Origin of the sequence: Gilliamella sp. Occ4-3 (assembly GCF_001690675.1) — a bacterium.
GTDB lineage: Bacteria > Pseudomonadota > Gammaproteobacteria > Enterobacterales > Orbaceae > Gilliamella > Gilliamella bombi.
Genome location: NZ_LZHR01000022.1, coordinates 1 through 115,343 on the forward strand (window position 1 = coordinate 1; position 115,343 = coordinate 115,343).

General features: G+C 35.1%; 108 protein-coding genes, 1 tRNA gene and 4 pseudogenes (1 of these 113 running past the window's edge). 63 read left to right on the forward strand and 50 right to left on the reverse strand.

Annotated elements, in window-relative coordinates; translation table 11 throughout:
- Positions 1 to 90 precede the first annotated feature (90 nt).
- The 12 genes and pseudogenes from A9G44_RS02095 to ribH form a co-directional block, all read right to left on the reverse strand.
- Complete coding sequence (locus A9G44_RS02095; RefSeq protein ID WP_065609057.1) at positions 91 to 855, reverse strand: IS5 family transposase; 765 nt, start codon at positions 853 to 855, stop codon at positions 91 to 93.
- 158 nt (positions 856 to 1,013) lie between these two features.
- Complete coding sequence (gene gorA, locus A9G44_RS02100; RefSeq protein ID WP_065609058.1) at positions 1,014 to 2,369, reverse strand: glutathione-disulfide reductase; 1,356 nt, start codon at positions 2,367 to 2,369, stop codon at positions 1,014 to 1,016.
- 228 nt (positions 2,370 to 2,597) lie between these two features.
- Entirely contained in the window at positions 2,598 to 4,028 is a 1,431-nt protein-coding gene (gene hldE, locus A9G44_RS02105) for a bifunctional D-glycero-beta-D-manno-heptose-7-phosphate kinase/D-glycero-beta-D-manno-heptose 1-phosphate adenylyltransferase HldE (RefSeq protein WP_065609059.1), read from the reverse strand.
- A gap of 46 nt (positions 4,029 to 4,074) precedes the next feature.
- Positions 4,075 to 4,845: a twin-arginine translocase subunit TatC gene (gene tatC / locus A9G44_RS02110; protein WP_065609060.1), complete on the reverse strand. Its 771-nt coding sequence runs from the start codon at positions 4,843 to 4,845 to the stop codon at positions 4,075 to 4,077.
- 59 nt (positions 4,846 to 4,904) lie between these two features.
- Positions 4,905 to 5,183: pseudogene (gene tatB, locus A9G44_RS02115) on the reverse strand (Sec-independent protein translocase protein TatB); the annotation flags it as partial.
- A 3-nt stretch (positions 5,184 to 5,186) separates the two neighbouring features.
- Entirely contained in the window at positions 5,187 to 5,423 is a 237-nt protein-coding gene (gene tatA / locus A9G44_RS02120; RefSeq protein WP_081298221.1) for a twin-arginine translocase TatA/TatE family subunit, read from the reverse strand.
- 83 nt (positions 5,424 to 5,506) lie between these two features.
- Entirely contained in the window at positions 5,507 to 7,048 is a 1,542-nt protein-coding gene (ubiB, locus tag A9G44_RS02125; RefSeq protein WP_065609062.1) for a ubiquinone biosynthesis regulatory protein kinase UbiB, read from the reverse strand.
- Positions 7,049 to 7,062: 14 nt separating this feature from the next.
- The gene (ubiE, locus tag A9G44_RS02130; RefSeq protein ID WP_034911549.1) at positions 7,063 to 7,839 is read right to left on the reverse strand and encodes a bifunctional demethylmenaquinone methyltransferase/2-methoxy-6-polyprenyl-1,4-benzoquinol methylase UbiE; all 777 of its coding nucleotides are present in this window, start codon (positions 7,837 to 7,839) and stop codon (positions 7,063 to 7,065) included.
- Between the two features lie 62 nt (positions 7,840 to 7,901).
- Positions 7,902 to 8,837, reverse strand: coding sequence for a multifunctional transcriptional regulator/nicotinamide-nucleotide adenylyltransferase/ribosylnicotinamide kinase NadR (nadR, locus tag A9G44_RS02135; protein ID WP_065609063.1), 936 nt, complete (start codon positions 8,835 to 8,837; stop codon positions 7,902 to 7,904).
- Positions 8,838 to 8,987: 150 nt separating this feature from the next.
- Positions 8,988 to 10,043, reverse strand: coding sequence for a TrmH family RNA methyltransferase (locus tag A9G44_RS02140; RefSeq protein ID WP_065609064.1), 1,056 nt, complete (start codon positions 10,041 to 10,043; stop codon positions 8,988 to 8,990).
- A gap of 21 nt (positions 10,044 to 10,064) precedes the next feature.
- On the reverse strand, positions 10,065 to 10,484 hold the full coding sequence (gene nusB / locus A9G44_RS02145; RefSeq protein WP_034911540.1) for a transcription antitermination factor NusB: 420 nt from the start codon (positions 10,482 to 10,484) through the stop codon (positions 10,065 to 10,067).
- Positions 10,485 to 10,488: 4 nt separating this feature from the next.
- A complete protein-coding gene (ribH, locus tag A9G44_RS02150) occupies positions 10,489 to 10,959 on the reverse strand; it encodes a 6,7-dimethyl-8-ribityllumazine synthase (RefSeq protein ID WP_034911536.1) in 471 nt (156 codons plus the stop codon).
- Between the two features lie 398 nt (positions 10,960 to 11,357).
- On the opposite strand from ribH, the gene lpcA reads away from it, so the two are divergent.
- Together lpcA and A9G44_RS02160 are read left to right on the forward strand one after the other, a co-directional pair.
- Positions 11,358 to 11,936 carry a D-sedoheptulose 7-phosphate isomerase gene (lpcA, locus tag A9G44_RS02155; protein WP_034911533.1) on the forward strand — a complete coding sequence of 193 codons (579 nt, stop codon included), beginning with the start codon at positions 11,358 to 11,360 and terminating at the stop codon, positions 11,934 to 11,936.
- Position 11,937: 1 nt separating this feature from the next.
- The gene (locus tag A9G44_RS02160) at positions 11,938 to 12,717 is read left to right on the forward strand and encodes a class II glutamine amidotransferase (protein WP_065609065.1); all 780 of its coding nucleotides are present in this window, start codon (positions 11,938 to 11,940) and stop codon (positions 12,715 to 12,717) included.
- Positions 12,718 to 12,857: 140 nt separating this feature from the next.
- Here A9G44_RS02160 and A9G44_RS13440 read toward each other — a convergent pair whose 3' ends face one another.
- From A9G44_RS13440 to pncB, 6 genes are all read right to left on the reverse strand, one after another.
- Positions 12,858 to 13,016: a hypothetical protein gene (locus A9G44_RS13440; RefSeq protein WP_179854790.1), complete on the reverse strand. Its 159-nt coding sequence runs from the start codon at positions 13,014 to 13,016 to the stop codon at positions 12,858 to 12,860.
- Positions 13,017 to 13,475 (reverse strand): methylglyoxal synthase, encoded by a 459-nt coding sequence (locus tag A9G44_RS02165; RefSeq protein WP_065609144.1) that lies wholly within the window; start codon positions 13,473 to 13,475, stop codon positions 13,017 to 13,019.
- Positions 13,476 to 13,609: 134 nt separating this feature from the next.
- The gene (locus tag A9G44_RS02170) at positions 13,610 to 14,752 is read right to left on the reverse strand and encodes a porin (protein WP_034911519.1); all 1,143 of its coding nucleotides are present in this window, start codon (positions 14,750 to 14,752) and stop codon (positions 13,610 to 13,612) included.
- 301 nt (positions 14,753 to 15,053) lie between these two features.
- The gene (locus tag A9G44_RS02175) at positions 15,054 to 16,256 is read right to left on the reverse strand and encodes a porin (protein WP_065609066.1); all 1,203 of its coding nucleotides are present in this window, start codon (positions 16,254 to 16,256) and stop codon (positions 15,054 to 15,056) included.
- Between the two features lie 285 nt (positions 16,257 to 16,541).
- Positions 16,542 to 17,945: an asparagine--tRNA ligase gene (gene asnS / locus A9G44_RS02180; RefSeq protein ID WP_065589445.1), complete on the reverse strand. Its 1,404-nt coding sequence runs from the start codon at positions 17,943 to 17,945 to the stop codon at positions 16,542 to 16,544.
- Between the two features lie 161 nt (positions 17,946 to 18,106).
- A complete protein-coding gene (gene pncB / locus A9G44_RS02185; RefSeq protein ID WP_034911503.1) occupies positions 18,107 to 19,300 on the reverse strand; it encodes a nicotinate phosphoribosyltransferase in 1,194 nt (397 codons plus the stop codon).
- Between the two features lie 158 nt (positions 19,301 to 19,458).
- On the opposite strand from pncB, the gene pepN reads away from it, so the two are divergent.
- Together pepN and A9G44_RS02195 are read left to right on the forward strand one after the other, a co-directional pair.
- Positions 19,459 to 22,092, forward strand: coding sequence for an aminopeptidase N (gene pepN, locus A9G44_RS02190; RefSeq protein WP_065609067.1), 2,634 nt, complete (start codon positions 19,459 to 19,461; stop codon positions 22,090 to 22,092).
- Positions 22,093 to 22,221: 129 nt separating this feature from the next.
- Positions 22,222 to 22,551: a rhodanese-like domain-containing protein gene (locus tag A9G44_RS02195; RefSeq protein ID WP_065609068.1), complete on the forward strand. Its 330-nt coding sequence runs from the start codon at positions 22,222 to 22,224 to the stop codon at positions 22,549 to 22,551.
- A 49-nt stretch (positions 22,552 to 22,600) separates the two neighbouring features.
- Here the strand turns inward: A9G44_RS02195 and A9G44_RS02200 are convergent, their stop codons facing one another.
- The gene (locus A9G44_RS02200) at positions 22,601 to 23,449 is read right to left on the reverse strand and encodes a MetQ/NlpA family ABC transporter substrate-binding protein (protein WP_141671398.1); all 849 of its coding nucleotides are present in this window, start codon (positions 23,447 to 23,449) and stop codon (positions 22,601 to 22,603) included.
- 269 nt (positions 23,450 to 23,718) lie between these two features.
- Between A9G44_RS02200 and A9G44_RS02205 the strand changes: the two genes are divergently transcribed.
- The 17 genes from A9G44_RS02205 (at position 23,719) to citG (ending at position 39,701) form a co-directional block, all read left to right on the forward strand.
- The gene (locus A9G44_RS02205) at positions 23,719 to 24,777 is read left to right on the forward strand and encodes a methionine ABC transporter ATP-binding protein (RefSeq protein ID WP_065609069.1); all 1,059 of its coding nucleotides are present in this window, start codon (positions 23,719 to 23,721) and stop codon (positions 24,775 to 24,777) included.
- An 85-nt stretch (positions 24,778 to 24,862) separates the two neighbouring features.
- Positions 24,863 to 25,462 carry a methionine ABC transporter permease gene (locus A9G44_RS02210; protein ID WP_370738298.1) on the forward strand — a complete coding sequence of 200 codons (600 nt, stop codon included), beginning with the start codon at positions 24,863 to 24,865 and terminating at the stop codon, positions 25,460 to 25,462.
- A 287-nt stretch (positions 25,463 to 25,749) separates the two neighbouring features.
- Positions 25,750 to 26,565: a phospholipid ABC transporter ATP-binding protein MlaF gene (gene mlaF, locus A9G44_RS02215; protein ID WP_218056394.1), complete on the forward strand. Its 816-nt coding sequence runs from the start codon at positions 25,750 to 25,752 to the stop codon at positions 26,563 to 26,565.
- A complete protein-coding gene (mlaE, locus tag A9G44_RS02220; RefSeq protein ID WP_141671003.1) occupies positions 26,565 to 27,344 on the forward strand; it encodes a lipid asymmetry maintenance ABC transporter permease subunit MlaE in 780 nt (259 codons plus the stop codon). The genes mlaF and mlaE overlap by 1 nt, the downstream gene beginning before the upstream one ends.
- An 11-nt stretch (positions 27,345 to 27,355) precedes the next feature.
- On the forward strand, positions 27,356 to 27,940 hold the full coding sequence (mlaD, locus tag A9G44_RS02225) for an outer membrane lipid asymmetry maintenance protein MlaD (protein ID WP_034911480.1): 585 nt from the start codon (positions 27,356 to 27,358) through the stop codon (positions 27,938 to 27,940).
- A 14-nt stretch (positions 27,941 to 27,954) separates the two neighbouring features.
- Positions 27,955 to 28,599 (forward strand): phospholipid-binding protein MlaC, encoded by a 645-nt coding sequence (gene mlaC / locus A9G44_RS02230; protein ID WP_065609070.1) that lies wholly within the window; start codon positions 27,955 to 27,957, stop codon positions 28,597 to 28,599.
- A 5-nt stretch (positions 28,600 to 28,604) separates the two neighbouring features.
- Positions 28,605 to 28,877, forward strand: a complete 273-nt coding sequence (locus tag A9G44_RS02235) for an STAS domain-containing protein (protein ID WP_065607173.1) — start codon at positions 28,605 to 28,607, stop codon at positions 28,875 to 28,877.
- 92 nt (positions 28,878 to 28,969) lie between these two features.
- Positions 28,970 to 29,227: a BolA family protein gene (locus tag A9G44_RS02240; protein ID WP_065609071.1), complete on the forward strand. Its 258-nt coding sequence runs from the start codon at positions 28,970 to 28,972 to the stop codon at positions 29,225 to 29,227.
- 96 nt (positions 29,228 to 29,323) lie between these two features.
- A complete protein-coding gene (prlC, locus tag A9G44_RS02245) occupies positions 29,324 to 31,351 on the forward strand; it encodes an oligopeptidase A (protein ID WP_065609072.1) in 2,028 nt (675 codons plus the stop codon).
- Complete coding sequence (locus A9G44_RS02250; RefSeq protein WP_065609073.1) at positions 31,338 to 32,069, forward strand: class I SAM-dependent methyltransferase; 732 nt, start codon at positions 31,338 to 31,340, stop codon at positions 32,067 to 32,069. Before prlC ends, A9G44_RS02250 begins: the two co-directional genes overlap by 14 nt.
- A 21-nt stretch (positions 32,070 to 32,090) precedes the next feature.
- Positions 32,091 to 32,780, forward strand: a complete 690-nt coding sequence (gene rsuA / locus A9G44_RS02255) for a 16S rRNA pseudouridine(516) synthase RsuA (RefSeq protein WP_065609074.1) — start codon at positions 32,091 to 32,093, stop codon at positions 32,778 to 32,780.
- Between the two features lie 128 nt (positions 32,781 to 32,908).
- Entirely contained in the window at positions 32,909 to 34,150 is a 1,242-nt protein-coding gene (locus A9G44_RS02260; protein ID WP_065609075.1) for a Bcr/CflA family multidrug efflux MFS transporter, read from the forward strand.
- 5 nt (positions 34,151 to 34,155) lie between these two features.
- Entirely contained in the window at positions 34,156 to 34,350 is a 195-nt protein-coding gene (locus tag A9G44_RS02265; protein WP_065609076.1) for a gamma carbonic anhydrase family protein, read from the forward strand.
- Positions 34,351 to 34,495: 145 nt separating this feature from the next.
- Positions 34,496 to 34,753 (forward strand): EexN family lipoprotein, encoded by a 258-nt coding sequence (locus A9G44_RS02270; protein WP_065609077.1) that lies wholly within the window; start codon positions 34,496 to 34,498, stop codon positions 34,751 to 34,753.
- Between the two features lie 409 nt (positions 34,754 to 35,162).
- Positions 35,163 to 35,579: a gamma carbonic anhydrase family protein gene (locus A9G44_RS02280; protein WP_065609079.1), complete on the forward strand. Its 417-nt coding sequence runs from the start codon at positions 35,163 to 35,165 to the stop codon at positions 35,577 to 35,579.
- Positions 35,580 to 35,684: 105 nt separating this feature from the next.
- On the forward strand, positions 35,685 to 38,708 hold the full coding sequence (locus A9G44_RS13940; RefSeq protein ID WP_065609080.1) for a DNA translocase FtsK 4TM domain-containing protein: 3,024 nt from the start codon (positions 35,685 to 35,687) through the stop codon (positions 38,706 to 38,708).
- A gap of 99 nt (positions 38,709 to 38,807) precedes the next feature.
- Positions 38,808 to 39,701, forward strand: coding sequence for a triphosphoribosyl-dephospho-CoA synthase CitG (gene citG, locus A9G44_RS02290; protein WP_081298224.1), 894 nt, complete (start codon positions 38,808 to 38,810; stop codon positions 39,699 to 39,701).
- Between the two features lie 139 nt (positions 39,702 to 39,840).
- Here citG and A9G44_RS02295 read toward each other — a convergent pair whose 3' ends face one another.
- The 6 genes from A9G44_RS02295 to A9G44_RS02325 form a co-directional block, all read right to left on the reverse strand.
- Entirely contained in the window at positions 39,841 to 40,983 is a 1,143-nt protein-coding gene (locus tag A9G44_RS02295; RefSeq protein WP_065609081.1) for an AAA family ATPase, read from the reverse strand.
- Positions 40,980 to 41,843: an RNA ligase family protein gene (locus tag A9G44_RS02300; protein ID WP_179854791.1), complete on the reverse strand. Its 864-nt coding sequence runs from the start codon at positions 41,841 to 41,843 to the stop codon at positions 40,980 to 40,982. The genes A9G44_RS02295 and A9G44_RS02300 overlap by 4 nt, the downstream gene beginning before the upstream one ends.
- A gap of 812 nt (positions 41,844 to 42,655) precedes the next feature.
- Positions 42,656 to 44,197: a hypothetical protein gene (locus A9G44_RS02305; protein ID WP_143426285.1), complete on the reverse strand. Its 1,542-nt coding sequence runs from the start codon at positions 44,195 to 44,197 to the stop codon at positions 42,656 to 42,658.
- A gap of 742 nt (positions 44,198 to 44,939) precedes the next feature.
- Positions 44,940 to 45,860, reverse strand: coding sequence for a hypothetical protein (locus A9G44_RS02310; protein WP_143426286.1), 921 nt, complete (start codon positions 45,858 to 45,860; stop codon positions 44,940 to 44,942).
- A gap of 887 nt (positions 45,861 to 46,747) precedes the next feature.
- On the reverse strand, positions 46,748 to 47,449 hold the full coding sequence (locus A9G44_RS02320; RefSeq protein WP_034914423.1) for a response regulator: 702 nt from the start codon (positions 47,447 to 47,449) through the stop codon (positions 46,748 to 46,750).
- Positions 47,450 to 47,464: 15 nt separating this feature from the next.
- A complete protein-coding gene (locus A9G44_RS02325; protein ID WP_218837509.1) occupies positions 47,465 to 49,054 on the reverse strand; it encodes an ATP-binding protein in 1,590 nt (529 codons plus the stop codon).
- Positions 49,055 to 49,331: 277 nt separating this feature from the next.
- Between A9G44_RS02325 and A9G44_RS02330 the strand changes: the two are divergent.
- From A9G44_RS02330 to citX, 7 genes and pseudogenes are all read left to right on the forward strand, one after another.
- Positions 49,332 to 50,618: pseudogene (locus tag A9G44_RS02330) on the forward strand (2-hydroxycarboxylate transporter family protein); the annotation flags it as partial.
- Between the two features lie 94 nt (positions 50,619 to 50,712).
- Entirely contained in the window at positions 50,713 to 51,552 is an 840-nt protein-coding gene (locus tag A9G44_RS02335; protein ID WP_065609085.1) for a fumarylacetoacetate hydrolase family protein, read from the forward strand.
- Positions 51,553 to 51,562: 10 nt separating this feature from the next.
- Positions 51,563 to 52,597: a [citrate (pro-3S)-lyase] ligase gene (gene citC / locus A9G44_RS02340; RefSeq protein WP_065561414.1), complete on the forward strand. Its 1,035-nt coding sequence runs from the start codon at positions 51,563 to 51,565 to the stop codon at positions 52,595 to 52,597.
- Positions 52,598 to 52,618: 21 nt separating this feature from the next.
- Positions 52,619 to 52,909 (forward strand): citrate lyase acyl carrier protein, encoded by a 291-nt coding sequence (gene citD, locus A9G44_RS02345; RefSeq protein WP_065561413.1) that lies wholly within the window; start codon positions 52,619 to 52,621, stop codon positions 52,907 to 52,909.
- Positions 52,906 to 53,793, forward strand: coding sequence for a citrate (pro-3S)-lyase subunit beta (gene citE, locus A9G44_RS02350; RefSeq protein WP_034914409.1), 888 nt, complete (start codon positions 52,906 to 52,908; stop codon positions 53,791 to 53,793). The genes citD and citE overlap by 4 nt, the downstream gene beginning before the upstream one ends.
- A gap of 12 nt (positions 53,794 to 53,805) precedes the next feature.
- Complete coding sequence (gene citF, locus A9G44_RS02355) at positions 53,806 to 55,335, forward strand: citrate lyase subunit alpha (RefSeq protein WP_065609086.1); 1,530 nt, start codon at positions 53,806 to 53,808, stop codon at positions 55,333 to 55,335.
- Between the two features lie 77 nt (positions 55,336 to 55,412).
- The gene (gene citX / locus A9G44_RS02360) at positions 55,413 to 55,964 is read left to right on the forward strand and encodes a citrate lyase holo-[acyl-carrier protein] synthase (RefSeq protein ID WP_218837510.1); all 552 of its coding nucleotides are present in this window, start codon (positions 55,413 to 55,415) and stop codon (positions 55,962 to 55,964) included.
- A 77-nt stretch (positions 55,965 to 56,041) separates the two neighbouring features.
- Here the strand turns inward: citX and metB are convergent, their stop codons facing one another.
- Positions 56,042 to 57,208, reverse strand: coding sequence for a cystathionine gamma-synthase (gene metB / locus A9G44_RS02365; protein WP_065609088.1), 1,167 nt, complete (start codon positions 57,206 to 57,208; stop codon positions 56,042 to 56,044).
- A 177-nt stretch (positions 57,209 to 57,385) separates the two neighbouring features.
- Between metB and metJ the strand changes: the two genes are divergently transcribed.
- On the forward strand, positions 57,386 to 57,697 hold the full coding sequence (gene metJ / locus A9G44_RS02370) for a met regulon transcriptional regulator MetJ (RefSeq protein ID WP_034914400.1): 312 nt from the start codon (positions 57,386 to 57,388) through the stop codon (positions 57,695 to 57,697).
- 91 nt (positions 57,698 to 57,788) lie between these two features.
- Here the strand turns inward: metJ and rpmE are convergent, their stop codons facing one another.
- The 5 genes from rpmE to A9G44_RS02395 all read right to left on the reverse strand — a co-directional run bounded on the left by rpmE (position 57,789) and on the right by A9G44_RS02395 (position 61,692).
- A complete protein-coding gene (rpmE, locus tag A9G44_RS02375; protein WP_034914396.1) occupies positions 57,789 to 58,004 on the reverse strand; it encodes a 50S ribosomal protein L31 in 216 nt (71 codons plus the stop codon).
- Positions 58,005 to 58,145: 141 nt separating this feature from the next.
- Complete coding sequence (gene degS / locus A9G44_RS02380) at positions 58,146 to 59,198, reverse strand: outer membrane-stress sensor serine endopeptidase DegS (protein WP_065609089.1); 1,053 nt, start codon at positions 59,196 to 59,198, stop codon at positions 58,146 to 58,148.
- Between the two features lie 112 nt (positions 59,199 to 59,310).
- A complete protein-coding gene (locus tag A9G44_RS02385) occupies positions 59,311 to 60,684 on the reverse strand; it encodes a Do family serine endopeptidase (protein ID WP_065609090.1) in 1,374 nt (457 codons plus the stop codon).
- A 79-nt stretch (positions 60,685 to 60,763) separates the two neighbouring features.
- Positions 60,764 to 61,168: a YhcB family protein gene (locus A9G44_RS02390; RefSeq protein ID WP_065561406.1), complete on the reverse strand. Its 405-nt coding sequence runs from the start codon at positions 61,166 to 61,168 to the stop codon at positions 60,764 to 60,766.
- 62 nt (positions 61,169 to 61,230) lie between these two features.
- Positions 61,231 to 61,692, reverse strand: a complete 462-nt coding sequence (locus A9G44_RS02395) for a DUF721 domain-containing protein (protein WP_065609091.1) — start codon at positions 61,690 to 61,692, stop codon at positions 61,231 to 61,233.
- Positions 61,693 to 62,283: 591 nt separating this feature from the next.
- On the opposite strand from A9G44_RS02395, the gene A9G44_RS02400 reads away from it, so the two are divergent.
- Positions 62,284 to 62,715 (forward strand): DUF3597 domain-containing protein, encoded by a 432-nt coding sequence (locus A9G44_RS02400; RefSeq protein ID WP_034915763.1) that lies wholly within the window; start codon positions 62,284 to 62,286, stop codon positions 62,713 to 62,715.
- A 105-nt stretch (positions 62,716 to 62,820) separates the two neighbouring features.
- Here the strand turns inward: A9G44_RS02400 and pth are convergent, their stop codons facing one another.
- Complete coding sequence (pth, locus tag A9G44_RS02405) at positions 62,821 to 63,405, reverse strand: aminoacyl-tRNA hydrolase (protein WP_065561443.1); 585 nt, start codon at positions 63,403 to 63,405, stop codon at positions 62,821 to 62,823.
- A 75-nt stretch (positions 63,406 to 63,480) separates the two neighbouring features.
- The gene (locus tag A9G44_RS02410) at positions 63,481 to 64,428 is read right to left on the reverse strand and encodes a ribose-phosphate pyrophosphokinase (RefSeq protein ID WP_034915766.1); all 948 of its coding nucleotides are present in this window, start codon (positions 64,426 to 64,428) and stop codon (positions 63,481 to 63,483) included.
- A gap of 253 nt (positions 64,429 to 64,681) precedes the next feature.
- Between A9G44_RS02410 and trmB the strand changes: the two genes are divergently transcribed.
- The 11 genes from trmB to relA all read left to right on the forward strand — a co-directional run bounded on the left by trmB (position 64,682) and on the right by relA (position 77,673).
- Positions 64,682 to 65,386 carry a tRNA (guanosine(46)-N7)-methyltransferase TrmB gene (gene trmB, locus A9G44_RS02415; protein ID WP_065609092.1) on the forward strand — a complete coding sequence of 235 codons (705 nt, stop codon included), beginning with the start codon at positions 64,682 to 64,684 and terminating at the stop codon, positions 65,384 to 65,386.
- Positions 65,387 to 65,404: 18 nt separating this feature from the next.
- Complete coding sequence (nfsA, locus tag A9G44_RS02420) at positions 65,405 to 66,130, forward strand: oxygen-insensitive NADPH nitroreductase (protein WP_065609093.1); 726 nt, start codon at positions 65,405 to 65,407, stop codon at positions 66,128 to 66,130.
- Complete coding sequence (locus A9G44_RS02425) at positions 66,127 to 67,290, forward strand: histidine-type phosphatase (protein ID WP_179854792.1); 1,164 nt, start codon at positions 66,127 to 66,129, stop codon at positions 67,288 to 67,290. Before nfsA ends, A9G44_RS02425 begins: the two co-directional genes overlap by 4 nt.
- 536 nt (positions 67,291 to 67,826) lie before the next feature.
- Complete coding sequence (locus A9G44_RS02430) at positions 67,827 to 69,101, forward strand: MFS transporter (RefSeq protein ID WP_034912651.1); 1,275 nt, start codon at positions 67,827 to 67,829, stop codon at positions 69,099 to 69,101.
- A 44-nt stretch (positions 69,102 to 69,145) separates the two neighbouring features.
- On the forward strand, positions 69,146 to 70,162 hold the full coding sequence (galE, locus tag A9G44_RS02435; protein WP_034912648.1) for a UDP-glucose 4-epimerase GalE: 1,017 nt from the start codon (positions 69,146 to 69,148) through the stop codon (positions 70,160 to 70,162).
- Positions 70,163 to 70,206: 44 nt separating this feature from the next.
- Entirely contained in the window at positions 70,207 to 71,256 is a 1,050-nt protein-coding gene (gene galT / locus A9G44_RS02440) for a galactose-1-phosphate uridylyltransferase (RefSeq protein ID WP_034912645.1), read from the forward strand.
- Positions 71,257 to 72,414: a galactokinase gene (galK, locus tag A9G44_RS02445; RefSeq protein ID WP_051634232.1), complete on the forward strand. Its 1,158-nt coding sequence runs from the start codon at positions 71,257 to 71,259 to the stop codon at positions 72,412 to 72,414.
- Positions 72,405 to 73,403: a galactose-1-epimerase gene (gene galM, locus A9G44_RS02450; RefSeq protein WP_065609095.1), complete on the forward strand. Its 999-nt coding sequence runs from the start codon at positions 72,405 to 72,407 to the stop codon at positions 73,401 to 73,403. The genes galK and galM overlap by 10 nt, the downstream gene beginning before the upstream one ends.
- Before the next feature lie 169 nt (positions 73,404 to 73,572).
- Positions 73,573 to 74,061 carry a pantetheine-phosphate adenylyltransferase gene (coaD, locus tag A9G44_RS02455; RefSeq protein ID WP_065575058.1) on the forward strand — a complete coding sequence of 163 codons (489 nt, stop codon included), beginning with the start codon at positions 73,573 to 73,575 and terminating at the stop codon, positions 74,059 to 74,061.
- Positions 74,062 to 74,073: 12 nt separating this feature from the next.
- Entirely contained in the window at positions 74,074 to 75,411 is a 1,338-nt protein-coding gene (gene rlmD / locus A9G44_RS02460; RefSeq protein WP_065609096.1) for a 23S rRNA (uracil(1939)-C(5))-methyltransferase RlmD, read from the forward strand.
- A gap of 3 nt (positions 75,412 to 75,414) precedes the next feature.
- Entirely contained in the window at positions 75,415 to 77,673 is a 2,259-nt protein-coding gene (gene relA, locus A9G44_RS02465) for a GTP diphosphokinase (RefSeq protein ID WP_065609097.1), read from the forward strand.
- A gap of 50 nt (positions 77,674 to 77,723) precedes the next feature.
- On the opposite strand, the gene folA is transcribed toward relA, so the two are convergent.
- On the reverse strand, positions 77,724 to 78,224 hold the full coding sequence (gene folA / locus A9G44_RS02470) for a type 3 dihydrofolate reductase (protein WP_065609098.1): 501 nt from the start codon (positions 78,222 to 78,224) through the stop codon (positions 77,724 to 77,726).
- A 10-nt stretch (positions 78,225 to 78,234) separates the two neighbouring features.
- Complete coding sequence (locus tag A9G44_RS02475; RefSeq protein WP_065609099.1) at positions 78,235 to 79,299, reverse strand: MJ1255/VC2487 family glycosyltransferase; 1,065 nt, start codon at positions 79,297 to 79,299, stop codon at positions 78,235 to 78,237.
- A gap of 219 nt (positions 79,300 to 79,518) precedes the next feature.
- Here A9G44_RS02475 and A9G44_RS02480 point away from each other — a divergent pair, with 219 nt between their 5' ends.
- The 5 genes from A9G44_RS02480 (at position 79,519) to mutT (ending at position 85,445) form a co-directional block, all read left to right on the forward strand.
- Positions 79,519 to 79,896 carry a hypothetical protein gene (locus A9G44_RS02480; protein ID WP_065609100.1) on the forward strand — a complete coding sequence of 126 codons (378 nt, stop codon included), beginning with the start codon at positions 79,519 to 79,521 and terminating at the stop codon, positions 79,894 to 79,896.
- A 120-nt stretch (positions 79,897 to 80,016) separates the two neighbouring features.
- Entirely contained in the window at positions 80,017 to 81,561 is a 1,545-nt protein-coding gene (locus A9G44_RS02485; protein ID WP_081298226.1) for a multicopper oxidase family protein, read from the forward strand.
- A gap of 204 nt (positions 81,562 to 81,765) precedes the next feature.
- Complete coding sequence (locus tag A9G44_RS02490; RefSeq protein ID WP_065609102.1) at positions 81,766 to 82,110, forward strand: hypothetical protein; 345 nt, start codon at positions 81,766 to 81,768, stop codon at positions 82,108 to 82,110.
- A 77-nt stretch (positions 82,111 to 82,187) separates the two neighbouring features.
- Positions 82,188 to 84,920 carry a preprotein translocase subunit SecA gene (gene secA / locus A9G44_RS02495; RefSeq protein WP_065609103.1) on the forward strand — a complete coding sequence of 911 codons (2,733 nt, stop codon included), beginning with the start codon at positions 82,188 to 82,190 and terminating at the stop codon, positions 84,918 to 84,920.
- A gap of 120 nt (positions 84,921 to 85,040) precedes the next feature.
- The gene (mutT, locus tag A9G44_RS02500) at positions 85,041 to 85,445 is read left to right on the forward strand and encodes an 8-oxo-dGTP diphosphatase MutT (protein WP_065608733.1); all 405 of its coding nucleotides are present in this window, start codon (positions 85,041 to 85,043) and stop codon (positions 85,443 to 85,445) included.
- A 327-nt stretch (positions 85,446 to 85,772) separates the two neighbouring features.
- On the opposite strand, the gene A9G44_RS02505 is transcribed toward mutT, so the two are convergent.
- A tRNA-Asn gene (locus A9G44_RS02505) sits at positions 85,773 to 85,848 on the reverse strand.
- A 148-nt stretch (positions 85,849 to 85,996) separates the two neighbouring features.
- Here A9G44_RS02505 and A9G44_RS02510 point away from each other — a divergent pair.
- Complete coding sequence (locus A9G44_RS02510; RefSeq protein WP_034912660.1) at positions 85,997 to 86,572, forward strand: TIGR00730 family Rossman fold protein; 576 nt, start codon at positions 85,997 to 85,999, stop codon at positions 86,570 to 86,572.
- Between the two features lie 63 nt (positions 86,573 to 86,635).
- Here A9G44_RS02510 and fruA read toward each other — a convergent pair whose 3' ends face one another.
- The 12 genes from fruA to A9G44_RS13445 all read right to left on the reverse strand — a co-directional run bounded on the left by fruA (position 86,636) and on the right by A9G44_RS13445 (position 99,878).
- Entirely contained in the window at positions 86,636 to 88,330 is a 1,695-nt protein-coding gene (fruA, locus tag A9G44_RS02515; protein ID WP_065609104.1) for a PTS fructose transporter subunit IIBC, read from the reverse strand.
- 8 nt (positions 88,331 to 88,338) lie between these two features.
- The gene (fruK, locus tag A9G44_RS02520; protein WP_065609105.1) at positions 88,339 to 89,274 is read right to left on the reverse strand and encodes a 1-phosphofructokinase; all 936 of its coding nucleotides are present in this window, start codon (positions 89,272 to 89,274) and stop codon (positions 88,339 to 88,341) included.
- A complete protein-coding gene (fruB, locus tag A9G44_RS02525) occupies positions 89,274 to 90,479 on the reverse strand; it encodes a fused PTS fructose transporter subunit IIA/HPr protein (RefSeq protein WP_065609106.1) in 1,206 nt (401 codons plus the stop codon). The genes fruK and fruB overlap by 1 nt, the downstream gene beginning before the upstream one ends.
- A gap of 214 nt (positions 90,480 to 90,693) precedes the next feature.
- Positions 90,694 to 91,698: a catabolite repressor/activator gene (gene cra / locus A9G44_RS02530; RefSeq protein WP_065609107.1), complete on the reverse strand. Its 1,005-nt coding sequence runs from the start codon at positions 91,696 to 91,698 to the stop codon at positions 90,694 to 90,696.
- A gap of 135 nt (positions 91,699 to 91,833) precedes the next feature.
- Positions 91,834 to 92,589 carry an iron ABC transporter ATP-binding protein gene (locus tag A9G44_RS02535; protein WP_034912582.1) on the reverse strand — a complete coding sequence of 252 codons (756 nt, stop codon included), beginning with the start codon at positions 92,587 to 92,589 and terminating at the stop codon, positions 91,834 to 91,836.
- Entirely contained in the window at positions 92,586 to 93,557 is a 972-nt protein-coding gene (locus A9G44_RS02540; RefSeq protein WP_065575685.1) for an iron chelate uptake ABC transporter family permease subunit, read from the reverse strand. The genes A9G44_RS02535 and A9G44_RS02540 overlap by 4 nt, the downstream gene beginning before the upstream one ends.
- Complete coding sequence (locus A9G44_RS02545; protein ID WP_065609147.1) at positions 93,547 to 94,503, reverse strand: ABC transporter permease; 957 nt, start codon at positions 94,501 to 94,503, stop codon at positions 93,547 to 93,549. The genes A9G44_RS02540 and A9G44_RS02545 overlap by 11 nt, the downstream gene beginning before the upstream one ends.
- An 11-nt stretch (positions 94,504 to 94,514) precedes the next feature.
- On the reverse strand, positions 94,515 to 95,468 hold the full coding sequence (locus A9G44_RS02550; RefSeq protein ID WP_143426288.1) for a siderophore ABC transporter substrate-binding protein: 954 nt from the start codon (positions 95,466 to 95,468) through the stop codon (positions 94,515 to 94,517).
- A 212-nt stretch (positions 95,469 to 95,680) separates the two neighbouring features.
- Complete coding sequence (gene glnG, locus A9G44_RS02555) at positions 95,681 to 97,141, reverse strand: nitrogen regulation protein NR(I) (protein ID WP_065609108.1); 1,461 nt, start codon at positions 97,139 to 97,141, stop codon at positions 95,681 to 95,683.
- A 5-nt stretch (positions 97,142 to 97,146) separates the two neighbouring features.
- Entirely contained in the window at positions 97,147 to 98,196 is a 1,050-nt protein-coding gene (gene glnL / locus A9G44_RS02560) for a nitrogen regulation protein NR(II) (protein WP_065609109.1), read from the reverse strand.
- Between the two features lie 72 nt (positions 98,197 to 98,268).
- The gene (glnA, locus tag A9G44_RS02565; RefSeq protein WP_065609110.1) at positions 98,269 to 99,678 is read right to left on the reverse strand and encodes a glutamate--ammonia ligase; all 1,410 of its coding nucleotides are present in this window, start codon (positions 99,676 to 99,678) and stop codon (positions 98,269 to 98,271) included.
- A 62-nt stretch (positions 99,679 to 99,740) separates the two neighbouring features.
- Entirely contained in the window at positions 99,741 to 99,878 is a 138-nt protein-coding gene (locus A9G44_RS13445) for a hypothetical protein (protein ID WP_179854793.1), read from the reverse strand.
- Positions 99,879 to 100,840: 962 nt separating this feature from the next.
- Between A9G44_RS13445 and A9G44_RS02570 the strand changes: the two genes are divergently transcribed.
- The 3 genes from A9G44_RS02570 to gpsA are packed head-to-tail and all read left to right on the forward strand — an operon-like array spanning position 100,841 to position 102,839.
- Positions 100,841 to 101,281: a rhodanese-like domain-containing protein gene (locus tag A9G44_RS02570; RefSeq protein ID WP_065609111.1), complete on the forward strand. Its 441-nt coding sequence runs from the start codon at positions 100,841 to 100,843 to the stop codon at positions 101,279 to 101,281.
- Between the two features lie 24 nt (positions 101,282 to 101,305).
- Positions 101,306 to 101,782, forward strand: a complete 477-nt coding sequence (gene secB, locus A9G44_RS02575) for a protein-export chaperone SecB (protein WP_065561473.1) — start codon at positions 101,306 to 101,308, stop codon at positions 101,780 to 101,782.
- 40 nt (positions 101,783 to 101,822) lie between these two features.
- Positions 101,823 to 102,839, forward strand: a complete 1,017-nt coding sequence (gpsA, locus tag A9G44_RS02580) for an NAD(P)H-dependent glycerol-3-phosphate dehydrogenase (protein WP_141671785.1) — start codon at positions 101,823 to 101,825, stop codon at positions 102,837 to 102,839.
- Positions 102,840 to 102,909: 70 nt separating this feature from the next.
- Here gpsA and A9G44_RS02585 read toward each other — a convergent pair whose 3' ends face one another.
- On the reverse strand, positions 102,910 to 103,884 hold the full coding sequence (locus tag A9G44_RS02585) for an ornithine cyclodeaminase (RefSeq protein WP_034913700.1): 975 nt from the start codon (positions 103,882 to 103,884) through the stop codon (positions 102,910 to 102,912).
- Positions 103,885 to 104,073: 189 nt separating this feature from the next.
- On the opposite strand from A9G44_RS02585, the gene aas reads away from it, so the two are divergent.
- From aas to A9G44_RS02645, 13 genes and pseudogenes are all read left to right on the forward strand, one after another.
- The gene (aas, locus tag A9G44_RS02590; RefSeq protein ID WP_034913703.1) at positions 104,074 to 106,215 is read left to right on the forward strand and encodes a bifunctional acyl-ACP--phospholipid O-acyltransferase/long-chain-fatty-acid--ACP ligase; all 2,142 of its coding nucleotides are present in this window, start codon (positions 104,074 to 104,076) and stop codon (positions 106,213 to 106,215) included.
- Positions 106,216 to 106,230: 15 nt separating this feature from the next.
- Positions 106,231 to 107,418, forward strand: a complete 1,188-nt coding sequence (gene lplT / locus A9G44_RS02595; RefSeq protein ID WP_034913708.1) for a lysophospholipid transporter LplT — start codon at positions 106,231 to 106,233, stop codon at positions 107,416 to 107,418.
- Positions 107,405 to 108,301, forward strand: a complete 897-nt coding sequence (murQ, locus tag A9G44_RS02600) for an N-acetylmuramic acid 6-phosphate etherase (RefSeq protein ID WP_065609112.1) — start codon at positions 107,405 to 107,407, stop codon at positions 108,299 to 108,301. The genes lplT and murQ overlap by 14 nt, the downstream gene beginning before the upstream one ends.
- Positions 108,302 to 108,457: 156 nt before the next feature.
- Positions 108,458 to 108,839, forward strand: a pseudogene (locus A9G44_RS13945) (PTS sugar transporter subunit IIA); the annotation flags it as partial.
- Positions 108,840 to 108,895: 56 nt separating this feature from the next.
- A pseudogene (locus A9G44_RS13950) lies at positions 108,896 to 109,432 on the forward strand (PTS system mannose/fructose/N-acetylgalactosamine-transporter subunit IIB); the annotation flags it as partial.
- A 26-nt stretch (positions 109,433 to 109,458) separates the two neighbouring features.
- Positions 109,459 to 110,253, forward strand: a complete 795-nt coding sequence (locus tag A9G44_RS02610; protein ID WP_034913760.1) for a PTS mannose/fructose/sorbose transporter subunit IIC — start codon at positions 109,459 to 109,461, stop codon at positions 110,251 to 110,253.
- A 16-nt stretch (positions 110,254 to 110,269) separates the two neighbouring features.
- Positions 110,270 to 111,181: a PTS system mannose/fructose/sorbose family transporter subunit IID gene (locus A9G44_RS02615; RefSeq protein WP_065609114.1), complete on the forward strand. Its 912-nt coding sequence runs from the start codon at positions 110,270 to 110,272 to the stop codon at positions 111,179 to 111,181.
- A gap of 147 nt (positions 111,182 to 111,328) precedes the next feature.
- Positions 111,329 to 111,703 (forward strand): DUF956 family protein, encoded by a 375-nt coding sequence (locus A9G44_RS02620; protein WP_065609115.1) that lies wholly within the window; start codon positions 111,329 to 111,331, stop codon positions 111,701 to 111,703.
- A 225-nt stretch (positions 111,704 to 111,928) separates the two neighbouring features.
- The gene (gene rpsP / locus A9G44_RS02625; protein WP_034900786.1) at positions 111,929 to 112,177 is read left to right on the forward strand and encodes a 30S ribosomal protein S16; all 249 of its coding nucleotides are present in this window, start codon (positions 111,929 to 111,931) and stop codon (positions 112,175 to 112,177) included.
- Positions 112,178 to 112,200: 23 nt separating this feature from the next.
- Positions 112,201 to 112,731 carry a ribosome maturation factor RimM gene (gene rimM, locus A9G44_RS02630; RefSeq protein WP_065609116.1) on the forward strand — a complete coding sequence of 177 codons (531 nt, stop codon included), beginning with the start codon at positions 112,201 to 112,203 and terminating at the stop codon, positions 112,729 to 112,731.
- A 16-nt stretch (positions 112,732 to 112,747) separates the two neighbouring features.
- Positions 112,748 to 113,500, forward strand: a complete 753-nt coding sequence (gene trmD / locus A9G44_RS02635; protein WP_034913730.1) for a tRNA (guanosine(37)-N1)-methyltransferase TrmD — start codon at positions 112,748 to 112,750, stop codon at positions 113,498 to 113,500.
- 31 nt (positions 113,501 to 113,531) lie between these two features.
- Entirely contained in the window at positions 113,532 to 113,882 is a 351-nt protein-coding gene (gene rplS, locus A9G44_RS02640; protein WP_034913735.1) for a 50S ribosomal protein L19, read from the forward strand.
- A gap of 163 nt (positions 113,883 to 114,045) precedes the next feature.
- Positions 114,046 to 114,648 carry a MarC family protein gene (locus tag A9G44_RS02645; protein ID WP_065561484.1) on the forward strand — a complete coding sequence of 201 codons (603 nt, stop codon included), beginning with the start codon at positions 114,046 to 114,048 and terminating at the stop codon, positions 114,646 to 114,648.
- 177 nt (positions 114,649 to 114,825) lie between these two features.
- Here A9G44_RS02645 and A9G44_RS02650 read toward each other — a convergent pair whose 3' ends face one another.
- A protein-coding gene (locus tag A9G44_RS02650) for an amino acid permease (RefSeq protein WP_034913741.1) crosses the window boundary here: on the reverse strand, positions 114,826 to 115,343 show its 3' end. Its footprint extends 889 nt past the window's final position; 518 of the gene's 1,407 nt are visible here — the last part of the coding sequence; its start codon lies off the right edge, out of view; it ends in the stop codon at positions 114,826 to 114,828.

A 115,343-nucleotide genomic window follows, 5' to 3' on the forward strand; every position in this document is an offset into this window, starting at 1 on the left:
AAATTTAGGTAAAGGATGATTCTTCATTTATTATTAAATAATTAATCGTAATTGATTAGGGGCTGTTGATCTTTGCTGTACATAAATTACTCAACAATACATTGGCAGCCACATTAACATAAATGCCAGTGATACCATACTGGCATAATTCCTTTCTAACTTATCGTATCTAGTTGATATTGAACGATATTGCTTGATTCTAGCAAAGGCATTCTCGACTAAATGACGATAGCGATAAAGGCACCTATCCATACTGCTTTTATCTATATCCTTACCATAATTACGTTTAGCAATCACCGTTCGTCCGCCTTTTTGACGAACAAAGCACCGAAAAGGCTCGCTGTCATAACCTTTATCGGCTATCACTGTATTCACTTCATCGAGCTTTTCAACTAGGTTTTCTGCATAAGTGATATCATGTCGTTGTCCTTCAGAAAGCTCAAAACAAATAGGCAAACCACCACTATCAACCGCAAGATGAATTTTAGTTGAATTACCACCACAGCTCTGACCTATTTGCTCGGAATACTCCGTTGCAGCGCCTGTACTATGTTGATGAGCCCTGATAATCGAGCCATCTAGGAACACCCATTCAAAATCCGCTAGTTGTGATAAATGTTTGAAAATATCAACTAATATTCCTTTTTTAGACCACAAATTAAATCGCCTATAGACAGTGCTCCATTCACCAAACTCTTCTGGCAAATCTCGCCAAGGAATACCGGTTCTCATTCGGAAAAGGATCCCTTCAAACGTCATCCGATGCTCGGATTTATTATAAACTCGGCCGGTATTTTTCATTATTTGTAGTAGCTTTTCCCACCGTTTATCTGTCAGCATTGTTGTTCTTGGCATGATGAATCGAGTTATGGTTGTTTTTGGCTGAATTATTGTAACTCACATCATGCCGTCTAAAAAATAATCACGAAAGATCAACACGCCCTAATATATAAAAATATTAACAAAAAAGCAGGACTAATAGCCTGCTTTTTTATTACTACTATCGGTCGTTTTTAACGCATGGTAACAAACTCTTCGGCAGCAGTTGGGTGAATAGCCACCGTATTATCAAAGTCTTTTTTAGTTGCTCCCATTTTAAGCGCTACTGCAAAGCCTTGTAACATTTCGTCCATTCCGTAACCAATGCCATGAATACCAACAATTTTTTCATCTCTCCCCACGCATACTAATTTCATTCGACAAGGTTGTCGATGCTGTGTTACTGCGGTGTACATTGCTGTAAATGTTGATTTATACACTTTTACGTTTTCTTCACCATACTGCTGTATTGCTTCTGGTTCAGTCAATCCTACTGTACCAATTGCAGGATGAGTAAATACGACGGTCGGAATATTACTATAATCTAAATGTTCATCAGGTTTATTGTTAAATAACCTTTCTGATAAGCGGCGCCCTGCGGCAACTGCAACAGGTGTTAGCGCTATAGCGCCTGTAATATCATCACCGACAGAATAGATGCCCGGGACATTGGTGTTTTGGTATTTGTCGACGATAACAAAACCTTTATTATCAACCGCAATTCCTGCCGCCTGTAAATTCATGTCATTTGTTGCTGGATCACGTCCAATCGCCCAAATTAAACAATCAACTGTGTAACTTTCGCCATTCTCGAGGTTTAATGTTAGTGAATTATCACTATTTTTAATTACCGATTTTGGAACCGCAAAAGTATGTAATTGTTGTCCTTCAGTAGCAATAACTTCCATTAAGGTTTCAACAATAAGCGGATCAAAAGATCGTAGTGGTGTAGCATTGCGAACAAATTGATGTGTTTGTGCGCCCAAAGCGTGTAATACGCTTGCTATTTCGCAAGCAATATAACCTGCGCCAACAACTGCCACACGTTTTGGCAAGGCTTTTAGAACAAAAAAGCCATCTGAAGTAATGCCATATTGCGCACCTGGAATATTGGGAATGCTTGGTTTTCCGCCAACAGCAATTAGAATATGATCAGCACTATAGTGTTCGCCATTTACCTCAACGGTGTGAGAGTCAACAAATTTTGCATAGCCATGAATGACGTCAACTTTGTTATTAGTAAGTACCCGATCATAAGACTGATGAATGCGATCAATATAAGCAGTTCGACTAGCAATTAATTTATCCCAATTGAATTGATTAATAGTGGTATCAAAACCGTAATCAGGACCATAATGTTTAATAGCTTCTGCAATTTGAGCACCATACCACATTACTTTTTTGGGTACACAACCAACATTAACACAGGTTCCACCTAATAATTTGGCTTCAATAATGGCACATTTTTTTCCATAGGACGCAGCTCGATTAATTGATGCTATCCCTCCACTACCACCACCAATGGCAATGTAATCATAATGTTTGGTCATAAAATATCCTTAATACTCTTTTTCGTTATTTGCTTATTAGCTTTGCATAAAGATCACAATAAAAAAAGTATTAATTTTGAAATTTAACAATAGTTATTACCGATTAATTAAAGTTGTATTAATTTTTTTTGCCGATTTTTATCTTAAACAAGAATTAACTAAGGTTATTAAGAGCTGAAAAGCCGATCAGCTACTTATTTCCAAGTAGCCAATTTTATTTGTGATTATTTAGCTTAGCGTTCTTTTTATTGCGTTAATAATGTTGGTTGTTGAACATCCATCTTCAAAATTGAGCACTTTAACAGTTCCACCAGCAGCAATAACTTCTTTACCGCCTGCTATATTTTCAGGTTTATAATCGCCACCTTTGACTAATACATCAGGTAAAATAGTGGCTATTAATCGTTGTGGTGTTTCTTCCTCAAATGGTACGACCCAATCAACTGAATCAAGTGCACCTAATACAATCATTCGTTGCATAAGTGGGTTTATTGGTCTTGATTCACCTTTTAACTGCTTAACCGAGGCATCGCTGTTCACAGCAACTATTAGACGATCACCAAGTTTACGCGCATTAGCAAGGTAAGAAACATGTCCTGCGTGTAAAATATCAAAGCAACCATTGGTCATGACAATTTTTTCACCACGCATCCGTGCTTTTTGAACTTCTTCTTTAAGTTCTTCTTCTGTCATTACACCAAATCCGTCATCCGCACGTGCTCGAATGGCATTACTTAACTCTACTTGTGATACTGTTGAAGTGCCAAGTTTACCAACAACAACACCCGCTGCCACATTGGCTAAGAAACAGCTTTCCTCTAAAGATTGCCCTGCGGCTAAAGCTGCAGCTAATGTGGCAATTACGGTATCACCAGCACCTGTGACATCAAATACTTCTTTAGCTTGAGTCGGTAGATGATAAGTTGGTTTATCTAATTGAAGCAATGTCATGCCTTTTTCGCTTCGTGTAACCAATAGCGCTTTTAGTTGGTACTGTTTAATCAGTTGGTGGCCTTTTTCTATGATTTCATCTTCACTTTGACAATGACCAACTACCGCCTCAAACTCTGACATATTAGGAGTTAAGATTGTTGCACCACGGTAACGTTCAAAATCAGTCCCTTTAGGATCAACTAGAATCGGTACATTTGCTTGATTAGCAAGCTTAATCATTGCTTGAACTGCTGATAATGCACCTTTAGCATAGTCCGACAGAACCAATACTTTATGCGTCGACAATGCTGTTTGAATACGCTCAAGAATAGGAGTTGCATCAACATTGCCAAATCCTTCTTCAAAATCAATACGGATCAATTGTTGATTGCGTGATAGGACTCGTAGTTTAGTTATGGTTGGGTGTGTTGAAACAGAGACAAAATCACATTGAACTTTGTGGTTACTTAGCTGTTCATCAAGAATTTTGGCTGGTTCATCAATACCTGTTAATCCGATTAGTCTCGCGTTACCACAAAGCGATGTAATATTCATTGCAACATTAGCCGCACCACCTGGTCGCTCTTCTAAAGAGTCAATTTTAACTACAGGTACTGGCGCTTCGGGGGATATCCGATTAGTTCCTCCATACCAATAGCGATCTAACATAATATCGCCTACAACTAATACATTGGCACAATTAAAATCAGGTAATGAGGTCTTCATTATGACTTGTTATCCTTAATTATTCAGTTAATTCATCTTTTATCTGTTAACTATCTTTATCAGATTCATAACTGTCGTTATCTTCTGTTTTGTCATTTTTTCGTGGTTGATAAAAACGGGCAAAAAAAGTGCCGATTTCAAACAGTAAACAGATAGGTACAGCTAGTAATATTTGTGAAAATACATCGGGAGGTGTAACAAACATTGCAACGGCAAACACTCCAACAATTATATAAGGGCGCTTTTTTCGTAGACTTTTAGGCGTAGTTATCCCTGTCCAACAAAGTAGTATAATGGCAACGGGCACTTCGAAAGCAAACCCAAAAACAATAAAGAGTGTCATTACAAAATCAAGGTATTTTGTAATATCTGTATTGATAGCTACATCAATAGGTGCAGTGTGAATAAAAAAGTAAAATGCTAGTGGAAACACCACAAAGTAAGCAAATGCAATACCAAGATAAAAGAGAATTGTGCTTGATACAATTAACGGCATTACTAGACGTTTTTCATGTTGATATAGCGCTGGTGCGATAAATCCCCAAACTTGATACAGTATGTAAGGAATTGAGATAAATATTGCCACCACAGCAGTTAGCTTAATTGGGGTAAAAAATGGCGCTGCAATATCTGTTGCTATCATGCTACTACCTTGAGGTAATTGGCTGATAAGCGGATTTGCCACGATATGATAAATATCATTGGAAAAATAGAGTAAGCAAGCTAATACTAGCAAAATACAGATAATAGAGCGTAGAAGCCGTGTTCTAAGTTCAACAAGATGTCCAATTAATGGTTGTGTAGCGTCGTCAGTCATGATTTATTTTTATCTGAGTGAGAGTGAGAATCGATCAGCGTTGCAGAGTCGATCTCGTTTTGTAATGATTCTGTTACGCGCTTTAAATCATCAATTGATTCTTGAATCTCTGGCGTAAGTGTTGTTAAACCACTTTGTTCAGCCTTTTTTAGACTGTTTTGTAACTCTTGCAGTTTAAGTTCTTTATTTAATTCTAACTGTACAGTAGCAGACATTCGGCGGAGTACTTTTATCCATCCTGCAACTGTTTTTATGGCAATAGGTAACCTTTCTGGCCCTAAAACCACCAGACCAATAATTAATACCAATAGTAACTGACCAAAGCTGATGTCGAACACGGGTTACTCTTTTTTGCTATTGTTAGTATCTTTATTGTTAGTATCTGATGAGTCAATATTCTCGACTTTTTGTAAATTGTCTTGCTCTTTTTGGTCGTGGCCGTCATCATCATTCATCGCTTTTTTAAAGCCTTTAATTGATGCGCCAAGATCGGAGCCTAATGTTCGTAATTTTTTTGTTCCAAATAACAAAACAACAACAGCAACTAATATGAGGAGTTGAGGCAAGCTTGGCATCATGATAATTATCTCCAGTAAGGTTAATACCTAAATTATACACACAAACTACAATTTTCCCAAATAACTAGTTTTGTGCTCAATTCTTAATGCACAATTAATATAATAATACATAATGCACAAAATAGTGCAATCACTGTATATAAATTTTGTTCACGCTTTTTACTACGCTGAAATTCTTGATTGATTTGTTGTAATTGAACATTCATTTGTTTGGAAATTCGTTCATAATCATTTAATTTTTCTGGTAACTGTGGCAACATGACCCGCCACTGAGGCAGCGATTCCCAAGCTTGTTGTAGTATCTTTTTAGCACTATATTTATCTCGATACCACTTTTCTAAAAATGGCTTTGCTGTTTGCCACAAATCAAGTTCTGGATAAAGCTGACGACCAAGTCCTTCAATATAAAATAGTGTTTTTTCAAGTAAGGTTAGTTGGGGTTGGATATCCATATCAAATTGACGAGCGACTTGAAATAATTGTAGTAAAATCTGTGAAAATGAGATTTCAGAAAGTGGTTTTGAAAATGCGGGCTCACATATATTGCGCATTGCCATTTCAAGTGCAATAACATCCGTTGTTGCTGGTACCCAGCCTGATGCAATATAGGTTTCGGCTATTTTTCGATAATCTCGATTGAAAAATGCTAAGAAATTTTCTGCAAGATAGCGTTGATCATCAGCACTTAATATACCAACAATGGCACAATCAATACCAATATAACGTGGATTTTGTGGTTCAGTAATATCAACAAAAATGTTGCCTGGATGCATGTCAGCATGAAAAAAGTTATCGCGAAACACTTGGGTAAAGAAAGCTTGTACTCCTCGTTCTGCAAGTAATTTCATATCAACATTATTTTGCTTTAACTGATTGATATCTGCAATGGGAATCCCTTTGATACGCTCTTCAACCATCACATTTTTTCGGCATAAATCTTGGTAAACATAAGGGATATATAAAATGTCGCTATTGATAAAATTATCGCGTAATCTAGCCGTGTTGTAAGCTTCTTTTTGTAAATCTAACTCTTTTAATAGTGTCATTTCATAATCATGCACTATTTCAACCGCTCGTAATTTTTCGCCTGATTCAATCCGCTTAGTTAATTGTTTAGCCACCCAATACATCAAACCAATATCGGCTTGGATAACGTGTAAAATGTTAGGACGCAATACTTTGATAACCACTTCGGCTTGACTACGTTTTAATATCGCCTTATGAACTTGTGCTATTGATGCTGATGCTATTGGTTTTTCGTCAAAATCTGCAAAATAATAATCAATTGGCTGCTCTAACGCTGACTCAATTATTTGTTTGGCAATTTTACCGTCAAAAGGGTTAACTTGGTCTTGTAATTTTGCCAAAGCATCGGCTATGTGTTTTGGTAAAATATCACGCCGAGTTGAGATCATTTGTCCAATTTTCACCCAAACTGGACCTAGTTCTTGTAATGCTAGTCGTAAACGTTCACCGATTTCTTGATGTTTTGCTTTAGTTCTAACCCAAAACATACAAAATAATAAAGTGCGCAACCATTTTGATGAACGATGTTTTGGTAACAATTCATTTAATTGATAAGCTCGGAATACAGTTAATATTTTAAACAGTCTAAAAAATGTCATTATTATTCATCGCATCAAAATTTAAAGCCAGTATGTAACGCAACTATACCACCAGTCATATTGTGATATTTCACATCGACAAATCCTGCATCTTCCATCATTTTTTTCAGTGTATTTTGATCAGGATGCATACGAATGGATTCAGCTAAATAACGATAACTTTCAGAATCATTTGCCACTATTTTCCCCATCAATGGTAACATAGTAAATGAGTATAGATCATACGCTTTATTCAGGATTTGATATTGCGGTTTAGAGAATTCAAGAATTAATAAACGCCCACCAGGTTTTAATACTCGCCACATGGATCGTAGTGCTTTTTCTTTGTCGGTAACATTACGTAATCCAAATGAAATAGTAATACAATCGAAATAGTTATCTGCAAAAGGTAATTCTTCGGCATTAGCTTGTACATATTCAATGTTTTTAAATAAGCCTTTGTCGCGTAGCTTATCTCGTCCCACTTTTAACATTGATTCGTTAATATCGGCTAACACAACTAATCCATCATCACCAACAAGTTGCGAGAATTTTGCCGTTAAATCACCAGTGCCTCCTGCCAAATCTAAAACTTTTTGACCTTTACGCACGCTACTATATTCAATGGTAATTTTTTTCCAAATACGATGTATGCCAAATGACATTAAATCATTCATAACATCATATTTATCAGCAACAGAATGAAATACTTCGGCAACACGTTTTACTTTTTCTTGTTTGGGAACTTGTTTGTAACCAAAATCAATTTTTTCTTGATTTGTATCGTCTTGTTTGTCAGAAGATTGAGACATAAAAATTTACCTATCACAAATAATTGACTTATTTTAACATAAGCCACAATAAATGTGATGAACTAAATCAATAATGCTTCAACCTCTTTTGTGATTGTTTCAAAATGTTCTAGCCGTGAGGATTTTGGATTTAAATCTTTTTCATGAATGACTAAATCAAAATGATAACTGTCTTTAAAAGCTTTTAAAATTTCATTATCTTTTTGAAATAATTGATCGTAGTACTGTGCTAATGTTTCAAAATCAATTGAGGTAAAAACAACCTTATTGGCGCTTTCAACAGCTTTTGAAATCCGTTCTACATGTAACATCGCAATTTTCATAAAATCAGATTCACTCAAATAACGTTTGTTATGCTGAGTTAAGATTTCTCGCTCAATATAATTGATATAACCGTTAGGTACATATTGAGTATTATAAATATTAGCAAGTTGAATCGGTAAATCACGAAATCTATTTTGACCAACAATAGCTACTTTTTTAACAAAAAAAGGTTTTGCTGCTTGTGCGATATAAGACCAGTTTTTATAAGGATTTTCACGGATTTGTGTTGCGCTGATGCTTATAAAATCTCGATTGGCATCAACAATGATTACCTGACAGCCAAAATAGAGTTCATGATTTTTGACATCTTGCGGTTCACTAGTAAATACTACATTAGGCTTAATTTTATGTTCGGAAAGAATTTGCTTAACGCGACAACTCCAATCTTGCCATCCATTGGGATAAAATTCAATACCAGCTTCATCAAGTACATGGATATGAATATTGTGGCGATCTTTAAACGTCTCTTTTAACCATGAAAAGCGGTCGCTAACTTGTGGTTGTTTGGGTAAGCGGCTTTTATCAAATAGCTGCTTATCACGTGATGCCTCACAACCCAATATGATATGTAACACATCAACTTGGCTCATTGCTTTTTCAATCAAATAAATATGACCACAATGTAAAGGATAAAACTTCCCAAAAATTAAACCAACTTTATGCTTTAAAGCCATAACCATTACCAAAACACACAATAACTAATAACAATTTACAGAAAAAAAAAGCAATTTCTAATCAAATCATGCTATTTGATATATTTTACCAATTAGTAAAATAACTTTTACCATCCAACTAATTGATAATAAAAATAAAATAATACTTTATTATTTTTGTAAATTAGATAATAAAATACCCGTTGCAACCGAAATATTTAATGCAGGCATGTTATCATTGCCCTTTAAATGGACAACAACATTAGCACAATTAATAAGTTTTATATTAATTTGTTGAAATATAACTAACGCAACTTTTTTATCAAACTTGATTTTATGCAATTCAGTTGATGCAATGGATTTTGCCTGACATGGTAATAACGCAACAACTTGGTAACCACGCTGTTTGAGCATATCAAGTGAAGCAACAAAATCATCACTTTTAATTGATTCAACAGCCTCAATACCACCTTCTGCCACACGCATGGCAGCGCCACTATCAAGTAAATTCGTTTGACGTAATATAACGCCATTAACACCATAAAAAGTAGCGCTACGAATTAAGCCGCCTAAATTATGGGGATTATGAACATCGTCAATAGCTAAAATACAATCATGATCTTTATTACTATTGTTTTCTAAATAATCCAATAAGGTAAGTGGAACACGTTTTTTTACAATTAGGCAGACACCGCCATGGTGCTGAGTTTGAGTTATTTTACTAATTTGCTCACTAGAGATAACATCATAACCTAACCGTTGTTTGACTAACCAGTCTATTAGATCTTTAAACTGATAAGTCATCTCTTGGGTAATAAATAGTTTAACAATAGCTGTGCGTCGATGTTTGAAAACTGCTTTACAGCTATTTTCACTATAAACTAAAGTTTCTTCTTTACGTTGGCGATAGCCATCATAACCAAAGGTCGGTACTTGATCATTAGCACGAACCTTTTTTTGCCATGGTGAATCATTATCGATAGATGATTGAGATTGATTAAGTTCAACATTAAACCGCTTTTTTGCAAACTCAGATTTATCATTTCGAGGTTTGAATGTTTCAATACGATCATGACGATCTCGTTTAGATTTCAACTGAAATGAATCATCTTTACGCTTCTCTTTCCATCGAGAGGGCTTTTCAATAGCCGAGCGAGAATGTTTTTTAGATTCACTATTTTTGGCGTAAAAAATAGATGGTTTATTTTTTTCGGTATTGTCGTTCATATCAATCTCACAATTAATCGGTTATCGCGTACGGATGGTTGGGGCTATTTTATCTAATACGCCATTAACAAATTTATGGCTGTCAGCAGCACCGAAGGTTTTTGTTAAATCAATGGCTTCATTAATTACCACTTTATAAGGTACGTCTTGACGTTTCATTAATTCATACAGTGCGATTCTAAGTATTGCTAATTCAATTTGTCCTAATTCATCAACAGATCGTTCAGTGAGATAAGGCGTCATTTTATCATCTAATTCGGCAGTATTTTTTGCTACACCATTTAATAATTCACGAAAATACTTAGAATCGACGCCTTTCATATCTTGTTCTGCAATAAAACTTGTCTCAACATCAGCAAGATCGTTTCTAGAAACTTGCCAAGAGTAAATGGCTTGTACCGCACATTCTCTTGCTCGACGACGAGGATTAACTAATGCCACAAAATTACTCCTTAATTGCTTTAATAATATTTAGCATTTCCAGCGCAGTTAATGCAGCTTCAGCCCCTTTATTGCCTGCCTTAGTGCCTGCACGTTCAATTGCTTGTTCTATACTTTCGGTGGTTAAAATACCAAATCCTACTGGAATAGTGTTATCTAAACTTGTACTTAATAATCCAGAGCTTGATTCACCAGCAACAAAATCAAAATGCGCTGTACTACCACGAATTACGGTACCTAACGCCACAACGGCATCATATTTTTTTGACTGTGCGGCAACTTTAACGGCAAGAGGAATTTCATAAGCACCAGGAACCCAAATAACAGTGATATTTTTATCATCAACTTGTCCTATACGTGTCAATGCATCAATTGCACCATTTACTAGGCTATCATTAATAAAATGATTAAAACGCGCCACTACAATTGCAACTTTAGCTTTTGGTGCAGCAACTTTACCTTCAATCGTTTGCATATAAATTCCTTATTAATTCTATTTTATGCCATTTCACTCTGTTTTGCGTGAAAATTACTTAGTAAATTGTATCACGAATTATAGACTTATCCTATCGGCAAATAGCGTTACGACCAAGTTCTACCCAATATATTATTTAAAATAAATGCAAAGAATTTAACTATTTGCAAATGTATTATTTGTTAAATTTAAAATTAATTTAAATTTTGTTGTTATTTCAACCATTATGATTAGAAATAATTTTAATTTATTTTTATTTCAATCCTTATTTTTACACTTAACAGTATACTTTCTAAAATCTTTTGTCCAAATAAGGAATTTTATTTTATCGCTTGCAAGCTATTTTGAACAAATTACAATAGTCTATATATTTATTTATTATTGATGGAGAAATCCCAGTGTATATTGACAATATTCGTGATGAATTAAACCAAGCTATTGACGTATTAACTAATTTTGTTTCAGACGATAAAAATCTCCAACAAATCCAAAAAGCTGCTATTTTAATTGCTGATTCGTTTAAACATGGTGGTAAAGTTTTATCATGTGGTAATGGTGGCTCTCATTGTGATGCTATGCATTTTGCTGAAGAATTAACTGGTCGCTATCGTGATAATCGCCCTGCTTATCCTGCGATAGCCATATCAGATGTAAGCCACATTTCGTGTGTAGGTAATGATTTTGGATTTGATTCTATCTTTTCACGTTATGTTGAAGGTGTAGGTCAGAAAGGTGATGTACTTTTAGGTATCTCAACTTCAGGAAATTCAGCTAACGTGCTTAAGGCAATTGAAGCAGCAAAACAAAAAGGGATGAAAATTATTACGTTAACTGGTAAAGATGGTGGTAAGATGAATGGACTTGCTGATGTTGATATTCGTGTTCCACATTTTGGTTATGCCGATCGTGTGCAAGAAATCCACATCAAAGTTATTCATATTCTTATTCTGTTAATTGAAAAAGAGATGGCAAAATAATATGTGTGAATTATTGGGTATGAGTGCTAATGTGCCAACCGATATCTGCTTTAGTTTTACTAGCTTAATTAAACGAGGTGGGGACAAAGGTCCTCACAAAGATGGTTGGGGAATTACTTTCTACGAAGGAAAAGGTTGCCGAACATTTAAAGATCCTGAGCCTTGTAGCTATTCGCCTATTGCTAAAATGGTGAAAGAATATCCCATCAAATCTAAAGCTGTGATTGCTCATATTCGACAAGCAAATCGAGGCGGTGTCGCACTAGAAAATACCCACCCATTCACCCGCGAACTCTGGGGTAAAAATTGGACTTTTGCCCACAATGGACAATTAACCAATTACCAAAATTTAGATACAGGGCTTTTTCAACCTGTTGGAGAAACCGATAGCGAATTTGCCTTTTGCTATTTAATTAATCAATTACAGCAAAAATATTCACAAAAACCTGTCGATGATCTTGAGCTATTTAATTTTATTAAGCAATGTGCCGATCAATTAAGCCAACTAGGCATATTCAATATGCTACTTTCTGATGGGCAATATGTGTTTGCCTATTGTACAACGAATTTGCATTGGATAACCCGTAAAGCACCATTTGGCAAAGCAAAATTATTGGACGAAGATGTAGAAATTGATTTTCAAAAACATACAACACCCAATGATATTGTTACTATCATTTCAACCTTACCATTAACTTCAAATGAGATATGGCAAAAACTTAATACTGGCGAAGCGATTTTATTTAAAGATGGCGAAATTAGCCAATCTTCCGCATTTTAATAGGGTGTATTGGTGACTCATTTTTAAATTGATAATGCAGATAACTTAAAGTTATCCATAACATTATAGGTTTTTAGCTAGAACAATCAGCAATACCATTGCCAATAACATACCAAAACCTTGTGAACAAATTGCCGAAATCATAACGCAAAACCAACAAAAAGTGCACTCCATCCAACTTGACTAACAAAGTGGGTTGAAACAAGCAGAAACACAACATAAAAACCCAAGACAATAAACAGATTATCAAGTAAAAGTATTTGCCGACCTGTTTTACGAATTTGAGATGGTATTTGCATTTATTTAACTCTTTGAGTTAAATAGTTTTGATAATCAGGAATTTCAATATCAACTTCTTGCGTAAAAATAGAGGACTGAATTAATGCATTAGCTGTGGATTGATTAGTGGCAACTGGAATATTCCAAACAGTAGATAATCGTAACAACGCTTTCACATCTGGATCGTGAGGTACAGCATTAAGTGGATCCCAAAAAAAGATTAAGATATCAATTTTACCTTCTGCAATTAATGCACCTATCTGCTGATCTCCCCCCATCGGACCACTTAACATTGGCGTGATATTTAGTCCTGTTTCTTGCTTTATTAATGTTCCAGTAGTGCCCGTGCCACATAAATTATGACGAGAAAGCTCTTCACGATTTTTTTTACACCAACTTAATAAAGAATCTTTCAGGTGATCATGAGCAACTAAAGCAATATTTTTTTTAGCCAATAATTTACGTGTGGTATATAGCATCATTGTATCTTAATTCATTATTATATTTTTTTTAATTTTTAACAGAGTATTAATCAAAGCGCAAGGTTTATTTAATTGATAATAGATAATAAAAAAGGCACCGAAGTGCCTTTTAAAAATAAAGATACAATCAATTAGAATTGGTAAATTAAACCAAGTGCTACTGTGTCTTTTGTTGTGCCCTTGATTTGTGATTTAGTAAATGAACCATCTTCATATAAAGCACGACGTGCACCGATATCATCTTTATCTAACAAGTTAATTTTATAATCGATAATAGCTTGTAGGTTTTTGTTAAAGTCATAAGTTAAACCAACATCAACATATTTAGCTAAATCATTACCTTTAAGCCCTGCATCACTTGAATAACTAGATGCGTCTTTAACTTTATGTTGGATATAAGCAACAGATGGCGTTAAACGTCCTACTTCAAAGTCAATACCATATTGAGCAACTAATTCATAGCCTTTGGTTTTTAAATCATCAGCGCTACGAGTAGTTGAGGCATTATCCCAGCCATATTTTTGTTTACCTTGAATATATAACGCAGCTAAATAAAGGTTGTCGTTGTCATATTTAATACCAGCTGACCATGCTTTAGCATCTTTATGACCACCAGTTTGTGCATAACCAGCACCAACAGATAAACCAGTATCAAGCACATCCCAATCAACAACTGAACCCCATGCTTCAGCACTATTGCGTTTATCATTAAGAGTATAATTACCGAAATGACGCGTTGAGCTGTTATCTCCATTATCCGCATATTGAACGGCAAAACGTAAACCATTCACTAAGCCAAAGAAATCTGAATTACGGTAGGTTGCAACTGCTTTAGTACGAGCCGTTAATGCATAAAGATCATTATCAGAAGCATCACCACCAAATTCTGGTAAAACGTCAGTGTAAGATGTTAATGTTTTTAATACACCATCATTGCGACCATAGTCGAATGAACCAAAATCACCAAAGTTTAAACCAGCAAATGCATAACGAGTTTCATTATCAGCATTTTTACCTGTTTTTGCTTCATACTCCCAACGACCATAGCCAGTTACGCTGTCGGTCACTTGTGTTTGACCTGACATACCTAAACGTGCAGTGGTCTTGTCACCTTCACCTGTTTGGTTATTGCGATCAGTAATATAGTTTAATGCGTAAACACGACCATAAAAGTCAACTTTATTACCATCTTTATTCCACACTTCAATAGAAGCGTTTGCTGTACCTGCAATTAAAAGTGCAGGAATAGCGATTGCTAATAGATTACGTTTCATTTTTTACCCTCAAAGGTATTTTGTATTATTAAAGATGCAAATTGCTTTGCTCTGGTTTAACAAATAACTGCTAACAATTAGCAATTATATTATTACTGTGATAGCCATTTTGCCTAATAAACATGGCTCTAATGCCACATTGCCTATTTAACAATGGAATTTAGATTTATTCTGCGAATTTTCGAATATTTTAATACTTATTATAAATTTTTTTTAGGCATAAAATGTTTTTTTAGGTGGGAATGAATTCAAAAGATGAAAAAAAAGGCACCTAAGTGCCTTTTTATAAGATATTAAGCGATTAGAATTGGTAAATTAAACCAACACCTAACACATCTTTAGTACCTGGTTTAGTATCGTGACCACGTGGATTTTCAGTATTTGAAGCTGCACCAAAATCTTTACGATCAAGAAGATTGAATTTATATTCAACAATCGTACTAAAGTTTTTGTTTAAATCGTAAGTTGCACCTACAGATACATACTTAGCTTCTGGTGAATTGAAACCTCTATACTTCCAACGGTAACCATATTTTGAAAAATTATCATAATCAGAAGATTTAACTTTGTGTTGAACATAAGCTAGAGAAGGAGTTAAACGACCAACTTCAAGATCGATACCATATTGAGCAACTAATTCAAATCCTCTGACTTTTAAATCTGTATCTCTTATATGATAAACGTAATCACCAATTAATCCATAAGTACCAACCGCATTCTTATGTTTACTTTGGAAATAGTTAGCACCTAAATATAAATTATAGTTATCATATTTAAGACCAGTTGCCCAAGTACTTTGACGGCTATCACTTTTTGAAGTTTGAGCGTAACCTGCACCAGCTGTTAAACCAGTGTCAAAAATATTCCATTGAACATTTGCACCCCAAGCTTCTTTGGAATTATGGTTAATACGATCTTTAGTAGTACCTGATACAGGATCTAACCATTTTTTATTCTCAATATCTTTAACTGCATCACCATTATCGGCATATTGTAATGCAAAGCTAATATCATCGGTTAAACCAAAGAAGTTATTGTTACGGTAAGTTGCAACAGCTTTAGTACGTTCTGAAAGAACATGCCATTCATTGTTTGCTGCATCGCCACCAAATTGTGGTAATACGTCAGTATAAGCAGTAATTGCTTTTAACACACCGTCATTACGACCATAGTCGAATGAACCAGCATCACCAAAGTTTAAACCAGCGAATGCATAACGTACTTCACTACTGCCGTCTTTACTTTTACCCGCTTTAGCTTCATATTCCCAACGACCATAACCAGTTACGCTATCAGTGATTTGAGTTTGGCCTGACATACCTAAACGAGCTGAAGTATCGTCACCTTCGCCTTTTTGACCACGGTCAGTGATGTTGTTAGCTGCTTTTACTCGGCCGTAAAAGTCAACTTTATTGCCATCTTTATTCCAAACTTCGATAGATGCATTTGCACCAGCGGCTACTAAAAGCGCAGGGATAGCGATTGCTAATAGATTACGTTTCATTTTTTACCCTCATGGTTATTTTTTTAAAAAGACACTTCCATAAGTTTAGTGTCAATTTTCGTACAATAATTATTCATCCAAAAAATAATATTTTTATCTATTATTTTTCTACTTTTTACAGTAGTGTAAATTATGTATAAATTTTTTTTAAAATCAAGCGAACTTTTCATTAAATGTAGTGTCTAAGTCTAAATTTAAGCCTGTTTGATTGTTTTTTAAACTAAAACAGATTAATATCTACCACCTGTAACTCCCAATAAATTCTTGTTAGGGATTTTAATCAACTTAAAAGTTTGCATTACGCGGCGTTCTTGGGAATGGGATAACATCGCGCACATTTTGAACACCTGTTACATAAACAATTAAACGTTCAAAACCAAGACCAAAACCTGAATGCGGCACAGTACCGTATCGACGTAAATCACGATACCACCAATAATCTTCTTTTTTTAGTCCCAATTCTTCCATGCGCTTATCCAACATATCTAAACGCTCCTCACGCTGAGATCCACCAATGATTTCACCAATTCCTGGCGCTAAAACATCCATTGCCGCTACCGTTTTACCGTCATCATTCATACGCATATAAAACGCTTTAATATCTTTCGGATAGTTTTTTACTACCACTGGCGCTTTAAAATGTTGTTCAGCTAAATAACGTTCATGTTCTGAAGCTAAATCAATTCCCCAGCTGACTGGGTTTTCAAATTTAGCATCACAATTTTGTAATATAGTGATAGCATCAGTGTAATCCACTTGAGCAAAATCAGCATTAATAAAGTTTTCAAGACGATTGATTGCTTCTTTATCGACATGCTGAGCAAAAAATTGCATATCATCAGCACGTTTTTCTAGCACTTCTTTAAACACATATTTCAACATATCCTCAGCAAGCTTAGCGTTATCATCTAGATCAGCAAACGCTACTTCAGGCTCCATCATCCAAAACTCAGCTAAATGGCGAGTAGTATTTGAGTTCTCTGCTCTAAATGTTGGACCAAAAGTATAAACTTTAGAAAGTGCACAAGCATAAGTTTCAGCGTTTAATTGTCCAGAAACGGTTAAAAAAGCTTCTTTACCAAAGAAATCTTTATCAAAATCAACTTTACCATTATCAGATTTAGGCAGATTTAGCATATCAAGTGTTGAAACGCGGAACATTTCGCCCGCCCCTTCAGTATCTGATGCGGTAATAATAGGAGTTGATAGCCAATAAAAGCCACGATCATTAAAAAACTGATGAATTGCTTGCGCAAGCGTATGGCGTACACGCGTTATCGCACCAACAATATTGGTTCTTGCACGCAAGTGAGCCACTTCACGAAGATATTCAATTGAATGGCGCTTTGCTGCCATTGGGTAAGTCTCGGGATCGTCAACAAAGCCATACACTTCAACTTGCGTTGCTTGTAATTCATATTTTTGACCTTGACCTGGTGACTCCACTACTTTACCAGTGACTTTAACGGAACAACCAGCTGTTAGACGCAAAATTTCTTGTTCATAATTAGGTAAATTATTTTCAATAACAGCTTGAATAGGGTCAAAGCAAGAACCATCGTAAACAGCTAAAAATGAAATACCTGCTTTAGAATCACGGCGAGTTCTTACCCAGCCTTGAACTGAAATAGTGCTACCAACAGCAATTTTGCCTTGTAACACATCAACAATAGGTGCAACTGAAGTCATTTAATTATCCATCTCTACATTAATTTGTTTAAGTAATATTTAAAGTAATACAGATATATTCTAAAGACTATCCCATAACTAAATGGAATTCTTGAATAACTTGTTTCTTATTACTAATTTTTAGTTTCTAATATTAATAATAAGTTAAACATGAATTATTATCATTGTTTAACACTAAAAGTTCGTTTTAATTCATCAATAAAATCTAAATCCTGAGATATCGTTTTACCTGGACTATCTGATAGTTTAGCCACAGATTGATTATTACATTCCGTTAATTTAAGCACAATGTTCAATGCTTTGGTATTGGCATCTTTAGATGGAATATCACAAGCTAAAAAACCGCCGACGCCAAAAGATAATTTTACGCGATGATTAAAATGTTGATAGATTTTAATCGCCTTGTCAAAATTTAAGCTATCAGAAAAAACCAAAAGTTTAGTTTGTGGATCTATGCCCAATTGCTGATAATGAGCAATTGCTTTTTCACCCCATTGAATTGAATCACCTGAATCATGACGAAGCCCTTGATAATGAGAAGCAAAATGCAAATCAAAATCACGTAAAAATGCATCCATTGTAATACAATCTGTTAATGCTATTCCTAAGTCATGAGGATATTCATCTAACCAAACTTGAAGAGCATTTCTTTGGCAATCTTGAAGATTAGCACTTAAACGTTGATGAGCTTGAAACCACTCGTGTGCTTGGGTTCCAACAGGAGTAAGCCCTAAACGATAAGCCAGTAAATAATTGCTAGTACTATGAAAGTTATGAAAGTGTGTTTTCAAATAACTGACAACTGCCTCTTGCACCGCAAACGAATAACGCCTACGCGTACCAAAATCCATTAAATTAAAGCCCGACATATCCATATTAGCTGTTTTTTCATTAAACAACGCCAATTTATCTTTTAGCCGAGCTAGTGCCTCAGAAACTCCAATATTAGGTGAACGATCTTTATGAACAATTTCACTGATAACGGCAAGTAATGGCACTTCCCATAGAATAACATCTAGCCATTTACCTTCAATTGTAATAGAAAGCACTCCATCTTCATTTTTTATAGTGAGCAAATCACTATTGAAACGCCATTTTTTAAGCCAATTTAAATAGTCAGATTTAAAAAAGGAAATATTTGATAAATAGTTAAATTCATCATCAGACAGCGCTAATGATTCCATTAATTTCACTTGATGTATTATTTCATCAACATATTGTCCCAATAAATCATCACTACGACAACGAAACTGCGCAACAACAGTTACCTCTGGGTAGTAATGAAATACAGCCTGCTGCATATGCAACTTATAAGCATCAGTATCTAATATTGATGTAATTATTGCTGATAACATGTAAATTTAGTGCTATTGCTTTAAATAAAAATTTCAAAGATTATAGCAGAATAATAATGAAGATATAGATTAATTATGTAATAAGATTGTTTTTAATCAGCTATAATATCAACCAATATAAAATATAAATTGATTTCAAACCAAAAGGTCATAACAACATGAATACAAAAACACCTGAATCGCAGCCTATTGCCAAAAATCGTCTTGATTATAAATCACCCGATTTTACCATTACCGACATTGATCTTGATTTTGATTTAGCTCCCGAAATAACAACCGTCACAGCTCGTAGCCATGTTGTTAAGAAAAATAATAACGCGGACAATTTAATTTTAGATGGTGAAGATCTTAAATTGATTTCTGTTAATATTGACGAACAACCATGGCATGATTATCAGCTCACAAAAGCTGGTTTAATCATTCAGCGTGTTCCAGCAGAATTTACATTAACGATTGTTAACGAAATCAAACCAATTGACAATACAGCACTTGAAGGATTATATGTATCAGGCGAAGCGCTCTGTACTCAATGTGAAGCAGAAGGATTCCGCCATATTACCTATTATCTTGACAGACCTGACGTTCTTGCTCGCTTTTCAACACGTATTACCGCGAATAAACAACATTATCCTTATCTACTTTCGAACGGTAATCGCATAGCGCAAGGCGAGCTTGCTGATGGACGTCATTGGGTACAATGGCAAGATCCTTTTCCAAAACCGGCTTACTTATTTGCATTAGTTGCTGGTGATTTTGATATTTTAAAAGATCAGTTTATCACGCAATCAAAGCGGAAAGTTGATTTAGAAATTTACGTTGATAAAGGTAATTTAGATCGTTCGCAGTGGGCTATGACAAGCTTAAAAAATGCCATGCGTTGGGACGAAACACGCTTTGGGCTTGAATACGACTTAGATATCTTTATGATTGTAGCGGTTGATTTTTTCAATATGGGAGCAATGGAAAACAAAGGATTAAATATCTTTAATTCAAAATATGTGCTTGCCAAGCCACAAACAGCAACAGATGATGACTATTTAGGTATTGAAGGTGTAATTGGTCATGAATATTTTCACAACTGGACTGGTAATCGGGTAACCTGTCGCGACTGGTTCCAACTTAGTTTAAAAGAAGGATTAACTGTATTTCGAGATCAGGAATTTAGCGCTGATATGGGATCTCGTGCAGTAAAACGCATTGAGGATGTCAAACTTTTGCGCACCGTTCAATTTGCCGAAGATGCTAGCCCAATGTCTCACCCGATTCGCCCTGAACAAGTAATAGAAATGAATAACTTTTACACAGTCACCGTGTACGAAAAAGGCGCTGAAGTTATTCGAATGATGCATACTTTATTAGGAGAAGATAAATTCCAAGCAGGGATGAAACTTTATTTTAAACGCCATGATGGTAGTGCCGCAACTTGTGATGATTTTGTTGCAGCCATGCAAGATGCCTCAGGTATTGATTTAACTCAATTTAAATTATGGTATAGCCAATCAGGAACACCTGAATTAACCGTTACCGATAATTATGACGAGAAAAATCAACAATATACTTTAACAGTAGAACAATATACGCCAGCTACTCAAGATCAAGCACAAAAACAGGCTTTGCATATCCCACTTGATATCGAGTTATATCAACATAATGGTGAAATAATTCCACTGCAGTACCAAGGCAAATCTGTTCACCATGTTTTAAATTTAATACAAAACAAACAACAATTTATCTTTGATAACGTAACTCAAAAACCGATTATTTCAGTATTACGTGATTTTTCAGCACCTGTTAAGTTAACTTATGATTATCAAGATAATGATCTTATTTTCTTAATGCAACACGCTACTAACGCATTTAGCCGTTACGATGCAGCTCAAATATTATTAGCAAAATATGTTCGCTTGAATGTGAAAAATTATCAAGAAAATCAAAATTTAATGTTGCCTGATTCAGTATTAGATGCATTTAGAGCCGTATTGTTATCAGAAAAAACTGACCCTTTCCTTATTGCACAAATCTTAACCTTGCCATCTGAAAACGAGTTGGCGAATTTATTTACTGTGGTTGATCCAATCGCAATTCATCAAGTGCGTCTATTTTTGTTAACTCATTTTGCAAACGAACTTTATGATGAATTATTAGCCGTTTATCACCACAATAAAACGTCACAATATCAAATTAAACATAATGACATTGCTAAGCGGTCACTTAAAAACTGTTGTTTAACTTTATTAGCTCATGCCGATGATAATTCGCACGCCAATACATTGGTTAACCAACAATATTATCAAGCAAATAATATGACTGATTGTTTAGCCGCCTTGAGTGTTGCTGTAAAAGCTGAACTTGATTGTCGAACTGAGTTATTGGCTAACTTTGATGACAAATGGCATCAAGATGGACTTGTTATGGACAAATGGTTAGCACTAAACGCAACAAGCCCAGAAAAGAATGTTCTTGCTACCGTGAAAAAATTATTAACTCACCGCTCATTTACACTCAGTAACCCAAATCGGATTCGTGCATTAATTGGAGCATTTGTAAATAATAACCCTGTGGCATTTCACGCTGAAGATGGCAGTGGTTATCAATTTTTAGTTGAAATTCTCACTGAGTTAAACCAAAAAAATCCGCAAGTTGCAGCAAGGCTTATCGATCCTCTAATTCGATTAAAACGTTATGACAAAAATCGTCAACAGCAGATGCAAAAAGCACTTGAGGCATTGCTAAAAATTGAAAATTTATCTAAAGATTTATTTGAAAAAATTAACAAGGCACTAGAAGCCTAAATAGGAAATAGCATTCTGCAATATCGTTGTAGGATGCTATTAATAAATTTAAAATTGAAGTTGAAATTTTATACTAAAACGTATAGTTTCCTGAAACTTTTTTACAAGCGCTTTAATAAGTTTTAAATAATGACAATAAAAGAAATCACTCCCATAGAACTTGCACAAAAATTAAATCAGCAAGATAATCTATTTCTACTCGATGTACGAGAACCCAATGAAATAGCCATTTGCAGTATTGGCAACGCAACTCATATTCCAATGAATATGATCCCTTTATATCTAGATAAAATCCCAGATGAAATCGATATTGTTATTTATTGTCATCACGGCAGACGTAGCCTAACTGTTGCTCATTATTTAGCAGAAAACGGTTTTGATCCTAACTTTCTCTATAATCTTACAGGAGGGATTAATGCTTGGGCGCTAACAATTGATAAACAGATGGCACGATACTAAAATGCCCGTTATCAAACGGGCTTTTCTTCATTACTTTACCTTGCTATGCTTATTCTTGAGGCATCACCCAATAACCATTTTGGTTATGCGTTTTCATATAATCTTTAAATTGTTGAGATTGATAAATACGCTTCACATCTTGAGCCCATCGACTATTTTCGTTTCCTTCATTCACTACAACCATAATTTCCAAATCAGGAATGATGGTTTCAGAAAGTAATGCTTTGTTCGAGTCAATATTAGCAGAATAAACAATGCTACCTGGAATTACCGCAAAATCTAATTCATTAAGCACTCTAGGAATATTGGCCGAATCCATTTCAATAATTTCAATACCTGCAATATTTTGAGCAATATCATTTTTACTAACAATAATAGGATTTGTATTATTTTTTAATTTTATCCAACCAGCTTTTTCTAGTAGATTATATGAACGAGCTGCATTAGAAGCATCTTGTGGAATAGCAACTTTTGCTCCTGAAAAAACTTGCGTTAATGAGGTGAACTTATTTGAAAATATTGCCGCAGGTACCGATGGTACATGCACAACCGATTTTAAATTTGCTTTACGCTGGGCATTAAACACATTCATATAAGCTGTGTGCTGTGCAACGGTTAAATCAATACTACCTTCACTTAAAGCTACGTCTGATTCAAGTAAATGCGGAAAATTCACTAATTTAACCTTATAACCCTCTGATTCAAGTATGGGTTTAACAGCATCATTAAAAAGATCGTTATATGGACCTGGTGATACGCCCATGCTAATTTCTTTTTTTGTCTGATTATCGACTGGTTTAGACGAATTATCACAACCAATAGTCAAAAACACTGAACTAGCAACTAAAACGACTGATATGTATTTAAATATTTTTTGTTTGATAAACGCATTTTTCATTTCAGCTATCCTCTATAAGCTGTAAGCATTAAATACACTCTAACACAGAAAAAAGCATTCATTTATTCCAAGTAATTCTATCTTATAACTATATGGAATAAGATATAAAAAACGATTATTAGAGCAACAATTTAACCTGTGATACCGTTAGATATATCAATTATTGTCAATCGTTGAATATGCAATATAAACACCTGCAATAAATGATTCAGCCAAATTGCCTAAGCAAGCACTTATTCAACTAGAACAAAATAAATAGGTGATGAACAATGATTAAATTTGAACATGTCTCAAAACAATATGAAAGAAATGGCGTCACAACACAAGCTTTAAACGATATTAATTTAACCATCAGTAAAGGTGATATTTACGGCATTATTGGTTACAGCGGTGCAGGTAAAAGTACCTTAGTGCGCTTAATTAACTTTCTTGAAAAACCAACACAAGGCAATGTCATTATTCAAAATAAACTGTTAAATCAATTATCTAGTACTGAATTACGTCAAACTCGCCAAAAAATTGGTATGATTTTTCAGCATTTTAATTTGCTTGAATCAAAAACCGTATTTGAAAATATTGCTATTCCTTTAATTTTAATCAAAAAAGATAAACATTCGATTAAACAAAAAGTCTATGAACTTTTGGAATTTGTTGGATTAAGTGATAAAGCTAACAGCTATCCCAAAGAGCTTTCTGGTGGGCAAAAACAGCGCATTGGTATCGCCCGAGCATTAGCCAACGATCCTGATATTTTACTATGTGATGAAGCAACTTCAGCACTTGATCCACAAACCACTCAAGCTATTTTAGATTTAATCAAAAAAATCAATGAAGAATATAAAATAACAGTCGTGTTAATCACTCACGAAATGCATGTAATTGAACAAATTTGCCATAAAGTTGCAGTAATGGAAAAAGGCAAGATTATAGAACAAGGTAACGTACTTGACGTATTTGGACAACCAAAACACCAAACTACTCAAAATTTTGTTAGCTCAGTGATCAACGATCAAATTCCAAATGGTGTTGTGGAAAATTTGTTAGAAATAGAAGGTAAAAAAGACAATATTAAATTATTTAAGCTCGAATTCTTAGGACGATCTGCGTCAGAACCCGTGATGAATTCACTTATACTGCAACAAAAAGTTATCGTCAATATTTTGTTTGCCCATATGTCAGAAATCGAAAAAACGGTTTTAGGTAGTATGTTTGTTCAACTAAAAGGTAACGATAGTAATATCAAAGAATCAGTACATTACTTACGTGAGCGCGGTGTGCAAGTCACTGAAATTAAACATTGGGAGATGAGTAAAAATGGAAATATTTAATACTATAATTGACTATTTGGCCTCTTGCTTTGCAACATCAGTAACCACTGAACAATTTGTTCAAGCATCCTATGACACCCTAATTATGGTAGTTTTCTCCTTAATTTTAGGTTCATTAATCGGAATTCCACTTGGTATTTGCTTAGTTACAACAAGACCTTATGGACTATTAGAAAATCGTCGAGTGTTTCGTATTATCAATCCGATTATTAATATAGTTCGCTCATTGCCTTTTATTATTTTATTAGTTGCTATCCAACCTTTAACAAAGGTCATTGTAAATAGCTCTATTGGCACTATAGCAGCGATTGTTCCGTTAACATTTTATGTTGCTCCTTACATTGCTAGATTAGTTGAAAATTCATTACTTGACGTGAATAGTGGTATTATTGAAGCGGCTCAATCAATGGGAGCGACGCCAATACAAATTATTTGGTATTTTATGTTACCAGAGGCATTTAGCTCTTTAATTTTAACGCTTACAACTGCTACTATAGGTTTAATTGGTGCTACAGCGATGGCTGGTGCTATTGGTGCTGGCGGTATTGGCGATTTAGCTGTGTCATACGGTTATCAACGTTTTGATAATACTGTTACTTATATCTGCGTGGTGATATTAGTTATTGCTATACAATTTATTCAAAGCACTGGTAATTATTTAGCTCGTAAAGCACGGCATGAATAAAACACATAATCACTTTTAGTTATGCATGATCAGTAAAAAATGGGGGGAGCTAAAATATAACTTTCCCCATTTATTATTTAGAAAAATAGCCTTAATTATCTTTTATCTCTCTAATAAGATATTTTACGTAAAACCTCTGTTTGCCTATAAAAATCAGCCATCGAGTATAAAAACTATTTATTGAGCAGTTATACACAAATAGGCAACACGTTTAATTGATTTCTTTATTTACAAATATCAAGTAAAATAAGCAAAATTTTACCATTCTAGAAATCTAGGAAATCAATGTGACAAACGCATTACAACAAAATTTGGTTGAAATTCACGATATGTCTTTTTATCGTGGAACAAGGCCTATTTATAAAAATATGAGTTTGAATGTCCCGAAAGGAAAAGTGACAGCAATCATGGGACCTTCAGGAATTGGTAAAACCACACTACTAAGGCTCATTGGTGGTCAATTAAAACCCCAGTCAGGAAAAATTTTATTCGATGGTGAAGACATTCCAAGCATGTCTCGCTCCCGACTTTATGAAGTACGCAAACGCATTAGCATGTTATTTCAATCGGGAGCTTTATTTACCGATCTAACTGTGTTTGATAATGTTGCTTACCCACTACGTGAGCACTTCAAATTACCTGAACCTATATTGCATAATTTAGTCTTAATGAAATTACAAGCTGTTGGTTTACGTGGTGCAGCTCAAATGATGCCATCGGAACTATCTGGTGGTATGGCAAGGCGAGCAGCATTAGCTAGAGCCATTGCGCTTGATCCCGATTTAATTATGTTTGATGAACCTTTTGCTGGGCAAGATCCTATATCCATGGGTGTTATTGTTAAACTGATATCTGAAATAAACCAATCATTAGGATTAACCTGTATCGTTGTTAGCCATGACGTGACCGAAGTGCTCAGTATTGCAGATTATGCTTACATTGTAGCCGAACAACATATTATTGCAGGTGGTACATCACAGCAATTACGTGATAATGATGATTTACGAGTAAAACAATTCCTTGACGGGTTGGCTGATGGTCCAGTACCTTTTCATTATCCTGCTGAAGATTACAAATTAGACCTAAGCAGAGGTACAAAATAATGTTAAATATACTGGCAAAATTAGGACAATGGTTTATTGATATCATTGCGATGATTGGTCGTTCTGGTGTGATGCTCTTTAGGGCATTAATTGGTAAGCCACAATTTAATAAACAATTCCCATTACTAATTAAGCAATTTTATTTTGTTGGAGTACAATCACTCACTATTATTATTGTTTCTGGTCTTTTTATTGGCATGGTTTTGGCCTTGCAAGGTTATTTTATTCTGACCACTTTTGGTGCTGAAGCCAGCCTTGGAATGATGGTAGCCCTTGCTCTACTTCGTGAGTTAGGTCCTGTTGTTGCTGGTTTGCTGTTTGCAGGTCGTGCTGGCTCTGCATTAACGGCTGAAATCGGCTTAATGAAAGCAACTGAGCAACTATCAAGTATGGAAATGATGGCAATTGATCCATTACGACGTATTATTGCACCTCGTTTTTGGGCTGGTTTTTTCAGTATGCCATTTTTAACTGCAATTTTTGTTACCGTTGGTATTTTAGGTGGTGTTATTGTAGGTGTTGATTGGAAAGGTATTGATGCAGGCTTTTTTTGGTCATCTATTCAAAGTAATGTTGATTGGTGGCATGATCTAGGTAACTGTTTTGTAAAAAGCTTTGCATTTGCCATTGCCAGCACTTGGATTGCACTTTTCAATGGTTATGATTGTGTACCAACATCAGAAGGAATTAGTCGAGCAACAACAAGCACTGTTGTTTATTCATCATTAGTAATTTTGGGGTTAGATTTTATTTTAACCGCATTAATGTTTAGTCATTGAGGTCATTAAACATGAGTCGTAAAGTTGAAATCACAGTAGGATTATTTATGGTACTGGTCATTTGCTCGGTACTTTTTTTATGTTTCCGTGTAACGGATCCAACATCATTTGCTAGTCATAATTCATATCGAGTTTATGCTGTATTTGATAATATTGGCGGATTAAAAGCACGTTCTCCAATCAAAATCGGTGGCGTTGTGATTGGTCGAGTCAGTAATATAACACTAAAATCATCAGATCTTGATGTATATAAACCCTATGTAACAATAGATATTGATGCACAATACAATCAAATTCCAGTTTCAAGTTCGCTTTCAATTAAAACATCAGGTTTATTAGGTGAACAATTTATTGATATTAACTTTGGACTTGATAAAAGTACTGAATTAGAACTTGATTCATTGGATAGCGAAGGTACAAGCAACAATTTGCCAACAAATAATCATGAACCAGCTTATTTTCATGATGGTTTTGTAATATACAACACTAAACCAGCAATGGTTATTGAAGACTTAATTGGTCAATTCCTTTATAGTACTGGAGGTTCGACCGATAAAGATAAGAAACAAGATACACAAGATATAAATGAAAATTAAGGAGTTTTGTTACTATGTTAACCAAATTTAAACACACTATTTTTTTTGCATTAGCTTTAATATTTAGTGCTAATGCGTTTGCTGAAAATGATCCTTATAAAGAGATGGAAGTGTCTGCTAATAAGATTTTTAGCACCATGAATGCACAATCTACGACATTAAAATCAAACCCAAACAAACTAAAAGAGATCGTAAGAACAGAATTATTACCTTATGTACAAGTAAAGTATGCTGGCGCATTAATTTTAGGTAATTATTATAAAAGTGCTACAGATGCGCAACGTAAAGCTTATTTCGCTGCTTTTGAAAATTATTTAGTACAAACTTTTGCTCAAGCATTATCTATGTATAATGGCCAAACTTATCAGGTTGAATCGCCAAAAGATTTAACAGGGAAAACGCTTATCTCTATTCGTGTTTTATTAAACCAACCTAATAAAAACCAACAACCATTACGTATTGATTTCCAATGGCGTAAAAACTCTGTCACTGGCGAATGGAAAGCTTATGATTTAGTTGCAGAAGGCGTCAGCATGATCACCACCAAGCAAAATGAATGGTCAACAATTTTACGCCAAGATGGTATTGACGCATTAACTAAACAATTAACTGATCTTTCAAATCGCAATATTGACCCAAACGCTAAACCCAAAGGCTAGCCATAATGTCGCGAATAAAAACAGAAAAACAACAAGAAATATTGTCTTTACAGGGTGAACTTGATGTTCACTCTTTAAATGATTTGTGGTCAACACAAAATACTATTTTAAATGGTGTAAAATGCATTGATGTTGCGCAACTTACTCGGGTTGATTCTTCAGGGCTCGCAACTTTAATTTATTTTTGCAATAAATATCATGTAAAGCTCAAAGGTATTAATCCTCAGCTACAAACATTAATTACATTGTATGATCTACAACCTGTAATTAATATTTAAAAAATGTTAAGTTTTATACTGAAACACATAGTTACCTGAAACTTTTTAACAAAAAATTCCCCCATAATTTACATTAATGATGAGTATGAATAATGGATAAACAAGAAATTATAAACAAATTAAAAAATTCGCTTGAACTTGATGATGTACATGTCCTAACCGATGATGGAAGCCATTTCCAAGTTATTGCTGTAGGAGAATTATTTGCCGATTTAAATCGAGTGAAAAAACAACAAGCAATCTATGCCCCTTTGGCTGAATTTATTAATGATAACCGTATTCATGCGCTTTCTATAAAGACTTATACCCCCACTGAATGGCAACGTGAACGCAAACTTATAGGATTATAACCATTTCTTAGCATGATAATCCCTTGAATTAATTGTTTTCGCCACCATATTATGTTGTATCAATAGACAACACCATTTGTATAAAGGTATCGCTACATGACTAATCCATTATTAACAGATGCACCATTACCCCTTTTTTCACAAATTAAACCCGAACATGTTTTGCCTGCTATACAAGAAACTTTAAAAAACTGCAGAAATACCATTGAAGCAGTATTAAAGCAAAATAGCCAATATACTTGGGATAACTTAATTCAACCAATTGATGAAGCAGACGAAAAATTTGGACGAGCTTGGTCTCCAGTTAGTCATCTTAACTCAGTTAAAAATAGCCCTGAATTACGTGAAGCTTATGAAGCTTGTCTGCCATTACTATCTGAGTACAGCACATGGGTTGGGCAACATAAACCTTTATATCAAGCTTATAAGCAACTCAAAGAAAGCGAACAATATGCTACTTTAACCAAAGCACAGAAAAAAGTGGTTGATAATGCACTACGTGATTTTGAATTATCTGGAATTGGCTTACCCGATGACAAACAGAAACGTTACGGTGAAATTGTCGCAAAATTATCAGAATTATCCTCAAAATATAGTAACAATGTGCTCGATGCCACCATGGGATGGTCAAAATTAATTACCGATATCAAAGAACTATCTGGCATGCCTGAAAGTGCGCTTTCTGCCGCAAAAGAACAGGCTAAATTAAAAGATAAAGAGGGTTGGTTACTAACCTTAGATATACCAAGTTATCTTCCCGTCATGACCTACTGCGATAATCGTGATTTACGATTTGAACTTTACCAAGCCTATAATACTCGTGCGTCAGATCAAGGACCAAACGCAGGTAAGTGGGATAACACTGAAATTATCAAACAAATCTTAACGCTTCGTAATGAGCTTGCACTATTACTAGGCTTCGATAATTATGCTAATAAATCACTAGCAACAAAAATGGCAAGCTCAACCGCTCAAGTCATTGAGTTTTTAAACAATTTAGCAACTAAAGCTAAACCTCAAGGTGAAAAAGAGTTAGCAGATCTTAAACGTTATGCTTATGAGTTTTTTGGCGCAAGTGACATCAAACCATGGGATATAGCTTATTATAGTGAAAAGCAAAAACAGCATTTGTACGCTATCAACGATGAAGAATTGCGTCCTTATTTCCCTCAACAACGAGTTATTAATGGTTTATTTGAAGTAGTGCATCGCATTTTTGGTATTACAGCCAAAGAGCGACAAGGCGTTGAAGTTTGGGATCCTGAAGTTAAATTTTATGATCTATTTGCCTCAAATGGTGAGTTAAAAGGTAGTTTCTATCTTGATTTATATGCACGTGAACATAAGCGTGGCGGTGCTTGGATGGATGATTGTATTGGTCGTATGCGTTTTGCTGATGGTCATGTACAAAAACCCGTTGCCTATTTAACTTGTAACTTCAATCGCCCAGTTGGTGATAAACCAGCACTATTTACACACGACGAAGTCACAACCCTTTTCCATGAATTTGGTCATGGTTTACACCACATGTTAACCGAAATTGATACTTCATCAGTTTCTGGTATTAATGGGGTGCCATGGGATGCTGTTGAATTACCAAGTCAATTTTTAGAAAACTGGTGCTGGCAGCCTGAAGCGCTTGCATTCATATCTGGGCATTATCAAACTGGTGAACAGCTACCAACTGATATGTTAGAAAAGATGCTAGATGCTAAAAACTATCAAGCAGCACTATTTATTTTACGCCAATTGGAATTTGGTCTTTTTGACTTTAAATTACATACACAAAAAGATCCTGATATTTTAAATACATTGGCTGAAATAAGAAAGCAAGTTGCCGTTGTTCCTGCCGTTGAATGGGGAAGATTTCCACACGCATTTAGCCATATCTTTGCTGGTGGTTATGCTGCAGGTTATTATAGCTATTTATGGGCAGAAGTATTATCTGCTGATGCATTTTCACGTTTTGAAGAAGAAGGTATTTTCAACGCTAAAACAGGCAATGCATTTCTTGATAATATCTTGTCACAGGGTGGTAGCGATGAGCCTATGACATTATTTAAAAACTTCCGAGGGCGTGAACCTCAACTTGAAGCATTACTTCGTCATTATGGTATCCACTAATTCTAACTTTGCTCAGCTAAAATTATTAGCGGAGCAGTGGTTATCCACACATGCTGATCTTCCATTCGCTCTTGTTACCCAAAACAATCAACTTGAGTTACAAAAAACTGACGAACCAAAACTAGGGGCAATATGCGTAAACTTTGTTTCTGGAACAATGGCTCATCGTCGCCAATTTGGTGGTGGACGTGGCGAAGCGATTGCTAAAGCAGTAGGTATCAAAGGCGAGTATTTACCTACAGTTCTTGATACCACAGCAGGTCTTGGTCGAGATGCATTTGTTTTAGCATCAATCGGTTGCCATGTCACTATGTTTGAAAGGCATCCTGTTGTTGCTGCATTGCTAGAAGATGGCTTGCAGCGTGCCTACCAAGATCCCCAAATCGGTAGTTGGCTTGAGCAACATTTACGTTTAATTTATCATTCAAGCATTGAGGGATTGAGCTCTTACCCTGAAAAACCTGATGTTATTTATCTCGATCCAATGTTCCCACATCGACAAAAAAGTGCGCTTGTCAAAAAAGAGATGCGCATTTTTCAACAATTAGTGGGCAGTGATAATGATGCAGATAGCTTATTAGAACCAGCAAGAAAATTAGCAAAAAAACGGATCGTAGTGAAAAGACCCGATTATGCACCGTTTTTAGCCAATCAAAAACCGACGGCCGAAATTAAAACTAAAAATCACCGTTTTGATATATATACACCTCTAGAGTAATACAAGGATATTGTTTAAATTATGCGATTAGATAAATTTCTCGCTCATCACTTAGGCGCTAGCCGCACTATTGTAACCAAAGAACTCAAAGCTAAAAAAGTGACTGTCGATGGTGAAATTATAAAATCAGGTGCTTACCAGTTATTACCTGAGCAAGTGGTTGAGTATGATGGTTATGAAATCATACCCGTAACCAATAATCGTTACTTTATGCTTAATAAACCTCAAGGTTATGTCTGTTCGACTGATGATCCTGACCACCCTACTATACTTTATTTTATTGATGAACCGATGCCTGAAAAATTGCATGCAGCAGGTAGACTTGATCTTGATACTACAGGACTTGTTCTACTTACTGACGATGGTAAGTGGTCACACCGTATTACATCACCCAAACATCATTGCGAAAAAGTCTATGCCGTCACGGTTGAACAGCCATTATATATTGAACTGATTGATATATTTAAAAATGGTATCCAATTAAAAAATGAGAAATCACTTACCAAACCAGCGAAATTAAATATTATTGATGACTTTCACGCTGAATTAACTATTAGTGAAGGACGATATCATCAAGTTAAACGCATGTTTGCAGCAGTCAATAACCATGTTGTTGAATTGCATCGCAAACAAATAGGTAAGGTAATTCTTGATATACCTGAAGGTGAATATCGACCACTTTCACAAGATGAAATCGACTCGTTTAATTGACACATATAATTTACATTAATCTTAATAGCAACTTTCCATTTAGATAAATGAATATTTTTTAAATAATTTTATCTCATTTATATGACATATTTTTAGGTGCATTTTAAAAAATTTGAAGGAAGTATGACGTGCCAACTCAAGATTGTTTAAGTGATATTAAAATTTCCAAACAAGCGCTTATTTTTATACTTGGATTACTTTCTATGTTGATGCCTTTATCCATAGATATGTATTTACCTAGTATGCCAACGATTGCACGCGACTTTAATGTTACCGATGGCACGGTACAGCTAACAATTAGTTGCTATTTATTAGGATTTTCTGTTGGACAACTTTTATTTGGACCACTCACAGATAGTTATGGGCGTCGTAATGTTCTCATTTTGGGTCTAATTATTTTTATAGTTGCGGCGTTAAGCTGTGGTATTGCCAACAATATTAATCAATTAATTACAGCTCGCTTTTTCCATGGCATTGCGGCAGCGGCTACAGCAATAGTCATTAATGCGTTAATGAAAGATATTTATCGTGATCGTGACGAATTTTCTAAAATGATGTCATTTGTCATGCTGATATCCAATGTAGCACCATTACTCGCACCAATTATTGGTGGATTTATTTTATATTGGTTTAATTGGCAAGCCAATTTCTACACTATCAGCCTAATTGCTTTGACTTGCTTTGGTCTAGTGATCGCATTTATTCCCGAAACACTTACAAAAACAAAATGCGATAAATTCAGTTTAATTCGTATTTTAAGTAATTTTATTACACTGTTCAGGCATCGCCAAGTATTAACTTATATGATGTTAGGTGCATTTTCTGGAGCTGGATTATTTTCATTTTTAAGCTTAGGACCTTTTGTATATATGAATCTACACGGTGTTGCATCAACTAATTTTGGCTACTACTTTGCATTCAATATAATAGTTATGGTGTTTATGAATACATTAAATAGCCGTTTTGTTAAACATGTTGGCTCGATTAAAATGATGCAGTTCGGTCTTTTGGTCCAATTTGTTATGGCAATAGGCCTTACCATCGTAACATTATTTAATCTCGGATTTGCCTATCTTGTTATTTGCATTGCAGGATATATTGGTTGTATGTCAACAATTGGTGGAAATAGTATGGCAATCGTTTTAGACTTTTATCCCTATATTGCAGGTACAGCCTCATCTCTTGCCGGTACAGTTCGTTTTGCAATCGCTGGAGCAATAGGTATAATATTATCATTATTAGTATCAACACCAACTGCTCAATCCATAACGGTCAATAATACAACCGAGTGGCTGATGGTTGGCTCTATGGTGTTATGTAATTTTATTTCTGTGAGCTTATTTTTGAGTGTCAAAAATAATAAAAGTTAGTAATTATGGTCTATCAAATAGGTGATTTACATCCACAAATTCATCAAAATTGTTTTATCGCAAAATCTGCTGATATCATTGGTGATGTCGTTTTACAAGAAGGTGTTTCTATTTGGTTCAACGCTGTTTTACGCGGTGATATTGCTCCCATACATATTGGTAAAAATAGCAATATACAAGATAACACTACCATCCAATGAGTTAAACAGAAATTTAATAGATAAACAAAAAGAAATCACAATTGAAATGAAAAATTTACAACCTACAACGTTTTTTTTTCAAGAATTGCAAAACGAATTTAATAGAAAAAAATCAAGAAAGTCTAATCAATTCTAGGAGAATGAAATGAAAAAATTACTATCTATCTTCATTATTACAACAACCTTTTTATTGGTTGGTTGTGAAAAGAATTACACTGTTGAATATTGGAACTCTCATAAAGAAGAAAGGAATGTTTATCTAAAAAAATGTAGGAATGGTGATATTAACAGAGATTCTCAAAACTGTGAAAATGCGAGAATATCTCTTTCAAAAGATCCGACAACAGATTTTTTTCAAAATTTGCATGACACTTTGAAAGAAAAACTTAAAGATAGAAAATAATAATATGTTAGGTGTTTTTTCTTCTTTGCAGAGCGTTGTTGATCAAGCATTGCAGGGGATAGAAAGACCACCAGAAGTTTTGAGAATAACAAATACGATAAGAAGTATATGGTACTGTTACATTGCTGTGGATAACTTTTAAATCTATTGATATCGCCTTTGGACAAAGGCGATTTGTCATATCAGAAAATTTACATCGAATATTAACGATATCAATAATTCCTTCTATCGCATTTGATACTAACGGATTGATAAATATTACAATTGCATCTGTAAAACAGTTTAAGGAGTTAGCCGTTAACGGTGGAGATGCAATTGTACTGTTATTAACAATAATAAAGTAGAACTTTCGAAAAGAACATGTTTAATAATCTAGAGAAATCTAGAAAATTAATATGTATTGTCGCTAGTGTTTTTATTTCCGTTAAAACAATTACAACCTTATGTCACAAGAATAGATAATAATACTGTTTATACAGATGTCATCCCATCGTTTATTAAAACAGATATCCCTTGCATTATTGGCGAGAATGTCACTATTGGGCATAATGTTATCCTACATAGTTGCACCATTGAAGATGGTGTATTAATTGGCATGGGTAGTACTATATTAAACAATGCTAAAATTGCAAAAAATTGCCTTGTTGGCGCCAACTCGCTAGTAACACACACCATACCTTATGAAGAAGGTTGTTTAATTATGGGATCACCCGCAAAAATTATCCGCAAATTAACTAAAGCTGAAATTACAGCAAATATCACTAATGCACAACGATATGTACAAAATGGTATAAGATTTAAAACTAGCCTACTTCCTGTTGCATAATAACCCAACAATAAATTGCGTTTTAAACGGTATTGGCTCTGTGAGCAAGCACAATTTATGATAAAATGCCAGCTATTTTAATAGCAATAGTTTTTAGGTACTTGTTTGAAAAAGCCCAAAATTACAAAAAAACAGATCATCGCTCAATTGATCCTACTAACAATAATAGGTTTATCTGTTTGTTTATTTCTATCGCAGTTCAGTTACGATCCATCCGATCCAGGTTGGTCTCGTACAGCTTGGCACTATCCTATTAGTAATTTTGGCGGTTATATTGGCGCATACATCTGTGACGTTCTGTTTCAATTTTTAGGCTTTATTGCTTATAGCCTACCTTTTATCGCTATTTTTATTTGTTTACAGTCAATCGTTTATTTTTATAAACATGCTAATGATCCTATAAACTACTTTAGTCTTTCATTTCGGATTATTGGTGTGTTAGCATTTATATTTAGTGCTACAGGATTTTTTACTTTAAATATTGCTGATTCTGAACAATTTGAAGCGGGCGGTTATTTAGGTGCGATAGTCATCGAAAGCCTTTTACCAATTATAGATAGCATTACTTTATCCTTAATTCTTCTTGGAACTTGCTTGGCCTGTGTCACATTATTAACTGGATTATCATGGTTAAATCTAATTGAAAAATTAGGTGCTTTTGTCATGATTTTACTACTACCGATTAGATGGTTAATTAAGCCTCGTACAGCCAATAAACTTAAACAACCAGATTCACTAAACGAAAAACCAATAGCACAGACTAATGAGGAAATAAAAGATCCTCAATTTACAATACCTTTTGATACAAAACTAGATAAAAAATCAGATGATGATACCAATATCATTCCAACATCAAATACTATCTTTAGTGTTGAAACAACTCAAAATCAGACTGCAAATACCATCATATCGTCTGACGATAAAACAATCTCAATAAAAACAACCGATGAATTAATCAAATCATCCCACAAAGATACTCAAGTACCGCAGTCAACAACAGTGCCTCTAACAAGTGATAATCCACAAAATAAAGAGCTCGATCCTAACGAGATTTTATCTCGCCTTGAATCAATTATTCAAAACATGAATGGAAACAAAGCTACTCCAGAGCAAGAGCAAACCTTGTCTTCATCAATAGAACAAATAAAACAGGTAATACAAACACAAAAATCAGAAGAAAAACTACCATTCGATGAACCAGAAAAATACACAATTTCAGATGCACCAAGTAAACCACTGTTTACATCAGTACACAACGAACCCAAAATTAATTTTACTAATGAACAAACACCGTTTGAATCATCCATCAACCTTTCAGCTATAGAAACAACTGAAACCAAACAACCATTTATTCAAGAACCACAGGTTATTACAAGTACAAAAGACACTGCATCTATAGAAGATACACAAAACATAACAGATACAGAGACTGAAACTGAAATAAAAGAAGTGAAAGCAGACGTAGAGCAACTAGAATATGTTGATACTGAAGCACTAAAAAAAGCAAATCCAATTATTGACGATATCTATCCTGAAGAAAATCGTGTTGAAGATATTCAACATAATCATTTCAATGAAAATGACGAAGATAGCTTAATTCATCCGTTATTAAGACGTAATGATAAACCGTTACCTAAACCGACTACGCCACTACCGTCACTGAACTTATTAACTGCGCCACCAACAGCTCGAATCGAAGTCGATCATGGTGCCTTAAACGCAATGTCGGAACTGATTGAAAAAAGTTTATCGGATTATCGAGTGAAGGCAAAAGTGGTTGATTATTTACCGGGACCGGTGATTACTCGATTTGAAATTGAACTTGCACCGGGTATCAAAGCGGCACGAATTTCAACGCTAGATCGTGACTTAGCACGATCATTATCAATGCCATCGGTTCGTGTAGTTGAAGTTATTCCGGGAAAACCTTATGTAGGTATTGAATTGCCCAATAAAAATCGTCAAACAGTCTATTTTAGAGAAGTCTTAGACAGCCCTCAATTTAAAGATGCTCAATCGCCGTTAACTGTCGTATTAGGGAAAGATATCGCTGGGCAATCAGTGGTTGCTGATCTTGCTAAAATGCCTCATTTACTTGTTGCTGGAACTACTGGCTCGGGTAAATCAGTTGGTGTTAATGCGATGATTTTAAGCATTTTATATAAATCGCAACCTGAAGATGTCAGGTTTATTATGATTGATCCCAAAATGCTAGAGTTATCTATTTATGAAGGAATACCACATTTATTAACACAAGTGGTTACTGATATGAAAGATGCCGCTAATGCATTAAATTGGTGTGTTAACGAAATGGAACGACGCTATCGTCTAATGTCAGCATTAGGTGTGCGTAATATTGCTGGTTATAACGAAAAAATAAAACTAGCAGAACAAATGGGCAGACCAATTCCCGATCCACTTTGGAAACCAACTGATAGTATGGATCTTAATATGCCGACACTCGAAAAATTACCCTATATTGTGGTTATGGTCGATGAGTTTGCTGATTTGATTATGGCTGTCGGTAAAAAAGTCGAAGAACTAATTGCACGGCTTGCTCAAAAAGCGCGAGCAGCAGGTATTCATCTAGTTTTAGCCACACAACGTCCATCGGTGGATGTCATTACGGGCTTAATCAAAGCGAATATACCAACTCGTATCGCTTTTACAGTATCAAGCAAAATTGATTCTCGCACTATTTTAGATCAAATGGGAGCAGAATCATTACTTGGTATGGGAGATATGCTTTATTTAGCCCCTAATAGCTCCATTCCAATTCGTGTTCACGGTGCATTTGTGCGTGATGAAGAAGTGCACGCCGTTGTGCAAGATTGGAAAGCACGTGGCACACCAAAATACGTTGACAATGTCACAGTTGCGACCGATGATAGCGAAAATGGCAATTCCAACTCGTCAGATGAAGAACTCGATCCATTATTTGACCAAGTTGTTGCTTTTGTCATAGAAACACGAAGAGCTTCTATCTCTAGCGTACAACGAAAATTTAGAATTGGCTACAACCGAGCAGCCCGAATTGTCGAACAAATGGAAGTAGAAGGCATTATTAGCGCACCAAGCCATAATGGAAATCGGGAAGTACTAGCTGTATCAACACATAACGATTATTAGTTTTATCACACACCAATCCATTTAAAAGAGTGGCTTGGTGTTTACATCATAGCATCATGCAAATTAATTAAATCGAATCCCTATAGGTAACCAATAGTAATGAGTGATTATTCTCAGCAAGTAGCATTATTAGAATTACAACTCAATAATGACCCTAACCGATGTTTACCAGCGCAATTAGCAACTAAAGCATTAATCAAAGAAATTTGCTTATCACCAAAACCCGGATTAGTTGATATGAATAATAGTGGTGCACATCGTGATATGGATTTCCAAACCTTTATTCAAAGTATTAGTGCTATTTGTGTCTGGTTTGAACGTTTCTACCAATACGGTAAAACATCAGCTTTGCATAAAAATCAACTTTTTTTAGCTGGCATTAGACCAATTGGTATTAATTGCGAACAAGCGATGTTTAAAGCCACCAATCAAGTTAATACTCATAAAGGCGGGATATTTGCCTTTGGTTTGCTGCTCGGCGCTATTGGCAAGTTAGAGCAATTAAACTTACCAATCAATATACAAAGCATTTGTAACGAAGTTTCATCCATTTGCCAAGGCATTGTTCAAAGCGAGCTAAAACAAAATAATCTAACAAATTCTGTTGGTGAAAAGCTATTTAAACTCCATAACCTTACAGGAGCAAGAGGAGAAGCAGAATCAGGTTATGCAACAGTTAGAAATATCTCACTGCCTATCTTTCAACAAATGCAAAAGAACGGCTATGATGAAGAAACTTGCTTATTACAAGCGATGTTACATTTACTTGCTTTTAATCAAGACACTAATGTAGTTTCACGAGGTGGACTTGATGGCTTGGCTTTTGTGCAAGAACAAGCGAAAAAACTCATCAAACAAGGTGGCGTAATCAATCCAAAAGTACGAGAAAATTTATATCATTTTGATAGTGAATTAATAAAACGCAATTTAAGCCCTGGCGGATCGGCGGATTTAATTGCAATTACTTGGTTTTTGTCTCAATATAATGGATAAAACAAGATAATAAAAAGATAAGATTTATTGATATAAAAAGTAATTAAAAATAACAGAATTTAATATTTAACACTATTGTCCAATTAATTTTGGGGCTTTAATATCGGCCCCAATTAATATAACCAAAGATGAGTAATAATTATTGATTAATAAAATAACTCACCTTATGTGCTTCAGTCGGTAATGGAACTTCCCATTTATTTAATAACCGCTGAATTGCTTTATTTGGCAACGTAGTATCTCGTGCTGAATTACGGCGATACAACTCTTTTTCTGGTTGTTCAAGATAGACAATTTCCACATTCGCATGATAAGCATAAAGCAAATCGAGTGCTTTTTGACGCATTTCTTGCGATAAGTGGGTCGCATTCCAAATAAAAGGTTGTTTTGTTCTTAACCACTGTTTAACCTTTGCTAACACAAACTGAATAACCAGCCCTTCGTTTTCACCGTGCTTTAGTTTTAGCTCAGATCTAGCATCATCATAAGAAGCAACATCCCATGTTGGATAATGTTTACTCACCCAACTATTTTTACCCGATGCAGGTAAACCAGCTAGCATAATCACCTTAGATCCTTCTTGAGGATATAATGCATAATCGGGTAATACATTACTACCTCGAAAATATTCGATACGAGTATAATCATCAACAAATTGGCGAGGTTGATATAAACACCCTTCTTCAAGTGCCAATTGCCTAAAGAGTTCAACTTCATCAAGCGCTCGGCGTTTATCAGCACAAATACGACCTTCCATATCTGCTTTAGCTTGCAAACACAACATCCAAATAGGCAATTGCCACGATAAGCGGTGAATTAAATATTCGGGTGATTTATTTCTTACGCCATCACTTAAAGCAAAAAAAGGCACTTGATGTACACTAATAATTCGGCAGATTTGTTCCCGCAAATCAAATGGCACCCCCATTCGCCATAATAATATACGACTACGGATCTCGCCTTTTTTGGAATGCCTTGGTTGTGTAATTTTACCTGTCAACTCATCTATGACGGTGGTTTCTGGCTTAGCGATATCATGTAATAAAGCAGTCATAAATAATACAAACTGCTCATCTTCTGTTGCGTTGGTAAACTCTTCTTGCGTTAATAATGCACGCACAACCATTTGCGTATGAACCCAAACGTTCCCCTCTCCATGATGCGAGGGATCTTGTGGCGTTATTATCAAACTATTCAATTCAGGAATACAGGTTAACCATGGGCTAAAATCATCTGTTGCCAACGTACTTGCTATTTGTTGTTTTAGTAATTGGTAATTCATAATTTACCTCCGTTTAGGCATCCATTATTCCAATTCACTGTTAATTGAGGTGTATATAACTCAACACCTTGAGCCAATTGGTTTGGAATAAAAGGCTGTTCACTATGGTGTTGCCCTGCATCTAAAATGGCCTGAACAAAATCCTGCCTAACCCATTTTAAGCGATCAATGGTTTGTTCTTCCGATTCGATTTTAAGATATAACCCTTCCATCAAGTCAGAGTTATCGCATTGTTGCCAAGCTTTGCTTAAGTCTAGCTTTTCACGCATCACGATTTGTTCAAAGCAAGTACGCCAATTAGCGGTTTTAGCCAAAGATGGTTTGACTAACGCCAATAAATCGCTCAATTTAGAAGGTGCAATCCCTGCAAATAACACAGGTACCGATAAAACAGGACCACCAGCTAATAATTGATGTCGCTTTAGGGTAGATAAAAAACAGTTTTGTTGTCTATCCCAAATATCAAACTCACAAAAATAGTGCGGTAAAGCATCATAAAAAATAGCATGTTTTTTGTGTAACCATTCACCATAAAGGATATAGCGATCTTCTAAACGCCCAAGTAACCAATATTCATGCACGCAAGCCCAATGCTTTAAAAGGTTGAATTGGCGTTCTCGTGAACCACCTATTAAGTAATGTCCTCGAGATTGAAGCAACAGCTCACCACTAGCTGAAAAACTGATAGCACAGTTTGCTCCGTCAAGTTTTTCTTCAATAACAATATATTGACCAGCTAATTGCTTATAAGGACGTTGTCCATGTTCACTATCACCAAACTGTAAGCGTGAGCTTTCTAGGTGCGGTGTTCGTGGATATTTAATTAATTCTAAATTTTGAATATAAGATTCCATTGTCATAATGTTTTCTCCAAAAAAATAAGGGAAAACCGACAAGGCAAAAATCTATAGATTGAATTGCAACGAAGGGGCTTAGATAATACTAAGCAAAAGACAATATGATAGAAGATACCAAGTCGGCATTAAGATAAAGTGTTAACTACAGGCATTTTGCCACCTCGCTATAATAAAAAATTCAGGTTAAAAAAACGGCGCTATTATCAACAGTTGCTCATGCTTTGTCAAGTTTAATTATAATAAATAATCGTTTAGGGCAATAGCTAATTATAAATTAATTGTTTTTATAAAAACACAAACAAAATCAATACTCTAATCAACTATTTTTGCAACACCCCTTTACCAGCTCTGGGCTTATTCTAATGCTAGATTAATGACTATATTAACCTTTAAGTGTTGTGAAAAATCGGAATGTTTTTCTATAAAACAGCTTAGATATTCAATTGATTTTATTAGTTTTTATTGGTTATTTTTTAATAAAATTAAATACTTATAGTCCGTTTTTGGGGATTTTGTATTTAAGTAAAGTCTATGTGGATGAGGTTAAGTTTCGGACGTTTTAACCTTTGGGAAAATAAATAACGCTAGAATCAACATCCGAAACATTACCGAACAAATTACATTTAAAACTTACCCTTTTAATGCCAACCATGCCTATGCGTAGTCGGTCGGGAGCATTTTTTGACTTTCAGTCATTAATGCAGTCATACCTGCTCAGCGTCCAACTAAGCGGGGGCTGGATTCTTTGTTAGATTACCTCTATTTGTACCAAAATCGCCCCTTCGCCCTAAGGATTAAGTAATAAAAGCTAAAAACTAAGGTGTGGTGCAAACAGCATAATAGCCGAAGGTGGCACCCATGTTATTGCTATTGATATAGCCAGTGTCGGAGTAGACATAAAACTGACTGTTAGATATGGCATCACTCATCCAGTAACCATAGTGGGAGTGGGTGCTGTAGGCGAAGTCCGCATCAGCATAATGAGACATGTAACCCCACTCCGTGAAAAATCCAGCTCCAATTCGACGCTGGTAACCATTCCAAACTGAAGGCGGTGTGGCGCCAGAAATAGGAACACTAGCTGTTCTGACTGCATTGGTTAAATCTCTTATCTGCGAAAGACGATACCCCAAACGACTACACCATGTTGTTTGAACAGAAACTGTATCGTATTTACTTCCTCGGTTAACAAACCACTGCTTTAACTTAAATCCATACCTCACCACTACATTATTACTACGATCCCTCCCCACTAACTCAAAGGTCTTCGGTAACCTTGGCTTAGCTATTTGATTAGGTTTAGGATTGTTCCATTGATTTATTGCCTCTGGACCTGTTAGCTTAACACGAGCTACGGCTTTTCCCTTATCCCAATTAGGAATCCACCTATCATTAGGCACAACATTGGTCACTGTTGCAGTGATTCCCTCATGCGTGACAGGTGCCCATGTCAATTCATTTATATCTACTCCAGTTATGAGTAAATCAAAATATAAATTATGCGCACCTGTAGTTGGGAAATTTAAATCGTAAGATGATGAACTTGTAGATTGAGTTAGAAAACCTTTAGTAGTACTCCATATGCTAGATGGGCCAGCGAATTTAGGATTGTCGTTAGAATCGATACCAGTCGTACCACCATATAGCAAATTCGGCCTGACCGAACAAATAACTGGTTGTGGCGGCGGAGTGATATAATACACCGCAGTACCTTCACTGAAAGTACTACTTTTGGGCACGCCATACTGCGTTGCTAAACTACCTCCCGTACTACTTAATGTTATCTTATAAGGTGCCTTACAAATATCTAAAGCATCACGACGACTAACGGTATTACCATTTTTATCCATAAATGATACCGATATATTCCCCATTGCCGTTACCTGATTATCACCATCATCATCGCCCCATTTACCTTGTGTCACCAAATCATTTAAGCTCACTGAATCAGCTGGCTGGACTATCATATCGATATTAGCCAAAGTATCCCCTATGTTAGGTAACTCGATTGGAACTGTCGATGATGAAGGATTATTTTGCGGTGTGAATGTTCGTCCATTTGATAATTTAATAGTTAATAAGTCATCTGTTTTAGTCACTTTAGTAACACCGCCATCAAAAGTTAAATAAGGCGCAGTACCATGAATGCGCTCAGAAGTCGTTGCCGACAAAGCCTGCGATTCTATGGAGTACGGCAATAACAACAATAGCGCTAATACCAATGGAACTTTTGAAAATAATTTTATGGATAATTTCGAAGATATAAATGAGTTTCGTGCAAAAACTCGTCGAATAGGGTTATTAGATAAATTTAAGACGTAGGTTAGCCAGTGCTTGTGCCTTGTGCCTTGTGCCAAAAATGATACTGCATTACGTTCCTCGTGTCAAGTAATATTTTGTTTTATTTGAATTTTTGTAATTATTCGCTTATTTTCCTATAGCAATAAGAGTATAGCCGTTTAAAAAATAGTTGGCTAGTTTTTTGGCGGACTTTTTTGTAAAAAAATGTAAAGATGAAAACGATTGGCTTTAGAGATAAGTAAATTTTTTAATTAAAATAGAGTATTAGCTTTAGGACTTTTTGATTTTTACGGAATGATTAATATTGCTGATAACATCTAAAACACAAACACACCCAACAGCCAAGTTTGGCGTGCTAGCTTTACTTGGTTATCGGTATATTTTGGCGCTCTGATAAGGTAAGCATATTAGCATTGTGGTGCTATAAGTGTGTTTTTACTCTAAAATCGTTCAGGTAGCCTATTGATTTTATTGAAGTTTTTATTTGCATTTTTAAATAAAATCAAATACTTATAGGCTAGTTTTTTATTACATTGAATTTGACTTTTTAATAAAAGCGCTTTTGTTATTTGATAATAGTTATTTAATAATAACTTGTTAATAACAGCCAGTTAATAACAAAAGCGCAAGCTTGAAAATTGTATCGGTCGGGCGCTGTTTTGCTTTTAATCATTAAAGTGCTGGCTTTGCCTGCTCAGCGCCCCAACTTACGCGGGGGCTTTATTCTTTGTTATATTATCCTCTCAAGCACCGTAACCCCCTTCCGCGCCCTAAGGACTAAGAACTAAACGCTAAAAACTAAGGTGCGGTGCAAAGGCCATAGAGGGAGGCTCTGTCACTGGCGCTGGCAAAGAAGCTGTAGACGTCGCCGTGGGTCGAGTAGACATAGAACTGGTCGCTACCTGTAACGTCGCTCGTCCAGTAGAAGCCGGCGGCGAAGCCCGCATCAGTGTAGAAGGTCATGTGGCTCCACTCCGTGAAAAAGCCAGCGCCTATGTGACGCAGGTAATGATTATCTGATGAGCTAGGTGTGGCGCCTACTGCGCCTTGACACCAACTTCCTGAACTCCAACCAGAACAAACTGCATTGGTTAAATCTCTTACCCGTGGCATGCGATAACCCAAACTATTACACCATGTGGTTTGATTAGGATGGTTAGCTAATTGACCACCCCGACTGACGAACCACTGCCTTAATACAAATCCATATTTGACTACCTCATAACCATCTTTATCTCTACCCACTAACTCAAACGTCTGTGGTAACCCTGGCTTAGCTATTTGACTAGGATTCGGATTGAACCATTGATTTCTTGCCTCTGGACCTGTTAGCTTAACGCGTACAACTACTTCTCCCTTATCTTCTTTAGGAATCCACCTGTCATTAGCTACAACATTTGTCACTGTTGCAGTGATTCCCTCATGCGTGACCGGTTCCCATGTCAATTTATTTATATCTACTCCACTTATGAGTAAATCAAAATATAAATTATGCGCACCTGTAGTCGGAAAATTTAGGCTGTATGATTCAGGATTGGTAGATTGAACTAAAAAGCCCTTATTAGGATTCCATATGTCAGCTGGGCCTGCATATCGGAGAGATAAATACGGCCTTACATAATTGATAACTGGCGACGGTTGTAGCATTATTGCATCACTACGATTACCTGCTCGAGCTTTTTTACCATTCAATGCCTGTAAATTCGATGAAGATGACAATAATAACAATGCTAATACTAGCAAAGCTGTTTTAGGTGATTTGAGCGATAATTTCGAAGATATAAATAAGTTTCGAGTAAAAACTTGTCGAATAGGATTATTTGATAAATTTAAGACATAGGTTTGCCAGTGCTTGTGCCTTGTGCCTTGTGCCTAAAATGATAATGCATTACGTTCCTCTTGTCAAGTAATATTTTGTTTTATTTAAATTTTTATAATTATTTGCTTATTTAATAAGCTTGTTTTCCTACAGCGATAAAAGTATAACCATTTAAAAAATAGTTGGCTAGTTTTTTGGCGGACTTTTTTGTAAAGAAATGTAAAGATGAAAACGATTCGGTTTTATAGATAGGTTAATTTTATAATTAAAATAGGGTGTTATGTTTCCGTCATTTTGAGATTTGGTGAAATTATTAATATCTACACCTACATTCCAGCTCACCCTATTTAGTGGAATAACCTCGCTTAGCTATTGGCACATTTAAACCCCATGGTAAAGCGAGTATATTAATCTTGTGGTATTGTTAGATTTTTTGCTCTAAAAACGTTCAGGTAGAGCATTGATTTTATTGAAGTTTTTTTATTTCGTTTTTTTTAATTAAATCAGACAGTTATAGAGGACAGTGGTATTGTTTGAAGTAGTGGTTTTAAATATTTTTCCCTTTTGGGGAAATGAGTAGTATCGGTGGTAACATCCGATCCAAACATCCTTGTTTGGCGTACTACCTTACTCAGTTGCTGCGTATTCTAACGCCAAAATAAGGTAGATATAGGTATTTGGTTGTTATAGAAGCTGTTTTTTCCTTTGTTACTAGTACCAATAACTGAAAAAAAACTCAAATAAGTATGTTTTCAAAGCTAGTATTTTATCTGAAACAGATAAAATACTATTTCCCTAAACGTTTATATAGCCTTTCTGGTCGTCCAATTTTTCCATGATTAAGTTCGACTGTTAATAATTTGATTTGTACACAATATTCTAAATATCGTCTAGCGGTTGTTTTGCTAATATTGGCTTTTTCGACTATTTCGTCAACAGTGAGTGCTTTATCGGTTTGCATAAATAAGTCTTTGACTTTTTGTAGCGTGATTTCTTCAATCCCTTTTGAGTGACGATTCATATCAACAAAATCTTTAGTTTGCAAATTGAAAAGTTCGTCTATTTTTCGTTGATTGACATGTTTTTGTAAACTTTGTCGATATAAAAATAGTTCAAAACGCTCAAGCGAGTGTTTTAGCCTTTGGTAAGATACGGGCTTTATTAAGTAGTCAAAAGCGCCATAACGAATCGCTTTACTACAAGTATCCATATCACTTGCGGCTGTAATAAAAATAACATAGCAATCTAGATGATTGTTGATGATGTATTCAAATAATTCTATTCCTTTGCCGTCAGGTAAATAATTATCGAGTAATATTAAGGTCGGTTTTAGTTTTTCTACCATTATTTTAGCTTCTTCTAGTGTTGAAGCTATTCCAATTACTTTAACCTTTGTGTCTTTTTGAATAAACTCTGCATTTAGTTCTGCTAAAATTGGCTCATCTTCAACAATAAGCACTTTGATATTATCTTCTTGAAATTGATTCATATAATTGCCTTTTTATTATTTAGGTATAAATACAGAAAAAATTGTTCCATAAGGGGTATTATCTTCAAATGTAATATAACCATTGGCCTTTTTTATATAGGTCGAAACAAGGTGTAAACCAATACCGTGTTCTTTACCTTCTTGCGATGTGACGCCAGGTTCGAAAATTGAATCGCGAATATTTTCATCAATACCACAGCCTTGATCAGTTACCTCTAATACAACTTCATTTGTTGCGTCGCTAAGATAGAGATAAATGGTTTTATCACCACGATCATTTTTTAAGCTAGCATTAAAAGCATTATCAAGCAAATTTCCTAAAATTGACATAAATTCTATTTCGGTGATAAGTGAAGGTAATGCATTTAATTGGCATGCTGGATCAAATACTAGATTTAAGCCAATTTCGTGTGCTTTTGAATATTTGCCAATTAATAAACCACATATAGCCGGCACATTAAAATGTTTGGTAATAAAGTCTAAATTACTTTGGTTATCGGCAGAATGCAATGCAATAAATGATTGCGCTTCATCATACCGTTTCATATATATTAAACCTGATAGCGTTGCTAACCAGTTAAGATGTTCATGCCTTAATGCGCGTAAATTATCGACATATTGTGTTACTTGCGTTAATTGCATACTTAATACATTAATATCATCAAAATTGCGAAAAGTAATTACCCAGCCTTGAATTTTATCATCAATAACCACTCGAACTCGGCTGGCAATAACAATCATGTTATTGAAATAGCATATATGATCGTGTATGTCTTCAGTTTGATTTTCTTTTTTGTAGATAAAGTCACTTGAGGTGATAAATTCGCTTAAATCATGTTTATGTAACTCGTCATCATTTATCTTAATATCTAACATTGTGCGAGCAGATTGATTAATATTGATAATTTTATAATTAAGATCAATGGCGATAACACCTTCAAAAATCGATTCCATGATCGACTTTTGGCTTTTTACCAGTAGTGCGATTGCTTTAGGCTCTAAATTGAACATCTGTTTTTTAATTGCTTTTGAAAAACAGTATGAAAAGATAAATAATGCTAAGAATAACAAGGAACAAAAAATGATAAACGGTATAAACTGTTTTATATGCAATGCATAAATACCATCAATCATATAACCGACCGAGACTATACCAATAATCTTACCGTTTTCAATAATTGGAGCTTTCCCCCTTAATGCTAGACCAAGAGAACCCTCACTAATGGTGATACTACTATTACCGTTAAGAACCTCTTGATTATCCCCTCCTACCATGGGGGAATGTAAAGGGCTATTGGCTGTATGAAATAAGCGGTTAGCATTAGCATCACCAATAACAATATAGCTTGCATCACTTTGTTTAAATATATCTGTGATTAAATTAGCTATTTTATTTGTGTCTTTATCTTTGACATATTCAATTAAACTTGGTAAAACAGATAACTCTTTTGCTTGAATTTGCGCTTTTTCGCCCAAACTTCGATACAAATTTGTTTCAGTTGTGTTCCAAATATAACTTTGTAATAGCGCAAGAACAATCAACGAAAAGAGCAAAAGCGATAAAAAAAGTTTTGTGGTAAATGATAAGTGGATTTTCATTCGCATTTTTGTATTTTCTTTTCAAATTAAGTTCAAATAAGTGTATCACAGCATAAAAAAACATATATCCTTTAAAACCATAAAAACCACAGTTAATTTATGATTTATATCACAAAAATTTCATTAATTTTTTGTAAATATACCCGCCAATAATTTTGAATAAATCAACTTATTTTGGAGAAAAAAATTAATGGTGAATTTTAACTCATCTGAGAAAAACATTAATGGAAAAGAATCAACGGGTAAGACTGTTACAGAAAATCTAACAGGCTGGCCATATAATTGGTGGCGTCTGATGGATAACTACAAAATTGGTGTTATCCCACTTCCATTATTTATTATCGCAGGTATTCTTATTTTCGCTGAAGTTTTAGTAACAGGTAAATTACCTAGCGAAATCGTTGTAATGGTAGTTACTTGTGCTTTTTTCGGTTTTCTTTGTGGCGAAATTGGTAAGCGTTTACCGATCGTAGGGAAAATGGGAGCTGCCGCAATTTGTGCAACCTTTATTCCTTCTGCATTAGTTTATTATGGTATTCTTCCTGAACCAGTCGTTGTTGCAACAAAAAAATTCTATAAAGATACACATATTCTTTATTTATATATCTGTTGTATCATCGTGGGTAGTATTATGAATATGGATAAGAAAACACTTATCCAAGGATTCTTAAAAATCTTCGGCCCAATGGTATGTGGTGAAATCGTTGGTATGCTTGTTGGTGTCGGTGTTGGTTATTTACTTGGTTTAACACCATTTGAAACATTTTTCTTCTTAGTATTACCTATTATGGCTGGTGGTGTTGGTGAAGGTGCGATTCCACTTTCAATCGGGTACGCTTCAATCTTAGGTATGGAACAAGGTGATGCGCTTGGTCATGTGTTACCAATCGTAATGTTAGGTGGTTTAACTGGTATTATTTGTGGTGGTATTTTAAATCGTATCGGTAAAGCTTATCCGCACTTAACTGGTAACGGTCGACTATTACCAGCAGATGATGAAGTTGCTGATAAAAAAGCAGCTAAAACTGAATCGATTATTGATGTAACTACATTCGCTTCAGGTGTATTATTAGCAGCTATCCTTTATATGGTTGGTATGATTGGTCACAAAGTGACTGGTATTCCAGCACCAGTAGGAATGCTATTTGCAGCAGTTTTTGTTAAATTAGTATCTGGTGTTTCACCTAAAGTATTAAGTGGTTCACAAGTTGTTTATAAATTTTTCCAAACGTCTGTTACCTATCCAATTTTATTTGCAGTAGGTGTAGCAATTACACCATGGGAAAAAATTGTTGAAGCGTTCACTATTACAAACCTAATTGTTATTGTTTGTACAGTTGTTAGTTTGGTTACTACTGGTTTCTTTGTTGCTAAAAAACTTGGTATGTATCCAGTTGATGCTGCTGTTATTTCTTGTTGTCAAAGTGGTCAAGGCGGAACTGGTGACGTGGCAATCTTAACTGCTGCAGAACGTATGGAACTTATGCCGTTTGCACAAATTGCAACTCGTATTGGTGGTGCAATTAATGTATCAGTATCATTACTTATTCTCGGCAATTTCTTAGTATAGATTTTACATATTAAATAACAACCTTGGTTTATACTAAGGTTGTTCATTTTTATTTAATATTTACAATTAACAAAATAGCTTTTAAGGAGTTTTCATGAAGCTTGTCAGTTATCTTGTCTCTGGTAGAGCAAGTTTTGGTCTTCTTACTAATAATGGTATTGTTGATTTAAAGCAAAAATTAGGTGATAAATATGCCGATTTAAAATCACTACTTGCCGATAAAGAAGGACTATCTATTGCCAAAACCTACCTTAATGCCCCAAGTGACATTGATGAACAAGACATTACTTATTTACCCGTTATTCCAAATCCAAATAAAATCTTGTGTGTTGGTATGAACTATGCCGAAAAACGAGCAGAATTTAATGAAACCAGTTCAGCACCAACGCTTTTTGTTCGTTTCCCTGATTCTCAAACAGGTCATAAAACCAACATTATTAAACCAGCTATTACTAATGAGTTGGATTATGAAGGAGAATTAGCTATTATTATAGGTAAAGCTGGTTTTCGCATTAAGCAAGAAGATGCATTATCATATGTAGCTGGCTATAGCTGTTATATGGATGGTTCTATTCGCGACTGGCAATATACTTGGTTTACCGCAGGTAAAAACTGGCCTAGCACTGGTGCTTTCGGTCCATGTATTACAACAAGCGATGAAATTCCTGATCCAAAAGTATTATCTTTAACTACTTATTTAAATGGCGAGCAAATGCAACATGATTCAGTTAAAAATCTTGTGCATACTGTGCCTGAATTAATTTCTTATATTAGTACTTTTACACGTTTATCTCCAGGTGATGTTATTCTTACTGGATCACCAGGTGGAGTTGGGAAAAAACGTAATCCTCCAGTATTTATGAAAGATGGCGATACAATTGAAGTCGAAATTACAGGAATTGGTCGACTAACTAATTATGTAGTAGCTGAATAGAGGTAAATTTATGTACGATTTAGTTGATTATGCCGTTGTTGATATTTCTAAAGCAGAACAAGATTATAAAGAAGTTAAACAGTTGCTATCTCGCTCTGATCTTGATCTGGATTCACAAGTTACTGTTTTTATGGTAGCTAAAATCAATGAACAAATTATTGCTTGTGCAGGTATTGATCGCAATATTATTAAATGTGTTGCTATTGATCCTAATTATCGTGGCAATCAACTAAATCTAACCTTGATGGATCATGCAATAAAATATGCCAATGAAAACGGCTATTTTCATCTTTTTCTATATACAAAACCCGAAAATATAGATTTTTTTAAGGGATGTGGGTTTTATCCTATTGTTGAAATAACAGATCTTGTTGTCCTAATGGAAAACAATCCAGTTGGAATAAGGCAATATTGTAAACAACTAAGCACGCAACAAAAAGAAGGGAGCAAAATTGGTAGCATTGTTATGAATGCTAATCCTTTCACTAAAGGCCATCAATATCTTATTCAATATGCTGCAAGTCAATGTGATTGGTTGCATGTTTTTGTTGTCAATGAAAATGCATCGCTATTTTCATTTGATACACGTTTGAAATTAGTTAAAGATGGTACTAAACAGATAAAAAATGTTACAGTACATGCAAGTTCGCCTTATATTATTTCAAGAGCAACATTTCCAACTTATTTTCTAAAAGATAAGACAAAAATCGATCAGGCCTATATGGGTATCGATCTGCTTATATTCCGAAATTATATTGCTCCAGCGCTTAATATTAACTATCGATTTGTTGGAACTGAACCCTATGACGAAGTAACTAAGGCTTATAATGAAGCAATGTCTTATTGGCTTGAAGATAAAGCAGTTAGTAACCACTCAGCAATTACTTTTGTTGAAGTTCAACGAATAACCGAAGGTGATACTATTGTATCAGCTTCATTAGTAAGAAAATTATTGGCATCAGGGCAATATGAAGAGGTAAAAAAACTAGTTCCATCTACTACATGGGATTACCTTTCAGCTAATTTGGATAAATTTAAAATTTAATACGTTTTAAAAGGTAAAAAAATGAAAATACAAAAAGAAGCCATGGCGGGGACTCTTGAATCTAGCGATTTGTTAGTCAAAGTCATGCCAAACACGGGAATTGAAATTGTTATTAATAGTGATGTTAATAAACAATTTGGCGATCAAATCCGTGCGGTTGTTGATCAAACTTTAAATGAGCTTAATGTAACCGACGGTTTAATCATTATTGATGATAAAGGTGCACTTGATTGCGCTATTAAAGCTAGAGTTCAATGTGCAGTTTTACGTGGCGCAGAAGAAGAAAACTTAGATTGGAGTAAATTACTATGAAAAAATTACGTCGAAGTATGCTATTTCTTCCAGGTGCAAACGCCGCTATGTTATCAACTTCGTTTGTTTATAAGCCTGATTCAATCATGTTCGATCTTGAAGATGCTGTTTCAATTAAGGAAAAAGATTCAGCGCGTTTATTAGTCGCACAAACTTTACTTCTTCCTGTTTATAAAGAGCACGGAATTGAAACAGTAGTACGAATCAACGCGCTTGATACTCCATTTGGTTTAAAAGACCTTGAAGCAGTTGTACGAGCTGGTGTTGATGTAGTACGTTTACCTATGACTAACTGTGCTGAAGATATTCATGAGTTAGAAGCTCATGTTGAAAGAATCGAAAAAGAGTGTGGGCGTGAAGTTGGTAGCACTAAATTAATGGCTGCAATCGAATCTGCTCAAGGTGTTGTTAATGCCGTTTCTATTGCTAAATCTTCTCCACGTTTAATCGGTATTGCGCTAGCTGCATTTGACTATCTTGTTGATATGCAAACTGAACGTGGCGATGGTACAGAATTATTCTATGCTCGCTGTGCAGTATTACATGCAGCACGTGTGGCTAAAATTGATGCTTTTGACGTTGTTTACTCTAATGTTAATGATGATGAAGGTTTCTTGAAAGAAGTCAGCTTAATCAAAAAATTAGGTTACAACGGTAAATCGCTCATTAATCCTAGACAAATCGATCTGCTCCACAATGCTTATGCTCCAACAGCAGCTGAAGTTGAACATGCCCAAAAAGTGGTTGAAGCAGCAGAAGAGGGAGAAAGAAAAGGCCTTGGCGTTATTTCTCTAAATGGCAAAATGATTGATGCACCGATTATTGCTCGAGCTAGAAAAGTTATCGAGTTGGCTAAGTATTCTGGTGTACGTAAAGAAATTTGATAGGATTGAAAAATGACTACTTCTATAAACAAAAAAATTGATGATTTGCTTAAACAGCACCCTGATCTCAAGAATATTAAGCCTTTTGTTGATGCTAACGCAACAACACCATATTTAAAAGATGAGTCTAAATACACGCGTAAATTGTGTGATTCTATTGAGCAAGCAATTAAAAAATGTGAATTGCGTGATGGTATGACTATCTCTTTTCACCATGCATTTCGTGAAGGCGATAAGGTTATCAACAAAGTTGTTGAGACTATCAGTAATTTAGGCATTAAAAATTTGACGCTAGCTTCAAGTTCTTTATTAAGCTGTAACTCAGCGTTAATTCCTCATATCGAATCTGGTGTAATTACTAAAATTTATACCTCTGGTTTACGTGGTAAATTAGCCGATGCGATTTCTCACGGTTTAATGGAAAACCCAGTCCATATCCATTCTCATGGTGGGCGTGTAAAACTGATCCAAAGTGGTGAAATTAACATTGATATCGCATTTTTAGCTGTATCAACCGCTGATGAACAAGGTAACGCTAATGGTGTATCTGGAAAATCACAATGTGGTGCTCTAGGTTATGCTATGGTTGATGCGCAATTTGCGAAAAAAGTTGTACTACTAACTGAGGATATTGTTGGATATCCTAACCATCCAGCAAGTATTCGCCAAGATCAAGTTGATTATATTGTTAAAGTTGATGAAGTGGGTGACCCAACTAAAATTAGTGTGGGTGCAGCGCGTATCACTAGCAATCCGCGCGAGCTGATGATCGCTCGTTATGCAGCTGATGTTATTGAACACTCTGGTTATTTTAAAGATGGTTTTTCAATCCAAACTGGTTCTGGTGCATCGTCAACTGCAGCAACTCGTTTCCTTGAAAATCGCATGCGTGCGAAAAATATCACTGCATCATTTGCTTTAGGTGGTATTACAGCAAGTATTGTTGATCTTCACGAAAAAGGATTAGTTAAACGTTTATTAGATACTCAAAGTTTTGACGGCACTGCGGGACAATCTTTAGGTAAAAATAAAGATCATATCGAAGTTTCAACTAATGTTTATGCAAATCCTGCTTCAAAAGGTGCAAGTGTTGATGAGCTTGATATTGTTATTTTAAGTGCGTTAGAAATCGACCTTAATTACAATGTTAATGTATTAACTGGTTCTGACGGTGTAATGCGCGGAGCTTCTGGTGGTCACTGTGATACGGCTGCTGGTGCAAACTTAACAATTGTTGTTGCGCCACTCATTCGTAGCCGTATTCCAACAGTAATTAAAAAGGTAACAACATTAGTTACTCCTGGTGAGAGCGTTGATGTGCTAGTCACTGACCATGGTATTGCTGTTAACCCTAATCGTCCAGAAATTGCTGAACGTTTAAAAGCTGCTAATTTACCAATTATGAGCATTGAAGAGCTTTATCAACGTGCTGTGTCTTTAACTGGTGAACCAAAACCAATCGAATTTAATGATAAAATCGTTGGTATCGTACATTTCCGCGATGGTTCAGTTATTGATGTTGTGCGTCAAGTTAAAGATTAATTTTAATCTTTATTAATATAGTAATAGCTTGCCATGTAAAAGTGTCATGCTATTACTTTTTCTATCCGATGAAAAAAATGCAAATTAAATTTGATGATGGCACTCCTATTACCCTTGAGCAAATACTACTAGCCAAGGAAAAGCGAGTTGAAAACCAAAAGCATGCAATGACATGCTATAAATATCCAATCATATCATTAAGCATAGTTATTCCTGGTCCTATAAAAAACAGTAGCGGAGCTCGTTATCTTTTTGACGAAGCTATCAAAGCTTTACATTTCTGTTTTTTACAAAATGATATAACAATAATCAATGAAGATCATTTCCATTACATTACTGGTTCAGAAGCAATCATAGCAATTAAATGTTCAGCTAAAACCCTTAAAAAATATTGTATTGAAGTCGAAAATAATCACCCCTTAGGGCGTTTGTGGGACATTGATGTCATTGACATTGTTACACAAAATAGCCTTTCACGTTCTCAATTCGAAAATCAACCAAGACAATGTTTGGTCTGCAATGAAGAGGCAAAAATTTGTGGTAGAGCTAAACGGCATTCAATCGATGAAATTTTTACCGAGATAAAAAAGAAGATAGAAAATTTCAGGAAAAATAAAACATTACTTTAATAAAATTGAAAATAATGGATTGATGAAATAACATTATAGCATTATATCATCAACCCTCTTTCAATCTAAAAATTCAATTAGATTGTTTCAAGTGCTTGCTGTAAATCAGCCAGTAAATCAGTAATATCTTCTAAACCAACTGAAATACGTAATAGCTGATCTGAAATACCCGCTGTTTTTCGTGCTTCTGCACTAATACCTGAATGTGTCATTGTTGCTGGGTGACAGACAAGACTTTCAACGCCACCAAGTGATTGAGCTAATGTAATAATTTTAAGCGCTTTTAAAAAATTAGGCATTACATCGGCATTTCCAACCAGTTCAAAACTTAGTAACGAGCCAAACCCCTTTTGTTGTTCTTTAGCAATATCATGCCCAAGATTAGATGGTAAAGAGGGATGAAATACTTTTGCTATTTTTGGGTGATTAACAAGAAACTCAACAACTTTTTGGGCATTTTCTTGTTGTAAATTAACACGTGCAGCAAGAGTTCGTAACCCACGCAATAAAAGATAACTATCAAATGATGAAGTAAGCGTACCAATATTATTGGCCCACCATAAAACATCTGTAGCAAGCTGTTGGTCTTTGAAGACTAAAATTCCAGCTAATAAATCCGAATGCCCATTTAAAAATTTGGTACAAGAATGGCTGACTATATCAGCACCAAGCTCCAACGGTTTTTGTAAAATCGGCGTCATAAATGTATTATCGACTAAAACCAAAGCACCAACATCATGCGCTTGTTGAGCTATTTTTTTGATATCAACAACACGAAGTAATGGGTTACTTGGTGTTTCAATCAATACTAATTTAGGATGTAAATTAAGTGCTTCTTGTAAAGCCATCGCATCAGACTGATCAACAAATTTCACTTTAAAATAGCCTTTTTGGCTTAGACTATTAAAAAGTCGATAGCTACCGCCATAACAATCATGAGGAGCAACAACTAAGTCATTTGGCGCTAATAAAGCAACACTAATAAGGTGAATTGCTGACATGCCACAGTTTGTTAAAATAGCATCTGCACCACCTTCTAATTTTGCAACGGTTTCTTCTACTAATCGCCGACTAGGGTTTGCTTTTCGTGCATAATCAAACTTTCTTGGTTTTGCAAATTCTTCATAACGATAACAAGTAGATGGTGTAATAACAGGTACGACACTTCCATATTGTTCATCAGTATTAATCCCACCACGAACAGCTATTGTTCCTTGGCTTAAATTGTTGGTTTGACTAACCATAATAACATTCCTCTAAATAATACTTAGCTTACTTCAATAACAGATTGTATAAGAATAACACATTCAATAAGGACGTCAACATGTCTAGACGTCTAACTATCTTGGTGTGTAGATTGCAGAAAAATAAAAAAAACGTTAGAATTGCCCACATTATTTGTGATGTAATTTGGTGACAAGATGATGGAATGGAATGGCGAATATATAAGTCCTTATGCTGAACATGGTAAAAAAAGCGAGCAAGTAAAAAAAATTACAGTATCAATTCCGTTGAAAGTTTTAAAAATATTGACTGATGAACGCACTCGCCGACAAGTCAATAATTTACGTCATGCAACAAATAGTGAATTATTGTGTGAAGCCTTTCTTCATGCTTATACCGGTCAACCTTTACCTTGTGACGATGATTTACAAAAAGATCGTGAAGACGGTATTCCTAAGCAAGCTAAAAAGATGATGCAAGATTTAGGTATTAATCCTGATTTTGATTGATTATTAACTAAAAAAACTAATTTTGAAAAACAAAAGGCGCTTATGCGCCTTTTCAATTATTATTAATTTTGGAACATGGTTTTCCGAAAAATTATTTTTTACCGCCAACCATAGCAAAACGTTGTTTGAACTTATCTACACGTCCACCAGTTGCAACATCACGTTGTTTACCTGTATAGAATGGGTGACATTCACCACATACGTCAAGATGAATATCATGACCAACAGTAGAATGAGTTTTAATAACGTTACCACAAGAACAAGTTGCTGTAATTGCAGTATATTCTGGATGAATACCTTCTTTCATAATAAGCCTCTTAAGTTTTTCGTATCGCTATATAAATGGCCATAAAAGCAGAATCTATACACCATACGAGTGTTAAAAAAACATGATAAGACCGCAGATTATACGGCCAATAGTCGAGTTAATCAAGAAATAAAAGAACAACTAAACAGGTAATTGACCTATTGTTATTTGCAGTTCAATCTTTTCCCCATTTCGCTGAACTATAATGGGGATAATTGTACCAGGTTTCAACTCGGCTATTTGATCCATTGTTTCAACAATGGATTTAACTGGTTTATTATCTACCATAATCAGAATATCATTAGCTTGTATTCCTGCTTGTAATGAAGGGCCTTCCGCTCTGGTGACTAAAATACCTAACACCACTGGCATATCACTTGGGTTTTGAGTTGGTGCAAATTCTAATCCATCAATACCTATATATCCTCTAATAACTTTTCCATCGCGAATTAATTTATTCATGATTTTAACTGCTAATGCAGTTGGGATAGCAAATCCGATTCCTTCAGGAATGTCATTGCCTAGATTTTTTGCAAAGGTAAGAGTATTAATTCCCATTAATTCACCTTTGCTATTTACTAGCGCTCCGCCTGAATTGCCATGATTTATTGGTGCATCAGTTTGAATAAAATTTTGCCTTCTGTATGGGCTCAATCCATCACGACCTGTAGCACTGATAATACCTTGTGTAATAGTTTGCCCTATATTGTAAGGGTTTCCTATGGCTAATACGACATCACCAATTTTAGGTTCGCGTTGAGGATTTATCAATATAGTGGGGATATTTGAAGCCTCTATTTTTAATACCGCTAGATCAACAAGTTTATCTGAGCCTACAGATAAAGCTTCAAATATTCGTCCATCTTGCAATGCGACGATAATTTGTTCTGCATCTTCAACTACATGATAATTAGTAACAATATACCCATTCCCATTCATAATTACTCCAGAACCGAGCGGAGTTATTGGACTATCTTGTGATTCCTGAGAAAAAGAATTAATTGAGCGACTATAAATATTAACTACTGCAGGAGCCGCAGTTTTAACGGCACTAGAAAAACTTAATGGATCATCATGAAAAATTGAGGTTGGAAAATTTGATTGGTTTCCTTTTTGTAAAGAAGGAAAAATAATCAATAACACAATAGCTAAAACCGTTCCAATTAATATTGGCCATAGAATTTTTTTGAGCATTAGTTTCAGAATTGTAATGGGAAGAATAATGAAGATTTTAACACATCTATATAAAGGTTAAAATTAAAGTTTTCGTCGATGCTAAAGCATCGACGATATAAAAAATGACTAATTATCGTAAAATTAAATATAAACGACTATCGCCACGAATTATATTTAATGCAATTACTGACGGGTGACTATCAATAATTTTTCTAAGGTCTGCAATATTAGTTACTCGTTCTTTATTAACTCCAGTAATAAGATCTCCCTCTTGCAAACTGAGTCGAGACGCAGGCGAATTTTTAGCAATACTTTCTATTAAAACACCTTTTTGGCCTTTAATTTCACCATTGCTAAGCGTTGCACCATCAAGAGCAGAATGTAGCGATTTCGCATCCGTTGTTGTCTCGTCGCTATTTTTTAGTTTTACATCGACAGATATTGTTTTGCCATCTCGAATTAAACCTAGCTTAACAGTTCGCCCTGCTCCAGTTGTCGCAATTTTTGCACGTAGTTCAGCAAAACTATCAACTGGTTTACCATCCATCGAGACAATAATATCGCCAGATTTAATTCCTGCTGCTTGTGCGGCTGAATTCTCAATAACTTCACTAACAAAAGCTCCTTTTTGAACATCAACATCAAACGCTTTTGCTATATCCGATGTCAATTCATTACCTTTGATACCAAGCACGCCACGTTTTACTTCACCAAATTCTATAAGCTGAGAAGTTAAACTTTTTACCATGTTACTAGGAATTGCAAATCCTATCCCTACATTACCACCACTTGGAGCAATAATTGCGGTATTTATACCAACAAGCTCACCATTTAAATTCACAAGAGCCCCACCAGAGTTACCTTGGTTAATTGAAGCATCTGTTTGAATGAAGTTTTCAAAACCATTCATATTAAGTCCACTACGAGCTAAAGCTGAAATAATCCCTGAAGTAACAGTTTGACCAATGCCAAATGGATTACCAATAGCAACAGCATAATCACCAACACGTAAATTATCAGAATCTGCTAATTTAATAGCTGTTAATTTTTTGGCATCATCGATTTTAAGTAATGCTATATCACTTTGTGGATCCTTACCGATTAGTTTTGCTTTAAATTCATGCCCATCGTTTAGAGCAACTGTAATTTTATCAGCACCATCAATAACATGATTATTCGTAACAACATAGCCTTTTTCTGCATCAATAATCACACCAGAACCTAAACCTGTAAACGCCCTTGATTGGCTATCTGGATAACCAAAAAAACGTCTAAATTCTTCTGGCATATTATTTTGCATTTGAGCTGTTCCTTCAACTTTAATACTAACAACTGATGGTAATACAGTTTCAAGCATAGGCGCCAAACTTGGCAGTTGCGTATTATTATCGGTTGAGGCAGGAGGAAAAGCTGCATAAGTATTCGGAAGTACAGATAAACTTATTCCTAAACTTAAAGCTAAAATACTTAATAATTTTTTTTGTTGTTTTAATGAATTAATCATCTTAGAACTCTCGCTTTTACAAAAATTTACACTCTATAAAATTGCTTGAATATTAAGTAACGGAAAATAAAATCATAGATTAAGATTTATTTTCATCCGTTTTAAATAAACCTGAAGAATCATCAGAATAATCTCTAGGCTGCTTATCAAGCGTAATTTCTTTTGTTTCGTTAGAATCTGTATTTGAATCAAAATCTAAAGATTGAATATTACCACTATCCATAAATTGACTGGAGTTTTCAGCCATATGTTGATAAAGACGACGAAAATCTTTAGCCATATTATCCAATATTTCTGCACTATGTGAAAAATGTTTAGCAATCATTTGTTTTTGCGCTATTAATTCATCTTTTGTTTGATCTAACTCTTGTTTAACTTTGGCATATTTACGTGCCTTAGGACTAATAACACTAATAAAAATGAAACAAATAATAAAACCAATCACGAATCCAATTATAAGATAAGTAAGCATACCTTTATCCATTATTCACTCCTTATATCTTTAAGATATATAATTTTATAAAATTGAAGACTAATTATCAGCGCTTATTTTGCATGGTTAGCAAGTTTTATCAATTGTTTTTTTAACTTGTCTGGTGCATTTTCTGCTAATGCAAATAGAAACATTGCGCTTTTTTGTGTCATCACACTTGAAGCTAAAGATGACTTATCACTTTGATAATTGCTCTGTGACCACCTCACTGAAATATCTGGATTAATCTGATATTGAATAGAAGATAAGGATGGTAAAATAATTTTTCGTATTTCAGAAATTAAATTGCTTTGTTCATATTTCAATCTAGTTAACCAACAAGCTGAGCTAACCTCTAAAATCAACACACCTTGGCGATAGTTAGCAACTCGGCATTGTTGATTTAATGGTGAAGGCAATAAATCATAAACAACTTTAGCTAAAGAGCATAATGCATTAGTTCTATCTTGAATCTTAGACAGAGAAGAGGCTTGTGTCAAAATTGACGTCAACATTTGTGGTTCGTTATAACGCATAATTATGCCTTTTATTAAAAAACAGTAATACTAAAATGCAAAAATATTTTCCACCAATGTTTAAGTAATTTATCTTATTTGAATGAAAAAGTCCCTTAAAAAAAGAATATTTTCACTTAATTAACACTTTATAAAAAGTTCACAAATAACTCAAAATTAGAAGAACAAAATAAAAAACTGGCAAATACTATTAATATAATATCTGCCAGTTTTATAAAAATAAAATCTAATTATAAAGGTTAGCTTTGATTATTCCACTTATTTTCTCTAATAAAAGTCCATAAAAAAATAGCACAAATAGCATGGCCTAGCCTTAATCCAATAGTATCAATAAAAAGATTATAATTGGTTGACCAATTGTATAAGTCAACTGGAAGGCACTTACTACCTCAATTCAGTTAATATTAGAAAAATATTTAAAATAATTGTTTTATATCTTAGTAAACACTTTATCGTAATACATAAAATGCTATTAATGCATAACAATTTTGACATTACATTCTTATAAGCGCTATATTGGATGTGATCTTTTCTACATCTATATCGTTAAGCAGTTTTTTTAAAGCAGTTTAAATTTCAAGGAGATGTAATATGAACATTTTAAATAACATTTTTTCCAAAGTATTTCCAAGTGCTCAAGCAACAGTAGATAATGCAGTTGATGCTGTGAAGGATAAAGTTGAAAATATCACTACATCTGTTAAAAATACAGTATCGAGTGGCTCAGAGAAAGTCCAAGATAAAGTAGAGCAAAGCGCATCCGCAACTAATGTTGATGTTTCCTCTATTCTTGAGAATTTAGCTAAAAAGCACCCTGAAACGCTTAACTGGAAAACATCTATCGTTGATCTATTGAAATTATTAGGTATAGATAGCAGTTTAGATGCACGGAAAAATTTAGCGAAAGAACTGAATTATCCAGGCAATACTGATGATACCGCAGCAATGAATACATGGTTAATTAAAGAAGTAATGAAAAAAATTGCTGAAAAAGGTGGTAATGTAACCCATCTTTTCTCTTAAAAGAGAATATTAAGACAATTAAATCCACCTAATATTTTAGGTGGATTATTTAATTAAGATATAGAATTATCTATTGTTACGTTATTGAAAAATTCAATAATTTAACTAAGCTTTAAAAGCATGTAACTTGTTCATTGCAACGTCTATTCCATCAGACAATAAGATATCTGTACAACGCAAAGATTCGTCAATAGCTTTATCAATTAATTCCTGTTCAGGTTTAGATGGCTTATTTAAAACATAACCAACAACTTTATTTTTATCGCCAGGATGTCCAATACCAATTCTTAACCGATAAAAATTTAAATTATTTCCCAATTTACTAGCAATATCTTTTAGCCCATTATGCCCACCATGACTACCACCAAACTTAAGTTTAGCTATTCCGGGATTTAAGTCGAGTTCATCATGTGCAACTAAGATCTCTTCTGGCTTTATTTGGTAAAATGTCGCCATAGCTTGAACAGCTTTACCACTTAAATTCATGAAAGTAGTTGGAACTAATAAACGTACATCATGACCTGAAATGTTGATTCGTGATGTGTAACCAAAAAATTTTTGTTCATTTTTTAATGATTGATTATAACGTTCAGCCAATTGCTCAACAAACCACGCACCTGCATTGTGCCTTGTTGCTGCATATTCATTTCCGGGATTGGCGAGTCCTACAATCAGTTTTATCGTTGTCATAATATTTTTATTGTCACTAGATTTTATCGATAAAAATGCCCCAAAAAAGGGGCATTATACCAATGATAAAATAGGTTATTGATGGAACATTGCTGAAATTGATTCTTCGTTACTAATTCGACGAATTGCTTCAGCAAGCATACCTGATAATGTTAATTGGCGAACATTTTTCAATGCTTTTACTTCAGCCGTTAATGGAATTGTGTCACAAACAACAATTTCATCAATGGCACAGTTTTTAATATTACTTACTGCTTTACCTGAAAATATCGGGTGGGTAGCATAAGCAAATACTCTTTTGGCACCTCGAGCTTTTAAAGCATCAGCTGCTTTACAAAGTGTTCCAGCAGTATCAATCATATCATCAACTAAGATACAATCTCTATCAGCAACATCGCCAATAATATTCATCACTTCTGCTTCATTGGCACGTTGACGACGTTTATCAATAATTGCCATATCAGTATCATTAAGTAGTTTAGCTATCGCACGAGCACGCACCACTCCGCCAATATCAGGGGAAACAACAATTGGGCGATCAAACTCACGTTGTAGCATATCTTCTAAAATAACTGGGCTACCAAATACATTATCAACAGGTACATCAAAGAAACCTTGAATTTGTTCGGCATGAAGATCAACGGTTAAAACCCTATCGACACCAACAGTTGATAGAAAATCAGCAACAACTTTAGCAGTAATAGGGACACGAGCCGAACGAACTCGACGATCTTGCCTTGCATAACCAAAATAAGGAATAACAGCAGTAATACGACCAGCAGATGCTCGGCGCATTGCGTCGATCATAACTAATAATTCCATTAAATTGTCATTGGTAGGAGCACAAGTTGATTGAATAATAAAAACATCTTCACCACGGACATTTTCATTGATTTGGACATTAACTTCACCATCACTAAAACGGCTTACCACAATGTCACCAAGAGAAGTATAAAGACGATTAGCTATACGTTTTGCTAGTTCTGGTGTGGCATTACCAGCAAAAAGCTTCATATCAGGCACGAGAAATCCTCAAGCATGTATTCATGATTACTTTATTCGTAATCGGTTAAACTGGGGCTATAATTATATAATCATTTATCGATTATGCTCAACTACAATATAAAAATATATTGAAAATATTTGATATATTTTTATAAATCATTAAATAAAACAATTTGGCCATAAGATGCTTTTGCTGTGAACTCAAAATCGAGTAAACTAACTAACAAACCATTCTTTGGCTTTAATAAATTCCACAACAAAAGTAGATAACGTGATGAACGAACAATTAAACTCAGATAACGAAAATATCAAATCTAAAAGAACCATTCGTAGTTTTGTTTTACGGCAAGGTCGTTTAACAAAAGGCCAAGAACAGGCATTAATAAATTTATGGCCGGTATTTGGTATTGAATATGATGTAAATTCACCAATGGTTTTTAACTCTAATAAACCGACTGTTCTTGAAATTGGATTTGGTATGGGTGCTTCGTTAATTGAAATGGCTAAAAATGCACCTAATAAGAATTTTTTAGGAATAGAAGTACACAAACCCGGTGTTGGTGCTTGTTTGATGGCAATTGAAGAAAATCAATTATCAAACTTAAAAGTGATGTGTCACGATGCTGTTGAAGTATTAGAAAATATGATCCCTAATCATACATTAGACAAAGTACAAATTTTTTTCCCTGATCCTTGGCATAAAGCAAGACATAACAAGCGCCGCATTATTCAACCCCAATTTGTACAGTTAATTCGACAAAAATTAAAATTAGGTGGAATTTTGCACCTAGCTACCGATTGGCAACATTATGCAGAACATATGTTAGAGGTTTTAACCCAAGCTGAAGGTTTTGAAAATTTATCACCAAGCGGTGACTATATTCCGAGACCTGATGATAGACCAATTACTAAATTTGAAAAACGAGGTCAAAATTTAGGCCATGGCGTTTGGGATCTTCAATTTGTAAACAAATAATTATGCTAAGGAGCCACTATGCAAAATCAAACCATCGATCTACTTTGTCGACACCGCTCTATTCGTGCTTATAAAACAACTAGTTTAACTCAAGAACAAATAGCGTCTATAGTTCGATCAGCACAGTCGGCTTCTAGTTCTAACTTTATTCAATGTTCGACAATTATTCGTATTACAGATCCTCAAAAACGAGAAAAACTAGCTCATTATGCTGGTGATCAAAAATATGTTAACCAAGCTCCTGAATTTTGGGTATTTTGCGCCGATTTTAATCGTCATTTTCAAATTGATCCAACACTCAATCTTGGCAAAGCAGAGCAGTTATTATTGGGCTGTGTTGATACAGCAATTATGGCTCAAAATGCAGTAATAGCGGCTGAATCCTTAGGACTTGGTGCTGTGTATATTGGTGGACTGCGAAATGATCTTGATAAAGTAACCCAATTACTTGAGTTACCAAAATATGTTCTTCCTCTTTTTGGGCTTTGCCTTGGTTACCCCGATCATAATCCAGAAATAAAACCGAGGTTACCTAAAGAGCTTCTCTTTTTTGAAAACCAATATCAACCACTTGATCATGCAACTTTAGCAAAATATGATACCCAAATAGGTGATTACTATCAAAACCGTAGTACTAATCAAAAAACCGGTGGTTGGAGTGATAAAATTGCAAATACAATAAATAATGAACAACGTGATTTTATTTTAGATTATTTACATAAACAAGGATGGATCACAAAATGAAAAATAACCATTACCAATTAGATAAAATCGTTATACTTAGCCGTCATGGTATTCGTACGCCATTACAAAATACTTTGCAGTTTTTAGAAAAAGTGACTCCCTTTAAATGGCCTAAATGGGATCATCCATATGGTTATTTGACCACTCGTGGTGGAATATTAGAAGTTTATTTTGGCCGCTATTTATCGACTTGGCTTGAAAAACACAATATAAAATTATCAAAACATAATACTGAATTATTCGTGTATTCTAATAGTTTGCAAAGAACCGTCGCGACAGCTCAATTTATGACAGCTGGTGCCTTTGCTGGGTATGATATTCCTATTCATCATAAATATGCCATTGAAAAAATGGATCCGATTTTCGATCCTAGCTTGCAAGACGATTCAACTGAGTTTAAAAATGCGGTTTTGCGTGATATTGAAGAAGCTGACAAAGCAGCCAATATTTTTAAAAGCCTAGCACCAGCTTATGAAACCCTTTCCGATATTTTGGATTATAAGCATTCAAAATTATATGCTGAATATAAATGCGATTTAGCCGATATTCCATCCGAACTTTATTTTAAAAAACATGAAGAACCAGCACTCCTCGGACCACTTGCGATAGGTATTTCAGCCGTTGATGCATTCTTATTGCAATACTATTCGGCCTTTCCAAAAGAACAAATTGCATGGGGTAGACTAACTAGCCAAGAGCAGTGGCAACAAATTAGCGCAATTCGTAATCAATATATAAATTTAGTTTGCCATTCTAAGACACTTGCTAAACATTCAGCGGCACTTATTATCAACATGATAAACGATCTTATGCTACAGGATAGTAAAGTCAATTTACTTATTGGACACGATAGTACCATCGCTTCATTACTGGGTGCATTAGACTTTAAAGACTACCAACTACCAAATCAATTTGAAATAACCCCAATTGGTGGAAAAGTAGCTTTACAGCGTTTTCGTCACCTATCTACAGGCGAATACTTTTTTAAAGCCGAATATATTTATCAAAGTTTTGAACAACTCCATAACGGGCTAGCACTTGATGACAATAATTTACCACAACATTATCAACTTCATTTAGAAAATGCTTCTGTTAATAATGATGGTTATTATTATTGGTCAGATTTTGAGGAACGAATAAAATCAATTAAAACTAGGTAATTAACCATTAGGTTATCTAATTTTTCCAATTTAATTAAGATTAAACAAATTAATAATAAAAAGTTAAGCTAATACTAATTAATAAAAAATTCCTTGTCAAAAAGTTTCAGGTAAATATACGTTTCAGTATAAATGTTAATTGTTTAGCTTACTTAAATCATAGTCAATTACAATAGACTCAAGAAAGTGTAAACAGAAAAATGTAATCGATTTCAATCAATAGCTGCACTTTATTTGTTTTATTCCAATTAATTATTTTAAACCTTCTCTTTAGCAGATTGACGATCTTTAATTTGCATTATTGCCATCATAAAACACGAAAATTATACTCAAACACATATCTACCTGAAACTTTTTTAACAAAAATTAATTTAACATTAAATGTAACCGATTTCATAAAATGTTATCTAGATCACTTTTTCAAAATTATTTTAGTGCTATTATCGCCCCCAACAAATAACTTACCTGTTCATATACATGTAAAAGTTTTTTAAATGATTGTGTGATCATTTAAAGCCTAACAAAGGAAGTTCATTATGAATCAAAAAATAAAGTCATCACTAAGTAATAAGAATTATTGGATATTCAGTCTTTACTTCTTTCTATACTTTTTTATTATGGGAGCATACAGCCCTTTTTTTCCTGTTTGGCTAAAAATGAATGGGCTTGATGAGGCTAATACGGGGTACGTTTTTTCATTTATTTCACTATTTGCGCTTTTTTTTCAACCCTTATTCGGGTTAATTTCTGATAAACTAGGGTTAAAGAAACACCTTCTTTGGGTTATCACACTTCTTCTTGTACTATTTGGTCCATTTTTTATCTTCGTTTTAGGGCCATTACTTCAATTAAATGTCACCTTGGGCGCAATTGTTGGAGGGCTTTATCTTGGTATGGTATTTAGTGGTGGTGCACCAGCTATTGAAGCTCTTGTCGAAAAAATAAGTCGACGTAGTGGATTTGAATTTGGTCGTTGTCGTATGTTTGGCTGTTTTGGTTGGGCTATATGTGCTTCGTTTGTTGGAATTATGATTTCTAAAGATGTCAATGCCGTTTTTTGGTTATGTTCTGGATTTGCATTGATTCTTTTAATTTTAGTTAAAATCGCCGATCCTGCAAAAACCACAACGACTGAAGTCGTTGAGCAAATGGGATTAAATAAACCAAAGCCATTCAATCTAAAACTTGCCCTTGATTTACTTAGTATGCGTAAGACATGGTTCTTCATGCTTTACATAATTGGGGTTGCTTGTACTTATGATGTATTTGATCAACAATTTGCAAACTTTTTCACCTCATTTTTTACTAACGAACAAGTGGGTCGTGAAGCTTTCGGCTATGTAACTACGCTCGGTGAATTTTTAAATGCCACTGTGATGTTTTTTGCTCCTCTGATTGTAATGAAAATAGGCAGTAAAAATACATTACTTATTGCTGGTGCTATCATGTCTATTCGTATTACAGGTTCAGCATTTGCCAGTACAGCAGTTGAAGTGGTGATATTAAAAACGCTACATATGTTCGAAGCACCTTTATTACTTGTCGGTGCATTTAAATATATTACCAAACACTTCCCTATTCACTTATCAGCAACCGTTTACTTAATCGCATTTTGTTTTGCAAAACAATTATCTATCATGTTTATGTCCACTTTTGCAGGGTTAATGTATGTTAAAATAGGTTTCGAAGGAGCATATTTAATCCTTGGCTTGATCGCATTTAGTTTTACGCTTATTTCATCCTTTACATTATCAGGGCGTGGACCATGGGATCTGTGGAAACATAACAACAGTGAAGGGTCTGAAGATTAGCAGACACTCACTATAACTATTATTGACTAGATGAAGGTTTTATTATGAAAATATTAGTAACTGGTGGTTGTGGATATATAGGAAGTCACACATGTGTTCAACTAATTAAATCTGGCTATACACCAATTATTATTGATAATTTGTTTAACAGTAAAGCATCAGTACTGGATAGGATACAAAAAATTACTGGGCAATCCGTCATTTTTTATCAAGGCGATGTATGCGATGAAAAACTATTAACTAAGATTTTTTCAGAACATGACATTAAAGCGGTGATCCATTTTGCTGGCCTAAAAGCCGTCGGTGAATCAGTTCACAAACCACTAGAATATTATGAAAACAATGTCTACGGCAGTATCGTACTGATGAAAGCAATGCGAGCTGCAGGCGTTAAACAGTTAGTATTTAGTTCGTCGGCCACTGTCTATGGCGAATTAGCCCCTGTTCCTTATGTTGAAACATTACCGCAAGGTTTACCTACTAGTCCGTATGGAAAAAGTAAATTAATGGTTGAGCAATGTATTATGGACTTGGCCGTTGCTGAGCCCGATTGGTCACTAACTTTACTACGTTATTTTAATCCTGTTGGAGCCCATCCAAGTGGATTAATGGGCGAAGACCCACTTGGTGTTCCTAATAATCTTATGCCTTATATTACCCAAGTTGCTGTAGGCAAAAGAGAGTCATTAGCTGTTTTTGGTAATGATTATCCAACAGTAGATGGAACTTGCGTTCGTGATTTTATACATGTTGTTGATTTGGCGGATGGGCATATCGCTGCACTCAAAACCGATCAAAACAAAGCTGGTGTGCATATTTACAATTTAGGCTCAGGTGTTGGTTATAGCGTATTACAAGTCATTAAAGCTTTTGAAAAAGCATCAGGAAAACCTCTTAATTGGCACTTTGCCCCAAGACGAGCAGGTGATTTACCAGCATTCTGGGCTGATGCTAATAAAGCTGAGCAAATATTAGGTTGGAAAACCAAACTCACGCTTGATGACATGGTAAAAGATTCTTGGAATTGGCAATCAAATAACCCTCAAGGCTATCCTGATTAACAATACATTTTATAAAACATACAAAATTAACAGAAGAGGCAAAAATGGATATTTTTAACCCAGTTGACCATCCTCATCGTCGTTACAACCCATTGACCAATCAATGGGTACTTGTTTCACCACATAGGGCAAAACGCCCATGGCAAGGGCAACAAGAAGTATTAAACGAAGAGCAAAAACCAAGTTATGATCCGACTTGCTTTTTGTGCCCAGGAAATAAACGGGTAACAGGAGATATCAACCCCCAATATAAGGGAACATTTGTTTTTACTAATGATTTTGCAGCACTAATGGAAAATACTCCAGAATCACCAAAAAACGCCGATCCATTATTCCAAATGCAAAGCGCAAAAGGCACTAGTCGAGTTATCTGTTTTTCACCCGATCACAGTAAAACATTACCTGAACTTGATTTACCTGCAATTGAAGGAGTAATTAAAACCTGGATAGAACAGCAGCAAGAGTTGGGCGAAAACTATCCTTGGGTACAAGTGTTTGAAAACAAAGGATCAGCAATGGGGTGCTCTAACCCTCATCCACATGGACAAGTTTGGGCAAATAGCTTTTTACCGAATGAAATTGCCCGCGAAGATCTAAATATGCGTAATTACTTTGAAAAATATCATCGCAATTTATTGGTTGATTATGCTGAAAAGGAACTTATTAATCGTGAGCGAATCGTTGTAGAAACCAAGTATTGGCTTGCCGTTGTTCCTTTTTGGGCAATATGGCCATTTGAAACATTATTATTACCAAAAACTCACATTCCACAATTAACCCAATTAAATGACGAACAACAAAGTGATTTAGCTATTGCGCTCAAAAAATTAACGAGTCGCTACGATAATTTATTTCATTGCTCTTTCCCATACTCTATGGGCTGGCATGGTGCGCCATTTATGCAAGATAAAAATGATTATTGGCAAGTACATGCACATTTTTATCCCCCTTTATTACGTTCCGCCACAGTAAAAAAATTTATGGTAGGTTACGAAATGTTAGCCGAAGTACAACGTGATTTAACCCCAGAGCAAGCAGCTGAAAGGTTACGTAACGTTAGTGATGTGCATTATAAAGACAAAAAGGATAAATAAATGAACGCATTAATCAAAGCAACTACACAAGCATTTGAATCTAAATTTGATTATAAACCCGATACACTGATACAAGCCCCTGGTCGTGTAAATTTGATTGGCGAGCATACCGATTATAATGATGGTTTTGTTTTACCTTGTGCCATCGATTATCAAACGATAATAAGTTGTCACAAACGTTCTGATAATCTTGTCCGAGTTATTGCGGTTGATTATGATAATCAACAAGATGAATTTTCTTTAGATTCTCCTATTGAAAAACATCCGGATTATATGTGGGCTAACTACATACGTGGGGTGGTAAAACACTTAAAAAAATATGCAAATAATATCCATGGCGTCGATTTTGCTATTAGTGGAAACGTTCCTCAAGGAGCAGGACTAAGTTCATCAGCATCTCTAGAGGTTGCGGTAGCTAAAATGTTCCAAGTTCTTTACAACTTAGCTTTAGATGGCACCAAGTTAGCCTTAATTGGTCAAGAGGCCGAAAACCAATTTGTTGGTTGCAATTGTGGCATCATGGATCAATTAATATCTGCCCTTGGACAAAGCCAACATGCATTGTTAATTGACTGTCGTTCATTAGAAGTTAAACCAGTTTCAATTCCTAAAGATTTTGCTGTGGTTATCATCAATTCAAATATCAAACGAGGATTAGTTGATAGTGAATATAATACTCGACGCAAACAGTGTGAAGCAGCAGCTCAAGCTCTTGGGGTAAAAGCCTTAAGAGACGCGTCCTTAACTGAATTACAACATATTGAAAACACGCTCGATCCAATTGTCTTTAAACGAGCTCATCATGTAATCACTGAAAATGAACGCACACTAAAAGCAGCACAAGCTCTTACAGATGGTGATTATAAATTATTATCAAAACTCATGGCACAGAGTCACAATTCAATGCGTGATGATTTTGAAATTACAGTCCCCGCTATTGATTATCTAGTTGAAATAATTCACGGTGTAATTGGTGAACAAGGCGGTGTTCGCATGACAGGCGGTGGCTTTGGTGGTTGTGTTGTGGCATTAGTACCAAAAGATAAAGTTGATGCTGTTAAAACGGTTGTTAGCGATAGTTATGCTAAAAAATTCGGTATTAAAGAAGATTTTTATGTCTGTAAACCAAGTGAAGGAGCACACGCGATATGCCTATAACGCAAATTATTGAACTGTCCAATAAACAAGGAATGCGAATAAAACTTTCAAACTGGGGAGCTACATGGCTCTCCTGTGAATTGCCCGTTAATGGACAGAATCGAGAAGTATTACTCGGCTGTCGCTCACTTGAACAATACCAACAACAGGATGCCTATTTAGGTGCTACAATAGGCCGATATGCTAACCGTATTGCCAATGCTACTATTAATATTGACAATAAACAATATCATCTCACCGCGAATCAAGGTGTAAATCAGTTACACGGCGGCAAATTAGGCTTCGATAAACAATTATGGTTAATTCAATCTTGCTCCGATCAGCAAGTGACTTTCCTTTTGATTTCACCTGATGGTGATCAAGGGTTTCCTGGTGAGCTGAATGTAACTGTAACGTATAAACTAACCGATGACAATCAAGTAATTATCTTGTTTAATGCAACTACAACAAAAACTACGCCAGTGAATTTGACTAATCATGCTTACTTTAATCTAGATGGTGAAATAAGCAAGGATGTACTTAATCACAGATTAAAAGTAAATGCTAACTATTATTTGCCAGTTAATACCAATGGTATCCCTAATAAGGATTTAGTTAGTGTTGCCATGCACGATATGGATTTACGTCAACCAAAACTTTTATCGGAAAAACTACTTGAAAGCGCAGAAAGGCAAATAACTGGTGGTTATGATCATGCTTATTTATTAGATAAAACCAAAGCGATAGCCGCTCAACTCATTTCATCTGATAAAAAAGTAACAATGAATGTTACTACAACCAAACCATCATTACAGATTTATACAGGTAACTTTTTACAACATACACCAAACCGGCATAATGGTGAATATGGAAATTTTGCTGGCATAGCATTAGAAAGCCAATTTTTACCGGACAGCCCTAATCATCCTGACTGGCCACAACCAAGCTGCTTTTTACAACCAAAACAAATATATGAACATTACACTGCTTACCAATTTTTTATAAATTAATAAGTTGTTTGACTTAATTATTGCTGTATATTAATAACATCTAGCTTTTTCATATTTACATTACTAGAAATCCAGCAAATTGAGCAAAAGAATTTTGCACGGTTAAACTAACAATCCTAAGTAAAATTAGGTATGATACAGTCATCATACCTAATGGATAATATTAAATATGAAAAGCAAAAGTTTAACTGCTATTTTTCCGGGTACTTTTGATCCCATCACTAATGGTCATATTGATCTTGTTACACGAGCTTCGTTACTGTTTCCTCGATTAATTGTCGCTATTGCCGAAAATCCTAATAAAAAAACACTCTTTACTCTAGAAGAACGCGTAAATTTAGCGTCAACAGCAGTTGAACATTTACTCAATGTCGAAGTTATTGGCTTTGACAATTTAATGGCTAATTTTGCACAAACCCATAATGCCACAGTTATCGTTCGAGGCGTTCGTACAACACACGATTTTGAATACGAAAGGCAACTTGCCGAAATGAATCGTGCATTAAAATCTGATTTAGATACTATCTTTTTAATGCCATCAATTGCAATGGGATTTATTTCATCGACAATAGTAAAAGATGTTGCCTACCATGGCGGTGATATAACAAATTTAGTACCACTGCATGTCAAAACAGCTTTATTAAAGCGCTTAACATAAATAAAAACGTCTATGGTTAATTTTTATACTCCACAAAGAAAAAAGTTCACATCACAAAAATTGACAGTAACTATCTCATCTTTAGATGCCTTTGGGCAAGGTGTGGCCAATCATAAAGGTAAAACAATTTTTGTAAAATCAGCCTTGCCTGATGAAACCGTTGATATTGAGTTAACTGAAAATAAAAAAAATTACGCTAAAGCTAAAGTCATTAGATATCATAATCAAAGCAAATACCGCGTTAAACCTCTATGTGAATATTATCAACAATGTGGAGGTTGTGAGCTACAACATATTGCACCACAGATGCAACAACAAGCAAAATATGATGCGTTGATAAATCTATTACAAAAAGAGACAGGACAACCTTTAACAAATATCGTTAAAAATTCACCGCAAATTATTGCCGATCAACCTTTCCATTATCGTCGACGAGCAAGACTTTCAATTAATATCGTTAAAGGCCAATTAGCAATTGGATTTCGCCAAGCTGAATCTAATCAAATAATCAATATCAAACATTGTCCTGTATTAGTTGATGAATTAGATTCATTGCTATCGCCATTACTAAGCATGCTCAATAACATAAAACAGAAAAAAGCACTGGGTCACGTTGAACTAATTTCGGTCGATAGCGGTATTATTCTTGTTTTAAGGCACACTATGCCTCTAAGTAATCATGATGTTAACCTATTAAAAGAATTCGCCGAAAATAACAATATCTCGCTTTATTTTCACGGCGACGATTTAATACATATTGCCGGTAATACTGAGCATTTTTATTTAATTAATCATTTAAAATTAACATTCAGCCCTCTAGATTTTATTCAGGTAAATTGTAAAATTAATCAAAAGATGATCGAACAGGCGCTTAACTGGCTAACTTTACAACCAACAGATCGGGTTTTAGATCTGTTTTGCGGAATGGGCAATTTTTCATTACCTATAGCAAAATTAAGTAAAACTGTAACGGGTGTTGAAGGTGTTGATGCCCTAGTTGAAAAAGCAAAATTTAACACTATATTAAATAGTACTGAGATTTGTGCGGAAACCAATTTTTTAACCTGCAATTTAGATGATACTCAACAATTTTCGATATGGAGTCAATCACAATATAATAAAGTATTATTAGATCCAGCAAGAGCTGGTGCGTTTAATGCAACAACTGAAATCGCAAAATTAGCCCCTTCAAAAATTGTTTATATATCGTGTAATCCTGCTACACTAGCACGAGATAGCAAACAACTTATCGATGCAGGATATCAAATTGCTCAAGTTGCTATTTTAGATATGTTTCCGCAAACCAAACACATTGAATCAATGTTGTTGCTAATAAAATCAGGAACATAAGTTATGGTATCGATTAGAGGCGCACACCAACATAGTGAAGAACACTATTCCCTTGCTCAATTTGATGTAGAACAATGGATAAAACAAGAATTGTTATTAACCAATCCTACGTCTTATAAAAAGTTTAGAGAAGTTTGGGATTTTTGTTTTGAAAATAGCGCAGGTGCATTAGAACAAACTTTCTGTTTCCAAAATGCGATAGAAATGGTCGAAATTCTATCGACACTTAATATGGATATTAATAGTTTATGTGCTGCCTTATTGCTTCCCTTTGTTGATAGCAAAATTATTCGCCGAGAAGATATTCCAGAAGATTTTGATCGAGAAATTTCTCATATTATTTCTAGCATTGTTAAGATGAAAGAAATTCGCCAATTACGAGCAATTCGTAACGGTAGTGCTACTTCCGAACAAATTGATAGCATTCGCCGAATGCTACTAGCGATGGTAAATGACTTCAGAAGTGTAGTAATTAAATTAGCAGAACGCATTACCTACTTACGCAATTTAATCAATGCACCTCAAGAAGAACAGGTCCTTGCTGCTAAAGAATGTTTTAACATCTATGCGCCTTTAGCCAACCGCTTAGGCATAGGTCAATTAAAATGGGAACTAGAAGATTTCTGCTTCCGCTATTTACATCCAGATGAATATCGATTAATAGCAAAAAAATTGCAAGAAAAGCGATTGAATCGAGAATTGTACATCAAACAATTTGTAAGCTATTTACAAAATTTGATGAATCAAGATCATATTCGTGCTGAAGTTTACGGTCGCCCTAAACATATTTATAGTATATGGCGAAAAATGGAGCGTAAACACCTTCAATTCGAAGATTTATATGATATTCGTGCTGTGCGTATTATCTGCGATCGTATTGAAGATTGTTATAATGCATTAGGTATTGTCCACAGCCATTATAAACATATCGCAAAAGAATTTGACGATTATGTAGCAAATCCTAAACCAAATGGTTATCAATCGATCCATACTGTTGTTTATGGTCCACAAGATAAAGCAATCGAAATTCAAATTCGTACTGAAAAAATGCACAATGAGGCTGAACTCGGTATTGCCGCACATTGGAAATATAAAGAAGGCAGTACCGACAAAATGACAGCCTATGATCAACGAATTTCTTGGTTGCGTAAATTATTAACATGGCAACAAGAAATGTCAGAGAGTGGTGAAATACAAGAAGCCGTTCGTAGCCAAATTTTTGATGACCGAGTTTATGTTTTTACGCCTAAAGGTGATGTTGTTGACTTGCCTGCTAGGTCAACTCCACTTGATTTTGCTTATCATATACATAGCGATGTGGGACACCGCTGTATTGGAGCCAAAGTAGGCGGGCGAATTGTACCATTTACCTACAATTTAAAAATGGGCGATCAAGTTGAAGTCATTACCCAAAAACAGCCAAATCCTAGTCGAGATTGGCTAAATCCGAATACAGGATTCGTTAATAGTAGTCGTGCCAGAGCTAAAATTCAAGCCTGGTTTAAAAAGCAAGATCGAGATAAAAATATCGCCACAGGTGAGCAAATTTTACAAAGTGAACTTGAACCTTTAAACATTAGTATAAAAAGTGTCGAAAAAATCTTAATTAATAAATATAACGCTCATTCATTTGACGAGGTATTAGCTGGTATTGGTAGTGGTGATGTAAGGATTAATCAATTAGTTAATTTTATCAATGCACAATTTAATAAACCAACTGCTGAAGAGGAAGATGAAGCAGCATTAAAACAGATTGCCCAAAAAACAAATATACAAGCTAAAAATACTAATAAATTCAACAATAAAAAAGGCAGTGAAATTATTATTGAGGGTGTGGGTAACTTAATGTATACCATTGCAAACTGTTGCCGCCCTATTCCTGGCGATCTAATTGTGGGGTTTGTAACTCACGGGCGAGGTATTTCAATTCACCGAGCTGATTGTGAGCAATTGCAAGAACTTAAAAATCATGCGCCTGAACGTATTACTCACGCTGTTTGGAACAACAATACCCAATCAAGTTATACCATGGTGATAAAGATTGTTGCCAACGATCGAAGTGGTTTATTGCGAGATATCACTACGATTTTAGCTAATGAAAAGGTTAATGTTCTTGGTTTAATGAGCCGTTCAGATATGAAGCAACAATTAGCCACTATCGACGTAGATATGGAAATTTTTGATCAGGATTCGTTAAATCGAGTGCTCAATAAAATAAAACAACTACCCGATGTTATTGAAGCTAAACGTTTTCAAGGTTAATTAGCATGTTAAATTGCCACTTTTTTAGTGGCAATTAGGTTTAATATTTATTACTTTCTTTCTAAAATTTCAAACTGATATGAATAGCCATTTTTATCATCCGGTTGATGCCCTTCTTGATAAATAACTTGCCATTGCTCAGGTGAATAATCAGGGAAATGGGTATCCCCCTGTAGTTCCGCATCTATGTGCGTTAAATAAAGTCGATTTGCTAACGGTAAAGTCTGCTTATAAATATTACCACCACCAATAATAAATGCCTCATCAACATTCTGTTTTTGTGCTAACAGTATAGCGGCATCAATTGATTGAACCCAACTTACATTTTGAATTGAATTAGGTTCACTTGGTGCTTGCTTTGAAATAATAATATTATGACGATTTGGTAGTGGACGGCCAATAGACTCAAATGTCTTTCTTCCCATAATAACAGGTTTATTAAGTGTATTTTTTTTAAACCATGCCAAATCTGCAGGTAAATGCCAAGGCATTTGATTATTTAAACCAATTACACGATTATCGGCCATGGCTACAATAATACTTAATATCATATCCGTTCCTTTACACATACCCTAAAGATTTTATTCGCTGATTGACATGCTCAGGAAAGATGGTTTGACTCCAAAGTCGTTCGCTTAAAGAAAGTAACGACTCTTTTTGTCCAGCAACGATCCAATTAGACAATTCTGTAGCAACATCAGGGTATATTATTGGTTTTGGTGAAGGTAAATCTAACCAATACTTAAGTTTGATACAGTTTAAACTTTCCATAACCGTTGCCATATCAAGAGATCGTAAACATTGAGCATTATAAATTTGTTCAAATTGACCTGCCACAGGCTTAGTAAGAATCTTTTTACCAAGCGTTAATGCTTCAGAAATCAATGCAAAGCCCGTATTTGAAATAATGCCAGAGCAATTGACTAAAGCTTGCGTAAAACTATCACGACTAAGAGGTTGAAAATTAATATTACCTCGTTGCGATTCTTGCTTTATATCTGGGTGAAAACAGATAAATTGATGATCTTGAAATTGTTTTAACATACCAATGATTTCATCTATACCTTCAAACGGCAAATAAACCACAATGCTGCCATCTTCTGTTGGTGTGGCATTAAATGAATCAATCATCGGTGGCAATAACTTATGCCCAAAATGAAACCAATGCAAACCAATAGGCTTAGTAACTGGCGCATAATATTTCATAATTACATTGGCAACTAACCCATATTCTTTAGGTTTAAGATATTGGCATACGGCCTGATTACTTATACCTAAACAGTCACGTTGCTGATGATGTGCGGCCCAAGCAGTGACTGGCTCAAAATCACTAATAATACAATCATACTTTGATAAATCGAGTTCCCGCACGTCTTTAATCAGCCTGAAAGCACGAATTCGTTGTATGGTTTTACGAAAATTAATTTTACCATTTAGTGTTGCAAAGGTGACACCTCGATAAGTCTTATAATCACCAAAAACTTGCATATCAAAATAGTCTTTAGGATCACGTCCACTAAAAATATAATCAACATCAGCTCCAGCTTTTTTTAATGCTTTAGCTAAAGTTCTACAACGACTGACATGGCCATTTCCTGTTCCTTGAACACCAAAAAGAATCTTCATATCAATATTATTTGCCAATTATTATTGTTAAATATCATACCAGAACACGTCATAATTATCTTATTTTTTTACACATTAACTTAAAATTTTAGTATTTTTAATATATTAATAGACAAGTCGACAAATCAATACAATTAAATTAAACTAGTTATATCAAGGTGATATTTAAACTTTAAGTAGGGCTATTATTTATTTTACAAAAAATAGCGAGATATCAAGATGCCTATAACACCCCAAAATAAACCAATTTGCCAAATAATTGTATTAGCATCAATACTATTTTTGTTTAGTTATTCTTCATGGCATTTATCTAACTTATTATTATCACCAGTTTTAACTTGTCATTCTGCTCATTCCACATCTGAATTAACACCTAAACACGAATCTATTTCTAACGAGCCAGTTTTGGTTTTGCGAAAAAACACAATCATATCAGCTTGTGCTTTGTTTCATCAGTGTTCAACCTGTAATATTTTGAACTCTAATTTTCCTGCAAAACTTTATATTTCGTCTAGCAGTGAACGATATCTGCCCATTAAGCCTATTCTACAATATAACGAATTTATTCCAGAGTTAAGACCACCGCAAGCTGTTTAATTGGTTTATGTAAATAAAAGCAGTAAGTAACACTACAAGCAATAACTGAATTATATTGATATTTGTTTTATCAGTATAACCATCAGGTTATTGTTAAAATTAACTATTTTGAGGAACATCATGAAACGTCGAAATTTTTTGATAAATATTACCACAGCTATCGGTGGATTGGTCGCAACTAAAGCTATAGCCCAAATGGGGAACAATAATATGCATGACACAATGTGTGATACTAATTCTGATGAATGTCAAAAGGGGGATAATATGCACCAACACATGAATATGGACATGAATCACAATCAAATGCCGCAAAAACTTTTATCGACTTCAGCACTACCACAAGGAATGGATCTACCAACTTTGACCAACTTAAAAAATGAGAGCAAGAAAAAAGGTGTTTTTGAAGCAACATTACATATAAAACCAACCAAAATTGCATTAACGCCAGATTTAACCACGGAATTTTGGACCTATAATGGAATGATACCTGGTCCGAAAATTGAAGTATTTGAAGAAGACCATGTTAAAATCACTGTAAAAAATGAACTTACTCAATCAACGACAATTCATTGGCACGGCTTGCTCATTCCATCTGATCAAGACGGCAACCCACAAAACGAAATTCCAGCAGGAGGCAGTCGAACTTATGAGTTTACCATTCCTAAAGATACGGCTGGCACTTATTGGTATCATCCTCACGGACACAATACAGTAGCAGAACAAGTTTATCGAGGTTTAGCTGGTACATTTATTGTTCGTAGCAAACACGATCCACTTGCATCGTTCCCTGAACAAAATTGGTTCTTTTCTGACTTAAAATTAACCGACAAAGGCCAAATTGCTGATAATTCAATGGTTGATTGGATGAATGGACGTGAAGGCCAATTTGTATTGATAAATGGCAGTTACCGCCCAAAAATCAAAATAGATTCAGCCACACATATCCGAGTATGGAATTCGTGTTCAGGTCGATATCTCAATCTTTCTATCCCTAACTGCGATGTCTTTTTAGTTGGCACTGATGGTGGACTATTAGCTAAACCCTATCTGCTTACCAAACCCTTATTATTAACTCCGGCTGAACGTGCTGAATTAGTCATAATACCAAAACAAACTGGTACTGTATATTTACAATCAATCGGATATGATCGCAATAAAATGGGCAATGTACCGCCAGAACAAGATATAATACTAGGTGAGTTAACACTGACTAAATCCGAGCCAATCACCTTACCAAACACATTAAACCAACTACCTAATATGGGGCCAGCTGTCGTCCATAAATTACTGGAATATACCGAAGTAATGGACATGAAAGAGCCGCGTGGTGGTGTGTTATTTTTAATTAATGGTAAACGTCATGATATGTCGCGAATTGATCTAAAAAGCAAAATTCACGATATTGAAGAATGGACAATATTTAATAACTCCCATATGGATCACAATTTCCACATCCATGGCGCACAATTTATTGTACAATCGCACGAGTTAAATGGTAAAAAAACTCAGCCTGATTATATTGCCTTAAAAGATACCATTAATTTGCGGCCACACGAAAAACTTACCATCAAAATACAGCAAAATCTTCCTGGGCTTCGCATGTATCACTGTCACATTATTGAACATGAAACAACTGGCATGATGGGGCAATTAATGGTGGAATAATATTTATTCCTTTATCTCTTTCCTTGATTCAATTTTTAGTATGGTTGGATTGAGGGAAGTTAAATTAACAAAAACTCGCTTATCATTACCGAAAAAAAGCGAGTTTTTATAAACCTATCATCTTATTAAAATTCCTTTTATTAAATTATTCCCCTTGTAATAAGGGTTTTTTATTTTGCTAAAAAATGCTAAAATGCGCAGATTATGATCGTCATCAACTATTGGCAAAAACTCAACAAACGATTGATTATCAAAACCGCTTTATCGCACTTATTATTAGGTGTGATTGCTGCTGGGTTTGGTTTATGTCAAAACGAAGCGCTTCCATCGGAATCTGATGTTTCGCACAGTGGAATTATTGCTATTACATCCATTGTACAAGATCACAGAGAAACAGCACAAAGAAAGTTACCAACACTAGCATGTTCCCCAAAACAGCATACTGTAGTACTTTTAATAACGCCCAATTATGATGATCTTTCCCATAGCAAGGCAATCCGACTATCCCCTTACAACGGCATACGAGCTGGACCAAAAACTACCTCTTAGAATTTACGCACAAATAAAACTAATTTTTATTCAAGGTAAAAGCCTTAAAATCCGTATTAAAAAACAAGAGAAAAGTTATGTTATTAAAATTATTAACAAAAGTATTTGGTAGCCGCAATGAGCGCGTATTAAAAAGTATGCGTAAACGAGTTGAAAAAATTAATGCACTTGAACCAGCCATGGAAGCATTAACTGATGATGAACTAAAAGCAAAAACTACAGAATTTAAAGACAGGATTGCCTCTGGGACCCAATTAGATGATATTTTGGAAGAAGCTTTCGCAGTGGTACGTGAAGCGAGTAAACGTGTATTTGGCATGCGTCATTTTGATGTGCAGTTAATCGGTGGTATGGTATTAAATGAACGTTGCATTGCTGAAATGCGTACGGGTGAAGGTAAAACTTTAACAGCGACATTACCTGCCTACTTAAATGCACTAACAGGTAAAGGTGTACACGTTGTTACGGTTAATGATTACTTAGCGCAGCGAGACGCTGAAAATAATCGTCCTTTATTCGAATTTTTGGGCTTAACTGTAGGGATTAACCTACCAAATATGCCCGCACACATAAAACGTGAGGCTTACAACGCAGATATCACCTATGGTACCAATAATGAATATGGTTTCGACTACCTACGCGATAATATGGTATTTACCAAAGATGCTCGAGTACAACGTCCATTACATTACGCCTTAGTCGATGAAGTTGACTCAATTTTAATTGATGAAGCAAGAACACCTCTGATTATTTCAGGTCAAGCGGAAGATAGTTCCGACAGATATATTAGCGTTGATAAAATCATTCCTTACTTGACCCATCAAGAAAAAGAAGACTCTGACCAGTTCCAAGGTGATGGTGACTTCTCAATTGATGAAAAATCTCGCCAAGTTAACTTAACAGAACGAGGCTTAGTTAAAGTTGAAGAATTACTGATAAAACAAGGTATCATGAAAGGTGATGAGTCACTTTATGCGCCGAGCAATATCGTATTGATGCATCACGTTAATGCAGCCCTACGCGCTCACCACCTATTCCATCGCGACGTTGATTATATTGTCAGAGATAACGAAATTATCATCGTTGACGAACATACTGGAAGAACAATGGATGGTCGACGTTGGTCTGATGGTTTACATCAAGCTGTTGAAGCAAAAGAGCACGTTAAAATCCAAAATGAGAACCAAACACTGGCTTCAATTACTTTCCAAAACTATTTCCGTTTATATGAAAAACTAGCTGGCATGACAGGTACTGCTGACACTGAAGCATTTGAGTTTAACCAAATTTATGGTTTAGATACGATTGTTATTCCAACTAATCGCCCAATGCAACGAAAAGATCAATCCGACCTTGTCTATATGACCGAAAAGGAAAAGATAAATGCAATTGTATCTGATGTACAAGAATGTGTAAAACGCGGTCAACCTGTTTTAGTCGGAACAGCATCAATCGAAAAATCAGAATTAGTTTCACAAGCATTTAAAAAAGCAGGTATCAAACATAATGTCCTAAATGCTAAATTCCATGCTCAAGAAGCTGAAATCATTGCTAATGCAGGGAGTAAAGGTGCAGTTACTATTGCAACTAACATGGCTGGTCGTGGTACTGATATTATGCTCGGTGGTAACTGGCAAAATGATATAGCAAAAATTGAAAATCCAACACAAGAAGACATCGAAAAAGCGAAACAAGCTTGGCAAACAAAACACGAAGAAGTGATTGAGTTAGGTGGACTTTATATTTTAGGTACTGAACGTCACGAGTCACGCCGTATCGACAACCAACTACGAGGTCGTGCAGGACGTCAAGGTGACCCTGGCGCTTCACGCTTTTATCTATCACTGGAAGATCCATTGATGAGAATTTTCGCCTCTGATCGTATGGGTAATATGATGCGTAAATTGGGTATGAAAGAAGGTGAAGCTATTGAACACCCATGGGTCACAAAAGCCATTGCCAATGCTCAAAAGAAAGTTGAAAGTCGCAACTTTGATATTCGTAAACAACTTCTTGAATATGATGATGTCGCCAACGATCAACGTAAAGTAATTTACCGAGAACGAAACGGCTTACTTGATAATACCGATATAAAAGATACCATTGATTCAATTCGAGCTGATGTATTTAACACTCTAATAGACCAATACATTCCACCACAATCAATTGAAGATATGTGGAATATACCAGGTCTTGAAACTGCGCTAAAAACAGACTTTGACTTGGATTTACCGGTCGCAAAATGGCTAGATGAAGAGCAAAATCTGCACGAAGAAACATTGCGTGAACGAATCTTACAAATTGCTCAAGACAAATATTTAGAAAAAGAAAACATGACTGGAGCTGAAACATTTAGACATTTCGAGAAAAGTGTTATGTTACAAACACTTGATACGCTTTGGAAAGAACATTTAGCAGCTATGGATTATTTACGCCAAGGTATTCATTTGCGCGGCTATGCACAAAAAGATCCAAAACAGGAATATAAACGTGAATCATTTAATATGTTTGCTAACATGCTAGAATCATTAAAATATGATGTTATTGGTATTTTGAGTCGCGTACAAATTCGCTCACAAGAAGAAGTTGACGAAGCTGAACGCCAACGCCTAGCAGAAATGGAAAAACTAATGGCCAAACAACAAGCTAACCATGATTCGGTAGCGAGTATAAATGGCGAAAATGAAGAACTATCAGCAGGAGCTTCTTCGCAACCAATAGTACGAACTCAAGCCAAAGTTGGTCGTAATGATCCATGCCCCTGTGGTTCAGGTAAAAAATATAAACATTGCCATGGTGCTGTTCAGTAAGGAAAAAATTTAGTATCATCAAACAAATTTGATACTTAAATCGTCGATTAAGATCGACAATAGGTTGAAAGGGAAAGTCACAACTTTCCCCCAAAATTTTACTCATAGGCAAATAGAATTATGAATAAACATATTGAAATTGCTGTAGGTATTATTCGTTCACAAAATTGTCAAATATTTATCACCCAACGCGGAGAAGACTCTCATCTTGCTGGTTTTTGGGAGTTTCCTGGTGGAAAAATCGAGACCGGAGAAACGCCATATCAAACCTTACAACGCGAAATCGCTGAAGAAGTTGACATCCATATCCACCAAGCCCAATTTTTAGATACCTTTAACCACAATTATGATGATCGCGATATTACAATTCATGCATATTTAGTTGAAGAGTGGGATGGAGTCCCTTTTGCTAAAGAAGGCCAACCAAGTCGTTGGGTTGACCAAGAAGATCTGAATGCCGACGAATTCCCTGACGCCAATCGACCGATCATCGAAATGCTTAAAAACTTAGATAAACAAATATAACTTAGTTATTACAATTTAGCTTGTTCGCGAGTTTAGTTTTGTTTATTTAACTTAAATTAGTTTCTTGTATGATTTTAGAGCTATTATATTTAGTTCATAAAACAGCTGTACGCTGTTTCCCCGCGCCGAGAATAACACAATGCTAAAGCAAAAATTTACTATCACAAAGCTTTGATCCTATTTTAACTAATAATCCATTTAGCAATGGCTAAATACATACCCAATAAACTCGGATTTAGGTCTATTTGCTGTAATAACGAAACGAATAATCAGAATGGGTTGCATATAAAAAAACCTGCCATAAGCAAGTTTTATAAATTCGGAAATTGGCTCCTCCAACAGGACTTGAACCTGTGACATACGGATTAACAGTCCGCCGTTCTACCGACTGAACTATGGAGGAACACTTAACGGAATGAATATTAACTATATATAACACCAATGTCAATCTCTAAAACAGCAAATAGAATTAACTGCTCAGCTTGTAATCAAATTAATCTATAGATATGCTAGGATAATTAAATATATTATTAACAGGTAAAATGGCATTTATGAAAAAAAATATTTGTATTTTTTGCGGAGCAAGCGAAGGGAACCAATTAGAATATCGTACACAAGCAGAACAATTAGGCAAAACTTTAGTAGAACAAAATCGACGGCTAATTTATGGTGGTGGTAATAAAGGTTTAATGGGAATTATTGCTAATACAGTACTTGCGCACGGCGGTGAGGTGATTGGTATTATTCCTGAACGTTTAGTCAAAGCCGAAACAGCACACCACGGTATCACTCGTTTAGAAGTAGTGGATAATATGCATCAACGCAAAGCAAGACTTTCGGAATTAGCTGATGGTTTTATTGCAATGCCAGGAGGAACTGGAACTTTAGAAGAATTTTTTGAAGTTTGGACAGCAATGCAAATAGGTTATCATGAAAAGCCCGTTGCATTATTTAATGTGTTAGAATTTTGGCAACCAATGCTTAATTTTTTGCAACATGCAGTGAATGAAGGTTTTGTTCGAGATAGTTTTTATAAAACATTAATTGTTTCGGAAGATCATCGAACTATACTACAACAAATGGATCATTTTATCCCTAAAGATTTACAGCGCTGGGTAAAAAAATAGCTTAAATGTCATATTATATAAAAACGCCATCACTTGATGGCGCTTTTATTTATATGTTTAAAATTACGCAGCAGTTACAGCTTCTGACTCTGGTTGTTTAATAAATGCATATGCTACACCAGCAATAACGGCACCAACAACAATAGACAATAAGTAACCAACTACTGGTTTAACAACGCCCGGAATTGCTAAAGCAAATAAACCACCATGCGGCGTCATTAATGTTGAACCGAAGGCTAACGCCATACCACCCGTAATAGCACCACCAACAATACAACATGGGATAACACGTAATGGATCGCGCGCAGCAAATGGAATTGCTCCTTCTGAAATAAAGCATAAGCCTAATACCAATGAAGCCTTACCACTTTCTTGTTCAGTTTTAGCAAATTTTTTGCGCGCAATCAATGTCGCAATTCCCATTGCTAAAGGTGGAACCATGCCCCCAGCCATAACCGCTGCCATTGGAGCATAAACCTGCGCTGAAATTAAACCTGTACCAAATGCATAAGCAACCTTATTTATTGGTCCACCCATATCAGTACACATCATGCCACCTAATATAGCGCCCAATATAACGGCATTGGCTGTACCCATTGAATTTAACCATACTGTTACAACGTTCATTAACCACGCAATAGGCGTACCAACAATAAATTGCATCACAAGACCGGTAATAAGCGTTGCAAATAGTGGTACGATTAATATTGGTTTCAATGCCTCTAGACTTTTTGGTAATGGTAAATATTTAGTGATTAATAGTGCTAGATAACCTGCAAAATAACCAATAATAATTCCACCTAAAAAGCCAGCCCCCGTCGAAACTGCTAGCAAACCGCCAACAAGTCCTGGTGCAAGACCGGGTCTGTCAGCAATGGAATAAGCAATATAACCTGAAAGCAGTGGCACCATAAGTGAGAAAGCAAGACCACCGATTTCGGCTAAATGCGATTCTCCAATTAATTTTTGTACTCCATCAACCATTTCAAATGAACCAAAAGCGAATGAAAGCGCAATAATCAAACCACCTGCAACCACCATTGGTAACATATAAGATACACCTGTTAGAAGGTGCTGATAAATACCTTTTTTCTCGTTGCTTGATTTAGCGGTTGAAGTATTTGATGACGGTTGATATACGGTTGCTTCTTCAAATGCTTTATCAAATTCTTGTGCTGTTTTTTTCAGAGCTGGACCTGTTTTGGTGCGATAAAGTTTTTTACCTGCAAATTTACTCAAATCAACATCAATATCACAAGCCGCAATTACAACATCGGCTGAAGCCACTTCTTCTGGTGTTAATTCATTACCGACACCAACTGAGCCACGTGTTTCAACCTTACACCACCATCCACGTTTTTTGGCTTCCTCTTCAATCGCTTCTGCTGCCATAAAGGTGTGAGCAACACCTGTTGGACATGCGGTTACCGCAACAATACGTTTTATACTGGTATTATTGCTTGAGGCAGGCATAGCTTCGGCTGTTTGTTGATAAACACTCGCTTTACTTTGCGCATCTGTTAAAATCTGTTTTGGGTTAGCAAAAATTTGATTTAAATCATCAACGGCATAAACCTTTTTACCAACAACTGCTTTATCACTGATAGTTCCAGAACCTACTGCAACTATAACATCAGCCGATGTTGCATTATCAACCAGATTTAGATTTAATTCGTTTGCGGCTAAAGCTAATTCCGCTTTAGCCAAACGTCCATTTACTGGCCCTGTATTACTACCTTCAATAATATATATATTCATGAATACTCCTATTCAGAAATTATTTCAATTTTTTCTAGCATATTATTTACAGCTTGGCAATCAGATATACCAACACCAGCTTGCCCAACTGATAAAGCTGCAACACTTGATGCAAAGACTAAAGTATCTTTAATTGAACGATTAGTCATTAAGCCATACATCAACCCGGCGACCATTGAATCACCGGCACCAACAGTACTAACTACATGACATTTTGGTGGTTTTGCAAGCCATGCTTCATTTTTAGTTACCCACAAAGCGCCTTTACTTCCTAGCGAGATCACCACATTTTCAATGCCGTCGTTAACTAACTCCATAGCAGCTGCTTTAACATCTTCTAATGTTGGTAATTTGCGACCTACCCACATTTCTAGCTCTTTGTCATTGGGTTTAATTAACCATGGTTTTGCTTTTAATCCTGCAACTAATGCATCTCGGCTACTATCAAATACGATCTTTGGACAAATCGCTTTAACTTGTTCCATCCACTTAGTAAATTTATCAAGTGATACTCCAACTGGTAAACTACCGCTGATAGCCACCATGTCAATGTCTTTTAACCATTCAAGAGAATTTGTAACAAAATGTTGCCAATCTTGATCGTTAATCGTAAAGCCTGAAAAATTAAGGTCAGTCACTTCACTATTTTCCTCGGTTAATTTAACATTAATGCGAGTACGACCTTCAATTGTTTCAAATTTATCAATTACATTTAATGATTTGAATAATAAGTTAAATCCATCACGATTTTCTTTACCTAAAAAACCGCCAATAGTTAATTGAACATCTAAATCCGACAAAACTTTAGCAACGTTGATACCTTTGCCAGCAGCAAGTAATGCATTGGTTTGGACTAAATTAACATCACCAAGCTCAACTTTGGGACAAAAACCCAAAAGATCATAAGCTGGGTTTAAAGTTATTGTTGCGACACGATAAGTCATTATTCGGTCCCCTCACCTAAACCATCCCCAATTGCTTTACCAATAGCATCAAGCGCTTGAGTAGCATCTTCACCTACTGCAGTAAATCGTAATCGACTACCTTTTTTAGCGCCTAGTGCAACAATTTTCATTAAACTCGTTGCACTTACTGGCTCACCTTTACCATCTAAATTAGCGACAGTAACCTTACAATTAAACTCTTTAACTAATTTTACTAGAACTGATGACGGGCGTGTATGTAAGCCATTTTCGTTTGGAATAATAAATTCACGACTTAATGATTCATTATTCGATTCAGCCACAGTCGACTCATTTGAAGATGTCGATTGGATTTCTGATTTATTAGATTCTATTGTCGCAGAACCAGATAAAAGAAGGCTGCTAAGATCATCAGTATTGGCTGATAATAGTAATTGTAATTTTTGGTTAAAAACTAAAGTTGCAATATTATTTACAATATCAGAAATAGAATCATCAACTGCTGATATGGTGATGAGTAACTTAACAGGCTTACCATCTTCATTAATATTACTGATGGTGCGACTAATCGCCATAGCATTTTTTAAATTACCTTGTTTGCTATCATTTAACCAAACTCCATCACCTAAATATGTAGGTTTATTGTCCAACACATCGGCAATAAAGCTTGAATTTACAGCATGTTGCTGTTTTAAACGTGATGCATTTAATGCTTGTAAAGTTGCTAAACTATCAGCAGGAATATCCAATAATAATGCAGATTCATTTATAGAAAATTGGCTATCTTCAGAACTTGTTTTACCAGTTAAAATAGCAATTGCTTCGTCGGCAGTCTGAATTTTTTTAATTTTCTCCTCTACCCCATCAGCTCCAAGTACGTGAGTTAGTTGACGGAGTAATTCTAAATGCTCATCAGAGCTTGCTGCAATACCAATTGCAAGATAGGCCTTTTCACCATCATCCCCCCATTGAACACCATTAGGAAAACAAAATACTTGTACCCCTGTTTTTTTGACTAAATGGCGAGTTTTAGTAGTTCCATGGGGAATAGCAAGACCTATACCCAGATATGTGGCTGCTTGTGCTTCTCGTTCTAACATTCCATCGACATAACCATCCTCAACAAATCCTGCATTGGTTAATGCCGTAGCAATTTTTTTTATCGCTTCAGTTTTATTGGTAGCTTGTTCATTTAAATGAATGTTTTCTTTAACTAAATGAAACATATAATAAATACCTCTGGGTTAATAATATTGGGTCGACTAAAATGACTTAGAAAAAACAAATCCTTTAATCAATTGAATCGTTTCAGCAATAATGAATAAATAAACATTAATTATCAAATAAATTATGTCTATTAATAAGTAATTTGTGATCTGGATCTTATTTTTTAATTTAAACTGTTTTAGAATTAACATATTTTTTATGCCAATTAATACCTTAACGGCTTAAGCTACCTCGATAGATCAATCGTCTTGGAATTATTGTAGTGCCCGATTGGTAATTATTGTTATGTAAATAGTTTAAAAACAGTTTTATTGTTACATCGGCAACTTCTTTATGATCTTGCGAAAGTGATATGACTTTACATGGTAAAAAATCTAACAATTCATTATCTCCAAAGGTAGCAATAGTTAAACTCTCAGGTAAGTGCCCAAATTTTCTTAAAATTGCATCAATGCTCCCCTGTAATAAAGAAAAAGAGGTAGTAAATATGCCATTAGGCAATTCATGACTTTCTAGCCATTGACTAAAGGCTAAATCAGCATCTCGTCGACTATAATTATTTGCATATAAAAAATCAACTTTATTACAATTGTCAAGTTTGATATCTTTAAAACCATCTAAACGAAGTTGACTAACAGATAAGTTTGCTAGGGCTCCTATATAAACTACTGAATCTTGTACAAAGTTATTAAATGCTTGAGCAAGTGATTTAGAATCTTGTTTATCTGCACCTACAATATTTCTAAATTTAGAGATGGATAATATTCGATCAAGTGCAAATAATGGAATCTTTTCGTTTTGCCAGTCATCATAAAAAAAATAATCTTGAGCAGAAACGAACGAAGAAGAAACAATTAAGGCATCTACGCGACGCTGCTGAAGGTGTTTGACACACTCTCTTTCGACTTGTGGATTATCTTCGGAACATGCAATTAGTAATTGATATCCTTCCTTTCTTACCAATTGTTCTAAATAATTAGCTATGCGAGTGTAACTGTTGTTTTCTAAATCAGGAATAATAATGCCTATAGTCCGGGTTTTACCTGCTCTAAGCCCCGCTGCTACCGCATTGGGTTGGTAATTATGTTTTTTCACTACCGACATAACTTTTTCGACTGTTTTATCACTAACGCGGTACTTTTTGGCTTTTCCATTGATCACATAACTGGCCGTCGTCCTTGATACACCAGCTAAAAGTGCTATTTCCTGTAATTTCATTATAATTATCTCAACAAAAATATTGCCAATTATTTAACATGGTTAGAAATAAATAGTAAACAATAATTTTTATTTACTTAATTAAACAATTGTAACTTTTTTACTATTAAGATTAATTAATTTCCATTGTATTTGTTAATAGTAAATAGCAATATTTTGATTGTGAATATTTTCAATTTTGACCGGTGTATCAAATATATCTTCTAAAATATTGGCTTTCATAATCTGTTGTGGATTGCCTTGGTATATTAATTCACCATTTTTCATCGCTAAGATGTAATCTGAATATACGGATGCAAAGTTGATATCATGAATAACAATCACAATGGTTTTACCTAGCTCATCGGCTGCGCGGCGCAATTGTTTCATCATGGCAACAGCATGTTTCATATCAAGATTATTGAGTGGTTCATCAAGTAATACATATTTAGTATCTTGACATAACACCATAGCAACATAAGCTCGTTGCCGTTGACCACCAGATAATTCATCTAAAAAGCGGTCTTTATATTCAGTAAGATCTAAAAAATCGAGCGCTCGATAAATATGGTTATAATCATCAGCATTTAAACGCCCTTTGGTATAAGGATAACGCCCAAATCCAACTAGTTCAAAAACAGACAATCTACTGGTAAAACGGTTTTCTTGTCTCAATACTGATAAATAAGTGGCAAGTTTATCACTTGGCGTATTAACAACATCCATATTTTGAATTTTAACTTGTCCTTCATCAGCTAATAGAAGACGACTTATAATTGATAATAGCGTCGATTTCCCCGCTCCATTTGGACCAATAATAGCAGTAATTCCACCTTGTGAAATCGTCGCGTTGACATTTTTTAATACAGATACTGTTTGATAGCTTTTACTAACATTATCAATTTTTATCACTTTGGAACCTTTTTTAATAATAAGAAGATAAACAAAGAACCACCAATGAATTCAATGACAATGGATAATGCACCAACCATATTTAATACTCGCTCTAAGAACATTTGTCCACCGACCAGAAAAATAACACCTAACAAAAAAGCAGTAGGCAATAAAAAACGATGTTGGCTTGATCCACAAATACTATAAGCTAAATTAGTAATTAAAAGCCCCAAAAAAGTGAATGGACCGACTAATGCCGTTGACACTGACACTAAAACTGAAACTAGCAATAATATAATAGTGACACTTTTTTGATAATCGATACCCAAATTGATTGCATTATCCCGACCCAACGCAAGTACATCAAATTTAAATCGCATTTGCCATAAAAATAGACCAACAATAGCTACTATTACTAACGAAAAGATAATCAATATAGGCTCTGCACGTGTAAATGTAGCAAAAATACGACTTTGAAGCACAGCGAATTCAGACGGGGTCATCAAGCGTTGCAATAGATTAGAAAAACTACGGAATAATGTGCCTAAAATAATTCCTATTAATAATACCAAATGTAAATTTTTCTTGAGTCTAGTAAACAAACCTCGATATAAAAATAAAGAGAATAGAATTAATAAAAGTGATTCGAATACAAATTTACCAATAATACCAATATAAGGAATACCTTGTGAATCAATACAAAAGATTACAACTGTTTGAATAAGTACAAATAGTGATTCAAATCCCATAATAGAAGGTGTTAATATTCGATTGTTGGTAACTGTTTGAAAAAGCAGTGTTGATGTCGCAGCCGAAAAAGCGACTAAAATCATAGTTAGCATTACCCACGTTCGATGCTTCAAAATATAGCTAATATTGCCTTTAAGGTTGAAAGTCATAAAACATATTATGCAAACTAGAGCAATAATTAACAATAAAAGAACTCTTTTTTGACACAAAATATGGCGTTTTTGATTAACTAACATGACGTTTTCGACTCAACAATATTAAAAAAATAATAGCGCCAACTACGCCAAGAATAACACTCACGGGGATCTCAAAAGGATAGCGAATTACACGCCCAATAATATCGCAAATTAAAACTAATCCACTACCAAACAAACAGATCCATGGCATGGTTTTACGAACATTGTCTCCAAATAATAAACTAACAATATTTGGTACAATCAATCCTAAAAATGGTAAAACTCCAACAACTACAACGACAATACCGCCAATTAATGCAATAACAATAAGCCCTGTAAACATAACACGACGATAGTTAAGCCCTACATTAATAGAAAAATCACGCCCCAAGCCAACTACAGTAAACTGATCCGCACACCAACAAGCAAGTAATGTCAAACCACCCACCAACCATAATAATTCGTAACGGCCTTTTAAAATAGCTGAAAAATCACCCGATTCCCAACCACCAAGTGATTGTAATAAATCAAAATACATGGCAAAAAATGTAGTAATAGCGCTAATAACTGCACCTAACATAATGCCAATAAGAGGTACCATTATTGCTGACTTTAAAATAATCTTTCGAGAAATCGCCATAAATATCATTGTGCCAATCATAGCAAATAGGCTAGCAACAACCATTTTAGTAATAACACTAGCGCCAGGAGCTAAAACCATCATAACTAATAAGCCAAGACTAGCCGATTGAGTAGTGCCAACTAAAGAAGGTTCAACAAATCGATTTTGTGTTAATAATTGCATAATCAAACCTGCAACACTCATGGCGCTACCAGCTAACAATAAGGCAACAGTTCGAGGAATACGGCTTACAAAAAAAATCTCACGCATATTGCTATCTGACCATAAATCAAATAGTGTCACATGCCCTGCACCAATAAATAAACTTATTGCAGTCATGATCAATAAAATGAACATGCCTGCAATAAAATAAAATGATTTAATCATGTTTTACATTAATGTGCTGGTTCACTTTGCAAAGCGGCATCTATTTGGTCCATCAAATGGCTATAGGTTTGGATACCACCAGCAATATACATGGAAGAAGAATCTAAATAAACGATATGGTTTTGTTGCCATGCCGCAGTTTTTCGGATCAATTCATTGTCAAGTACTTGTTGTGCAGACTGAGCTTCTTTATTACCAATTGCATTATCTCTATCTAACACAAATATCCACTGAGGATTAACACTCAAAATAAATTCAGAGGTAACGGCATTACCATGACGACCAGCTTCTTGGAAAGTGGTTGCAGGCTGAAAACCAAGTACATCAAACACAAAACCAAAACGAGATTTTGAACCATAAGCCGACATTTTACCGCCATTAACCATAATCACAAGTGCTGTGCCAGCCGTAGTTGTCTTAGTTTTCAATTGTTCGATTTTTTGATTAAAATCGACAATAAGTTTCTTAGCTTCATTTTGTTTATTGAAGATTGAGCCTAATTGTTCTGTTCTTTGAGTTAAACTACTTAAAAAATTATTTGGGTCAATATCTAAAGAAATCGTCGGAGCAATATCATTCAATTTTTTATAAGCATCAGTAGCGCGACCTCCAGCAACAATAACATCTGGTTGAATTGAACTTAAAACTTCATAATTAGGCTCAAATAAAGTGCCCACATTAGTGTAGTCTTTGCGCTCATATTTAGATAAAAAAGTTGGATAATGTACATCTGATTGAGGCAATGCTGTCACAGGAATATTTAATGCGTCCATGATATCAAGTGTTGCAGTATTAAAAACAACAACTTTTTTAGGATTTTCAGGCACATCGGTTTTACCTTGAGCATGTTCAATGGTAAGTGTATTTGCAGAAGTTTGCTGTTCTTTTTTATTGTCACATCCAACCAAAACAAGCAAAACAGCAAGCAAAACTAAAAATTTCACTTTGATATATGAATACATTGTAACTCCTAATTATCAACCAATAAAAAACAAAAAAACGATAATTATAATAATTATCATTTACATTAAGATTGTAACCAAAAAATTTGCTCTATTCAATGCACTTTAAATATTTAAAAATTTAATATGTGATAAAAGGTAGATTAAATAGCACTTAAATGAATGGATTAAAAAGCTATCGATTTGTTCGATAGCATAATTAATATTGGTGATTAGGGGTGTTTAGTGGGATCAAGCGATAAATCTTTAAGTTTTCTAGTTAATGTATTTCGCCCCCAGCCTAACAGATGAGAAGCATCTTGTTTGTGACCTCGAGTAAAATTAAGTGCACTTCTTAGTAAGATTCGTTCAACATCATTTATTGCTTCAGTCAAAATTCCTGTTTTACCATCTATTAGAGCTTGTTTTGCCCATTGTTCCAGCAATACTTTCCAATCAACTTCTTGTTGAGAAAAGTGGCTTGTAGGCAATGTAGTTTTTTCATTTGTAACCACTGTTTTAGCTGTCGATAATTGCAACAATTCTGGCGGTAAGTCCTGAACTATAACTTCTTTATTTGAAGACATCACCGTAACCCAGCGACAAATATTTTCAAGTTGACGAACATTACCTGGCCAATTAAAGCGATATAAAACATTTAAAGCTTCTGAACTGAACACTTTACTTTCTACCCCCAATTCTTTGGCGGTTGTATGTAAAAAATGTTCTGATAGTTTTGGTATATCTTCAATTCGATCGCGTAGCGGTGGTAATAAGATACGAATTACATTTAGACGATGAAAAAGATCTTCTCTAAATTTCCCCTCACGAACCCTAGTTTGTAAGTCTTGATGAGTAGCTGCAATAATACGGACATCTACTTTGACGGGTGAATAACCGCCGATACGATAAAATTGCCCATCAGCAAGCACCCTTAATAATCTGGTTTGAACATCAAGTGGCATATCACCAATTTCATCGAGGAATAATGTACCACCATTCGCTTGTTCAAACCTCCCGTGCCTAATTTGAGCCGCTCCAGTAAACGCCCCTTTTTCATGTCCAAAAAGTTCTGACTCAATAAGATCTTTAGGGATGGCTGCCATATTTAGTGCAATAAAAGGGGATTGTGAGCGAGGGCTATGGATATGTAATGCTTTTGCAACTAATTCTTTCCCCGTTCCTGATTCACCATTAATCAATACACTAATTGATGATTTGGAAAGCCTACCAATAATACGAAAAACTTCCTGCATTGAAGGTGCTTCACCAATAATGCCGGTCGATGCTTTACTTGTTGTATTATTATTGGTTTTATTACTTTGAGTTTGTGAAATCGCACGTTCAACCAATTGAATAACTTCATCCACATCAAAAGGTTTAGGAATATAATCATAAGCACCTTTTTGATAGGCATTTACTGCTGCATCTAGATCGGAATGAGCAGTCATAATAATAACTGGCAAATTCGGCATTTGCTCCTTAATATGATGAAGCAATGTTAAACCATCAAGTCCTGGCATTTTAATATCAGAAATTAGTACAGCTGGTTTTTGTACATATGTATCTAATGCATCAATAACTTGTTGACCACTCTCAAAACTAACACAGTTAAAATGAGCATTAGTTAATGCTTTTTCTAATACCCATCGAATAGAGCTATCATCATCAACAATCCAAACATTCATTTTCATTTACCTCACTGCCTAATTGGCAAATAGACAGAAAATTGAGTATGCCCAGGCCAACTATTAAATTCAATTTTACCGTGATGTTGATCAACAATATTATTTGCAATCGAAAGTCCAATACCTGTACCTCCTTCATGCCCGCTCACCATAGGATAAAACAAAGTATCTTGTATATGAACAGGCACACCTGGACCAGTATCTTCAATATCAATACGAGCACACAAACGATAACGCTGGCCATGTAAAGTGATCTGAAAAGCAGTTCTTGTCCTGATAATAATTGTGCCAGTATTGGATCCGATAGCCTGTAAAGCATTGCGAACAATATTTAAAATTACCTGCTCTATTTGTTCGGAGTCATGAATAAAATCAGGTAAACTTGGATCATAATCACGCAGAATTTTAATATTGATTGGTTTTTCCAAACACAGCAAAGCATAGATACGTTCTATTGCTTGATGAATACTTTGTTCTTTTTGTTGTAATCGCTGCTGTGGACCTAATAACCTATCTACCAGATTTCTTAACCTATCCGCTTGTTCAATAATAATTTTTGTGTAATCTTGCAATTCATTTTTAGGTAACTCTCGTGATAATAATTGAGCGGCGCCTCGAAGCCCTCCTAGAGGATTTTTAATTTCATGAGCTAGTCCACGAACTAATTCACGAGCTGCACTCTGTTGCGCTTGTTGCAATTGTTCTTGGCTAAGGCGTTTATGGCTATTTAATGGCGTCATTTCAATTAAAATCCGTCCATTACCTAATAGTTGAGCTGTCAACGTTAAAATATGTAATTCATTATTAATAACTAAATTGACTTCATTATCTGTAAAACCCTGATTTTGCTCTAATGTACTGAGCATTAAATCAATATCCAAAGAAAAGTATCCTAGCAAATCAGGAAGATAACTTTCTAATAACTTTTTTGAACTTTGTGCTAATAATTGCTGTGCAGCAATATTGGCATACAGAATATTAAGCTTAGTATCAAGTAATAAAATACTTGTAATCATAGAATCGAGAACAAGATTAGCATCAGATTCATTATCAAATGTCATCGTTGGTTTTCCGTCCTGATTAGAAACCACCGCAAATTAACGGTGGTTTGATAGGTTAAATTACTATATAGCTTATAGACTATAGTACATTTCAAACTCAACTGGGTGTGGTGTCATACGTACACGATCAACGTCTTGACGTTTTAAATCAATGTATGCATCAATAGTATCGTTAGTAAATACGTTACCACGTGTTAAGAATTCACGATCTGCATCTAATGCATTAAGTGCTTCTTCAAGTGAACCCGCAACCTGAGGAATTAATTTAGACTCTTCTGGTGGTAAGTCATATAAGTTTTTATCCATTGCATCACCAGGGTGAATTTTATTGATAATACCATCCAAACCAGCCATTAACTGTGCGGCAAAAGATAAGTATGGATTACCTGCTGGATCTGGGAAACGAACTTCAATACGGCGAGCTTTAGGGCTAGTCACGACTGGAATACGGATTGATGCAGAACGGTTACGAGCCGAGTAAGCAAGCATAACTGGTGCTTCATATCCCGGAACTAGACGTTTATAAGAGTTAGTTGCAGGGTTCGTAAAAGCATTAATTGCTTTCGCATGTTTAATAATACCGCCAATATAGAATAATGCCATTTCAGAAAGACCCGCATATTTATCACCAGCAAATAAATTTACACCATCTTTTGCCAATGATTGGTGACAGTGCATACCTGAACCATTATCACCAAATATTGGTTTAGGCATAAAGGTCGCAGTTTTACCATATGCATGTGCCACATTTTGTACAACATATTTATAAATTTGTACTTCATCAGCTTTTTTAGTTAACGTATTAAAACGACAGGCAATTTCATTTTGACCTGCTGTTGCAACTTCATGATGATGCGCCTCAATCACTAAGCCAAGTTGCTCCATAATTGAGCACATTTCAGAACGGATATCTTGTGATGAATCAACAGGAGGAAGTGGGAAATAACCACCTTTTACACCTGGACGATGGCCTTTATTGCCTTCTTCATATTTAGTACCTGAGTTCCAAGCTGCTTCAATATCATCGATATGTACAAAGCTACCTGACATTGGCGAGCCAAAACGCACATCATCAAATAAGAAAAATTCTGGTTCAGGACCGAAAATAACAGTATCAGCAATACCTGATGATTTTAAAAATTCTTCGGCACGTTTAGCAATTGAACGTGGGTCACGATCATATCCTTGTAATGTTGCAGGCTCTAAAACATCACAACGGAGATTTAATGTCACATCTTCAAAAAAAGGATCTATAACAGCACTTGATGTATCTGGCATTAGCACCATATCTGATTCATTAATACCTTTCCAACCTGCAATTGATGAACCGTCAAACATCTTACCATCTTCAAAAAAGCTATCATCAATTTGACTAACAGGAATTGTAACGTGTTGCTCCTTACCTTTTGTATCGGTAAAACGTAAATCAACAAACTTAACATCATTTTCTTTAATTTGTGTTAAAACTTTTAGTATAGACATGTATCTTCTCCATTGAGGACAAATAATAATTGTTCAGTTTTTAAGGTATTCTTACCAAATTGCTATAACGTATGCAAATTTAATGCCAATTTTTTTAACGGTACATTCATGAATGTATGTACAATAAATAGTAACATAGATCTTAATTCTGCACCATAATGGTTAGAAAGGCACCAACTTAATGCACCAAAATCATCCATAATACTTTGAATGCCGTTTATTATCTAAATCTACAATATTTACACTTTTACACTTATAGCAATGATAAATTACCAGTCGTAGGCAATCTGCCAGTAATGCGCCCAAAACTATACAGGCACTGGCTCTCGATCACTAGAAACAATTTAATAGAACGTTATCTTATTCCAATCATTTTTAATAGTTTCTTCTGAAATAAATACTACGTCGTAATACATATCATCTTCTGGGTTAATGATCGTTATTTGCTTACAGCCTGTTCCTCAATAACAACAAATCAATTTAAATTCAGCCATAGCCATTTTTTAGTCAAATACTTTTGAGCGCTACATATTTCCCTTCTATTTTATAAATGCCTTTAATCGTTTTTGTTTACCCATGATCATCAATATCACAACGTCCATATTGAAAATAACTTGGCGTGGTATAATCACGACAAGTTAACTTTGCATCAAAATTAAAAAGGGACGAAAAAATCAGCATGTTTTATTTTTATATCTCGATCTCTAATTTTTTATCTGATCAATATAATCATTGAATTCTATTAATGTATTAGATCTGTCAGGAAATAATATCGACAAACAGTAAATTTAACTGTTTTTGTTGAAACACAAAATAATTTGTGCGAAAGATATTTTCAGTCATTAAATCTTCATCAAACGATTAAAATAACGATAAGAATAATAATAAAGATTAATTGCCTTAAATACATCTTGATTTGTGTCATATCCATTTATTATTAACCAAGCAAGAGAACTTTGTATGTTCAGCATCAACAGGAAAAATAATGACAAATACAATATATACCAAAAAAATAAATTGTTTCAATCTCATTAACCTATCCCTTAAAATTAAATAAATATTATTTATAAAATTGCAAGATTTTCTTATTGGTGCTGTATTTCAGTGCATAATATCGCTATAATCACTCCTTATATTGAAGAAACTAGGTAATTATACAAGTATGGACTTTATAACACTCGAAATTCTACCTTTTGTAAAAAATCATCTTTTACTGTCCCTAGGTTGGATTGTACTGTTTATTGCAATCATTGTACTAACCATTAAAGGCAAACTATCTAAAGTTAAAGTTATCAATAATGCCCAAGCAATCCATATGGTAAATAAACAAGAAGCAGTTATTATTGATATTCGCACTGCTGATAGTTTCAAAAAAGGACATATAACAGATTCTCATAACATTTTGCCTATCGACATTAAAAATGCAAGTGCAAAAACAATTGAAAAGTTTAAAGAAAATATCATTATTTTAATTGATGAGAATGGTTTATCATCAACAGGTATAGGTGAAATACTTGTTAAACAAGGTTTTTCAAATGTCTTTGTATTAAAAGACGGTATTGCTGGATGGAACGGCGAGAATTTACCATTAGTTAGAAAATAATATTATAAAAAATAAGGTTTTATCATGACAGAACAAAACAATACACAACAACCAGAAACACAGTTTGCTATTCAACGTATTTATACTAAAGATGTTTCATTTGAAACTAATAATGTTCCAGAAATTTTTACTAAACAATGGCAACCAGAACTGAATCTTGAATTAAATTCATCTTCGCAAGTTTTAAGTGAAAATGTTTATGAAGTTGCACTTCGCGTCACTGTAACAGTAAAACAACAAAACGAAGTTGTGTATATCTGTGAAGTTACTCAAGCGGGTATTTTCTCACTTGTTGGATTTGACGAAGGCCAAATTCAACATTGTGTTGGTGCTTATTGTCCAAATATTTTGTTCCCTTATGCTCGTGAAGTAATTTCAAGTTTAGTAAATAAAGGTACATTCCCACAAGTAAATTTAGAACCAGTAAATTTTGAAGCACTATTTATGAACTATATTCAGCAACAACAAGCTGAAGCTGAATCAAAAGAAACACTACAATAGTCATTGTATTACAATTAACTGATAATAAATTTATTAGATGATTATGAAAAAAGATGCTGCAGTAACAGTAATTGGCGCTGGATCTTATGGAACCTCTTTAGCTATTTTGCTGGCTCGGAATGGTCACTCAACTTTATTATGGGGGCACAATCCTGATAAAATGACCATTTTGCAGCATGATAGACAAAATAAACAGTTTCTACCGAATATTCCTTTCCCAGATCTGTTACAAATTGAAACTGATTTAAAAACGGCAGTTTCAGCAGCACCAATTTTACTTATTGTGGTGCCAAGTCATGCTTTTGCAAGTATTTTGACTCAAATCAAACCTTTTTTACGCCAAGATACAAAAATTGTCTGGGCTACAAAAGGACTTGAAGTTAATACTGGCCGATTATTACAAGATGTTGCAAAGGAGATTTTGGGCAATCAGATTCCATTAGCGGTCATTTCTGGCCCAACTTTTGCTAAAGAAGTCGCATCTGGATTACCAACAGCAGTAACTGTAGCATCAACTAATGAGCATTTTTTAAATCAACTGCAAACTTTGTTTCATTGTAGCAAAAGCTTCCGAGTCTATAGCAGCAAAGATTTTATTGGAGTGCAACTTGGTGGTGCAATCAAAAATGTTATCGCTATTGGTGCTGGATTATCTGATGGTCTTGGTTTTGGCGCCAATGCTAGAACAGCGTTAATTACACGTGGACTTGCCGAAATGATGCGTTTAGGTGCAGTATTGGGGGCAGATCCAGCAACCTTTATGGGAATGGCTGGATTAGGTGATTTGGTTTTAACATGTACCGATGATCAATCCCGTAATCGTCGTTTTGGAATGTTACTTGGCCAAAATAAATCCATTCAAGAAGCTCAAGATGCTATTGGCCAAGTTGTTGAAGGTCGCAATAATACAAAAGAAGTCTGGTTATTAGCTCAAAAATATCATGTAGATATGCCAATCACTGAACAAATTTATCAAGTTATTTATGAAAATAAAGATCCAAAACAAGCAGCGGTGGCATTACTTAGGCGTTCAAAAAAAGAAGAACTAAAAAGTTAATTTTTATACTCAAACACCTAGTTACCTGAAACTTTTTGACACGAAATTATACTAACTTGATATCTGAGTATTATAAAAACGTACCAATTCCTTTTTCTTTTGCTTTAAGATAAATATCGTAGCCAATATACACGTCTAATACAGCTGTACCAACAGTTTTAAACAGCGTAATTTGCTGTTCATTTAGACGGCATTGGGTTGGATCTATCACTAAATCTCCTAACTCTAAAAAATCATCTTCTGATACCAATTGTTGTTTAATTGGATCAATAATATCGCCTGCTTCAGCAAATACACCTTCTTTAGTATCAACTACACGAATATTCGCCTTTTCAACAATACATTCTGGAATTTCATGCATTTCTGGTGTATAAGCACCCACTCCATTAACGTGCGTGCCAGGTTTTACTTTTTCGCCATTAAATGTCACAACTTTTGAGGTTGTAACCGAAGTAATAATATCAGCCTGACTAATGTCATCATCCAAATTTTTTGAAAAATAAAAATTAGTAGAAAAATGAGCAAAACGATGTTTCATCTCTTCTGTAAATTGTTCCGCTTTTTGTGTATCAATATCAAAAATAGCGACATCAGTAAGTGAACGAACAGTTAACATTGCCTCTAATTGAGATACAGCTTGCCCACCAGTACCTATCAACACTCCTCGACTAGCATTTTTACGCGCCAGCAAATCGGTTGCTGCACCTTGAACGGCTCCTGTACGAAGCTGAGTGACAAAAGTGCCATCTAACATAGCACAGACTTCACCTGTTTGCGGGTCTAACATTAAAACTTGAGCAGGTACTGATGGTTTACCCAATTTAGGATTGTCAGGAAATACCGAAACAATTTTTATACCCACAATGTCGCTACCTTTAAGATGTGCGGGCATAAACAAGCATTGTCCCTTTTGCATATCAAAATTTATTCGTAACGGCACATCACTGTTTCCTTGGCTATAGATTTTCAAAGCTTGTTTATCTGCAGCTATTGCATCTTTCATTGTATAAAATCTTTCAATATCATTGGCCGTTAAAATAAGCATTTTTATTCCTTATTGATTTTCTATATTTTCTGAACTTTAGTATCTATTATTTATTTTTTAGATCAAGATTTATTGTCAATTAAACCATAAAAAACTGTTTTATATAACAAAAACTTCAGTTCTTGTATATCCACTATATTTTCACTATTATTACAATGTGTAATTTTGCACGATATTTGAGAATATCAGATGTTATTTAAAATATTAAAATTTTCCTTAAAGATCCTATTCCATGTAAGAATTAATGGCGATTTAGAAAATTTAAAACAAGATAGACTTCTTATTACACCTAACCATGTATCGTTCCTTGATGGTATTCTAATTGGCGTATTTTTACCCGTAAGACCAGTCTTTGCTATTTATTCGGGTTATATTAATCATTGGTTAGTCCGCTTAGCAAAGCGTTATGTTGATTTTGTGCCAATGGACCCGCTTAGTCCAATGGCAATAAAGCGATTAGTTCGCGAAGTTGAAAAAGGCCGCCCGATAGTCATATTCCCTGAAGGAAGAATTACTATAACTGGCTCATTAATGAAAATTTATGATGGCGCTGCTTTTGTTGCTGCTCGCTCTCAAGCCACCATTGTACCAGTGTGGATCGAAGGTGCTGAATTTACTTTAACTAGTCGTTTAAAAGGTTTATTTAAACGTCGTTTATTCCCTAAAATAACCATTCATGTACTTAACCCTACATCTATTCCAATGCCCGATGCGCCTAAAGCTAGTGAAAGGCGTTATATTGCAGGTGAAAAACTTCATCAAATTATGATGAACGCACGCATGGCAAGTCGTCCAAAGTTAACGCTGTTTGAAGCATTATTAGAAGCACAAGTTCGCTATGGCGTGAAATCAAGAATGGTACAAGACCCAACAACTCAAGAAGCATCTTATCGCAGTTTATTAAAACAAATTATAGGTGTTAGTTGTATTATTGCCAAAATTACTAAAAATAAAGAGCGAGTTGGTGTTTTATTACCCAATGCAACCATTACTGTTGCAACTATTTTTGGTTTGTCCGTAAAAAATCGAATTCCAGCAATGCTTAACTATACTGCGGGAACAAAAGGCTTAAACTGTGCCATTACTGCTGCTGAAATCAAAACGATTATTACTTCACGCAAATTTATTAGAAAAGGTAAACTTGATTATCTACTTGAAGAAATCAAAGACGTTAAGTGGTGTTTTCTTGAAGATTTGCGTAAAAACTTAACTTTAAAAGATAAGCTTTATGTTGCAGTGCATCAATATATTCCACGCTTAATTAAATACCAACAATCAAGCGATGACGAAGCACTAGTACTGTTTACCTCTGGTTCAGAGGGAAACCCTAAAGGTGTTGCTCATAGTCATGGAAGCCTACTTGCTAATGTTGAACAAATTCGAACGGTTATAGATCCAACCCCTGCAGATCGCTTCATGTCGGCTCTACCATTATTCCATGCTTTTGGTATTACAGCAGGATTATTTTTACCGCTATTTTCAGGTAGCCGTACATTTTTATATCCAAATCCATTACATTACCGTATGGTCCCTGAAATTATTTATGACCAAAATTGTACGGTTTTATTTGGTACGCCAACTTTCTTGGCAAACTATGCCCGTTATGCGCACCCATATGATTTTATGCGTTTACGCTATGTTGTTGCAGGTGCCGAAAAATTATCAGATGCAGTACGAGAACAATGGAAAGATAAATATGGTATTCGTATTTTAGAAGGCTATGGCGTTACCGAATGTGCACCTGTTGTAGCGCTTAATGTTCCTATGGCATTTAAAGCTGGTACTGTAGGGCGATTACTTCCAGGCATGGTATCAAGATTAATTCACATTCCAGGCATTAGCGATGGCGGCCAATTGCAAGTCAAAGGACCTAATGTGATGAAAGGCTATTTACGGGTGGAAAATCCCGGCAAACTTGAAGAACCAGTAGCAGCTGATGAAAATGGACAAGCCGAAAAAGGTTGGTATGATACCGGCGATATCGTTGCTATTGATAGTGAGGGGTTTGTGACAATTAAAGGACGCTTGAAACGATTTGCAAAAATCGCCGGTGAAATGGTTTCATTAGAAAGTGTTGAATCCTTAGCAAAAAAAGTTGACTCTGATGCAATGCACGGTGCAACAGTCAAAGCCGATGCAGCTAAAGGGGAAGCAATTGTCTTATTTACTACCTCAACAAAATTAAATCGAGAGCAACTTAATCAAGCATCTCAAGAATTGGGCATTCCAGCATTAGCCGTTCCTCGTGATATTCGTATAGTAAAAGAGTTACCACTACTAGGTACAGGTAAAATTGATTTTATTACTTTACGAAAAATGGCTGACGAATAAACTAAAGGATGTCACATGAAACAACATTCTCTATTAAGCAAAGGCATGGTTGCAACCATGCTTGCGCAGTTTTTTTCAGCATTTGCTGATAATGCAATCTTTTTTGCTATTTTAGCTTTCATTAAGAATTTACATTATCCAACATGGAGCCAATCGGTATTACAAATTAGTTTTGTCGCACCGTTTATCATACTTTCACCTTTTGTGGGGCAATTTGCTGACAGCATGTCAAAAGGCAAAGCAATGATGATTTCAAATAGCATCAAATTATTAGGTGCAGGTTGTATTTGTTTAAATATAAGTCCTTTTGTTGGTTACTTTTTAGTTGGTATAGGTGCTGCGGCCTACTCTCCCGCTAAATATGGAATTTTAGGCGAACTAACTACAGGTGATAATTTAGTTAAAGCAAATGGGTTAATAGAAGCATCAACCATTGCCGCCATTTTACTTGGTTCGCTAGCTGGTGGTCATATTGCCGATCTTAATGTGAGCGCTTCCTTACTTGTGTGCGTGTTAGTGTATGGGCTAGCTGTTATTGCTAATTTTTTTATTCCTAAATTACCTGCTGCACGGCAAAATATTTCATGGCAATTTATCAATATGGTAAACGATTTTACTAATACATTAGAAATCATATGCAATAATAAACGTGTTTTATTTACACTATTGGGTACCAGTTTATTTTGGGGAGCTGGTATTACTTTACGTTTTCTATTAATTAGTTGGGTTCCAGCTATCTTAAATATTCATGACAACGCAACACCAACAAACCTTAATGCAATCGTTGCTATCGGTATTGTTATTGGCGCAGGTCTAGCTAGTACATTTATTAATATTAACAACACATTACGTTGTATTCCAGCAGGAATAATGATGGGAATAGCTGTAATCGCTTTTACATTACAAAGCCATATCATTTCATCTTATATACTACTTATTGTTATTGGTGCATTAGGTGGGTTCTTTTTAGTGCCATTAAATGCCTTTATTCAAAAAATAGGTAAAGAGTTAGTTGGTGCTGGTAGTGTTATTTCAGTGCAAAATTTAAGCGAATATACTGCAATGATGGTAATGTTAGGATTTTATACGTTAGCCGTTGCTTTAAATTTATCGGTTACTGCTATCGGTGTTGGTTTTGGGAGCTTATTTGCTTTAGTTATATTTTTATTATGGTTAGGGTTAAAAAATAATGAATCACATTAATCTATCAGCGATGCTAACAGAAAGTCGTAATCCTAATAGCGAAAAAATAGATAACTGTTCAACATTAGAAATGCTACAAATCATCAATAATGAAGATAAAAAAGTCGCATTGGCTATTGAAAAAGAATTACCCAATATCGCAAAAGCCGTTGATGCGATTAGTTTAGCATTCTCAAATCAAGGTAGACTAATCTATATAGGTGCTGGCACTTCAGGCCGATTAGGTATTTTAGATGCAAGTGAATGTCCACCAACTTATGGCACTTCACCAGAACAAGTTATTGGCTTAATTGCTGGAGGCAAAACAACCATTTTTAAGGCGGTTGAAAACGCCGAGGATAACCCAGAATTGGCAATTACTGACTTAAAAAACATTAATTTTAGCTCAAATGACGTTTTAGTTGGCATTGCCGCTAGTGGGCGCACACCTTATGTAATAGGTGCTATGCAATATGCTAAATCAATTGGAGCAACAGTGATTAGCTTATGCTGTAACCCATTAGCTCCAATGATTAATTTAGCCAATATTGCTATTACACCAATCGTTGGTGCAGAAGTAATTACTGGCTCATCCAGAATGAAAGCGGGCACAGCACAAAAATTAGTCCTCAACATGTTAACCACTGCCAGCATGATAAAAATCGGCAAAGTCTATAGTAATTTGATGGTTGACGTACAAGCTACCAACGCCAAACTTGTTGAACGGCAAATATCCATTGTTATGCAGGCTACCGATTGCACTCGAGAAAAAGCCATTACTGCATTAACCGAAAGTAATAAGCATTGTAAAACTGCTATTTTGATGATTCTTTCAGGTTTAAATGCAGAGCAAGCCAGAGTGAGGCTAAAAAAAGAAAATGGTTTTATTCGTCAAACACTGTAAGATAGACTAAATTTACTTTAATAAACAATAAAAAATTAAGTTTTTTATTAAAATGTGATGCTCACATAATTTTTAACTTATTTTTTCCTGTAAAATAACTAGATATTTTTATTTTATATATTATGCAATTAATATAAAAAATTAGGAGGTCGTTATATGGTTGGAATCATCCTAGCAACTCATGGTGAGTTTGCGGAAGGTATTCTACAATCAGGATCGATGATATTTGGAGAGCAAGAAAATGTTAAAGCTGTTACCTTGCACCCAAGTGATAGTCCTGAAAGTTTAAAAGAACGAATGCTTGAAGCGATTGCGACATTTGCTAATCAAGAAGAAGTCCTGTTTTTAGTAGATTTATGGGGAGGAACACCATTTAATCAAGCTAACAATTTATGTGGTGAACATAGTAATTGGGCTATTGTTGCTGGTTTAAATTTACCAATGTTAATTGAAGCCTATTCATCTCGTTTCTCAATGGAAACGGCGAAAGAAATTGCTGCCGCAATTATTGAACCAAGCAAAGAAGGTGTTCGAACAACAGTCGAAATACCAATACAATCTTCTGCTTCTACTAAAAACGCAAATACTATCCCCGAAGGAACAGTACTTGGAGATGGTAAAATGAAAATTGTGCTAGCTCGTGTTGACTCACGCCTATTACATGGGCAAGTGGCGACAGCATGGACAAAATCAACCAATCCGAACCGGATTATTGTTGTTTCTGACTCGGTTGCAAAAGATGAATTAAGAAAAAAACTCATCCAAGAAGCAGCGCCTCCTGGTGTAAAAGCAAATGTAGTTCCAGTTAAAAAAATTATTGAAGTTTCACGCGATCCTCGTTTTGGTAATACCAAAGCGCTACTTCTATTTGAAAATCCACAAGATGTGCTACGAACCATAGAGGGCGGTGTTGATATCAATGAACTTAATATTGGTTCAATGGCCCATTCCGTAGGAAAGGTTATGGTTAATAAAGTGCTGTCAATGAATGCTGATGATGTTGATACATTTGAAAAATTAAAAGCAAAAAATGTGAAATTTGATGTTCGCAAAGTGCCTAATGACTCTAGCAGTAATATGGACGAATTATTGAAAAAAGCGAAAGAAGAATTGGCGCAACAAAAGAATTAGTTTATTTAAGGGGTTATATTATGACATTGTCTATTATTGCTATCATTTTAGTGATTGTTATTGCCTTTCTAGCAGGTATGGAAGGTATTTTAGATCAGTTTCAATTCCACCAACCTTTAGTGGCTTGTTCTTTAATTGGACTTGTAACAGGTAATTTAGAAGCGGGTGTTGTATTGGGCGGTTCGTTGCAAATGATTGCACTCGGTTGGGCCAATATTGGGGCGGCAGTAGCACCTGATGCAGCTTTAGCATCGGTTGCTTCATCAATTATTTTAGTATTAGGCGGCCAAGGTATAGCTGGTGTATCTACCGCTATAGCTGTAGCTATTCCACTTGCCGTTGCAGGGCTATTCTTAACCATGATTGTACGAACTATTGCTGTTCCATTAGTACACATGATGGATGCGGCAGCGGAGGAAGGCAATATTCAAAAAATTGAATGGTTACAAATTTTAGGTATCTGTTTACAAGGTTTACGTATCGCAATCCCAGCTGCTGCATTACTCTTTATTCCTGCTGAAATTGTTAGAAGTACACTAGAAGCAATGCCAGAATGGCTAACAACAGGAATGGCTATTGGTGGTGGAATGGTTGTTGCTGTTGGTTATGCAATGGTAATCAATATGATGGCAAACCGAGAAGTATGGCCATTTTTCATTATTGGTTTTGTCGTTGCTGCGATATCACAATTAACACTGATTGCACTTGGCGCTTTAGGTATAGCATTAGCACTAATTTACCTCAATCTTTCTGAACGTGGCAATTCATCCAATGGTGGTAGCAAAGGTGATCCACTTGATGATATTTTAAATGATTACTAAAAACTTGGAGAAGAAAATGACTGATAGAATCCAATTAAACAAAAAAGATCGTTTAGCGGTTGCTTGGCGTTCAACTTTCCTCCAAGGGTCTTGGAACTATGAACGTATGCAAAATGGTGGATGGGTCTATTCAATGATCCCTGCTATCAAAAAATTATATACCACCAAAGAGGATCGCTCTGCTGCTCTTAAGCGTCACCTAGAATTTTTTAATACTCACCCTTATTTAGCTTCTCCAGTACTTGGGGTAACTCTTGCACTTGAAGAGGAACGGGCTAATGGAGCTGCTGTTGATGACGTAGCAATTCAAGGGGTAAAAGTTGGGATGATGGGACCATTAGCGGGTGTGGGTGATCCTGTATTCTGGTTTACCGTACGTCCAATGCTCGGCGCTCTTGGCGCTTCACTTGCACTAAGCGGTAATATTATGGGACCAATTTTATTCTTCTTATTATGGAATATTATTCGTTGGGGCTTCATGTGGTATACCCAAGAATTTGGTTACCGTACAGGCTCTAAAATAACCGATAATTTATCAGGCGGATTACTACAAAAAATCACCAAAGGAGCTTCTATTTTAGGAATGTTTGTACTGGCAGCCTTAGTACAAAGATGGGTATCAATTAAATTCCAACCAGTCGTATCTACTGTCAAGCTAGACAATGGTGCATTTATTGATTGGAATACATTACCAGTAGGTGCTGAAGGCATTCAACAAGCATTAATTCAAATGCAAAGCGGATTATCACTAACTCAACAAAAGGTAACCACCTTACAAAATAACTTGGATCAGTTAATACCTGGACTTGTCCCCTTACTATTGACTTTCTTTTGCATCTGGTTACTTCGTAAAAAAGTATCACCAATCCTAATTATTTTGGGATTATTTATAGTCGGTATTGTTGGCCATGTAATCGGTCTTTTATAAACATATAGCTATGCCTATATATATTTAGAAAGTATGATATTTTAAAATAGCGCCAACTTTCTATTTACTATTACATTAACCTTTTCATCACACCATGTGATGAAAAGGTATCATTAATCATTCGAACTTTGCATGGATATAGGGTAGATGGTTCAATCATTAAATACTAAAATTGATTTAACAATGAAAGCAACCGCATTTACAGGCTTATCTGAATACGGCAATATAATAATTGGTGACAAAGCCTTCGAGTTTTATCATCAACACGATCCACGCAAATATATCCAAATACCATGGAATGAAATTGATTATGTGATTGCTTCTGTATTATTAGGCGGTAGATGGATCCCACGTTATTCTATACAAACAAAAAAAAATGGCACATTCACCTTTGCATCTAAAGAGCCCAAGAAGGTATTAAAAGCCATTCGAGTTTATGTTGACGGGCAAAAAATGGTACGCTCACTGGGCTTTTTTGATGTTTTAAAGAGAGCTTTTTTCCACAAAAAGAACAAAAAATAAAAATCACTATTTTATTATATTTATCGATTTCCACTTAAATTAAATAAATTATAGTTAGTATCATTTTTATCCACTCTTTTGTAAGTTAGTTTAAGTCAATCAATATAACGCCGCATCATCAACAAACAGCCATTGCACTTTTTGCTAGAAAGAGTATAATTCTGGGGCTTTGATTTTGTCCGTGTTGGGCAGAAAAAAGATTATTTTTTAATTTAAGAGGATGTTATGGTAACTATTCGTTTAGCTCGTGGTGGCTCTAAAAAGCGCCCTTTTTATCAAGTAGTTGTCACTGATAGCCGTAACCCACGTGATGGCCGTTTTATTGAGCGCGTTGGCTTTTTTAATCCAATTGCACAAGGTAAAGCAGAAGAATTACGTTTAGATCTTGATCGCGTAAATCATTGGGTTGGTTTAGGTGCAACTGTTTCTGATCGTGTTAATGCACTAATTAAACAAGCACAAAAAGCTGCTTAATTTAGTAATTGATAATCACTGTAATGATGAATACTGAGAATCTTATTGTTGTTGGTAAACTTGGTTCAAGCTACGGCATTCGCGGATGGCTCAGAATTTTTTCGTTTACAGAATTTCCAGATAGCATTTTTGATTACACTCCTTGGTATATCCAGCGTGCTGGGCAATGGCAAGAGGTAATTGTAGAGAGTTTTAAACCGCATAATCATGATATGATTGTAAAACTTAAAGGCATTGATGATCGTGATCAAGCCATTGCATTAACCAATATTGAAGTGTTTGTTGATGCAGAAAAATTACCAGCACTTAGCAATGGTGATTTTTATTGGAAAGATCTCATTGGGTGCCGAGTTAAAACAGTTAATAACTATGATTTAGGACTAGTAACTGATTTGATGGAAACCGGATCTAACGATGTATTAGTGGTTAAAGCAAATTTAAAAGATGCATTTGGAGCAACAGAACGTTTAATCCCTTTTGTTGATAATCAATTTATAAAACAAGTTGATTTAACAACAAAAATGATTGTGGTCGATTGGGATCCTGCTTTTTAATTGGTAAGGTAAAACTATGTGGATTGGCGTAATTAGCCTTTTTCCCGAAATGTTTCAAGCTATTACCTGTTATGGCGTAACTGGTCGAGCCGTTAAAAATGGGCTGTTAACAGTAGAGTATTGGAACCCTCGCGATTTTGCGCATGATAAGCATAAGACTGTCGATGATAGGCCTTATGGTGGTGGTCCCGGCATGTTAATGATGGTTCAACCACTTAAAGATGCAATTCATGCGGCAAAAACAGTGGCAGGTAACAATACAAAAGTAATCTATCTTTCCCCACAAGGGCGCAAATTAGACCAACAAGGTGTTTGTGAATTGTCACAAAATCAAAATTTAATTTTGATTTGTGGACGATACGAAGGTATAGATGAACGCGTTATTCAAACCGAAATTGACGAAGAATGGTCAATTGGGGACTACGTGTTAAGTGGTGGTGAAATACCGGCGATGACCATGATTGATGCATTAGCAAGGTTTATTCCTGGCGTGCTAAATCACCAATCATCGGCAAAAGAAGACTCTTTTGCTAACGGTTTACTTGACTGTCCACACTATACTCGTCCTGAGGTGTTAGATGGAATGGCGGTACCTGACGTATTAATGTCTGGTCACCATGAAGCGATTCGTCGCTGGCGATTAAAACAATCACTAGGACGAACTTGGTTAAGAAGAGAAGATCTTCTTGCAAATCTAGCTCTGACTGATGAAGAGCAATGTTTACTCGCTGAATTCCAACAAGAATACAGTGACAAACTAAGCAATTAATATTTCAGTATAACTAGTAAGAGATAATATTATGAAAAATGCAATTATTCAGCAATTAGAACAAGAACAAATGAAAAAAGACATCCCGTCTTTTCGCCCTGGTGACACGGTTGAAGTAAAAGTATGGGTTGTTGAAGGTAACAAAAAACGTCTTCAAGCTTATGAAGGTGTTGTTATTGGCATTCGCAACCGTGGTTTGCACTCTGCATTTACCGTACGTAAGATTTCGAATGGTGAAGGTGTTGAACGAGTATTCCAAACTCACTCACCAATTGTTGATTCAATTACTGTGAAACGTCGTGGTCAAGTACGTCAAGCTAAACTTTACTACTTACGCGAACTTCGTGGTAAAGCAGCTCGTATCAAAGAGCGCCTTAACTAAATTTTATTGGTTTAATTGTCTAAAACCAATTAAAAAATATCAGATTAAACATGGTCACCTTTTTGGTGGCCGTTTTTGTATCTAACAAAAATCATTCCCTAGCAACTAATAATGTTAACAAAATTAAAGGGAATTTAATTGTTATTCTTTGAAAGGTAACACTATGGATGACTATCTTGTTAATATCCTTGCCACAACTGTAAAGCTATTTGCATTAATGACACCTCCTGCTGTTTTAAGTGCATTTTTAAGTGGCACAAAACAATACGACGAACAGCTTAGACGCAAAACAGCACTCAAAACATCCTGTGCCGTATTTATCATCGGTATAGTGCTATTCTTTTTTGGTAATACCATGTTTAGTGTCTTTGGTTTTACTCTTGATGCATTCCGTATTGGTTCTGGAGCGTTGCTATTTATCACTGCAGTGTCACTAATGAATGATTCTCCAGAAAAGAATAAAATTAACAGTGATGACGATATTAGTGTTGTACCACTTGCAATTCCACTTTGTATGGGACCCGCTTCCATTGGTACTATCATTGTTATGGGAACAAGCTCCGTAGGCTTTGCAGCCAATATGATTGGCGCTGTTTCTTTATTCATTGCATCTTCAGGGATTTATGCAATGCTATTATGTGCAAAAAGTATTGCTAAAGTATTAAAAAACACAGGTATTGCTATCTTATCAAAACTTACTGGGTTACTAATATCAGCTATTGCTGCGCAAGTCGTTTTTACGGGTGTATCAGCTTTTCTAAAATAACTTGTATCAGAAAGGATTTAATCAAGATTATACCAAGCAAACGCACTTAATTTAGTGCCTTAAAATAAAGATAAATCACAAATAGTAAAAACATTAATAATCTGATTTTAAAAATTAAATGTAATCACCTAAACCGATTTATTAGGTGATTACAAACAAATTAATAGGTCAATAAAATTAATCTAACGTTTTTATTATTAAAGAATTTCGTTTCTTATAAAAAAAGTAAGAAACCAAAATAATTATTACTAAAACAACTTCTGATAATAAAATAAAATGTCCTGACTCCCCAAACCAAACACCAATAATAATCACAATATTAACAATAATAGAAACCCCTGCTAGCCAAGGAAATAATGGCGATTTGAACTTTACCATCTCTTTGGGAAATTTACCGTTATTTACTCCCTTACGGAACTGATATTGACACCAAGCAATAATAATCCATGCAAAACATCCCACTTGCCCTGTTCCCGCTACTAAATAAATATACAATTTTTCAGCGGCAATATATTTAGAAAATAGTGAAACTAGCGCAATAATAGCAATAAATAAAATACCTTTTGTGGGCACTCCACGCTTATTTACGTCTGAAAAATATTGAGGTGCGAGTTTATCTTGTGCCATAGACCACAGCATTCTTGAACTGGCATAAATTGCAGAATTAGCCGCCGATATTGCCGCACAAAAAATAA

Excerpts from the sequence above, each read along its gene's own strand:
- A9G44_RS02095 (WP_065609057.1), bottom strand. The coding sequence starts at position 855 with ATGCCAAGAACAACAATGCTGACAGATAAACGGTGGGAAAAGCTACTA.
- gorA (WP_065609058.1), bottom strand. The coding sequence starts at position 2,369 with ATGACCAAACATTATGATTACATTGCCATTGGTGGTGGTAGTGGAGGG.
- hldE (WP_065609059.1), bottom strand. The coding sequence starts at position 4,028 with ATGAAGACCTCATTACCTGATTTTAATTGTGCCAATGTATTAGTTGTA.
- tatC (WP_065609060.1), bottom strand. The coding sequence starts at position 4,845 with ATGACTGACGACGCTACACAACCATTAATTGGACATCTTGTTGAACTT.
- tatA (WP_081298221.1), bottom strand. The coding sequence starts at position 5,423 with ATGATGCCAAGCTTGCCTCAACTCCTCATATTAGTTGCTGTTGTTGTT.
- ubiB (WP_065609062.1), bottom strand. The coding sequence starts at position 7,048 with ATGACATTTTTTAGACTGTTTAAAATATTAACTGTATTCCGAGCTTAT.
- ubiE (WP_034911549.1), bottom strand. The coding sequence starts at position 7,839 with ATGTCTCAATCTTCTGACAAACAAGACGATACAAATCAAGAAAAAATT.
- nadR (WP_065609063.1), bottom strand. The coding sequence starts at position 8,837 with ATGGCTTTAAAGCATAAAGTTGGTTTAATTTTTGGGAAGTTTTATCCT.
- A9G44_RS02140 (WP_065609064.1), bottom strand. The coding sequence starts at position 10,043 with ATGAACGACAATACCGAAAAAAATAAACCATCTATTTTTTACGCCAAA.
- ribH (WP_034911536.1), bottom strand. The coding sequence starts at position 10,959 with ATGCAAACGATTGAAGGTAAAGTTGCTGCACCAAAAGCTAAAGTTGCA.
- A9G44_RS02160 (WP_065609065.1), top strand. The coding sequence starts at position 11,938 with ATGTGTGAATTATTGGGTATGAGTGCTAATGTGCCAACCGATATCTGC.
- A9G44_RS13440 (WP_179854790.1), bottom strand. The coding sequence starts at position 13,016 with ATGCAAATACCATCTCAAATTCGTAAAACAGGTCGGCAAATACTTTTA.
- A9G44_RS02165 (WP_065609144.1), bottom strand. The coding sequence starts at position 13,475 with ATGCTATATACCACACGTAAATTATTGGCTAAAAAAAATATTGCTTTA.
- A9G44_RS02170 (WP_034911519.1), bottom strand. The coding sequence starts at position 14,752 with ATGAAACGTAATCTATTAGCAATCGCTATTCCTGCACTTTTAATTGCA.
- A9G44_RS02175 (WP_065609066.1), bottom strand. The coding sequence starts at position 16,256 with ATGAAACGTAATCTATTAGCAATCGCTATCCCTGCGCTTTTAGTAGCC.
- asnS (WP_065589445.1), bottom strand. The coding sequence starts at position 17,945 with ATGACTTCAGTTGCACCTATTGTTGATGTGTTACAAGGCAAAATTGCT.
- pncB (WP_034911503.1), bottom strand. The coding sequence starts at position 19,300 with ATGTTATCAGCAATAATTACATCAATATTAGATACTGATGCTTATAAG.
- pepN (WP_065609067.1), top strand. The coding sequence starts at position 19,459 with ATGAATACAAAAACACCTGAATCGCAGCCTATTGCCAAAAATCGTCTT.
- A9G44_RS02195 (WP_065609068.1), top strand. The coding sequence starts at position 22,222 with ATGACAATAAAAGAAATCACTCCCATAGAACTTGCACAAAAATTAAAT.
- A9G44_RS02200 (WP_141671398.1), bottom strand. The coding sequence starts at position 23,449 with ATGAAAAATGCGTTTATCAAACAAAAAATATTTAAATACATATCAGTC.
- A9G44_RS02205 (WP_065609069.1), top strand. The coding sequence starts at position 23,719 with ATGATTAAATTTGAACATGTCTCAAAACAATATGAAAGAAATGGCGTC.
- A9G44_RS02210 (WP_370738298.1), top strand. The coding sequence starts at position 24,863 with ATGGTAGTTTTCTCCTTAATTTTAGGTTCATTAATCGGAATTCCACTT.
- mlaE (WP_141671003.1), top strand. The coding sequence starts at position 26,565 with ATGTTAAATATACTGGCAAAATTAGGACAATGGTTTATTGATATCATT.
- mlaD (WP_034911480.1), top strand. The coding sequence starts at position 27,356 with ATGAGTCGTAAAGTTGAAATCACAGTAGGATTATTTATGGTACTGGTC.
- mlaC (WP_065609070.1), top strand. The coding sequence starts at position 27,955 with ATGTTAACCAAATTTAAACACACTATTTTTTTTGCATTAGCTTTAATA.
- A9G44_RS02235 (WP_065607173.1), top strand. The coding sequence starts at position 28,605 with ATGTCGCGAATAAAAACAGAAAAACAACAAGAAATATTGTCTTTACAG.
- A9G44_RS02240 (WP_065609071.1), top strand. The coding sequence starts at position 28,970 with ATGGATAAACAAGAAATTATAAACAAATTAAAAAATTCGCTTGAACTT.
- prlC (WP_065609072.1), top strand. The coding sequence starts at position 29,324 with ATGACTAATCCATTATTAACAGATGCACCATTACCCCTTTTTTCACAA.
- A9G44_RS02250 (WP_065609073.1), top strand. The coding sequence starts at position 31,338 with ATGGTATCCACTAATTCTAACTTTGCTCAGCTAAAATTATTAGCGGAG.
- rsuA (WP_065609074.1), top strand. The coding sequence starts at position 32,091 with ATGCGATTAGATAAATTTCTCGCTCATCACTTAGGCGCTAGCCGCACT.
- A9G44_RS02265 (WP_065609076.1), top strand. The coding sequence starts at position 34,156 with ATGGTCTATCAAATAGGTGATTTACATCCACAAATTCATCAAAATTGT.
- A9G44_RS02270 (WP_065609077.1), top strand. The coding sequence starts at position 34,496 with ATGAAAAAATTACTATCTATCTTCATTATTACAACAACCTTTTTATTG.
- citG (WP_081298224.1), top strand. The coding sequence starts at position 38,808 with ATGAGTGATTATTCTCAGCAAGTAGCATTATTAGAATTACAACTCAAT.
- A9G44_RS02295 (WP_065609081.1), bottom strand. The coding sequence starts at position 40,983 with ATGAATTACCAATTACTAAAACAACAAATAGCAAGTACGTTGGCAACA.
- A9G44_RS02300 (WP_179854791.1), bottom strand. The coding sequence starts at position 41,843 with ATGACAATGGAATCTTATATTCAAAATTTAGAATTAATTAAATATCCA.
- A9G44_RS02320 (WP_034914423.1), bottom strand. The coding sequence starts at position 47,449 with ATGAATCAATTTCAAGAAGATAATATCAAAGTGCTTATTGTTGAAGAT.
- A9G44_RS02325 (WP_218837509.1), bottom strand. The coding sequence starts at position 49,054 with ATGCGAATGAAAATCCACTTATCATTTACCACAAAACTTTTTTTATCG.
- A9G44_RS02335 (WP_065609085.1), top strand. The coding sequence starts at position 50,713 with ATGAAGCTTGTCAGTTATCTTGTCTCTGGTAGAGCAAGTTTTGGTCTT.
- citC (WP_065561414.1), top strand. The coding sequence starts at position 51,563 with ATGTACGATTTAGTTGATTATGCCGTTGTTGATATTTCTAAAGCAGAA.
- citD (WP_065561413.1), top strand. The coding sequence starts at position 52,619 with ATGAAAATACAAAAAGAAGCCATGGCGGGGACTCTTGAATCTAGCGAT.
- citE (WP_034914409.1), top strand. The coding sequence starts at position 52,906 with ATGAAAAAATTACGTCGAAGTATGCTATTTCTTCCAGGTGCAAACGCC.
- citF (WP_065609086.1), top strand. The coding sequence starts at position 53,806 with ATGACTACTTCTATAAACAAAAAAATTGATGATTTGCTTAAACAGCAC.
- citX (WP_218837510.1), top strand. The coding sequence starts at position 55,413 with ATGCAAATTAAATTTGATGATGGCACTCCTATTACCCTTGAGCAAATA.
- metB (WP_065609088.1), bottom strand. The coding sequence starts at position 57,208 with ATGGTTAGTCAAACCAACAATTTAAGCCAAGGAACAATAGCTGTTCGT.
- metJ (WP_034914400.1), top strand. The coding sequence starts at position 57,386 with ATGATGGAATGGAATGGCGAATATATAAGTCCTTATGCTGAACATGGT.
- rpmE (WP_034914396.1), bottom strand. The coding sequence starts at position 58,004 with ATGAAAGAAGGTATTCATCCAGAATATACTGCAATTACAGCAACTTGT.
- degS (WP_065609089.1), bottom strand. The coding sequence starts at position 59,198 with ATGCTCAAAAAAATTCTATGGCCAATATTAATTGGAACGGTTTTAGCT.
- A9G44_RS02385 (WP_065609090.1), bottom strand. The coding sequence starts at position 60,684 with ATGATTAATTCATTAAAACAACAAAAAAAATTATTAAGTATTTTAGCT.
- A9G44_RS02390 (WP_065561406.1), bottom strand. The coding sequence starts at position 61,168 with ATGGATAAAGGTATGCTTACTTATCTTATAATTGGATTCGTGATTGGT.
- A9G44_RS02395 (WP_065609091.1), bottom strand. The coding sequence starts at position 61,692 with ATGCGTTATAACGAACCACAAATGTTGACGTCAATTTTGACACAAGCC.
- A9G44_RS02400 (WP_034915763.1), top strand. The coding sequence starts at position 62,284 with ATGAACATTTTAAATAACATTTTTTCCAAAGTATTTCCAAGTGCTCAA.
- pth (WP_065561443.1), bottom strand. The coding sequence starts at position 63,405 with ATGACAACGATAAAACTGATTGTAGGACTCGCCAATCCCGGAAATGAA.
- nfsA (WP_065609093.1), top strand. The coding sequence starts at position 65,405 with ATGCAAAATCAAACCATCGATCTACTTTGTCGACACCGCTCTATTCGT.
- A9G44_RS02425 (WP_179854792.1), top strand. The coding sequence starts at position 66,127 with ATGAAAAATAACCATTACCAATTAGATAAAATCGTTATACTTAGCCGT.
- A9G44_RS02430 (WP_034912651.1), top strand. The coding sequence starts at position 67,827 with ATGAATCAAAAAATAAAGTCATCACTAAGTAATAAGAATTATTGGATA.
- galE (WP_034912648.1), top strand. The coding sequence starts at position 69,146 with ATGAAAATATTAGTAACTGGTGGTTGTGGATATATAGGAAGTCACACA.
- galT (WP_034912645.1), top strand. The coding sequence starts at position 70,207 with ATGGATATTTTTAACCCAGTTGACCATCCTCATCGTCGTTACAACCCA.
- galK (WP_051634232.1), top strand. The coding sequence starts at position 71,257 with ATGAACGCATTAATCAAAGCAACTACACAAGCATTTGAATCTAAATTT.
- galM (WP_065609095.1), top strand. The coding sequence starts at position 72,405 with ATGCCTATAACGCAAATTATTGAACTGTCCAATAAACAAGGAATGCGA.
- coaD (WP_065575058.1), top strand. The coding sequence starts at position 73,573 with ATGAAAAGCAAAAGTTTAACTGCTATTTTTCCGGGTACTTTTGATCCC.
- rlmD (WP_065609096.1), top strand. The coding sequence starts at position 74,074 with ATGGTTAATTTTTATACTCCACAAAGAAAAAAGTTCACATCACAAAAA.
- relA (WP_065609097.1), top strand. The coding sequence starts at position 75,415 with ATGGTATCGATTAGAGGCGCACACCAACATAGTGAAGAACACTATTCC.
- folA (WP_065609098.1), bottom strand. The coding sequence starts at position 78,224 with ATGATATTAAGTATTATTGTAGCCATGGCCGATAATCGTGTAATTGGT.
- A9G44_RS02475 (WP_065609099.1), bottom strand. The coding sequence starts at position 79,299 with ATGAAGATTCTTTTTGGTGTTCAAGGAACAGGAAATGGCCATGTCAGT.
- A9G44_RS02480 (WP_065609100.1), top strand. The coding sequence starts at position 79,519 with ATGCCTATAACACCCCAAAATAAACCAATTTGCCAAATAATTGTATTA.
- A9G44_RS02485 (WP_081298226.1), top strand. The coding sequence starts at position 80,017 with ATGAAACGTCGAAATTTTTTGATAAATATTACCACAGCTATCGGTGGA.
- A9G44_RS02490 (WP_065609102.1), top strand. The coding sequence starts at position 81,766 with ATGATCGTCATCAACTATTGGCAAAAACTCAACAAACGATTGATTATC.
- secA (WP_065609103.1), top strand. The coding sequence starts at position 82,188 with ATGTTATTAAAATTATTAACAAAAGTATTTGGTAGCCGCAATGAGCGC.
- mutT (WP_065608733.1), top strand. The coding sequence starts at position 85,041 with ATGAATAAACATATTGAAATTGCTGTAGGTATTATTCGTTCACAAAAT.
- A9G44_RS02510 (WP_034912660.1), top strand. The coding sequence starts at position 85,997 with ATGAAAAAAAATATTTGTATTTTTTGCGGAGCAAGCGAAGGGAACCAA.
- fruA (WP_065609104.1), bottom strand. The coding sequence starts at position 88,330 with ATGAATATATATATTATTGAAGGTAGTAATACAGGGCCAGTAAATGGA.
- fruK (WP_065609105.1), bottom strand. The coding sequence starts at position 89,274 with ATGACTTATCGTGTCGCAACAATAACTTTAAACCCAGCTTATGATCTT.
- fruB (WP_065609106.1), bottom strand. The coding sequence starts at position 90,479 with ATGTTTCATTTAGTTAAAGAAAACATTCATTTAAATGAACAAGCTACC.
- cra (WP_065609107.1), bottom strand. The coding sequence starts at position 91,698 with ATGAAATTACAGGAAATAGCACTTTTAGCTGGTGTATCAAGGACGACG.
- A9G44_RS02540 (WP_065575685.1), bottom strand. The coding sequence starts at position 93,557 with ATGTTAGTTAATCAAAAACGCCATATTTTGTGTCAAAAAAGAGTTCTT.
- A9G44_RS02550 (WP_143426288.1), bottom strand. The coding sequence starts at position 95,468 with ATGTATTCATATATCAAAGTGAAATTTTTAGTTTTGCTTGCTGTTTTG.
- glnG (WP_065609108.1), bottom strand. The coding sequence starts at position 97,141 with ATGAAAATGAATGTTTGGATTGTTGATGATGATAGCTCTATTCGATGG.
- glnL (WP_065609109.1), bottom strand. The coding sequence starts at position 98,196 with ATGACATTTGATAATGAATCTGATGCTAATCTTGTTCTCGATTCTATG.
- glnA (WP_065609110.1), bottom strand. The coding sequence starts at position 99,678 with ATGTCTATACTAAAAGTTTTAACACAAATTAAAGAAAATGATGTTAAG.
- A9G44_RS13445 (WP_179854793.1), bottom strand. The coding sequence starts at position 99,878 with ATGGATGATTTTGGTGCATTAAGTTGGTGCCTTTCTAACCATTATGGT.
- A9G44_RS02570 (WP_065609111.1), top strand. The coding sequence starts at position 100,841 with ATGGACTTTATAACACTCGAAATTCTACCTTTTGTAAAAAATCATCTT.
- secB (WP_065561473.1), top strand. The coding sequence starts at position 101,306 with ATGACAGAACAAAACAATACACAACAACCAGAAACACAGTTTGCTATT.
- A9G44_RS02585 (WP_034913700.1), bottom strand. The coding sequence starts at position 103,884 with ATGCTTATTTTAACGGCCAATGATATTGAAAGATTTTATACAATGAAA.
- aas (WP_034913703.1), top strand. The coding sequence starts at position 104,074 with ATGTTATTTAAAATATTAAAATTTTCCTTAAAGATCCTATTCCATGTA.
- lplT (WP_034913708.1), top strand. The coding sequence starts at position 106,231 with ATGAAACAACATTCTCTATTAAGCAAAGGCATGGTTGCAACCATGCTT.
- murQ (WP_065609112.1), top strand. The coding sequence starts at position 107,405 with ATGAATCACATTAATCTATCAGCGATGCTAACAGAAAGTCGTAATCCT.
- A9G44_RS02615 (WP_065609114.1), top strand. The coding sequence starts at position 110,270 with ATGACTGATAGAATCCAATTAAACAAAAAAGATCGTTTAGCGGTTGCT.
- A9G44_RS02620 (WP_065609115.1), top strand. The coding sequence starts at position 111,329 with ATGGTTCAATCATTAAATACTAAAATTGATTTAACAATGAAAGCAACC.
- rpsP (WP_034900786.1), top strand. The coding sequence starts at position 111,929 with ATGGTAACTATTCGTTTAGCTCGTGGTGGCTCTAAAAAGCGCCCTTTT.
- rimM (WP_065609116.1), top strand. The coding sequence starts at position 112,201 with ATGATGAATACTGAGAATCTTATTGTTGTTGGTAAACTTGGTTCAAGC.
- trmD (WP_034913730.1), top strand. The coding sequence starts at position 112,748 with ATGTGGATTGGCGTAATTAGCCTTTTTCCCGAAATGTTTCAAGCTATT.
- rplS (WP_034913735.1), top strand. The coding sequence starts at position 113,532 with ATGAAAAATGCAATTATTCAGCAATTAGAACAAGAACAAATGAAAAAA.
- A9G44_RS02645 (WP_065561484.1), top strand. The coding sequence starts at position 114,046 with ATGGATGACTATCTTGTTAATATCCTTGCCACAACTGTAAAGCTATTT.